Annotated in this window: 94 protein-coding genes and 3 tRNA genes (1 of these 97 only partly in view); 55 read left to right on the top strand and 42 right to left on the bottom strand. The window is 67.9% G+C overall.

The window, feature by feature from the left end:
• From ACYSM9_RS06795 to ACYSM9_RS06770, 6 genes are all read left to right on the top strand, one after another.
• Nucleotides 1–1,034 (top strand): phytase (locus tag ACYSM9_RS06795; protein WP_461856216.1); only part of this gene is annotated, 1,034 nt, incomplete at its 5' end.
• A gap of 153 nt (nt 1,035–1,187) precedes the next feature.
• Nucleotides 1,188–2,315, top strand: a complete 1,128-nt coding sequence (locus ACYSM9_RS06790) for an ABC transporter substrate-binding protein (protein ID WP_461856222.1) — start codon at nt 1,188–1,190, stop codon at nt 2,313–2,315.
• A 27-nt stretch (nt 2,316–2,342) separates the two neighbouring features.
• Nucleotides 2,343–3,068, top strand: a complete 726-nt coding sequence (locus ACYSM9_RS06785) for an ABC transporter ATP-binding protein (protein WP_461856215.1) — start codon at nt 2,343–2,345, stop codon at nt 3,066–3,068.
• Complete coding sequence (locus ACYSM9_RS06780) at nt 3,058–4,029, top strand: ABC transporter permease (protein WP_461856214.1); 972 nt, start codon at nt 3,058–3,060, stop codon at nt 4,027–4,029. Before ACYSM9_RS06785 ends, ACYSM9_RS06780 begins: the two co-directional genes overlap by 11 nt.
• Before the next feature lie 196 nt (nt 4,030–4,225).
• Nucleotides 4,226–5,488 carry a uroporphyrinogen-III C-methyltransferase gene (gene cobA / locus ACYSM9_RS06775; protein ID WP_461856213.1) on the top strand — a complete coding sequence of 421 codons (1,263 nt, stop codon included), beginning with the start codon at nt 4,226–4,228 and terminating at the stop codon, nt 5,486–5,488.
• An 87-nt stretch (nt 5,489–5,575) separates the two neighbouring features.
• On the top strand, nt 5,576–7,042 hold the full coding sequence (locus tag ACYSM9_RS06770) for an FAD-dependent oxidoreductase (protein ID WP_461856212.1): 1,467 nt from the start codon (nt 5,576–5,578) through the stop codon (nt 7,040–7,042).
• 70 nt (nt 7,043–7,112) lie between these two features.
• Here ACYSM9_RS06770 and ACYSM9_RS06765 read toward each other — a convergent pair whose 3' ends face one another.
• From ACYSM9_RS06765 to ACYSM9_RS06755, 3 genes are all read right to left on the bottom strand, one after another.
• Complete coding sequence (locus ACYSM9_RS06765; protein WP_461856211.1) at nt 7,113–7,553, bottom strand: SRPBCC family protein; 441 nt, start codon at nt 7,551–7,553, stop codon at nt 7,113–7,115.
• 94 nt (nt 7,554–7,647) lie between these two features.
• Nucleotides 7,648–8,475 carry a DUF1206 domain-containing protein gene (locus tag ACYSM9_RS06760; protein ID WP_461856210.1) on the bottom strand — a complete coding sequence of 276 codons (828 nt, stop codon included), beginning with the start codon at nt 8,473–8,475 and terminating at the stop codon, nt 7,648–7,650.
• Between the two features lie 3 nt (nt 8,476–8,478).
• Nucleotides 8,479–8,769 carry a hypothetical protein gene (locus ACYSM9_RS06755; RefSeq protein ID WP_461856209.1) on the bottom strand — a complete coding sequence of 97 codons (291 nt, stop codon included), beginning with the start codon at nt 8,767–8,769 and terminating at the stop codon, nt 8,479–8,481.
• A 156-nt stretch (nt 8,770–8,925) separates the two neighbouring features.
• Here ACYSM9_RS06755 and ACYSM9_RS06750 point away from each other — a divergent pair, with 156 nt between their 5' ends.
• Nucleotides 8,926–9,465 carry a hypothetical protein gene (locus ACYSM9_RS06750; protein ID WP_461856208.1) on the top strand — a complete coding sequence of 180 codons (540 nt, stop codon included), beginning with the start codon at nt 8,926–8,928 and terminating at the stop codon, nt 9,463–9,465.
• Nucleotides 9,466–9,562: 97 nt separating this feature from the next.
• On the opposite strand, the gene ACYSM9_RS06745 is transcribed toward ACYSM9_RS06750, so the two are convergent.
• The 3 genes from ACYSM9_RS06745 to ACYSM9_RS06735 form a co-directional block, all read right to left on the bottom strand.
• Nucleotides 9,563–10,810 carry an AI-2E family transporter gene (locus ACYSM9_RS06745; RefSeq protein ID WP_461856207.1) on the bottom strand — a complete coding sequence of 416 codons (1,248 nt, stop codon included), beginning with the start codon at nt 10,808–10,810 and terminating at the stop codon, nt 9,563–9,565.
• A 218-nt stretch (nt 10,811–11,028) separates the two neighbouring features.
• Nucleotides 11,029–11,709 carry a FadR/GntR family transcriptional regulator gene (locus ACYSM9_RS06740; protein ID WP_461856206.1) on the bottom strand — a complete coding sequence of 227 codons (681 nt, stop codon included), beginning with the start codon at nt 11,707–11,709 and terminating at the stop codon, nt 11,029–11,031.
• Nucleotides 11,710–12,984, bottom strand: a complete 1,275-nt coding sequence (locus ACYSM9_RS06735; RefSeq protein WP_461856205.1) for an MFS transporter — start codon at nt 12,982–12,984, stop codon at nt 11,710–11,712.
• A gap of 141 nt (nt 12,985–13,125) precedes the next feature.
• Between ACYSM9_RS06735 and ACYSM9_RS06730 the strand changes: the two genes are divergently transcribed.
• Nucleotides 13,126–14,715 (top strand): CYTH and CHAD domain-containing protein, encoded by a 1,590-nt coding sequence (locus tag ACYSM9_RS06730; RefSeq protein ID WP_461856204.1) that lies wholly within the window; start codon nt 13,126–13,128, stop codon nt 14,713–14,715.
• A 16-nt stretch (nt 14,716–14,731) separates the two neighbouring features.
• Here the strand turns inward: ACYSM9_RS06730 and ACYSM9_RS06725 are convergent, their stop codons facing one another.
• Nucleotides 14,732–16,168: a PucR family transcriptional regulator gene (locus ACYSM9_RS06725; protein WP_461856203.1), complete on the bottom strand. Its 1,437-nt coding sequence runs from the start codon at nt 16,166–16,168 to the stop codon at nt 14,732–14,734.
• A gap of 170 nt (nt 16,169–16,338) precedes the next feature.
• Here ACYSM9_RS06725 and ACYSM9_RS06720 point away from each other — a divergent pair, with 170 nt between their 5' ends.
• Together ACYSM9_RS06720 and gabT are read left to right on the top strand one after the other, a co-directional pair.
• On the top strand, nt 16,339–17,769 hold the full coding sequence (locus ACYSM9_RS06720) for an aminobutyraldehyde dehydrogenase (RefSeq protein WP_461856202.1): 1,431 nt from the start codon (nt 16,339–16,341) through the stop codon (nt 17,767–17,769).
• Nucleotides 17,770–17,802: 33 nt separating this feature from the next.
• The gene (gene gabT / locus ACYSM9_RS06715; RefSeq protein WP_461856201.1) at nt 17,803–19,173 is read left to right on the top strand and encodes a 4-aminobutyrate--2-oxoglutarate transaminase; all 1,371 of its coding nucleotides are present in this window, start codon (nt 17,803–17,805) and stop codon (nt 19,171–19,173) included.
• Nucleotides 19,174–19,255: 82 nt separating this feature from the next.
• Here the strand turns inward: gabT and rarD are convergent, their stop codons facing one another.
• Nucleotides 19,256–20,278, bottom strand: a complete 1,023-nt coding sequence (rarD, locus tag ACYSM9_RS06710) for an EamA family transporter RarD (protein WP_461856200.1) — start codon at nt 20,276–20,278, stop codon at nt 19,256–19,258.
• Between the two features lie 104 nt (nt 20,279–20,382).
• Between rarD and ACYSM9_RS06705 the strand changes: the two genes are divergently transcribed.
• The 10 genes from ACYSM9_RS06705 (at nt 20,383) to ACYSM9_RS06660 (ending at nt 31,805) form a co-directional block, all read left to right on the top strand.
• Nucleotides 20,383–21,378 carry a DNA topoisomerase IB gene (locus ACYSM9_RS06705; protein WP_461856199.1) on the top strand — a complete coding sequence of 332 codons (996 nt, stop codon included), beginning with the start codon at nt 20,383–20,385 and terminating at the stop codon, nt 21,376–21,378.
• Nucleotides 21,379–21,430: 52 nt separating this feature from the next.
• Nucleotides 21,431–22,900, top strand: coding sequence for an FAD-dependent oxidoreductase (locus tag ACYSM9_RS06700; protein WP_461856198.1), 1,470 nt, complete (start codon nt 21,431–21,433; stop codon nt 22,898–22,900).
• 60 nt (nt 22,901–22,960) lie between these two features.
• Nucleotides 22,961–23,572 (top strand): TetR/AcrR family transcriptional regulator, encoded by a 612-nt coding sequence (locus ACYSM9_RS06695; protein ID WP_461856197.1) that lies wholly within the window; start codon nt 22,961–22,963, stop codon nt 23,570–23,572.
• Entirely contained in the window at nt 23,572–24,837 is a 1,266-nt protein-coding gene (locus ACYSM9_RS06690) for a glycosyltransferase (protein ID WP_461856196.1), read from the top strand. Before ACYSM9_RS06695 ends, ACYSM9_RS06690 begins: the two co-directional genes overlap by 1 nt.
• A gap of 60 nt (nt 24,838–24,897) precedes the next feature.
• The gene (locus ACYSM9_RS06685; RefSeq protein ID WP_461856195.1) at nt 24,898–26,238 is read left to right on the top strand and encodes a GAF domain-containing protein; all 1,341 of its coding nucleotides are present in this window, start codon (nt 24,898–24,900) and stop codon (nt 26,236–26,238) included.
• An 84-nt stretch (nt 26,239–26,322) separates the two neighbouring features.
• Nucleotides 26,323–27,846: an acetaldehyde dehydrogenase ExaC gene (gene exaC, locus ACYSM9_RS06680; protein WP_461856194.1), complete on the top strand. Its 1,524-nt coding sequence runs from the start codon at nt 26,323–26,325 to the stop codon at nt 27,844–27,846.
• Between the two features lie 46 nt (nt 27,847–27,892).
• A complete protein-coding gene (gene adhP, locus ACYSM9_RS06675; protein WP_461856193.1) occupies nt 27,893–28,915 on the top strand; it encodes an alcohol dehydrogenase AdhP in 1,023 nt (340 codons plus the stop codon).
• The gene (locus ACYSM9_RS06670; RefSeq protein ID WP_461856192.1) at nt 28,915–29,322 is read left to right on the top strand and encodes a DUF779 domain-containing protein; all 408 of its coding nucleotides are present in this window, start codon (nt 28,915–28,917) and stop codon (nt 29,320–29,322) included. The genes adhP and ACYSM9_RS06670 overlap by 1 nt, the downstream gene beginning before the upstream one ends.
• A gap of 189 nt (nt 29,323–29,511) precedes the next feature.
• Nucleotides 29,512–31,074, top strand: coding sequence for an amino acid permease (locus ACYSM9_RS06665; protein ID WP_461856191.1), 1,563 nt, complete (start codon nt 29,512–29,514; stop codon nt 31,072–31,074).
• A 128-nt stretch (nt 31,075–31,202) separates the two neighbouring features.
• Nucleotides 31,203–31,805 (top strand): TetR/AcrR family transcriptional regulator, encoded by a 603-nt coding sequence (locus ACYSM9_RS06660; protein ID WP_461856190.1) that lies wholly within the window; start codon nt 31,203–31,205, stop codon nt 31,803–31,805.
• Between the two features lie 6 nt (nt 31,806–31,811).
• Here the strand turns inward: ACYSM9_RS06660 and ACYSM9_RS06655 are convergent, their stop codons facing one another.
• From ACYSM9_RS06655 to ACYSM9_RS06645, 3 genes are all read right to left on the bottom strand, one after another.
• Nucleotides 31,812–32,447 carry a DUF2461 domain-containing protein gene (locus ACYSM9_RS06655; RefSeq protein WP_461856189.1) on the bottom strand — a complete coding sequence of 212 codons (636 nt, stop codon included), beginning with the start codon at nt 32,445–32,447 and terminating at the stop codon, nt 31,812–31,814.
• A gap of 147 nt (nt 32,448–32,594) precedes the next feature.
• Nucleotides 32,595–34,076 (bottom strand): catalase, encoded by a 1,482-nt coding sequence (locus ACYSM9_RS06650; protein WP_461856188.1) that lies wholly within the window; start codon nt 34,074–34,076, stop codon nt 32,595–32,597.
• The gene (locus ACYSM9_RS06645) at nt 34,073–34,570 is read right to left on the bottom strand and encodes a Fur family transcriptional regulator (protein WP_461856187.1); all 498 of its coding nucleotides are present in this window, start codon (nt 34,568–34,570) and stop codon (nt 34,073–34,075) included. The genes ACYSM9_RS06650 and ACYSM9_RS06645 overlap by 4 nt, the downstream gene beginning before the upstream one ends.
• An 80-nt stretch (nt 34,571–34,650) precedes the next feature.
• On the opposite strand from ACYSM9_RS06645, the gene ACYSM9_RS06640 reads away from it, so the two are divergent.
• On the top strand, nt 34,651–35,922 hold the full coding sequence (locus tag ACYSM9_RS06640) for an MFS transporter (RefSeq protein ID WP_461856186.1): 1,272 nt from the start codon (nt 34,651–34,653) through the stop codon (nt 35,920–35,922).
• A 28-nt stretch (nt 35,923–35,950) separates the two neighbouring features.
• Complete coding sequence (htpX, locus tag ACYSM9_RS06635) at nt 35,951–36,817, top strand: zinc metalloprotease HtpX (RefSeq protein WP_461856185.1); 867 nt, start codon at nt 35,951–35,953, stop codon at nt 36,815–36,817.
• A 47-nt stretch (nt 36,818–36,864) separates the two neighbouring features.
• On the opposite strand, the gene efeB is transcribed toward htpX, so the two are convergent.
• From efeB to ACYSM9_RS06615, 4 genes are all read right to left on the bottom strand, one after another.
• A complete protein-coding gene (gene efeB, locus ACYSM9_RS06630; protein ID WP_461856221.1) occupies nt 36,865–38,124 on the bottom strand; it encodes an iron uptake transporter deferrochelatase/peroxidase subunit in 1,260 nt (419 codons plus the stop codon).
• A gap of 95 nt (nt 38,125–38,219) precedes the next feature.
• Entirely contained in the window at nt 38,220–39,428 is a 1,209-nt protein-coding gene (gene efeO / locus ACYSM9_RS06625) for an iron uptake system protein EfeO (protein ID WP_461856184.1), read from the bottom strand.
• 29 nt (nt 39,429–39,457) lie between these two features.
• The gene (gene efeU / locus ACYSM9_RS06620; RefSeq protein WP_461856183.1) at nt 39,458–40,318 is read right to left on the bottom strand and encodes an iron uptake transporter permease EfeU; all 861 of its coding nucleotides are present in this window, start codon (nt 40,316–40,318) and stop codon (nt 39,458–39,460) included.
• Nucleotides 40,319–40,555: 237 nt separating this feature from the next.
• Nucleotides 40,556–41,047 (bottom strand): YajQ family cyclic di-GMP-binding protein, encoded by a 492-nt coding sequence (locus ACYSM9_RS06615; RefSeq protein ID WP_141159686.1) that lies wholly within the window; start codon nt 41,045–41,047, stop codon nt 40,556–40,558.
• A 184-nt stretch (nt 41,048–41,231) separates the two neighbouring features.
• Here ACYSM9_RS06615 and ACYSM9_RS06610 point away from each other — a divergent pair, with 184 nt between their 5' ends.
• The 3 genes from ACYSM9_RS06610 (at nt 41,232) to ACYSM9_RS06600 (ending at nt 42,423) form a co-directional block, all read left to right on the top strand.
• Nucleotides 41,232–41,486, top strand: coding sequence for a hypothetical protein (locus ACYSM9_RS06610; protein WP_461856182.1), 255 nt, complete (start codon nt 41,232–41,234; stop codon nt 41,484–41,486).
• Nucleotides 41,487–41,650: 164 nt separating this feature from the next.
• Nucleotides 41,651–41,732: transfer RNA gene (locus ACYSM9_RS06605), tRNA-Tyr, on the top strand.
• A gap of 265 nt (nt 41,733–41,997) precedes the next feature.
• A complete protein-coding gene (locus ACYSM9_RS06600; RefSeq protein ID WP_461856181.1) occupies nt 41,998–42,423 on the top strand; it encodes a CBS domain-containing protein in 426 nt (141 codons plus the stop codon).
• 84 nt (nt 42,424–42,507) lie between these two features.
• Here ACYSM9_RS06600 and ACYSM9_RS06595 read toward each other — a convergent pair whose 3' ends face one another.
• Both ACYSM9_RS06595 and ACYSM9_RS06590 read right to left on the bottom strand, forming a co-directional pair.
• Nucleotides 42,508–43,476, bottom strand: a complete 969-nt coding sequence (locus tag ACYSM9_RS06595) for a LysM peptidoglycan-binding domain-containing protein (protein WP_461856180.1) — start codon at nt 43,474–43,476, stop codon at nt 42,508–42,510.
• A 378-nt stretch (nt 43,477–43,854) separates the two neighbouring features.
• Complete coding sequence (locus ACYSM9_RS06590; protein ID WP_461856179.1) at nt 43,855–44,076, bottom strand: hypothetical protein; 222 nt, start codon at nt 44,074–44,076, stop codon at nt 43,855–43,857.
• A gap of 24 nt (nt 44,077–44,100) precedes the next feature.
• Here ACYSM9_RS06590 and ACYSM9_RS06585 point away from each other — a divergent pair, with 24 nt between their 5' ends.
• Both ACYSM9_RS06585 and ACYSM9_RS06580 read left to right on the top strand, forming a co-directional pair.
• Nucleotides 44,101–44,655, top strand: a complete 555-nt coding sequence (locus tag ACYSM9_RS06585) for an acyl-CoA thioesterase (RefSeq protein WP_461856178.1) — start codon at nt 44,101–44,103, stop codon at nt 44,653–44,655.
• Between the two features lie 83 nt (nt 44,656–44,738).
• Complete coding sequence (locus tag ACYSM9_RS06580) at nt 44,739–45,176, top strand: thioredoxin family protein (protein WP_461856177.1); 438 nt, start codon at nt 44,739–44,741, stop codon at nt 45,174–45,176.
• A 64-nt stretch (nt 45,177–45,240) separates the two neighbouring features.
• Here the strand turns inward: ACYSM9_RS06580 and ACYSM9_RS06575 are convergent, their stop codons facing one another.
• The gene (locus ACYSM9_RS06575; protein WP_461856176.1) at nt 45,241–45,519 is read right to left on the bottom strand and encodes a putative quinol monooxygenase; all 279 of its coding nucleotides are present in this window, start codon (nt 45,517–45,519) and stop codon (nt 45,241–45,243) included.
• 92 nt (nt 45,520–45,611) lie between these two features.
• Here ACYSM9_RS06575 and ACYSM9_RS06570 point away from each other — a divergent pair, with 92 nt between their 5' ends.
• Nucleotides 45,612–47,288 (top strand): AMP-binding protein, encoded by a 1,677-nt coding sequence (locus ACYSM9_RS06570; RefSeq protein ID WP_461856175.1) that lies wholly within the window; start codon nt 45,612–45,614, stop codon nt 47,286–47,288.
• On the opposite strand, the gene ACYSM9_RS06565 is transcribed toward ACYSM9_RS06570, so the two are convergent.
• The 5 genes from ACYSM9_RS06565 to ACYSM9_RS06545 all read right to left on the bottom strand — a co-directional run bounded on the left by ACYSM9_RS06565 (nt 47,289) and on the right by ACYSM9_RS06545 (nt 51,885).
• Complete coding sequence (locus ACYSM9_RS06565; RefSeq protein WP_461856174.1) at nt 47,289–47,606, bottom strand: hypothetical protein; 318 nt, start codon at nt 47,604–47,606, stop codon at nt 47,289–47,291. It lies immediately after the preceding gene.
• A gap of 113 nt (nt 47,607–47,719) precedes the next feature.
• A complete protein-coding gene (locus ACYSM9_RS06560; protein WP_461856173.1) occupies nt 47,720–49,213 on the bottom strand; it encodes a hypothetical protein in 1,494 nt (497 codons plus the stop codon).
• A gap of 29 nt (nt 49,214–49,242) precedes the next feature.
• A complete protein-coding gene (locus ACYSM9_RS06555) occupies nt 49,243–49,803 on the bottom strand; it encodes a hypothetical protein (RefSeq protein ID WP_461856172.1) in 561 nt (186 codons plus the stop codon).
• A 128-nt stretch (nt 49,804–49,931) separates the two neighbouring features.
• Nucleotides 49,932–51,413, bottom strand: coding sequence for a multicopper oxidase family protein (locus ACYSM9_RS06550; protein ID WP_461856171.1), 1,482 nt, complete (start codon nt 51,411–51,413; stop codon nt 49,932–49,934).
• Nucleotides 51,397–51,885 carry a hypothetical protein gene (locus ACYSM9_RS06545; RefSeq protein WP_461856170.1) on the bottom strand — a complete coding sequence of 163 codons (489 nt, stop codon included), beginning with the start codon at nt 51,883–51,885 and terminating at the stop codon, nt 51,397–51,399. The genes ACYSM9_RS06550 and ACYSM9_RS06545 overlap by 17 nt, the downstream gene beginning before the upstream one ends.
• Before the next feature lie 191 nt (nt 51,886–52,076).
• Between ACYSM9_RS06545 and ACYSM9_RS06540 the strand changes: the two genes are divergently transcribed.
• Both ACYSM9_RS06540 and ACYSM9_RS06535 read left to right on the top strand, forming a co-directional pair.
• Nucleotides 52,077–54,107, top strand: coding sequence for a sensor histidine kinase (locus tag ACYSM9_RS06540; RefSeq protein WP_461856169.1), 2,031 nt, complete (start codon nt 52,077–52,079; stop codon nt 54,105–54,107).
• Nucleotides 54,100–54,810, top strand: coding sequence for a response regulator transcription factor (locus tag ACYSM9_RS06535; RefSeq protein ID WP_461856168.1), 711 nt, complete (start codon nt 54,100–54,102; stop codon nt 54,808–54,810). Before ACYSM9_RS06540 ends, ACYSM9_RS06535 begins: the two co-directional genes overlap by 8 nt.
• Before the next feature lie 8 nt (nt 54,811–54,818).
• Here the strand turns inward: ACYSM9_RS06535 and ACYSM9_RS06530 are convergent, their stop codons facing one another.
• Entirely contained in the window at nt 54,819–55,805 is a 987-nt protein-coding gene (locus tag ACYSM9_RS06530; RefSeq protein ID WP_461856167.1) for a DNA-3-methyladenine glycosylase family protein, read from the bottom strand.
• Between the two features lie 144 nt (nt 55,806–55,949).
• Between ACYSM9_RS06530 and ACYSM9_RS06525 the strand changes: the two genes are divergently transcribed.
• Together ACYSM9_RS06525 and ACYSM9_RS06520 are read left to right on the top strand one after the other, a co-directional pair.
• The gene (locus tag ACYSM9_RS06525; protein WP_461856166.1) at nt 55,950–56,345 is read left to right on the top strand and encodes a VOC family protein; all 396 of its coding nucleotides are present in this window, start codon (nt 55,950–55,952) and stop codon (nt 56,343–56,345) included.
• A gap of 35 nt (nt 56,346–56,380) precedes the next feature.
• Nucleotides 56,381–56,758 (top strand): DUF1304 family protein, encoded by a 378-nt coding sequence (locus ACYSM9_RS06520; RefSeq protein ID WP_461856165.1) that lies wholly within the window; start codon nt 56,381–56,383, stop codon nt 56,756–56,758.
• Nucleotides 56,759–56,771: 13 nt separating this feature from the next.
• Here ACYSM9_RS06520 and ACYSM9_RS06515 read toward each other — a convergent pair whose 3' ends face one another.
• On the bottom strand, nt 56,772–57,959 hold the full coding sequence (locus ACYSM9_RS06515) for an ArsB/NhaD family transporter (RefSeq protein WP_461856164.1): 1,188 nt from the start codon (nt 57,957–57,959) through the stop codon (nt 56,772–56,774).
• Between the two features lie 60 nt (nt 57,960–58,019).
• On the opposite strand from ACYSM9_RS06515, the gene ACYSM9_RS06510 reads away from it, so the two are divergent.
• The 5 genes from ACYSM9_RS06510 to ACYSM9_RS06490 all read left to right on the top strand — a co-directional run bounded on the left by ACYSM9_RS06510 (nt 58,020) and on the right by ACYSM9_RS06490 (nt 63,412).
• Nucleotides 58,020–59,405: a cystathionine beta-synthase gene (locus ACYSM9_RS06510; RefSeq protein ID WP_461856163.1), complete on the top strand. Its 1,386-nt coding sequence runs from the start codon at nt 58,020–58,022 to the stop codon at nt 59,403–59,405.
• 66 nt (nt 59,406–59,471) lie between these two features.
• Entirely contained in the window at nt 59,472–60,635 is a 1,164-nt protein-coding gene (locus tag ACYSM9_RS06505; protein WP_461856162.1) for a cystathionine gamma-synthase, read from the top strand.
• Between the two features lie 112 nt (nt 60,636–60,747).
• Nucleotides 60,748–61,254 carry a winged helix-turn-helix transcriptional regulator gene (locus ACYSM9_RS06500; RefSeq protein ID WP_461856161.1) on the top strand — a complete coding sequence of 169 codons (507 nt, stop codon included), beginning with the start codon at nt 60,748–60,750 and terminating at the stop codon, nt 61,252–61,254.
• Complete coding sequence (locus tag ACYSM9_RS06495) at nt 61,251–62,606, top strand: MFS transporter (RefSeq protein ID WP_461856160.1); 1,356 nt, start codon at nt 61,251–61,253, stop codon at nt 62,604–62,606. Before ACYSM9_RS06500 ends, ACYSM9_RS06495 begins: the two co-directional genes overlap by 4 nt.
• A 35-nt stretch (nt 62,607–62,641) precedes the next feature.
• On the top strand, nt 62,642–63,412 hold the full coding sequence (locus ACYSM9_RS06490; protein WP_461856159.1) for an SDR family oxidoreductase: 771 nt from the start codon (nt 62,642–62,644) through the stop codon (nt 63,410–63,412).
• A 102-nt stretch (nt 63,413–63,514) separates the two neighbouring features.
• Here the strand turns inward: ACYSM9_RS06490 and ACYSM9_RS06485 are convergent, their stop codons facing one another.
• From ACYSM9_RS06485 to ACYSM9_RS06470, 4 genes are read right to left on the bottom strand one after another with little or no spacing between them, the layout of a single operon-like run.
• A complete protein-coding gene (locus ACYSM9_RS06485) occupies nt 63,515–64,705 on the bottom strand; it encodes an acyl-CoA dehydrogenase family protein (protein WP_461856158.1) in 1,191 nt (396 codons plus the stop codon).
• Nucleotides 64,706–64,724: 19 nt separating this feature from the next.
• Nucleotides 64,725–66,227, bottom strand: a complete 1,503-nt coding sequence (locus ACYSM9_RS06480; RefSeq protein WP_461856157.1) for an APC family permease — start codon at nt 66,225–66,227, stop codon at nt 64,725–64,727.
• A complete protein-coding gene (locus ACYSM9_RS06475; protein WP_461856156.1) occupies nt 66,224–67,435 on the bottom strand; it encodes a glutathionylspermidine synthase family protein in 1,212 nt (403 codons plus the stop codon). Before ACYSM9_RS06475 ends, ACYSM9_RS06480 begins: the two co-directional genes overlap by 4 nt.
• Nucleotides 67,436–67,438: 3 nt before the next feature.
• A complete protein-coding gene (locus ACYSM9_RS06470; protein WP_461856155.1) occupies nt 67,439–68,044 on the bottom strand; it encodes a Tat pathway signal protein in 606 nt (201 codons plus the stop codon).
• A 192-nt stretch (nt 68,045–68,236) separates the two neighbouring features.
• Between ACYSM9_RS06470 and ACYSM9_RS06465 the strand changes: the two genes are divergently transcribed.
• The 7 genes from ACYSM9_RS06465 to ACYSM9_RS06435 all read left to right on the top strand — a co-directional run bounded on the left by ACYSM9_RS06465 (nt 68,237) and on the right by ACYSM9_RS06435 (nt 74,062).
• Nucleotides 68,237–68,893: an MOSC domain-containing protein gene (locus tag ACYSM9_RS06465; RefSeq protein ID WP_461856154.1), complete on the top strand. Its 657-nt coding sequence runs from the start codon at nt 68,237–68,239 to the stop codon at nt 68,891–68,893.
• 405 nt (nt 68,894–69,298) lie between these two features.
• On the top strand, nt 69,299–71,275 hold the full coding sequence (locus ACYSM9_RS06460; RefSeq protein ID WP_461856153.1) for a DEAD/DEAH box helicase: 1,977 nt from the start codon (nt 69,299–69,301) through the stop codon (nt 71,273–71,275).
• Nucleotides 71,276–71,585: 310 nt separating this feature from the next.
• Nucleotides 71,586–71,657: transfer RNA gene (locus ACYSM9_RS06455), tRNA-Thr, on the top strand.
• 60 nt (nt 71,658–71,717) lie between these two features.
• Nucleotides 71,718–71,791, top strand: a tRNA-Met gene (locus ACYSM9_RS06450).
• Between the two features lie 89 nt (nt 71,792–71,880).
• Nucleotides 71,881–72,678 carry a membrane protein insertase YidC gene (gene yidC / locus ACYSM9_RS06445; RefSeq protein WP_461856152.1) on the top strand — a complete coding sequence of 266 codons (798 nt, stop codon included), beginning with the start codon at nt 71,881–71,883 and terminating at the stop codon, nt 72,676–72,678.
• Nucleotides 72,679–72,701: 23 nt separating this feature from the next.
• A complete protein-coding gene (locus ACYSM9_RS06440) occupies nt 72,702–73,259 on the top strand; it encodes a dihydrofolate reductase family protein (protein ID WP_461856151.1) in 558 nt (185 codons plus the stop codon).
• A gap of 146 nt (nt 73,260–73,405) precedes the next feature.
• On the top strand, nt 73,406–74,062 hold the full coding sequence (locus ACYSM9_RS06435; RefSeq protein WP_461856150.1) for an NAD(P)H-binding protein: 657 nt from the start codon (nt 73,406–73,408) through the stop codon (nt 74,060–74,062).
• Here ACYSM9_RS06435 and ACYSM9_RS06430 read toward each other — a convergent pair.
• Nucleotides 74,059–75,294, bottom strand: a complete 1,236-nt coding sequence (locus ACYSM9_RS06430; protein WP_461856149.1) for an ROK family transcriptional regulator — start codon at nt 75,292–75,294, stop codon at nt 74,059–74,061. The two genes, ACYSM9_RS06435 and ACYSM9_RS06430, sit on opposite strands and share 4 nt — an antisense overlap.
• 96 nt (nt 75,295–75,390) lie before the next feature.
• On the opposite strand from ACYSM9_RS06430, the gene ACYSM9_RS06425 reads away from it, so the two are divergent.
• The 11 genes from ACYSM9_RS06425 to ACYSM9_RS06375 all read left to right on the top strand — a co-directional run bounded on the left by ACYSM9_RS06425 (nt 75,391) and on the right by ACYSM9_RS06375 (nt 85,967).
• Nucleotides 75,391–77,103 carry a glycoside hydrolase family 13 protein gene (locus ACYSM9_RS06425; RefSeq protein ID WP_461856148.1) on the top strand — a complete coding sequence of 571 codons (1,713 nt, stop codon included), beginning with the start codon at nt 75,391–75,393 and terminating at the stop codon, nt 77,101–77,103.
• A gap of 28 nt (nt 77,104–77,131) precedes the next feature.
• The gene (locus tag ACYSM9_RS06420; protein WP_461856147.1) at nt 77,132–78,073 is read left to right on the top strand and encodes an aldo/keto reductase; all 942 of its coding nucleotides are present in this window, start codon (nt 77,132–77,134) and stop codon (nt 78,071–78,073) included.
• Between the two features lie 189 nt (nt 78,074–78,262).
• Entirely contained in the window at nt 78,263–79,126 is an 864-nt protein-coding gene (locus ACYSM9_RS06415; protein ID WP_138133122.1) for an HpcH/HpaI aldolase/citrate lyase family protein, read from the top strand.
• 29 nt (nt 79,127–79,155) lie between these two features.
• Nucleotides 79,156–80,118 carry a DUF2797 domain-containing protein gene (locus ACYSM9_RS06410; protein WP_461856146.1) on the top strand — a complete coding sequence of 321 codons (963 nt, stop codon included), beginning with the start codon at nt 79,156–79,158 and terminating at the stop codon, nt 80,116–80,118.
• 20 nt (nt 80,119–80,138) lie between these two features.
• A complete protein-coding gene (locus ACYSM9_RS06405; RefSeq protein WP_221386423.1) occupies nt 80,139–80,363 on the top strand; it encodes a DUF3188 domain-containing protein in 225 nt (74 codons plus the stop codon).
• Between the two features lie 65 nt (nt 80,364–80,428).
• On the top strand, nt 80,429–80,890 hold the full coding sequence (locus tag ACYSM9_RS06400) for an FAS1-like dehydratase domain-containing protein (RefSeq protein WP_221386424.1): 462 nt from the start codon (nt 80,429–80,431) through the stop codon (nt 80,888–80,890).
• 2 nt (nt 80,891–80,892) lie between these two features.
• Nucleotides 80,893–81,330, top strand: coding sequence for a MaoC family dehydratase (locus tag ACYSM9_RS06395; protein ID WP_461856145.1), 438 nt, complete (start codon nt 80,893–80,895; stop codon nt 81,328–81,330).
• Nucleotides 81,331–81,340: 10 nt separating this feature from the next.
• Nucleotides 81,341–82,618, top strand: coding sequence for an MFS transporter (locus ACYSM9_RS06390; RefSeq protein ID WP_461856144.1), 1,278 nt, complete (start codon nt 81,341–81,343; stop codon nt 82,616–82,618).
• 22 nt (nt 82,619–82,640) lie between these two features.
• Nucleotides 82,641–83,708 (top strand): UDP-N-acetylmuramate dehydrogenase, encoded by a 1,068-nt coding sequence (locus ACYSM9_RS06385; RefSeq protein WP_461856143.1) that lies wholly within the window; start codon nt 82,641–82,643, stop codon nt 83,706–83,708.
• Nucleotides 83,709–83,745: 37 nt separating this feature from the next.
• Nucleotides 83,746–84,849: a winged helix DNA-binding domain-containing protein gene (locus ACYSM9_RS06380; RefSeq protein WP_461856142.1), complete on the top strand. Its 1,104-nt coding sequence runs from the start codon at nt 83,746–83,748 to the stop codon at nt 84,847–84,849.
• A 176-nt stretch (nt 84,850–85,025) separates the two neighbouring features.
• Complete coding sequence (locus ACYSM9_RS06375) at nt 85,026–85,967, top strand: hypothetical protein (protein WP_461856141.1); 942 nt, start codon at nt 85,026–85,028, stop codon at nt 85,965–85,967.
• A gap of 61 nt (nt 85,968–86,028) precedes the next feature.
• On the opposite strand, the gene asd is transcribed toward ACYSM9_RS06375, so the two are convergent.
• The 12 genes from asd to ACYSM9_RS06315 all read right to left on the bottom strand — a co-directional run.
• A complete protein-coding gene (asd, locus tag ACYSM9_RS06370) occupies nt 86,029–87,159 on the bottom strand; it encodes an aspartate-semialdehyde dehydrogenase (protein WP_461856140.1) in 1,131 nt (376 codons plus the stop codon).
• Nucleotides 87,160–87,221: 62 nt separating this feature from the next.
• Nucleotides 87,222–87,614 carry a hypothetical protein gene (locus ACYSM9_RS06365; protein WP_461856139.1) on the bottom strand — a complete coding sequence of 131 codons (393 nt, stop codon included), beginning with the start codon at nt 87,612–87,614 and terminating at the stop codon, nt 87,222–87,224.
• A 283-nt stretch (nt 87,615–87,897) separates the two neighbouring features.
• Entirely contained in the window at nt 87,898–88,380 is a 483-nt protein-coding gene (locus ACYSM9_RS06360) for a hypothetical protein (RefSeq protein WP_461856138.1), read from the bottom strand.
• Nucleotides 88,370–89,026, bottom strand: coding sequence for a hypothetical protein (locus ACYSM9_RS06355; protein WP_461856137.1), 657 nt, complete (start codon nt 89,024–89,026; stop codon nt 88,370–88,372). Before ACYSM9_RS06355 ends, ACYSM9_RS06360 begins: the two co-directional genes overlap by 11 nt.
• A 26-nt stretch (nt 89,027–89,052) precedes the next feature.
• Nucleotides 89,053–90,012, bottom strand: a complete 960-nt coding sequence (locus ACYSM9_RS06350) for a WXG100 family type VII secretion target (protein WP_461856136.1) — start codon at nt 90,010–90,012, stop codon at nt 89,053–89,055.
• Between the two features lie 109 nt (nt 90,013–90,121).
• Complete coding sequence (locus ACYSM9_RS06345) at nt 90,122–90,340, bottom strand: NF038396 family protein (protein ID WP_454482631.1); 219 nt, start codon at nt 90,338–90,340, stop codon at nt 90,122–90,124.
• A gap of 4 nt (nt 90,341–90,344) precedes the next feature.
• Entirely contained in the window at nt 90,345–90,929 is a 585-nt protein-coding gene (locus ACYSM9_RS06340; protein ID WP_461856135.1) for a dihydrofolate reductase, read from the bottom strand.
• A complete protein-coding gene (locus ACYSM9_RS06335) occupies nt 90,926–91,729 on the bottom strand; it encodes a thymidylate synthase (protein ID WP_461856134.1) in 804 nt (267 codons plus the stop codon). Before ACYSM9_RS06335 ends, ACYSM9_RS06340 begins: the two co-directional genes overlap by 4 nt.
• 43 nt (nt 91,730–91,772) lie before the next feature.
• Nucleotides 91,773–92,741 carry an NUDIX hydrolase gene (locus ACYSM9_RS06330; RefSeq protein ID WP_461856133.1) on the bottom strand — a complete coding sequence of 323 codons (969 nt, stop codon included), beginning with the start codon at nt 92,739–92,741 and terminating at the stop codon, nt 91,773–91,775.
• 11 nt (nt 92,742–92,752) lie between these two features.
• A complete protein-coding gene (locus tag ACYSM9_RS06325; RefSeq protein ID WP_461856132.1) occupies nt 92,753–95,002 on the bottom strand; it encodes an RNA degradosome polyphosphate kinase in 2,250 nt (749 codons plus the stop codon).
• A 128-nt stretch (nt 95,003–95,130) separates the two neighbouring features.
• Complete coding sequence (mshD, locus tag ACYSM9_RS06320) at nt 95,131–96,102, bottom strand: mycothiol synthase (protein ID WP_461856131.1); 972 nt, start codon at nt 96,100–96,102, stop codon at nt 95,131–95,133.
• A gap of 34 nt (nt 96,103–96,136) precedes the next feature.
• Nucleotides 96,137–96,209, bottom strand: the 3' end of a protein-coding gene (locus ACYSM9_RS06315; protein WP_018769102.1) for a winged helix-turn-helix transcriptional regulator. 626 nt of this gene lie beyond the right edge of the window; only the last 73 of its 699 coding nucleotides appear in the window; the start codon falls outside the window, past its right edge — the gene reads right to left on this strand; the stop codon is at nt 96,137–96,139.

Genomic DNA, 96,209 nt, shown 5'->3' with positions numbered 1-96,209 from the left:
CGCCGAGCCCGACGCCTACTGCCACGTCGACCACGACGGCTTCGCCGAGCCCGACCCCTACGTCGCCCGCGACTGTCCTGCCAACGGTCGAAACTGTAGGGTTCTCTGGCTCCGGGGATGTCTCAGATGATGCCGCCATCTGGGTTAACGCCCAGGATCCAAGCAACAGCGCCGTGATTGCCGACGACAAGGCCAGCAGCGGCGGCGGCATAGGGGTGTTCGGGATGGACGGACGCCTCATCCAGTTCCGTGCGGACGGGATGATCGGAAACGTTGACCTGCGGCCAGGGTTCCCGCTGGCCGGAAGATCGGTAGTCCTGGTGGGAGCCAACAACCGGACGAACAGTACGCTGGATCTCTACACTCTGGACACCAGCGCCAGAACCCTTTCGCCCGTTGCGGCACGCGCTATTGCCACCACCTCACCCAACTACGGGTTCTGCATGTACCGCAGCAACGTCAGCGGCAAGTTCTACGGGTTCGTCACACCCTATTCATCAGGATCAGCGCAGGAATTTGAGCTGAAGGACAATGGTGCAGGGCTAGTGGATGCAGTTCTTGTACGCACTATTTCGGTGGCCAGCACAACCGAAAGCTGTGTTGCCGACGACGAGCTGGGATACGTCTACTTCGGCGAGGAAGACGTTGCGATCTGGAAGTACGGGGCCGAGCCTGGTGCAGGGGAGTCCCGGGTGGCCGTCGACAAGGTAGGGGCAGGCCATCTGGTAGCAGACATTGAAGGCATGAGCATCGAGTACGGCTCAAACGGCGGCGGCCACCTCTTCGTGTCAAGCCAAGGGGACTCCACCATCTGTGCCTATGACAGGGCGGGCAGTAATACCTTCCTGAAGAAGTTCACCGTAGGAGCCAACGGCACGATCGATGCGGTCACAGCTACGGACGGTGTGGATGTCACCGCCAAGAACGTTGGTTCTCAATTCCCTTACGGTTTGTTGGTAGTGCATGACGACGTTAACACCGGCGGCACTACGTCCAACCTGAAGTACGTCCCGCTGGAACACGTCTTTCCATAGGAGCATCCGGACCACGCAGCCTGTAGCACCGCCCGCACGTGGACGAGGGCCGAATATGACGCCAGATGAACGTGCGTGACCCCCCGTTTCCGCTTCATTGAACGGGTTTGGGCCACTCCCTATGGTGAAACAATGACTAGTTCCAAGCCCGGGATGACCCGCATCGTGGCAGGCGAAAGCGCGGTTCCCAAGCGCAAGCGTGCCATCGAGGCCGCCCTGGCCATCGGGCTGGTCCTCTTGATCGCCGTCGGGGCCATTGTGGCCTCGAACGTCTCCCGCAACACCGAGGCCCAGGCGGCGGAGCCCAGCCCTGCGGCCGAGCTGAAGCTTGGCTACTTCGGCAACGTCACGCACGCCCCCGCCCTGGTGGGCATCACAAAAGGACTCCTGCAGCAGGCCCTCGGCAGCACAAAGCTGAGCACCGAAACGTTCAACGCCGGCCCGGCCGCCATCGAGGCGCTCAACGCCGGTGCCATCGACGCCGCCTACATCGGCCCCAACCCGGCCATCAACTCCTTCGCCAAGAGCCAGGGCCAGTCCGTCCGGGTCATCGCGGGGGCCGCTGCCGGCGGCGCCCAGCTGGTGGTCAGGCCCGGCATCACCTCCGCAGCGGACCTGAAGGGCAAGACCCTCGCATCCCCGCAGCTCGGCGGAACCCAGGACGTCGCGCTCCGCGCCTGGCTGTCCTCGCAGGGCTACCGGACGGACGTCAACGGCAGCGGCGACGTCGCCATCAACCCCACGGACAACGCCCAGACCCTGAAGCTGTTCCAGGACGGAAAGCTCGACGGCGCGTGGCTGCCTGAGCCGTGGGCGTCACGGCTGGTGCTCCAGGCCGGAGCCAAGGTCCTGGTGGACGAAAAGGACCTCTGGGACGGCACCGGAACCGGCAAGCCCGGCGAGTTCCCCACCACCATCCTGATCGTGAACCAGAAGTTCGCCGCCGACCACCCGGACACGGTGAAGGCACTGCTGAAAGGCAACGCGGCGTCCGTGGCGTGGCTCAACTCGGCGCCCGCCGACGAGAAGGCCGGCGTGATCAACTCCGCGCTGAAGGAAACCGCCGGCGCGGCCCTGCCCGCCGACGTCCTGGACCGGTCGCTGGCCAATATCACCTTCACCCTGGACCCCCTTGCGGGCAGCTACCCGAAGCTGCTGCAGGACGGCGTGGATGCCGGCACCACCAAAAAGGCCGACCTCAACGGACTCTTTGACCTCCGGGCACTCAACGACATCACGGGCACCAGCAAGATCCCGGCAGCCGGCCTCGGCCAGGACTGACCCCACCCTCTACCTAAGGACGGCACCATGCCAGTCGTACTGGAACACCTGGGCAAGCGCTTCGGCGACGGCGCCCCGGTACTGGACGACGTCAACGCCAACATCGAACGCGGCGAGTTCGTCGCCCTCCTCGGTGCCTCCGGCTGCGGCAAGTCCACCCTCCTGAACATCATCGCGGGGCTGGAAGCGCCGACGTCGGGCGCCCTGGAAGTGCCCAGCGACGGTGCCGCGTTCATGTTCCAGGACGCCGCCCTGTTCCCGTGGCTGACGGCCCGGGAGAACATCGAACTGGCCCTGAAGCTGCGCGGCGTGGGCAAGGCCGAACGCCGCGCCAAGGCCCAGGAACTGCTGGAACTGGTGCATCTGGGCGCGGCAGGGGACAAGCGCCCGCACGAGCTCTCCGGCGGCATGCGCCAGCGCGTGTCCCTGGCCCGTTCCCTCGCCCAGGACCGGCAGCTGCTGCTCATGGATGAGCCGTTTGCCGCACTCGATGCCATCACCCGCGACCTGCTGCACGACGAGCTTGAGCGCATCTGGAAGGAAACCGGACGCACCATCGTCTTCGTCACCCACAACGTCCGCGAAGCCGTCCGGCTGGGCCAGCGCGTGCTGCTGCTGTCCTCCCGTCCTGGCCGCGTGGTCCAGGAGTGGGCTGTCACCGAGGAACACCGAACCGACGCCGGGCTCGCCGGCCAGCTGACCGGGGTCATCACCGCCCGGCTGCGGGAGGAGATTCGCCGCCATGCCAAGTAACCCCACCCCCGTCGTCGAGGAGAAGCCGGTGGCCGAGCCTGTCGAAACCGGGCCCGCCGAAGCCCGCGAGCACGTCCACGCCGCCCTGACCCGGACGTCCACCGGCCACGAGGACCTGCGGGAACTCGAGTCCGGCCTGGACTCCCTGCAGTCGGACGCCGTCCGCAAGCACCGGATCGACTGGACCCGGATCCTGCTGCCGATCGCGGCCCTGGTGGTCCTGGTGCTGGTCTGGCAGTTCTACGTCTCGCTAGGGTTCAAGCGCCGCGACCAGGTTCCCGGGCCCCTTGATGTGGTCAACCAGCTGGCTGTCCTCTGGGGCGAAGACAAAGTCCAGGAGTCGGTGTGGACCTCGCTGCAGCGCGGCATCGTCGGCTTCGTCATCAGCGTTGCCATTGCCACCCCGGTGGGCCTGCTGCTGGCGCAGGTTGCCCCGCTGCGCCGCGCCTTCGGCCCGCTGATCTCCGGCCTTCAGGTGCTGCCGTCCGTGGCCTGGGTGCCGGCGGCCATCATCTGGTTCGGCCTGAGCGACGCGACCGTCTATTTCGTGGTGTTCATGGGCGCCATCCCGTCCATCATCAATGGCCTCATTTCCGGCGTGGACCAGATCCCGCCGCAGTACCGCCGGGTGGGAACTGTTCTTGGCGCCTCGCGGCTGCAGATGGCGCTGCAGGTCATCCTTCCGGCCGCGCTGCCCGGCTACCTCGGCGGCCTCAAGCAGGGCTGGGCCTTCTCCTGGCGGTCGCTCATGGCCGCGGAAATCATCGCCGTGGGCGGCACCATCGGCTTCGGCCTGGGCTCGCTGCTGGACCAGGGCCGGCAGCTGTCCGACATGGCGGTGGTCATGGCCGCGATCCTGCTGATCCTCGCGGTCGGCATCCTGATCGAGCTGCTGGTCTTCGGGCCCATCGAGAAGCGGCTTCTGCGCCGCCGCGGCCTGCTGGCCGGCAGCACGCGCTGACCCGGCCCCGCACTCAACCCCTGCACGAGCCCGACGGCGACCTCCCGCCGTCGGGCTCTGCCGTTCCCGCGCGCCTTCCGCGGCGGTCCCGGGGCCTCGCCGGCGCCAGCACCCCTTTGTGACGCAGCGTTACCTTACGTGAACTGGTGTTGCTCGGCCGTTGTTGACGATTGTGACGCGGCCCTACCGTTGATTCATGGCAATTCAGGATATTTACCCCACGGCGCTGCGGCTGCTCGGCCGCCCCGTGCTGGTGGTCGGCGGCGGCCCGGTCGCTGCCCGCCGTGCCAAGGGGCTGCTCGACGCCGGTGCCGTGGTCACCGTCGTGGCCCCGGTTGCCTCGTCCGCGCTCCAGGAGATGGCCGACGCCGGCCTGCTCACCTGGGCAGCCCGGGCCTATGACTCCAAGGATGTCGACGGCGTCTGGTTCGTCCAGACCGCCACCGGCGATCCCGGGGTGGACGCCCGGGTATCGGCCGACGCCGAGGCGCAGCGCGTCTGGTGCGTCAACGCCTCCGACCACGAAGCCTCCGCCGCCTGGACGCCCGCCGTCGCCGAGGTGGACGACGTCAAGATCGCCGTCAACGCCGGGGGAGACCCGCGCCGCGCCATGGCCGTGCGCGACGCCGTCGCCACCGCCCTCGAAACCGGCGACCTGCCCCTCCGCCGCCGCCGTGCCCACCGCGGATCCGTTGCCCTCGTCGGCGGCGGCCCCGGCGATACCGGGCTCATCACCGTCCGCGGCCGCCGGCTGCTGGGCCAGGCCGACGTCGTCGTCGCCGATCGGCTCGGCCCCCGCGAACTCCTGAACGAACTCGCCCCCGACGTCCGCGTCATCGAGGTCGGCAAGACCCCCGGACACCACCCCGTCCCGCAGGCGGAGATCAACCGCATCCTCGTCGAGGAAGCCCTCGAGGGGCACCGCGTGGTCCGGCTCAAGGGCGGCGATCCCTACGTCCTGGGCCGCGGCGGCGAGGAAGCCGAATACTGCCGCCAGCACGGAGTCGAGGTCGAGGTGGTCTCCGGTGTCACGTCCGCCATCTCCGTTCCCGCGGCCGCCGGAATCCCCGTCACGCACCGCGGCCTGGCCAAGGGCTTCAGCGTGGTCACCGGCCACGAGGAGCTCTCGGAGGTCCCGGCCCGCGCCGACCACACCATCGTCCTGCTCATGGGCGTCGGCCAGCTGCGCGAATCCGCGTCCGCGCTGGGCGAAGCCGGCCTGCCCGCCGGCACCCCTGTTGGTATCGTGGAAAACGGCTATTTGCCCAACCAGCGCGTCACCATCGGCACCCTCGGTTCCATCGCCGACCAGGCCGAGGCGGCCGGCGTCGCAAATCCTGCCGTGATTGTCATCGGTGATGTGGTGCGCGTGAGCCCGTTCGCGCCGCCGCACTTCAAGACCGCTGACTACAGCACCACCACCCCCAATAAGCCCCGCAAGACCGCCCTCACCACCTGAAACCCATCGATTGCTCCGTAACTGCCGTTATGAGCCTTCAAAACGGCAGTTACTCAGCAATCGATGCAGAAGCAAAGGAACACAGCCGTGTCATCAAGCACTACCGTAGGTTCTGCCGAACGCCCGCTGCGCGTCGCCGTCGTGGGCTCCGGCCCGGCCGGCGTCTACGCCGCGGACATCCTCACCAAGAGCGAGGCCGTCAAGAGCGGCGAGCTGACCGTGAGCATCGACCTCTTTGACCGCTACCCGGCACCCTACGGCCTGATCCGCTACGGCGTCGCCCCGGACCACCCCCGCATCAAGGGCATCGTCAACGCCCTGCACAAGGTCCTGGACCGCGGCGACATCCGCTTCTTCGGCAACGTGGACTACGGCACGGACCTCACCATCGAGGACCTGCGCCAGCACTACGACGCCGTCATCTTCGCCACCGGCGCCATCAAGGACGCGGACCTGAACATCCCCGGCATCGAGCTCGAGGGTTCCTTCGGCGGCGCCGACTTCGTCTCCTGGTACGACGGCCACCCGGACGTGCCGCGCGAGTGGCCGCTGGACGCCAAGGAAATCGCCGTCCTGGGTAACGGCAACGTGGCCCTGGACGTGGCCCGGGTCCTGTCCAAGCACGCCGACGACCTGCTCACCACCGAGATCCCGGAGAACGTCTACGCGGGCCTGAAGAACTCGCCCGTGACCGACGTGCACGTCTTCGGCCGCCGCGGCCCGGCCCAGGTCAAGTTCACCCCCCTGGAGCTGCGCGAGCTGTCCCACTCCAAGGACGTGGACATCATCCTGTACCCGGAGGACTTCGAGTTCGACGAGGAATCGGACCGCCAGATCCAGAGCAACAACCAGACCAAGACCATGGTCGGCACGCTCACCAACTGGATCGCCGAGCAGCCCGAGGACCTCTCCGAGCTCAAGGCCTCCCGCCGGCTGCACCTGCACTTCCTGCACAGCCCGGTGGAGATCTACGACGACGCCGAGACCCCCGGCAAGGTGGCCGGCATCAAGTTCGAGCGCACCGAGCTGGACGGCACCGGCAACGCCCGCGGCACCGGTGAGTTCGTGGACTACCCGGTCCAGGCCGTGTACCGCGCCATCGGCTACTTCGGCTCCGCCCTGCCGGACGTCGAGTTTGACCACAAGAAGGGCGTCGTGACGAACGACGGCGGCCGCGTCCTGGACGCCGACGGCCAGCACGTGCCGGGCCTCTACGCCACCGGCTGGATCAAGCGCGGACCCGTCGGCCTGATCGGCCACACCAAGGGCGACGCCCTGGAGACCGTGACCTACCTCCTCGAAGACCGCGAAAACCTCCCGGTTGCCGAGGCACCCGCCGAGGACGCCGTCGTCGAACTCCTCGACGCCCGCGGCGTGAAGTTCACCAGCTGGGAAGGCTGGCTGGCCCTGGACGCGCACGAGCTCGCCCTCGGCGCGGCCGCCACCGAGGCCGGCGGCTCGCACGGCGTCGAGGTCAAGCGTGAGCGCATCAAGGTGGTGCCGCGCGAGGACATGGTCGCCATCTCCCGCGACGGCGTGGCCGCGCAGGTCTAACGGCCCTCAAACAACAGGGAGCCGCGGAACCATTGGGGTTCCGCGGTTCCCTGCTTTTAACCCCGGCGCGCTATTTTCCTGCGCCGCCCGCCGCCATGAGCTCCAGCCGCCGCAGGGTCTCCCGGTTGCGTGCCGAAATCACGGGGTCGCGGAGGAACCTGGGAACCAGCTTGCCCGGCCCCTTGATGGCGTCCTCGGCGATGGTCACTTTGCAGCCATCTCCAAGTTGCTCAAGGGTGATGTCCACCTTGGCCTCGCCCATCGGCCAGCCCCGGGCGACGAGTTCCAGCGAGCGGCCGGGCTGGACGGCGGTCACTTTGGTGCTGTCGTCGATCACCAGCGGCCAGGCCCCCACGGAATGGTGCAGCCGGGCACCCACCTGCGGCCATTCGGCATCCACGTCCCGGATCCGCGACGCGCCCACCACCCACCCGGAATACAGCCAGCCGTCGGCAATGACGCGCCAGACGTCGGCCGCCGGTGAATTGAACTGCTGCGAAACGGTGGACATCGTGTTCCTTCCGGTTGCGGTAGTGCTTTCCTGGCCCGGGTGCGTTTGCTCACCCGGGCGGTGTACGACGGCGGGAGGTGCGGGCCGCTGGGGGCTACATGCGGCCGAACCGGGCACGGATCAGGGCGAAGATGCCGTAGGCGATGAAACCCGCGCCGATGGCCACCAGGACATAGGGGCCGAGCGGATGGTCCCGCAGGGCCTTGAGGCTGCCGTCCAGCCCCGTGGATTCGTCCGGCCGGTGCTTCGCGGCCGCGACCACGAACAGCAGCCCGGTGAGGTTCAATGCCACGCCCTTGGCCACGTGTCCCGTCACCCCGAGGCCGTCGATGAACCTGCCCCGCCGGGTGCCGTCGAAATGGTAGAGCTCCTCCTTGAAGCCGCGGCGGAACCCTTTGAGTACGAAGTAGATGCCAATGCCCAGGACGGTCAGGCCCAGCCCCACGAGCGCCCACACGCCAAAAGCGCTGTCCATCAGCCGCTCGCTGAAATCCCGGGTGCTGTCGCCGGAATCGCTGCGCATTCCCAGCGCGAAGTTGGCGAAGGTCAGCCCCACGCTGCCGTAGGCGATGGCCAGGAACCCGGACGAGACCAGCTTGGCGAGCCGCTCCTTGCGGGGCTTGCCCCGCATCCGAAGGGTGGCCTCGCTGGCCTGCCACAAAGCCAGCCCGAAGCAGGACACCACGCACGCCCACATCACCGCCGGCCCCCACGGGTTGTCCGCCAGCTGCGCGATGGCGCCGGTAGGCTCGGCCTCGCCGGGATGACCCAAAGCGATGGCGATTGCAATGGCGCCGACAATGATGTGCAGCAGCGCCATGACGGCGAATCCGGCCCGGGCCAGGACGTCCAGGATCTTGTGGTTGGACGCCTCCTCGACGGCGTCCGCCGCCTGGCTGAGCATGGATTCGCCTTCGGACACGGTTCAGCCGTTCATGGGCCCCTCGGCCCGCAGCTTCTCCGCGCCGGGCCCCTCCACATGCACGGTGCAACGGACCACGAGCCGGCCCGGGGCGTTGTCCAGCTCCACCAGGGAGTCGTCCCCGCTGAGGACCGTGAACACTTCGGAGCCCGCAACCACGCCCACACCCTTGGCCTTCGCTGTCTCGGAGGCGTTCCCGAACGCCTCGCGCTGCAGGCCTTCCACGTAGTTTCCGTCGTCTTCACGGGCCGGGTCCCCGAAGGCCCAGCCGAACAATGTCCCTGTCATTCCCATGGCGACGATATTACGCGGTCGGCCCCGTTCGAGACGGGCTTTCTTAACATTAGTAAGTGTGCTTACCATGGGCTGCACCATACCTTGATGGGACTCGGCAAGTGAAGCCCGCGCAGGCGGCAATCGGAAAAGTTCACAACGTTAGGAATGCACATCATGGCAGGAAATCTCATCGCCCGTTCGGTTCACGACCTGACGGCAGCGGCATGGTTCGGCGGATCCCTGATGGGCGCCATCGGCTTGAACGGGGCAGCGGCACAGGCCAAGGACCCCACTGAGCGCACCCGGCTTTCCAGCGCCGGCTGGATGAAGTGGGCGCCGTTCCAGACCGCGGCGTTCGCGTCCCACCTTGTGGCGGACCTCGCCATCGCCTGGGAAAACAAGGGCCGCATCGCCAAGCAGGAAGGCGTGGCACGCGACACCGTCATCAAGACGGCCGTAACGGTGGCGGGCGCCGCGGTGACCCTCTACTCCGGCATGCTGGGCAAGAAGGTGGAGAAGCTTGCCGGCGAAGGCGCGGAGGGGGCCACCGAGCCGCATGCCGCAGCCTCGGACGAGCTGAAGGCCGCGCAGCAGCAGCTCAAGATGCTGCAGTGGGTGATCCCGGGCTTCGCCGCGCTGGTGATCATCCTGGGCGCCAAGCACGGCGAGATGCAGCGGCCCAAGAACGTGTTCGCGGGCCTGCGCCGCGAGTAGGGCATGCAGTAGGAACAGGGCGTACGACGGCGGTTCGGCACCTTGGGTGCCGGACCGCCGTCGCGCTGTGTGGCCGCGGAAGACCCGGGTCCGGACCCTAGACAGGCTGGGTGTTGGCCGGCGGCAGGTCCGGGTTCATGTCCTTCAGGTTCGGGTCTTCTGCCGTCCAGACCTGGATGATGGCCCAGGCCACCGCGGCCAGCGGAACGGACAGCACGGCCCCCACGATCCCGGCCAGGATGGTGCCGGCGGTCAGCGCCATCAGGATCACCAGGGCGTGCAGCTGCAGGGACTTGCCCATGACGACCGGCTGCAGCAGGTCGCCCTCGAGCTGGTTGACCGCGACGACGACGGCCACCACGATCAGTGCCACCACCGGCCCGTTCGCCACAAGCGCCACGAGGGCGGCCAGGATGCCGGCGATGGTTGCGCCCACGAGCGGGATGAAGGCGGTGATGAAGACGATGATGGCGAGCGGGATGGCCAGCGGCACCTGCATGATCAGCAGGGCAGCGCCGATCGCCACCTTATCCACCAGGGCAACGATCGCCGTGCCGCGGACGTAGCCGCCCAGAACTTCAAGGGTGCGGCGTCCGGCGCGGCGGAGTTTGGCTTCGCGCTGCCCGGAGAAGGGGCGCAGGAGGAAGTTCCAGATCTTGGCGCCGTCCTTAAGGAAGAAGAACAGGATGACCACCATGAGGCTGGCCCCGGCAATGAACTCGGTGACCAGGGACAGTCCGGTGACGGCGCCGGAGCGGACCTGGCTGCTGGTGGCGAACTGCACCACGGCCCCGCGTGCCTGGTTGAGCTGCTCCTGCTCAATCGGCACCGGGCCCGTCAGGAGGAACCGCTCCAGCTCGTCGAGCCCGGACGAGGCCTGCGCGGCCAGTTCGCCCCACTGGTTGCGCACGGAGAAGTAGATCACGGTGGAGACGCCGGCCAGGATTACCAGCAACGCCACGAAGGCGAGGCCCGTGGCCAGTCCGCCCGGGATCCCGCGGCGCCGGAGCATGTTCACGAAGGGGCCGATGGCTGCGGCCAGGATCAGTGCGATCAGCGCGGGGATGACCAGCAGCTTGATCTGCATCAGGGCGAAAATGGACACCGCGACAACCAGTACCACCAGCAGGACCTGCGCCGCCCGGGTGCCTACACGGCCCAGCCCGTCGGACCAGAGTGCGGCCGGGGGCCTGGGGGCCGTTGCATGCGGTGCCGCGGTTTCGGACGCCGCAAGCCCCGCCGGCGGCCCCGCCGTGGATGTTGGCTGCGCCGTGGATGTTGGCTCCGCCGTGGGTTCGGGCCAGCCGGCCCGCTCTGGCCGGGAGGTGCGCGCTGGTCCCGACATGGGAACTCCTCAATCATCGGCGGCGGCTCCCCGGGAACGGACAGCACGAATACCTGTGTTAGATAGTAAGCCTACTGACTGGTTTCGCCGGATGTCACCGCCGCCAGCGAGGCGCATGTTCCGCCACGACGCGCATAACCATTCCCGCGGCGCATATTCCCCGGCGCACACCGAATATCGGGCGCGGCAGGGAATGTGCGCGTCGAATTTGGCGGGGCCTATTCGGCAAGCCACTCCGCGCACGAGTTCAGGTTCCGGTTCACGGTGGCGACCGCGGCCTCCTCATCCCGCCTCTGGATGGCTTCGAGCAACGCTTCATGCCCTTCGCGGGGCAGCCCGTTAAAGCCCGGGCGGGCATGCTGTGCCAGCAGGTCCTGGTGGAACACCGCGCCGAAGCTGGCGTAAAGCTCATGCAGCAGCGGGTTGGCCGACGCCTGGGCCACGCGGACATGGAAGCCCCAGTCGGCCCCCGCCCAGGCTTCGAAGTCCCCCATGTTCCAGGCCTGGTCCCTGACGGCGAGGAGCCCGCGCAGGGCCGCGACGTCGTCGTCCGTTGCGTGCCGGGCGGCCAGCCGGGCCGCCTGCGTGTCCAGCCCCAGCCGGACCTCAAGGATGTGCTGCTCGGTGTGGTCCTGGTACATCCGGCGGGCCGCGCCGGACATCTCGCTGGTGGCCCGCACATAGGTCCCGTCGCCGCGGCGGACCTCCAGCATCCCGCCGTGGGCGAGGGCCTTGACCGCCTCGCGGAGGGTGCCGCGGGACACGCCCAGCCGGGCCATCAACTCGGGCTCGGACGGGATCCGCTGGTTCAGCGGCCACTCGCCCGAATGGACCATTTCCCGCAGCTTGGCGGTGACTTCATCGGCCAGCGGAGGCCGGACGGACGGACTCAAGGTCATCTACTTCCCTCCCGTGAAAGCGCGGCCGGTGAGCAGGTGCGCCACCGCGATCTGGACCACGGCCAGCACCAGAAGCAGGGCCAGGGGCAGGGTCCAGCCCCCGGTGGCGCTGTGCATCAGGCCCATGCCGAACGGCCCCGCCGTGGCCAGCAGGTAGCCGGAGGACTGGGCCAGCGTGGACAGTGCGGTGGTTTCGGCGGTGCTCGTTCCGCTGCGGCTGATCATCACCATCACCAGCGGGAAGATGCCCAGCCCGAAACCCATCAGGACGGCCGGGACAACAGCCAGGACCGTGGGGAGAAGGAGCAGCGCCGCGATGCCCGCCACCATGGTGATGCTCACCAGGTAGAACGCCGGGCGCAGCATCCGGGGACGGGATCCGATCGCGATCAGCACCATGCCGGCCGGTACCGACACCAGCTGCATCACGCCGAACATCAGCCCGCTGTCCGAGGCGCTCATGCCCATGGTGGTGAGCATGTACGGGAACCAGCTCAGCAGGGCGTACGCGAGCAGGGCCTGCAGGGTGAAGATCGCGGTCAGCAGCAGGCCCTTGCGAGTGCGCAGCAGCGGCCAGGGGGACACATGTCCCGCCGCGGTCCGGACCGTGTTGCGGTGGGCATGCAGCGCCACGGGCAGGAAGCCCAGCAGCGCCGCGACGGCCGCGATGCCCACGGCGCCCACGGCGGCGGACGGCGAGCCCAGCGCGTGGGCCAGCGGCACGACGGCCACGGACGTCAGGGTGCCGCCGGTGGTCATGGTCAAGGTGTAGACGGCGGTCATGAGCGACGTGCGGGCGGCGAAGTATTCGCGGATGAAGGACGGCATGGCCACGTTGCAGACGGCCAGCCCGGACATGCCCACCACGCTGCCGGCAACCAGCATCCCGGTGGCGGGGATGCCCCGCAGCAGGAGTCCGCCTGCCAGCATGGCCAGTGCCAGGAGGATCGCCTTTTCGACGCCGAGCTTCCCGGTGAGCCACGACGTGGTGGCTCCGGCGACGGCGAAGCACAGGGTGGGGATGGAGGGGATAATCGCCGCCACCAGGGCGCCGTAGCCCAGCACCTCCTGCAGGTCGTGCAGCAGTGCCGAGGCGCCCGTGATCCCGGCGCGCAGGTTCAGCCCGATCAGCACCAGGGCGATGACGCCGAACACGACGGCGGAGCGCGGCCGGGCAGGTGCCGGTGCCGGTGCCGTTGCGGAAGCGGGGGCGGCGGCCGGCGCCGCTGCCGGGCCGGTGGCTGTGCGGCTGGGGGAGGGTGGGGTGGCGGGCATACCATCCAGCTTAAAGGTTAGACGTTTGATGTTTGCGCTTTTGTGGCCAACCTCTCCCGGCGTGCCCGGCCCGGGGAATAGACTGCCAACGGGCCGGCGGCAGGCGTGGTCCGGACACGGCGGACACGCGGAAGGATGGCTGTGGAGGCTTCCGAGGGACTCGAGATCGAGAAGAAGTACGACGTCGGCGCCGGCGCCACGGTGCCGGCGCTGGAGAACGCGCAGGGGGTGGCGCGGGTGGGCAAGCCCCATACCGATGTCCTGGAAGCGGTCTACTTCGATACCGACCGGCAGGTCCTGGCGGGCCGGCGCATCACGCTGCGGCGCCGGACCGGAGGCAAGGATGCCGGATGGCACCTGAAGCTGCCGCCCCACGCTGCCGTCCCCGGTGACGTGCCCCGGCGGAGGGAAATGCACGCACCCCTGGGCAGGCCCGACGTCGTGCCGGACAGCCTGCTCACCCACCTGCAGGCCTACCTGCGCGGCGCGGTCCCAGTTCCAGTGGTCCGGCTGCAGACCCGCCGCACCACGTATCCGCTCTACGCCGACGACGGCGTGCACCTCGCCGACCTCGCCGACGACCAGGTCACCGCCGAGCGGCTCGAAGGCGGCAAAGCGCAGCCGGCCGGGGAACGGCAGCAGTGGCGCGAATGGGAACTGGAACTGGTCCACGGGGAGCCCGGCCTCTTCACGCCGGTGGAGGAACTGCTGACCGCCGCCGGGGCGCGGCCCGCCGGCCACGCCTCCAAACTCGCCCGCGCCCTGGGCGCGGGCAAGCCGCCGAAGAAGCCTGCCGCCGAAGGCTTCCCGGCTGCCGGGGACGAAAGCAGCCGCCCCCTCCTTGCCGGAAAGCGTGCCCCGGCCGCCGCCGTCGTCACCGTGTACGTGGCCGGGCAACTGGAGGAGATCCTCGCCAGGGACGCCGCGGCCCGGCTGGAGGATGCCGACGCCGTCCACGACATGCGCTCCGCGGCCCGCCGCATCCGGTCCGTCCTGGCAGCGTACGCCAAGCTTTACCGTGCCTCCCCGGTGCGGCGGCTGCGCGACGAGCTGCAGTGGCTGGGCAGGGTGCTCGGCCAGCCCCGCGACGCCCACGTCCTGCGGGAGGACCTGCGCGGCCAGCTGGGTGAACTGCCGCCCGGGGATGGCGCAGCCGCCGCCACGGAACGGCTGCAGCGGCGCACCGGCGAGGATTTCGACGCCGCATACCGCCTCCTCCAGGACGCGCTCGCCTCCGAACGCTACTTCAGGCTCCTGGACAAACTGGAGGATTTCCGCGACAACCCGCCCGTGCGCGCCGAAGCCGTGGCACCGGGGCAGCGGGCGTCCGCGAAGGCCGTGGACAAGGCCGCCAAGCGGCTCCGGCGCTCGCAGAAGGCTGCCAGGGACGCCCGGCGCGGCACCGACCAGGACCGCGCCCTGCACCAGGTCCGCAAGGACGCCAAACGGCTGCGCCATGTGGCCGAATCCGCAGCCTTGGTCCGGGCCAAGCGCGCCGGCAAGGTGGCCAAGGCGGCACAGCGGCAGCAAAAGATCCTGGGCCGCTTCCAGGACGCCGTGGTGGCCCGCACCCTCCTGTCCGACATTGCCGCGGAGCACACCGAACCGGCCACCGCCGCCGTGTATGCCGGCCTGCTGGACCGGCAGGAGGAACGGATGCTCGAAGCCCGCGCCAAGTACCGGAAAGCCCGGAAGAAGTCGCGGGCACTGCTGCGCGGCGGGGTCCTCTGACTCCCGCTCCCGGCCCTTACTTGCCCTGCCGCGCCGACAGCCTGGCCACGGCCAGAGCCAGCCACAGCTGCACCCGGTCCGCGGTGACCGAGGGGTCGTACCCGGTCAGTTCGGTGATCTGCGCCAGCCGGTACCGCACGGTATTGCGGTGCAGCGTGAGCTCCTCCGCCACCGCCGCCACAGAGCCGTTGTTGTTCAGGTAGCTCTCCAGCGTGGTCATCAGCTCGGCCCCGTGCGCGGCGTCGAAGCTCCGCAGCGGGTTCAGCGACTCGTGGGCCATGTCCGCCAGCGGCACATCCTCGCTGGCGAGCAGCAGCGAGGTCAGGCTCAGCCGCTCCGGCTCGTTGACCGGCAGGCCGTGGCTGGCCGCGTCCCGCGCCTCGAAGTAGCTCCACCGCAGCCCGTTCGGCTTGGTGTAGGCGCCGCCGATGCCGATCGTCGCATGGATCCCCGCCTCCGCAAGGTGGTCGCTCAGCTTCCGTGCCAGCGCAGGCGCCGCCCCGCCGTCGTCATTGACCACCAGCACCAGGTCCTTGCCCACGACGGCGGCCACGGACTTCTCCAGTTCGTGCGGCACCGACGTGCTGCCCAAGGCCTTTCCGTGCGCCGCCGAAACCGCCAGCAGCACCACGTTCTTGCGGGTGCTGTTCACGCCCACGCCCGCCAGCCGGCGCTGCGCCTCGCTGGTCTCCAGCGCCCCGTGGATCACGTCCTCCAGCACCTGCCCGCACAGGGCGCGCTGGGCCTGGCGCTGCTTGACCATGTTGTTCAGCTCCACGCTGATCAGGTTCTGGGCGTAGCCGATGATGCCCGTGTCCTCGAACGGCTGCCGGACCCACAGGGTGCAGGCGTCACGCCGGCCGGTGGGCACCGGGTAGCTGGACCAGGTGTCCGCGGAGGGGTGGCTGGTGCTGCTGTTGTACAGCTGCGCCGTGAACTGGGTCAGCGCAACGTCGGTACGCAGCATCCCGCCCAGGTTCTTCAGCAGCTCGGCCAGGCCGCCGCCGGTCAGCAGGGCCCTTGCCAGCACCTGGTGCCCCGCGATCAGCCGCTCCAGTTTGGCGTAGTGGTCCGCCGACTGGGCGTCCGCCACCAGCTTGGTGATGGCGATGAACGGGGTTTCGTACGGCACCTCCACCACCGGCAGGCCCCAGCGGTTGGCCTCGGCCAGCAGGGCCGGCGGCACCGCCTCATGCGAAAGCCCGATGCCGAACCCGATGCCCACCGCGCCGGCCCGCTGTACCTGCCGGACAAAACGCCGCTGCTCAGGGGCGGACCGCAGCCGCAGGCCGGTGGTGAGGACCAGTTCCCCGCCGTTGAGGAACCGCTGCGGATCCTCCAACTCGGTCACCGCCACCCAGTTGATGTCCTGGTGCCAGGTGGTCTCCGCGATGCCCGCCTTTGACAGGTGGAGCGAGGTCACGCCCACCAGGGCGGCAAGGGAAATGGCCATAAGGCAAGGATAAACGTGAGCTGGGCAACCGCACTAAACCCTGTCCGCAAGGGTGTGCAGGTGGCTATTCACCATGGCCTGGTGCTGGCATAGGCTCAAGGCAGTTCCATCCACCCGCCCTGGTCCATTCGCTCTGGTGCCGATGGCTCCAATGAAAGAGGTTGCACACCGTGGTCCAAACCTTGCAGAACTTCATCAACGGGAAGTTCGTGACCCCCGCCGGCACCGTTCTGCTGGATGTGGTTAACCCCGCCACCGGCGACGTCGTGGCGCAGTCACCCGTGTCCGTGCAGGCCGACGTGGATGCCGCCATGGACGCAGCGAAGGACGCCTTCAAGACCTGGAAGCACACCACCCCGGGCCAGCGCCAGCTGATGCTGCTCAAGCTCGCCGACGCCATCGAGGCCAACAGCGACGAACTCGTCGAGGCCCAGCACCGCAACACCGGCCAGGTCCGCTCCCTCATCGCCTCCGAGGAAGTCGCCGCCGGCGCCGACCAGCTGCGCTTCTTCGCCGGTGCCGCCCGCATCCTGGAAGGCAAGTCAGCCGGTGAGTACTTCGAGGGCCACACCTCCTACGTCCGCCGTGAACCCATCGGTGTCGTGGCCCAGGTGGCCCCCTGGAACTACCCGTTCCTGATGGCCATCTGGAAGATCGGCCCCGCCCTGGCAGCCGGCAACACCGTGGTCCTCAAGCCCTCCGACACCACCCCCGAATCCACCCTGGTGCTGGCCCGGCTCGCCGGGGACATCTTCCCCGCCGGCGTCCTGAACGTGGTGCTGGGCACCGGCGAAACCGGGGCCATGATGGTGGAGCACAAGGTCCCGGGGCTGGTTTCCATCACCGGCTCCGTCCGCGCCGGCATCGCCGTCGCCTCCGGCGCCGCCAAGGGCCTCAAGCGCGCCCACCTGGAGCTCGGCGGCAAGGCTCCGGCCATCGTCTTCAAGGACGCCGACATCAAGAAGAGCGCCGCGGCCATCGCCGAATTCGCGTTCTTCAACGCCGGCCAGGACTGCACCGCCATCACCCGGGTGCTCGTGGAGGAGTCCGTGCACGACGACGTCGTGGCCGCCATGGTGGAGCACACCCGGACCCTGCACACCGGCTCGCAGAACGACGAGGACAACTACTTCGGCCCGCTGAACAACATCAACCACTTCAATGCCGTGACCTCGGTCGTGGAGAACCTGCCCGCGAACTGCCGGATCGAAACCGGCGGCCACCGGGCGGGGGAGAAGGGCTTCTTCTTCGAACCCACCATCGTCACCGGCGCCAAGCAGACCGACGACATCGTGCAGAAGGAGACCTTCGGCCCCGTCATCACGGTGCAGAAATTCAGCACCGAGGAAGAGGCCGTGGCCATGGCCAACGACGTCGACTACGCCCTGGCCTCAAGCGTCTGGACCACCAACCACGGCACCGCCATGCGCCTGAGCCGCGACTTGGACTTCGGCGCCGTGTGGATCAACACGCACATCCTCCTCACCGCCGAAATGCCCCACGGCGGCTTCAAGCAGTCCGGCTACGGCAAGGACCTCTCCATGTACGGCGTGGAGGACTACACGCGCATCAAGCACGTCATGTCCGCCCTCGACGCCTGAGTATTTCCCACCACCAGCACTGAAAGTAACCCCATGACCACCACCGCATCAGACCTCACCTTCCGCCTCGAGCAGAAGCGCCGTGTCCAGGCCGACTTCCCCGGCCCCAAGTCCGTGGCCCTGACCGAACGCCGCAAGTCGGTCGTCGCCGCCGGCGTCGCCTCCAGCGTCCCGGTCTACGTCGCCGACGCCGACGGCGGCATCATCCAGGACGTCGACGGCAACTCGTTCATCGACCTCGGCTCGGGCATCGCCGTGACCAGCGTGGGCGCCTCCGATCCCGCCGTCGTGGGTGCCGTGAAGGAAGCCGTGGAGCACTTCACCCACACCTGCTTCATGGTCACCCCGTACGAGGGCTACGTGGCCGTCGCCGAACAGCTGAACCGCCTCACCCCGGGCGACCACGAAAAGCGCACCGTCCTCTTCAACTCCGGCGCCGAGGCAGTGGAGAACGCCATCAAGGTTGCCCGCCTGGCCACCGGCCGGGACGCCGTCGTCGCCTTCGACCACGCCTACCACGGCCGCACCAACCTCACCATGGCGCTGACCGCGAAGGCCATGCCGTACAAGACCAACTTCGGCCCGTTCGCGCCCGAGGTCTACCGGATGCCGATGAGCTACCCGTACCGTGAAGAGAACCCGGAAATCACCGGTGCCGAGGCCGCCAAGCGCGCCATCACCATGATCGAGAAGCAGATCGGCGGAGACCAGGTCGCCGCGATCATCATCGAGCCCATCCAGGGTGAGGGCGGCTTCATCGTCCCGGCCGAGGGCTTCCTGCCCGCGCTGGCCGCCTGGGCCAAGGACAAGGGCATCGTCTTCATCGCCGATGAAGTGCAGTCCGGCTTCTGCCGCACCGGCGAATGGTTCGCCGTCAACCACGAGGGCATCGTCCCGGACATCATGACCATGGCCAAAGGCATCGCTGGCGGCATGCCGCTGTCCGCCATCACCGGCCGCGCCGACCTGCTCGACGCCGTCCACCCCGGCGGCCTGGGCGGCACCTACGGCGGCAACCCGGTGGCCTGCGCCGCCGCGCTGGCGTCCATCAACTCCATGCAGGAGTACGACCTCAACGGCCGCGCCCGCCACATCGAGTCCGTGGCCACCGCCCGCCTGCGCGAACTGCAGACCGAACTGGCCGCCGACGGTACCGGCGTTATCGGTGACGTCCGCGGCCGCGGCGCCATGCTCGCCGTCGAACTCGTCCAGGCCGGTTCCAAGGAACCGAACCCCGACCTGACCAAGGCTGTTGCCGCCGCCTGCCTGAAGGAGGGCGTCATCATCCTCACTTGCGGCACCTACGGCAACGTGATCCGCCTGCTGCCTCCGCTGGTCATCACCGACGAACTCCTGGCCGACGGCCTGGAGGTCCTCGCCGCCGCCATCAAGGCACACGCCTAAACCGGAACGACTCCCTCCGGCAACGCCATGAAGGTGGGCACCGCAGCTGCGGTGCCCACCTTCATGGGTTAAGCGGGGAGCCCTAAGCGGGCCGGCGCAGCGCCGCCTTGCGGGCCGCAGAATTCCTGCGCGCCGTCCCCAGCATGTCCAGGGTCAGCATCAGCAGGGCCAGCCACACCACCCCGAAACCGATCCAGCGCGCCACGGTCATGGTTTCGCCGAACACGAGCAGCGCCACCAGGAACTGCAGCACCGGCGCGAAGTACTGCAGCAGGCCGATCGTGGTCATCGGCAGCCGCCGGGCGGAGGCGCCGAAGAACACGAGCGGGACGGCGGTGATCACGCCCGAGGCCACCAGCAGCCAGAAATGCCCGGGGCCCTGGGACACCAGCGTGGACGTGCCGGAAGCGCCCAGCACCACCATCGCCACGGCCGCCAGCGGCGCGAGCACCATGGTCTCCACGCTGAGGCTGGTGACGGCGTCCACCTTCGGGCCCACCCGCTTCTTGACGAAGCCGTAGAGGCCGAAGCTAAAGGCCAGCGTCAGCGCGATCCACGGCAGCTGCCCGTAGGAATAAGTCAGGACACCCACCGCCACGAAACCGATGCCGACGGCGGCCCACTGCAGCGGGCGCAGCCGCTCCTTCAGCACGAACACCCCCAGCAGCACCGAGACGAGCGGGTTGATGAAGTAGCCCAGCGAGGTTTCCACGGCCTGACCGGTGGTGACGCCGTACGTGTAGGTCAGCCAGTTGACGGCGATGAGGAACGCCGCCAGGGCGAGCGGGCCAAAGACGCGGCGGTCCTTCAGCGCTGCCGCCAGGATTCGCCAGCTCTTGGTCACCGTGATCAGGAGGGCGCAGAACAGCAGCGACCACACCACGCGGTTGGCAACGATCTCGACGGCGCCCGCCGGCATCAGGATGAAGAAGTACAGCGGGAGCAGCCCCCACAGGACGTACGCGCCGATGCCGAACAGCATGCCCGCCGTCGTGTCCCCGCCCACCTGTTTGGGTCCGGGCTGTCCTGCCGGCGCGGCTTCTCGAGTGGATATGGCTGTTGGGCTGGCGGCTGGGATTCCTTCGGGCGTAGGCACGGAACCCATAACACCAGCCGGCGGGCAGGTATTCCGGTCGGGCACGCGGCAATCGGCAAATTAGTCAGTAGGCTTGCTTTCATGACACGTGCCCTCACCCCGGAATGCGCCCCATGAGGCTCCGGCGCAGCAACGCCTCCGGCCGGGGCTACCGCAGGATTGCCGCCGGCAAAGGCTTCAGTTACCGGGACCTGGACGGCTCCACCCTGCCCCCGGGGCCGGTCCGCGACCGCCTGGAAAGCATCGGCATTCCGCCGGCGTGGACCGACGTGTGGATTGCCCCGTTCGAGAACGGCCACATCCAGGCCACGGGCCTGGACGCCGTGGGCCGCCGCCAGTACATCTACCACCCGGAGTGGCGCGAACGTAAGGACAGGGTGAAGTTCGACCGGTCCCTGCAGCTCGCCGAATCGCTGCCTGCCGCGCGCCGCCTCGTCACCATGGACCTGCGCAGCGAAGGCTTCAGCCGCGAACGCGTCCTGGCCGGGGCCTTCCGGATGCTGGACAGCGGGTCCCTGCGGGTGGGATCGGAACGGTACACCAACGAGAACGGCAGCCGCGGCCTGGCCACCCTCCTGTGTGCCCACGTGACCGTGCGCAAGGACCGGATCATGCTGCGCTTCCCCGCCAAGAGCGGCAAGGACTGGGAATCGGAAATCCGCGACGCCGACCTCGCCGCGCTCCTGCGCCAGCTCAAGCGGCGCGGGCCCAACGCGCGGCTGCTGGCGTACAAGGACGGCCGCCACTGGCGCCCGGTCACCAGCGCCGACATCAACGCCTATGTCAAGGAACGGACCGGATCCGACTTCACGGCCAAGGACTTCCGCACCCTGCGCGGGACGGTGGCGGCCGCGGCCAGCCTGGCCCGGACCGGCGCGCAGCGGACGGCCGCCAAACGCAAGCGGGCCATCAGCCGCGCCATGTTCGAGGCCGCGGAAACGCTGGGCAACACGCCCTCCATCGCCCGCAAAAGCTACGTGGACCCGCGGGTGGTGGACCACTACCACGCCGGGGAAACCATCGACCCGAAACGCATCGACTCGGCCGAAGCCGAACTCCGCGCCCTCCTCTACCGGGAAGGCAAGGTGGTCTCCCTGGCCGCCAACTAGGATGGCCGCCAACTAGAATGGCACGGTGCGCGGCACCGTGCTGCGCACCCGCATGAAACCTCGTGCAGGACCAGTTCCAGAAGGGCTCCCGGTGTCCAACCACAGCGAAACCGCCGCCAACCGTCCCCTCCGCGTCGCCATCATCGGCGCCGGACCGGCAGGAGTCTATGCTGCGGACATCCTCACCAAGTCCAGTGGCGTGAAGGACGGCGATTTCCAGGTCAGCATCGACCTCTTCGAGGCATACCCGGCCCCCTATGGCCTGATCCGCTATGGCGTGGCCCCGGACCATCCCCGCATCAAGGGCATCGTCAACGCGCTGCACAAGGTCCTGGACCGCGGCGACATCCGCTTCCTGGGCAACGTGACCTACGGCCGGGACCTCACCCTGCACGACTTCCGGGCGTTCTACGACGCCGTCATCTTCTCCACCGGCGCGGTCAAGGACGCGGACCTGGCCATCCCCGGCATCGACCTGGAAGGCTCCTTCGGCGGCGCGGACTTCGTGTCCTGGTATGACGGCCACCCGGATGTTCCGCGCGAATGGCCCCTGGAGGCCCGGGAGATCGCGGTCATCGGCAACGGCAACGTGGCGCTGGACGTTGCCCGCATGCTGGTCAAGCACCCCGAAGAGCTCCTCAGCACCGAGATCCCGGACAACGTCTACCAGGGCCTGAAGTCCTCGCCCGTCACGGACGTCCACGTCTTCGGCCGCCGCGGCCCGGCCCAGGTCAAGTTCACCCCGCTGGAGCTGCGGGAGCTGAGCCACATGAACGACGTGGACATCGTGCTCTACCCGGAGGACTTCGAATTCGACGAAGCTTCCGATGAGGCCATCCGCACCAACAACCAAACCAAGACCATGGTGAACACCCTCACCAACTGGCTGGTGGAGGAACACGCCGAGTCCGAGAACCCTTCCTCGCGCAGGCTGCACCTGCACTTCCTGCACAGCCCCGTTGAAGTGCTCGACGGCGGCAAGGGCAAGGTGGCCGGCATCAAGTTCGAGCGCATGCAGCTTGACGGCACCGGCAACGCCAAGGGCACGGGGGAGTACGTGGAGTACCCTGTCCAGGCCGTCTACCGGGCCATCGGCTACCACGGCTCGCCGCTGGACGAGCTGGAGTATGACGCCAAGCGCGGCGTCATACCGAACGAAGGCGGCCGCGTCCTGGACGCGGCCGGCAATCCCGTCCCCGGTATCTACGCCACCGGCTGGATCAAACGCGGGCCGGTGGGGCTGATCGGGCACACGAAGGGCGACGCGCTGGAGACCATCGGATTCCTGCTGGAGGACCGGCTGCAGCTGCCGGCGGCGGAGAACCCGGACCCCCAGGCCATCATCGACCTGCTCGAGGAACGCGGCATCGAGTACACCACGTGGGAGGGCTGGAACAAGCTTGACGCCCACGAGGCCGGCCTCGGCCAGGCGTGGACCGGCCCCGAAGGCCTGGACCACGTGGTGCGCGAACGCATCAAGGTGGTCCCGCGCGAGGAAATGATCCGCATCTCCCGCGCCTGACCCCTGGAACCGCCGCCAAAAGCCTAGGCGCGGAAACACATTGGTATTAATCTAATTAACATGAATGCGGCTAAGGCCAAAACCAGGGCCTACAGTTCGCCCAAGCGCGCTTCTTCCGCCGCCGAGACGGGGCGCCGAATCCTGCAGGCAACGCTGGACCTGTTCATGGAGGGGCCGCTCGCCGACGTCACCCTGAATGCCGTCGCGGACCGCGCAGGGGTGACGGTCCAGACCGTCATCCGCCGCTTCGGCGACCGGATGGGCCTGATCCATTCCACCGCTGAGTTCGCGTCCACCCAGGTTGCCGCCCAGCGCGGCGCCGCTCCCGCCGGGGACGTTCCAGCCGCCGTCGACAATCTCGTTGCGCATTACGAATCCACCGGTGCCCTGGCGCTGAAGCTACTGGCCGAGGAGGAAACGTCTCCGGTCCTTGCAGAGATCACCGCAGGCGGCCGGCGCCTCCACCGGGAATGGTGTGAACGCGTCTTCGCGCCGTTCCTGGCGGAGGACTTCCTCGCGGGCAGGGTGGCGCGTGCACGCCGTCTTGCCCAGTTCGTCGCGATCTGCGACGTCTACACCTGGAAGCTGCTCCGCCTCGATGCGGGGCTGGGCAAGGACCAGGTGGCAGTCTCCCTGCTCGAAATGCTGGAGCCCTTCACCCGGAGGTCCTGATGTCCACCGTCCTCGCATACACCTCTCCCGCCATTGGCCATCTCTTTCCCATGGTTCCCGTTCTCCTGGAGCTGAAGGCCCGCGGCCACGACGTCCATGTGCGCGGTCTCCGGCAGCAGCTGCCGGTGCTGCGCGGGGCCGGGTTCCAGGCGGAGGCGATCGACGGCCGGCTGCCTGGCATTGAGCTGAATGATTACCGTGCCGGGAATGCGCGGGCAGCCCTGGCGTCAAACGTCCAAACCTTCACGGCCCGGGCCCGCTTCGACGCGCCGGACCTCCAGGCAGCCATCGACGCGGTGAAACCGGACCTGCTGGTAGTGGACATCAATTCGTGGGGTGCCCGGATCGCGGCGGAGGCATCGGGCCTTCCCTGGGCCACATTCAGCCCGTACACGCCGCCGCTGGCCTCCCGCGGCACACCGCCGTTCGGCCCCGGGCTGGATCCCATGCCCGGACCCCTCGGCCGGGCACGTGACGCGCTGGCGCGGCGGCTGGTGATCGGCGCCGTCGAGAAACTGATGCTGCCGCGCATCAACTCCCTCCGCGCCGACCTGTCCGGAGGCCGGCTTGGCCCGGTCAACGGTGCCGACGCGATGTTCCGGACCGCCCCGCTGCTGCTGGTCGCCACCTCCGAGCCCCTCGAGTACCCGCATCCAGACTGGGGGCCCGATGTCCGCATGATCGGGGCGCTCACCTGGGAACCGCCGTCGCCGCCGCCGGCCTGGCTGGAGGATACCTCGCGGCCCGTCGCCCTGGTCACCACCTCCTCCGAATACCAGGCTGACGAGGCCATTGTGCGGGCAGCCTTGGAAGGCCTTGCCGGGGAGCCTTTCACCGTCGTCGCAACGCTGCCCGCCGCAGCAAGCGGCTCCGCGCGGGCATCCGGCACCACCGGCCTCGGGAGCATTCCGGCCAACGCCCGGCTGGAGCACTTCGTCCCGCACGGGCCGGTGCTGGAGCGCGCCGCCGTTGCCATCACCCACGGCGGCATGGGGGCCACCCAAAAGGCACTGGCCAAGGGGGTGCCGGTGGTGGTGGTGCCCTTCGGCCGGGACCAGCACGAGGTGGCGGCGCGGGTGGTGGCGGCAGGCGCCGGGGTCAGGCTCCGCCGCAGGAACCTGACTCCCGGCAGGCTTCGCCAGGCCGTCCACGAGGCCCTTGGGAAGAAAGACGGCGCCCGCCGGGTGGCCGCAGGATTCAGGGCCGCCGGGGGAGCGGCTGCTGGGGCAGACGCGCTGGAAGGGCTGGTCCGGGTACACCCATGACACGGGGTTTTTGTCCCGCTATGCTTGCTGGGCACCCTGCCTGCACGTAACGGGAGTTCGATGACGAACCTGCTCCAGCCTGAACCGCTCCAGCGCGCCGCGCTGGCCGGGCATGAGCACCTGGACGCCGCGTCCGGCGGAACCCCGGAACTGCCCGGGCTGCGCAAGCTCATCAAGGAGTCGTGGCAGCGCTCGGCCAGCCTCCGTGCCAACCCGGACAACCCCGCCGCGCCGCTGGCCCTCGACTGGGACGAGCTGGAGGACTACCGCCGGCAGCATCCGCTGGCCGCAATCATGCCGGTGATCAACAAGCTCCTGGTCCAGCCCAGCCACGACAGTGGACTCCTGGTGGCCGTGGGGGACGAAGTGGGCCGCCTCCTCTGGGTGCACGGCGACCCCGCCCTCCAGAGACGGGCGGAGGGCATGATGTTCGTCCCCGGCGCCGACTGGTCCGAAGCCAGCGTCGGCACCAGCGCCCCGGGAACCGCCCTCGCCCTCGGCCGCGGCATCCAGATCGCCGGCGCCGAGCACTACCAGCGGACGGTCCACCCCTGGAGCTGCACCGCGGTGCCCTTCCATGACCCCGATTCCGGTGCGGTGCTCGGCGTCGTGGACATCACCGGCACGGCCACCGCCGTGGCGCCGCACACCCTTTCGCTGGTGGAGGCCACCGTCGCGGCCGCGCAGGCGCAGCTGCGCGTGGAGCGGCTCCAGCTCGCTGCGGAGCTCGCCAGGAAGCCGGTACGACGGCGGTCCCCGGCTGCCGCTGCCAGGCCGGGGCAGGGTGCCGCGGAGGGCAGCCTCTACCGCAACAGCCTGCAACTGCTGGGGCGCGACCAGGCGCTGCTCAGCCTCGCCGGGAAGACAGTTGCGCTCTCCGCCCGGCACAGCGAGATCATGGCCCTGCTCAGCACGCACAAGGACGGGCTCACCGCCGAGGAAATGAGCACACTGCTGTACCCCGGGGACGGATCCACCATCACGCTCCGGGCCGAGATGGTGCGGCTGAGGAAGGTGCTGCAGCAGCTCAGCCCGGACGCCGTTCCCGGTTCGCGCCCGTACCGGCTCCCCCTGGACGTGGTGCCGGACACCGGCCAGGTGCTGAGCTGCCTGCAGCGCGGGGCCCACCGGATCGCCCTGGAAATCTACCGCGGTGCGGTGCTTCCCCGCTCCGAGGCGCCGGGCATCATCGACCTGCGGGACAGGGTCTCCTCCCTGCTCCGCGAGGCAGTCCTCACGGACGGCAGCGCCGAGTCGCTGCTGAAATACGCCGGCCTCCCGGAGGCAAGGGACGACGTCGGCATCCGCCGTGCCGCGCTCCGCCTGCTGCCGCCGCGCTCACCCAAGCGTGCCGCCGTCGTCGCTGAACTGGAACGGCTGGAAGCCGAACTCCGCGCTTAACTCCTGGGTTGCAACCTTGCTGCAACCTGCCCGCTCCTACGCTGGCTCCAACGGCGAACGCCTGGATTAGCAAAGGAGCTAGCAATGACCGTTTACGCACAGCCCGGTACCGAAGGTTCCAAGGTCACGTTCAAGGACCGCTACGAGAACTGGATCGGCGGCGAATGGGTGGCCCCCGTGAAGGGACAGTACTTCGAAAACATCACCCCGGTCACCGGGAAGGCCTTCTGCGAGGTGGCGCGCGGCACCGCGGAGGACATCGAGCTGGCGCTGGACGCCGCACACAAGGCAGCTCCGTCCTGGGGCAAGACCTCCGTGGCCGAGCGTGCCGCCATCCTGAACAGGATCGCGGACCGCATCGACGAAAACCTCGAAATGCTCGCCGTGGCAGAAACCTGGGACAACGGCAAGCCCGTCCGCGAAACCCTCAACGCCGACCTCCCGCTCGCCGCCGACCACTTCCGCTACTTCGCCTCCGCGGTCCGGGCCCAGGAAGGCAGCCTCTCGCAGCTCGACGACGACACCACCGCCTACCACTTCCACGAGCCGCTCGGCGTCGTGGGCCAGATCATCCCCTGGAACTTCCCCATCCTGATGGCTGTGTGGAAGCTGGCCCCCGCGCTCGCCGCCGGCAACGCCGTGGTCCTCAAGCCCGCTGAGCAGACGCCGAGCTCCATCCTGGTGCTGATGGAACTCATCGGCGACCTGCTGCCCGCCGGCGTGGTGAACGTGGTCAACGGCTTCGGCGTGGAAGCCGGCAAGCCCCTGGCCTCAAGCCCCCGGATCCGCAAGATCGCCTTCACCGGTGAAACCACCACCGGCCGGCTCATCAGCCAGTACGCCAGCCAGAACATGATCCCCGTCACCCTGGAACTGGGCGGCAAGAGCCCCAACATCTTCTTCAACGATGTGGCCCAGGACAACGACGCGTTCTACGACAAAGCCCAGGAAGGCTTCGCGCTGTTCGCCTTCAACCAGGGCGAAGTCTGCACCTGCCCGTCCCGAGCCCTGGTTCAGGAGGACATCTACGACTCCTTCATGGCCGACGCCGTGGCCCGGGTGGAGAAGATGGTCCAGGGCAACCCGCTGGACACCGACACCCAGGTGGGTGCCCAGGCCTCCAACGACCAGCTGGAGAAGATCCTCTCCTACATCGACATCGGAAAGCAGGAAGGCGCCAAGGTGCTCACCGGCGGCGCCCGCGCCGAACTGCCCGGCGACCTGGCCGGCGGCTACTACGTCCAGCCCACCGTCTTCGAAGGCCATAACAGGATGCGGATCTTCCAGGAGGAGATCTTCGGACCCGTCGTGGCGGTGACGAAGTTCAGCGACTACAACGACGCCATGGGCATCGCCAACGACACCCTCTACGGCCTCGGCGCCGGCGTCTGGTCGCGCAACGGCAACGTGGCGTACCGCGCAGGCCGCGAGATCCAGGCCGGCCGCGTCTGGGTCAACAACTACCACGCCTACCCGGCAGGTGCCGCTTTCGGCGGCTACAAGTCCTCAGGCATCGGGCGCGAGAACCACGCCATGATGCTGGACCACTACCAGCAGACCAAGAACCTGCTGGTCAGCTACAACGAAAACAAGCTGGGCTTCTTCTAGGCCCGGCTGCCATACCTTCCGCTACAACGACGCAAGGATTTCGCCAATGACGACGACAATGCAAGCAGCAGTAGTAACCACGTTCGGCACCGACCTCTCCGTCCAGGACCTCCCGGTCCCCACGCCGGGGCCGGGGCAGGCACTGATCAAGGTGCTCACCACCGGCGTCTGCCACACGGACCTGCACGCCGCCGAAGGCGACTGGCCGGTCAAGCCGGTCCCGCCGTTTGTTCCCGGCCACGAAGGGGTGGGCGAAGTGGTGGCCCTGGGCGAAGGGGTCACCGACCTCGCCGTCGGGGACCTGGTAGGCAACGCCTGGCTGTGGTCGGCCTGTGGGGACTGCCAGTACTGCCGCACCGGCTGGGAGACCCTCTGTGAGGCCCAGAAGAACGGCGGCTACAGCGTGGACGGCTCCTTCGGGGAGTACATGCTCGTGGACTCGCGCTTCGCCGCGCGGATACCGGCGGGATCCGACCCCGTCGAGGTGGCGCCGGTGCTCTGTGCCGGCGTCACCGTTTACAAGGGATTGAAGATGACCGAGGCCCGGCCGGGCCAGTGGGTCACGATCTCCGGCATCGGCGGGCTGGGGCACATCGCTGTCCAGTACGCGGTGGCCATGGGGCTGCGGGTCGCTGCCGTGGACATCGCGGACGACAAGCTGGCGCTCGCCAGGGCCCATGGCGCGGAAGTGACGGTCAACGCCCTGCACGAAGACCCGGCCGAAGTGATCCAGCGTGAAACAGGGGGTTGCCATGGAGTGCTGGTCACCGCGGTGCACCCGTCGGCCTTCGGGCAGGCCATCGGGATGGCCCGCCGCGGCGGGACCATCGTGTTCAACGGACTGCCGCCGGGGGACTTCCCGGCGCCGATCTTCGAGATTGTGCTCAAGGGGCTGACGGTCCGCGGCTCAATCGTGGGCACCCGGCAGGACCTGGAGGAAGCCCTGGACTTCTACGCCCGCGGAAAGATCCATCCCACCGTCTCCGTCCGTGAACTGTCCGAGGTCAACGCGGTGTTCGACGAGATGAAGCACGCCAAGATCGACGGCCGCGTGGTGTTGAGGTTCTGATGCCGCACTATGGGATCGAGGCTGCCGCGACGCTGCCGGGGGAGGACTTCTCCCGGGTGGCCCTGACTCCGGACGCCGTGGCGCTGCTGCGGTTGCTGTGGGACCGGCACGGACCGCTGATGTTCCACCAGTCCGGCGGCTGCTGCGACGGCTCCGCGCCCATGTGCTATCCGGCCGGGGATTTCATCACCGGCAGTTCCGATGTCCTGCTCGGGCTGTTCGACCTCGCCGACGGCGTGGCGCCGCAGCCCTTGGAGTTCTGGATGTCGCGCGAGCAGTTCGAGTACTGGAGCCACACCCACCTGACGGTGGACGTGGTGCAGGGCCGGGGCAGCGGGTTTTCGGTGGAGGCGCCGGAAGGCCAGCGCTTCCTCATCCGCTCCACCCTGATGGACTGGCCGGCCTGATTAAATTCGAACTGAGGAATTCGGTCCAAACAGGTGCGGGGCTCTCCGTTGGGAGGGCCCCGCACCTGTTTCCTGAACAAAGTTCGGGAAACCAGCCATCTCACGATGTGGGACGATTGGGCCCGTCCACTGGATGGACACTATCGTTGATAGGTCTGTTTCCATCACAAACCAGGATTGTGATTCCCCATGAATCTCCTCCGGACCAAATCCATTGAGCAGTCAATAGCCGACGCCGATGAGCCCGGACGCAAGCTCAAGCGCTCCCTCAGTACCTGGGACCTCATGATTATGGGCGTCGCCGTGGCGGTGGGCGCCGGTATCTTCTCCGTTGGCGCCAAAGCAGCGGCCAACTTCGCGGGCCCCGCCGTGACGCTGTCCTTCGCCATCGCCGCCGTCACCTGCGCGCTGGCCATCATGTGCTACGCCGAATTCGCCACCGCCATCCCCGTGGCCGGCTCCGCGTACGTCTTCACCTACGCCACCATGGGCGAGATCCTCGCCTGGATCATCGGGTGGAACCTGATCCTCGAGCTGTTCACGGCGGCTGCCGTGATCGCCAAGTACTGGGGCATCTACCTCAGCAAGGTGTTCGCCCTGATGGGCGCCGATGTCCCGCCGGCCATCTCCCTGGGCGGCGTGGACCTGTACTGGGGCGCCTTCCTGATCGTTGCCATCTTCACCGTGCTGCTGGTGCTGGGCACCAAGCTTTCCGCCCGGGTGGGCAACATCTTCACCCTGATCAAGATCGGCGTGGTGCTGTTCGTGATCATCGTGGGCTTCACCTACGTCAAGTTCGAGAACTACACGCCCTTCGTGCCCGCGGCCGAGCCCACGGCCGGAACGGGTGCCGCCGATGTCCTGAAGCAGTCCTTCTTCGGCTTCCTCACCGGTGCCGCCCCCGCACAGTACGGCACGCTCGGTATCTTCGCCGGTGCCGCACTGGTGTTCTTCGCGTTCATCGGCTTCGACGTGGTGGCCACCTCCGCGGAGGAAGTGAAGAATCCGCAGAAGACCCTGCCGCGCGGCATCTTCGGCGGCCTGGCCCTGGTGACCCTGCTGTACATCCTCGTCTCCCTGGCCCTGACCGGCATGGTGTCCTACACGCAGCTGGCCGAGGCCAAGAGCCCCACCCTCACCACGGCGTTCGAAGCGGTGGGGGACACCTCGGCCGCCAAGGTGATCGCCTTCGGGTCCCTGGTGGGCCTGACCACCGTGATCATGGTGCTCCTCATGGGCCTGTCCCGTGTGGTCCTGGCCATGAGCCGCGACGGCCTGCTGCCGCGGTCGCTGTCCAAGACCAGTGACAAGCGTTCGACGCCGGTCCGCCTCCAGGTCATCTGCGGCGCCGCGGTCGCTCTCGTGGCAGGACTGACCAACGTGGACCTGCTCGAGGAAATGATCAACATCGGCACGCTGTCCGCGTTCGTAGTGGTCAGCCTCGGCATCCTGGTGCTGCGCAGGAAGCGCCCGGACCTGAAGCCGGCCTTCCGGGTCCCGTTCGGCAAGGTGCTGCCGATCGTCTCGGCCGTGCTGTGCCTGTACCTGATGACCAACCTCGCCGTGGAGACCTGGATCTTCTTTGCCGTCTGGCTGGTCATCGGCCTGGCGATCTACTTCCTGTACGGCCAGCGCCACTCCCGGCTCAACGAGCGCTTCGCCGAGGCCAGCGCCTCCGTCAACCGCGCACCGGAAGACGGCGCCGCAGCCGCCGCCGGGCGCGATGACGAGGACGAGCTCACCCGCGCCTGAGCTACCCCGCTGCTTGGGTTACCCGGCGCCCGGGTGACCCCGCCGCACCTGCTGTTCTGCCCGCCCGGGCTTCCCGGGCGGGCAGACGCGTTTCCAGCTCCCGGGTTTCCGGCTCCTAGGATGGAAGCATGGCACGCCCCTCCCGGTCCGAACGCAAGGCCGAACTGCTCACAGCCATCCTCGACTACCTGATGGACAAGACCCTCGCGGAGCTGACCTTCCGCAGCCTGGCCGAGGGGCTGGGGATGAGCGCCTACGTGCTCGTTTACCACTTCGGAAACCGGGACCAGCTCATCAACGACATCGTCGCCTCCATCGAGTCCCGGCTGGACTGGATGCGCAGCACCGACGTCCGCGACATTGACCGCGACGCGTGGCGGGCCTTCCTGCTGGACTCCTGGCAGTGGACCATGGCGCAGCGGAACCGCCACCTGACCCGGCTGGAGTTCGAGGCGACCGCGCAGGATATAGTGGCCGGCGAGCCGCGCGGAAGCTCACAGGAAAACTTCCGCCTGCTGCACCACAAGACCCGGGACTGGCTCATGGTGCAGGGGATCGCCGAAGAATACGCCGACACAGACGCCAGGCTCTTCACCTCCACCTTCTACGGCCTGCAGTTCGACTTCGTGGTGATGAACGAGCCGGAAGCCGCCACCAAGGCTTTCGAGCTGATGCTGACTGTGTTCTTCAACAACCTCGAAACCCGCCTGGCAGCCGCGCAGAACACCTGATCCTGCCTACGGCGCGGCGTAGCGCCCCACCCACTCCACGAGGGCCCGGAGCTGCCGCCACCTGGCCGCGACCTCATCCCGCACCGCCGGGGTGGAGACCCATTCCGGCTGGCCCACCTCGACTCCAGCCGACAAGGACTTGTGCTTGAGCAGTTCGGCGCGCGGGTGGTCCGCGGCGAAACCGCGGGGGACGGTTTTGAGCCTTTCGCCCTCGATGGTGAATCCTGCGCCCGCCACCGCATCGACGATCTCCTGCAGGGCGGCACCGCTGGCCGAGGCGTCGGCGGCAGCCCGGAACCTGGCCAGCTGGGCGGGCGTGTGGGAGTGGTAGCCGCCGCCGATCAGCAGGCCGTCGGCGTTGATCTGCAGGTAGAACCCGACGCCCTCCTGCCGCGCCGCGAACGCACCCTGCGCCGTCTTGTAGGGCGACTTGTCCGGCGAAAACCGGACGTCCCGGTAGGGCCGGAACAGCTTGGCCGGCCCGAACTCCGGTTCCAGCCCCTCAAGGAGTTCGGTGAGGGGTTGTTTCACGGCGGCGTCGTAGGTGTCCCTGTGCCCCAGCCACCAGTCACGGTTGTTGTTCTCTTCCAGCTCCGCGTAGAACCGGAACGCCTCGGGCGGAATGCCTGCGAATGTGTTCATGCATGGAGCCTAGGACCGGCTGCACCAACGGACCAGCCCCACCCCGCCGTATGTGCAAAACCGCAGCTTAAACGGCAGGACACCCCGTCCCGGAAGCCCGGGGACGGGGTGTCCTGACGACGTCCGGAAGCGCCGGACGGCGGAGTGCTAGCCGATCTTGTTGGCAGCCTCAGCGTCGGAAGCCGGCGCGGCACCGAGGTTGGCGCGCAGCTTGGCGCCCAGTTCGGCGTCGACGCTGGTCCAGTACTGGATGGCGCGTTCCTTGATGTCGGAGCGCTTGACGCCGCCGACCGCACCGGTGATGGTCTCCAGGAAGCGGCCCTTGGCAGCCTCGTCGTAGACCTCGCGGTACAGGGTGCCGGCCTGGACGAAGTCGCCGTCCTCGGCGTGCAGCGAGTGCGCGGCGAGGGTCAGTTCGCCGTCGTTCTCCCAGCCGCCGGCCGGGTTCTGCGGCTCAACCGCGGCCGGGCCACCGAAGGTGTTGGGGGCGTAGACCGGCACGGACGGGGCGTTGAACAGGAAGCGTCCCTGGCCGTCCTGGCTGTAGTTGTTGACCTGGTTCTTGGGCTGGTTCACCGGGATCTGGGCGTGGTTGGTGCCCACGCGGTAGCGGTGTGCGTCCGCGTAGGAGAAGATGCGGGCCTGCAGCATCTTGTCCGGGGAGGCGGCAATGCCGGGCACGAAGTTCGACGGCGCGAAGGTGGCCTGCTCGATCTGCGCGAAGTAGTTCTCCGGGTTCCGGTTCAGCTCCATGGTGCCGACCTTGATCAGCGGGTAGTCCGCGTGCGGCCAGACCTTGGTGAGGTCGAACGGGTTGAAGCGGTACGTCTTGGCGTCCTCGTACGGCATGACCTGGACGTGCAGGTCCCAGGACGGGAAGTTTCCGGCCTCGATGTTCTCGGACAGGTCGCGGATGTAGAAGTCCGCGTCGGAGCCGGCCAGTGCCTCGGCCTGGTCGCCGGTCATGTTCTTCACGCCCTGGTTGGAGTGGAAGTGGTACTTGACCCAGAACCGTTCGCCTTCGGCGTTGATCCACTGGTAGGTGTGCGAGCCGTAGCCCTGCATTTCGCGCCAGGAGGCGGGCAGGCCGCGGTCACCCATGAGCCAGGTGACCTGGTGGGCGGACTCGGGGGACAGGGTCCAGAAGTCCCACTGCATGTCGGCGTCGCGCAGGTGGGTGCCGGGCAGGCGCTTCTGGGAGTGGATGAAGTCCGGGAACTTGATGCCGTCGCGGATGAAGAACACCGGGGTGTTGTTGCCCACGAGGTCGTAGTTGCCTTCGCTGGTGTAGAACTTCACCGCGAAGCCGCGGGGGTCGCGCCAGGTGTCCGGGGAGCCGTTCTCGCCAGCAACGGAGGAGAAGCGGATCAGCATCTCGGTCTCGACGCCCGGCTGCAGGAACGCGGCCTTGGTGTACTTGGAGATGTCCTCGGTGGCCTTGAACGTACCGAAGGCACCGCCGCCCTTGGCGTGCACTACGCGCTCCGGCACCCGCTCACGGTTGAACTGGGCAAGCTTTTCCACCAGGTAGTGGTCGGTCAGGATGATGGCACCGTCGGCACCAACTGACTTTGAGTGGGCGTCGGACGTTACCGGCGCACCCGACTGGGTTGTGGAAACGGCAGTCATTGTTCTCCTATTTCTGTGTTTCTTGTAAAGGACGACTGGGGAGGAAGTTGTTGGGTCCGCTGGCAGTCCTGGCAGATGCCCTGGTACATGACGTCGGCGATCTGGATGGTCATCGGCTTGGCGTCCGGATTCCAGTGGGGGGTAAGGCAGGGGGCGTGTCCGACGGCGCAGTCCACGTCCTCCACCCGGCCGCAGCTGATGCAGATGGCGTGGTGGTGGTTGTCGCCCACGCGCGTTTCATACAGGGCGGGGGAGTGGGGCGGCTCGAACCGGCGCAGCATGTGCAGGTCCGTCAGGTCGCCGAGGACGACGTACACGGACTGGGCGGTCAGTTCCGGCAGCTCGGCGCGGGCTGCCGCCAGGATGCTTTCCGCCGGGGAGTGGGGGTGGCGTTCGACGGCGGCCAGCACGGCGAGCCGCTGCTTGGTCACCCTGCGGCCGTGGGCGCGCAGGGCTGCAGCCCATGCTTCCTGGCCGTCGAAGTGCTCCGTCATGGCTCCATTGAAGCACTTATTATTAGTAAGTCACAATAAGGCGTGGCTAACCTTTCCGTGTCGGCCGCTAGGGTTGCTGGGTGGGGAGAATTCTGGCCGACGTGCGGCCGCTGAAGGAAAGCCCGGAGTTCCGCCGGCTGTGGCTGGGATCCGCGGTGTCCGCCGTCGGCAGCCAGCTCACCCTGGTGGCCGTGAGCCTTGAGGTGTACCGGCTGACGCAGGACAGCTTCTACGTGGGGCTGCTGGGCGTCTTCGCCTTGGTGCCCCTGGTGGTGGGTGGCCTCATGGGCGGGTCCATCGCCGACGCGCACGACCGGCGGCGCATTGCCCTGCTCGCCTCCGCGGTGCTGTGGCTGACCACCGGCCTGATCGCGCTTCAGTCCTGGCTGCACCTGGGCAGCGTCTGGGTCCTCTACCTCCTCGTCGCCCTCCAAAGCGGGGCCCAGGCCATCAACCAGCCGGCCAGGAGTGCGATCCTTCCGGCGCTTATCCGGAAGGAGCTCCTGCCTGCCGCGAACGCGCTGAACATGCTGTCCCTGGGCCTTGCCATGACGGCCGGGCCGCTGCTGGCCGGTGTCCTGGTGGCACTGCTTGGCTTTGGCTGGACCTACACCATCGACTTCGCCAGCTTCGCCTTCGTCCTCTGGGCCGTGTACCGGCTGCCGCCCATGCCCCCGTCCGGGGCCCGCAGCAAGGCCGGGCTCCGCTCCGTCGTCGAGGGCTTCCGCTTCCTGGGCACCCGCACCAACCTCCGGATGACCTTCATCATCGACCTCATCGCCATGGTCCTGGCCCAGCCGCGCGCCCTGCTGCCGGCCGTTGCCGCCCTGGCTATCGGCGGCGGCGAGGCCACCGTGGGCATCCTGCTGGCGTGCACCGCCGTCGGGGCCTTCCTTGCCGGACTCTTCTCCGGCCCGCTGGGCATGGTGCGCCGCCAAGGGACCGCCGTCGTGGTCTCCGTCATGGGGTGGGGCGCCTCCATTGGTGCGTTCGGGCTGGTGGTGCTGCTGGCCGGACGGGCGCCGGACGGGGGCGTGACACCCTGGCTGGTTCCCGCTGCCGCCTGCTGCGCCCTGGCCGGCATCGCCGATTCGATCAGCAGCGTCTTCCGCAACACCATCCTGCAGGCCGCCGCGCCGGACCACCTGCGCGGCCGGCTGCAGGGCGTCTTCATCGTGGTGGTGGCCGGCGGTCCGCGGATCGGGGACCTGCTGGCCGGTGGCGGGACTAAGATTTTGAGCGAAGGCTGGGTCCTGCTGCTCGGCGGTGCGCTGTGCATCGCGGGCGCGTGGACGGCGGCGAAACTGCAGCCGGGCTTCGGCAGGTATGACGCCCGGAACCCGGTGCCGTAGTGGACCGTTCCTTGAACAAGGAGGAAACGTGCACAACCATCACAACGGGCTGAAGACCGCGGCCCTGTTCGGCGTCCTGTGGGCCGTGCTGCTCGGCCTGGGCGGACTGATCGGCGTCGGTACCCGCAGTTCGGCGCCCATCTGGATCATGGCGCTGATCGGCGTCGGCACCACGTTCTACGGCTACTGGAACAGCGACAAGATTGCCATCCGCTCCATGCAGGCGTTCCCGGTGACCGAGGCCCAGGCGCCGCAGCTCTACCAGATCGTCCGGGAGCTGTCCGCCCGCGCCAACCAGCCGATGCCGCGGATCTACGTCTCGCCCACGATGAACCCGAACGCCTTCGCCACCGGACGTAACCCGCAGAACGCGGCCGTCTGCTGCACCGAGGGCATCCTGAACCTCCTCGACGCCCGTGAACTCCGCGGGGTCCTGGGCCACGAACTCATGCACGTCTACAACCGCGACATCCTCACCTCATCGGTGGCGGCCGCCGTCGCCGGCGTGATCACCTCGGTGGGCCAGATGCTGCTGTTCTTCGGCGGCGGGGACCGGCGCAACGCCAACCCGCTGGCGATGATCGCCATGGCCCTGCTGGCGCCCTTCGCGGCATCGCTGATCCAGATGGCCATCTCCCGCACCAGGGAGTACGACGCCGATGAGGACGGCTCGCAGCTGACCGGCGATCCGCTGGCGCTCGCCTCAGCCCTGGCCAAGATTGAGCGCGGCGTCACCCTTGCGCCGCTGCCGCAGGACCAGCGGCTGGTCAACGCCTCGCACCTGATGATCGCCAACCCGTTCCGCGGCGGCGCCATCAACAAGCTCTTCGCCACCCACCCGCCGATGCGCGACCGGATCTCCCGGCTGGAACGGATGGCGGGCCGGCCGCTTTAGCCGGGATCCCGCCGTCGGACGGTGGGTGGCGACGCGGGACGGCCGCTTTAGGCGAAGAGGCCGTCGCCGACGAAACCGCCGGGCTGCACGCCGCCGGGGACCGCGAAGAGGCCCGAGCCGGTGTGCTTGAGGTACTCCACGGCCAGGGTGTCGCCCTTGGCCATGGCCAGCTGCATGGGGACATAGTGCGTCCGGGGATCGGTGACGAACGCGATGAAGAACAGGCCGGCGTCGAGGTGGCCCACGCCGTCGGAACCGTCGGTGTAGTTGTAGCCGCGGCGCAGCATCCGGACCCCGCTGTTCTGGCTGGGGTGCGCCATCCGCATGTGCGAATCGAGCGGAATCAGGGGTTTGCCGCCCTTGCCCTGCCGGGCGAAGTCCGGCTCGGTGAACTCCTCGCCGCCGGAGAGGGGCGCGCCGCTTCCCTTGGTCCTGCCGATCAAGCCTTCTTGTTCGCCCAGGGAGGTACGGTCCCAGATCTCGATATGCATCCTGATCCGGCGGGCCACCAGGTAGCTGCCGCCTGCCATCCAGGCATCCTGCGGCCGGGCGGCCGCCGCCCACACATGCTGGTCCAGCAGCTGCTGGTCCTCGACCTTGACGTTGTTGGTGCCGTCCTTGAAGCCGAACAGGTTCCGCGGGGTCTGCTGGGCCCGCGAGGTGGAGGACGTCCGGCCAAAGCCGAGCTGGGACCAGCGCACCCGCACTTTACCGAAGCCGATCCTGGCGAGGTTGCGGATGGCGTGGACCGCCACCTGGGGGTCGTCGGCGCATGCCTGCACCACCAGGTCGCCGCCGCTGCGGGCAGGGTCGAGGTCGTCGCCGGGGAAGTGCGGCAGGTCGATCAGGGCCTCGGGCCTGCGCCCCTCCAGGCCGAAGCGGGCCGCGCCGTCCTTTTCGAACAGGCTCGCGCCGAAACCGAAGGTCAGGGTCAGCTTTCCGGCGTTAAGGTCCAGGGCCTCCCCGGTGTCCTCGGGCGGGGCGCCGTAGGGGCCGTCCACGGCGCCCGTCGCACCGGCGGGCCTGCCCTGGGTCAGTGCCTCCGCGGCCCCGGTCCAGTCCTTGAGCAGCTGGATGAGCTCTTCCCGCTTGGTGGTGGTGACGTCGAACGCCGCCATGTGGAGGCGGTCCTGCGCGGCGGTGGTGATGCCGGCCTGGTGCTCGCCGTGGAAGGGGACCACCGGGCTGTCGGCGGCGGGCGCCGGGGCAGCACTTGCCGCGACGGCGTCGTGGCCCAGGAAGCCGGCCGCGAGGCCGGCGGCGGCACCGCCCAGCCCGGCGAGGCCCAGCAGGCCGCGCCTGCTCATGCGGGGTCCCGCCGTCGACTGTTCCTCCGGTGCCGTGGCGCCGGCGCTGCCTGTTCCCGGTGTTTCCGGCGGCTGGCCGCCGAACGGGCAGCCGGTCACAGGACCACCGCTGCGGTCAGCTTGGACAGCGGTTCCCCGAGGGCGTCCACCAGGGAGGCCAGCCGCTGGACCTGCTCGGGTGCCAGTTTGTCGTAGGAGGTGAAGCCGCCGCCCTGGGCGTGTGTGGTGAGTTCAGCCTGCAGGGCTGCGAACTTCTCATCCAGCGACGTGGCCAGGGCAGGGTCCTTCTGCTGAAGGGCCGGCTTGAGGTTTTCGAACGCGATGCGTGCGCCGTCGACGTTCGCCTGGAAGTCCCAGAGGTCGGTGTGCGACCAGATCTCCTCTTCGCCGGTGACCTTCCCGGTGGCCACCTCGTCCAGCAGTTCCTTGGCGCCGTTGCCCAGCATGTCCGCCGAAATCTCCAGTGTGCGGGTGCGCTCCACGAGCTCCTTGGTGTCGGCCACCAGCCGGTCGGCGATGGACGTACGCTCGGCTGCGGTCAGGGCGGTGTACCCGGCCGGCGGGAAGAGGTCCTTTTCCGCCCGGTGCCAGCCGGTCCACTCCTGGCCGGGCTCGAGGTCGGCTTCGCGGGCATCGAGCTGCGGGTCGAGGTCACCGAAGGACTCGGCCACCGGCTCGATCCGTTCCCAGTGCTGGCGTGTTGCCGCATACAGGGACCGGGCCTTTTCCGTGTCGCCGGCGGCATAGGCGGCGGCGAACTGCTCGGTGCCGGTGAGCAGCTGTTCGCTTTGGTCCTTGACGTAGGACGCGTACTGCGCGGTGGCGGTATCGAGCAGGTGCTGGAAGTCCGCGTCCGCGGAGGGCTGGTTGCCGGACTGGGTCACTTCCAGCGCACCCCGGATCCCGTCGCCCTCCATGCCCGGCTTGCAGGCGGTGGTGTAGGTGCCGGCGGGGGCGGTGACCACGAGGTTGCGGGTGAGGCCCGGGCCGATGTTCTCCACTTCGCCGAGGATGCGCAGTCCGTCCGCCGCCAGCAGGTAGAACTCGGTCACCTCCGGGCCTTCGTTCTTGACCGTGAAGGTGAGGTTGCCGCTGGGCACGCTGCCGGTGGACACCTTGCACTCGGTGGCGGAGCTGACCACCTGGATGGTGCCGGGGGAGGTGTCGGCGGCCTTGGTGTTGTCGGTGCAGCCGGTGGCGATCAGGGGCAGGGCCACGACGGCGGCGGCCAGGGACGCGATGTTGGTCCCGCGGGTGCGGGCGTTTTTGGGCAGGGCCTTGTTGGGCAGGGTGAAGCCAGGCATGGGGATTCCTTTGGTGCGGGTGGAGGGGGCTAGGCGGCCGCTACGGCCTTGACGGCGGCGTTGTTGGCGGCGGCGGCGGGGTTCGGGGGTGATGTTCGGTTGCTGCGCAGGTAGAGGAACAGCACCGGCAGCACGTACGCGAGCCAGGCGGCGGCCTCAAACCAGGTGGTGGCGGGCGAGAAGTTCAGGGTGCCTTTCAGCAGCGTCCCGTACCAGGACGACGGCGGGACCGCGCCGCTGACATCAAAGGCCAGGGTGTGCAGGCCGGGCAGGAAGCGGGCCTCCTGGAGGTCGTGGATGCCGTAGGACAGGACACCGCCGGCGATCACGATCAGGGCCGCGCCAGTCCAGGTGAAGAAGCGGGAGAGATTGACCTTGAGGACGCCGCGGTGCAGCAGGTAGCCGAATCCTGCCGCGGCCACGAGTCCCAGCAGGGCACCGAAGAGCGGTTGCGTGGATTCGCCTGTGGCCTTCGCCGCCGCCCACAGGAACAGGGCAGTTTCCAGGCCTTCGCGGCCCACCGCGATGGCAGCCACCACCGCCAGGCCCCAGCCCGCTCCGCCGGCGGATTTGTCGACACGCGACTTCAGGTCGCTGCCCAGGGTCCGGGCCGTGCGCGCCATCCAGAAGACCATCCAGGTCACCAGCCCGACGGCCACGATCGACAGGGTGCCGCCGATGGCCTCCTGCGCCTCGAAGGTCAGGCCCTGGGGACCGAAGGTCAGCAGGGCGCCGAACCCGGCGGAAACGGCCACGGCTGCAGCTACGCCGACCCACAGGCGGGGAATGAGGTGGCGGCGGCCGGTCTTGGCCAGGTAGGCCATCAGGAGGACTACCACCAGGGTGGCTTCGAGTCCTTCGCGCAGGCCGATCAGGAAGTTGGCTGTCATGGAAATTCTTTCGCTCAGGCGGCCCTACTTAGGCAGGCCTAAGGAAGAGGTTACCCGGCGCCGGCTATTACGCAAACTAAATGTGCGTTAATTCCCCGAGGTTACTTCTGCGGGGCGCGGGCGGGTTGGCGCCGGGGCCGCCGTCGAGCCACAAAAAAGGCCGGCGCGCCCCTGGGCGGGGCGCGCCAGCCTTTAGCTGCAGCGGCAAATCCTTGCGCCGAAAACGGCGGCAGCCTGCTAGCTGCGGAAGTTCACGAACTGCAGGTCGGCTTCCTCGAAGTCCTTCAGGAGGGCCATGGTGGCCTGCAGGTCATCACGGGACTTGGAAGAGACGCGGAGTTCGTCGCCCTGGATCTGGGACTTGACGGACTTGGGGCCCTCGTCGCGGATTAGTTTGTTGATTTTCTTGGCCAGGTCCTGGGCGATGCCCTCCTTGATGGAGGCCTCCAGGCGGTATTCCTTGCCGGAGGCGTACGGCTCGCCCTCGTCCAGGGACTTCAGGGAGATGCCGCGCTTGATCAGCTTGGACTGGAAGACGTCCAGGACGGCCTTGACGCGTTCTTCCGAGTTGGCCTTCATCAGGATCTTTTCGCCGCTGAAGTCGATCTCGGCGCCGACACCCTTGAAGTCATAGCGCTGCGCGATTTCCTTCTGGGACTGGTTGAGCGCGTTGGCCACTTCCTGCTTGTCCACTTTGCTAACGACGTCGAACGTTGACTCGCCTGCCATGACTCTCCTTCTGCGGGTGGGAGCCCTGTGCGGGGACAGGGCGCGGATCTCTGCGTTCCAGCCTAATACGGATGCCCGGTCCGGTGGGGTCCGGGATTCACAGTTCCCTCTCAGCGGACGTACCGAGGGAACGAAGGAGGCCCGGGAAAAGTTGGAGCAGTTGGACCAGCACGAAGGGAACACCATGCACCGCAAAGCCGCCCAGTACGTCACCCGGACCACCACGGCTGCAGCCGGGGCGGTGGCCACGGCAGCGACCTCGGTGGCGGCGGCCGCGATTGCGGCCTCCGTCATCTTCAGCCCGGTGGCGGACGCCTCGTCCCGGATGGAGGGGGTGCGGGCGGACCTGCAGCGGGCGGTGCAGTTGAACCAGATCACCGAAGAGCAGGCCCTCAGCTTCGAGGCGAAGCTGGCAGGCCGCATCCTGGGCGAGGCGTGAGGCAGTAATTTCCCGTCATTCCGCGGGTTTTTGGACCGCCCGGGGTCCGATTCGATTCTTCGGCGGAAGTTCTGTAAAGTTGTCTTGCCCGCGGTTACTGAAGCGGAACGGCCCGGAAACGGACGCTCCGAAGACTGCATCGGCGGGTACTTCTTTTGAAGTTCGGCAGATTACCCGAGCGGCCAAAGGGGGCTGACTGTAAATCAGCTGGCAACGCCTACGGGGGTTCGAATCCCTCATCTGCCACCCAACGAAAGCCTCCGGAACCACCAGGTTCCGGAGGCTTTTTCGTTGCCCCGGCACCGCCCTCGGGTTGCACCCCCATCCGGACGATGCACCCGCGGGTGCGGGGGTGAATCGTCAGGATGCCGGTGCATACCCGTCGGGCCCGGGAGGTGATGGGCGCTGTCATCCGCCGTCGACACCGAATGGGCGCGGGCGTAGTCTGGCAGCATCGGCGCAAGTGCCCCGATGCCCTGCGTCGATATGTCCATCGATGAAGGAGGATTCAATGAGTGCTGTACGCGAATTCATGACCACTGATGCGCGATGTATCAAGGAAACCGAGTCCCTCGTGGAAGCGGCCCGGATCATGCGGGACATGGACTGCGGCTCGCTGCCAATCTGCGGGGACGACGGCAAGCTCCAGGGCATGATCACCGACCGTGACATTGTGCTCAGGTGCGTTGCCGCCGGGCGCGACCCCGGCCAGATGATGGCCCGCGACCTCGCCACCGGCAAGCCGCACTGGATCGACGCCGACGCCAACGTGGATGCTGCCATCGACATGATGGAAAAGCACCAGGTCCGCCGGCTTCCCGTGATCGCCGACCACAAACTGGTGGGCATCATCAGCCAGGGCGACATCGCACGCAACTACTCCGAGCAGCGCGTGGGCGAACTGGTGGAACACATTTCAGAACGCCACGGGATGTAGCGCCCCAGCACAGCACCGCCTTGTCCGCGGATCCCGGCCGTGAAGGTTCGGACCCGCGGACAAGCTTAGGAGTTGGGGATTCTTTCAGTTCAGTGCGATCAGGAGCATCTGGCTGGTGCCGGGGATGCAGGTCTGCAGGATCGCCCGGGGGAACCCTCCGAAGACCGCGATGACGTCGTTCGTGGTTCCCGGGTTGGGCACCTGGCCGCGCCCCGTCACCGTAAACGTTCCGTAGCCGGGGATGCTCACGGTTTCGCCCACGCCGATGCCGGAGAAACGCGCCCAGCCGCCGCAGAAATCGTGCTCGGTGATGAACAGCGAGTAGCCGTCGTTCGGGGTGTAGTGGATGGGCCCGATGCAGGCATCCACCATGGACTGGCCGCCGGAGCCGGCGACGTAGATGGTGCGCACGGCGGGGGCGGCAACGGGCGCCGGAGCAGGCGCGGGAGCCGGGGCGGCGGCCGGAGCGGGTGCCGGGGCTGCCGCCTGGACGGCCGGCCCTGTCAACAGGAGCGTCTGGCCCGGGTAGATGGTGCTGTAGACCCCGAGGCCATTGGCGGCGAGCATGGCGTTCATGTCCACACCGTGGCTTGCGGCGATCGCCCCCACGGTGTCACCCGGCATCACGGTATAGAGGTTGGGGTCGACCGCCGGTGCTGGTTCAGGGGTCGGTGCAGGTGCGGGCTCCGGCGCGGCAGGGGCCGGCGCGGGGTCGGCAGCCGGCGCGGGAGCCGCCTCGGCCGGGACGGCCGCGGTTGCGGAACCGGCAGAACCGGCGGAATCGGCGGAATCAGCGGGGGCGGCTGCGGTGCTTGGCGCCGTGGGCAGCGCGGCCTCGGCAACCTGGACGGCCGTCGTCGCGCTTCCAGTGTGTGAAGCGGGCGGTGCTGCCAGGGCGCCCACGCCGACCGCCGCCACTACGGCGGCGGTGGCCATGCCCGCCCAAAGCTTGTTGCTGATGGCCGGGCGGCCGGTGTTGAGGTCCGTGCGGGGTTCGTCGGTGGCGAAGCTTCGGCTCGTGCCGTCGGGGGAGGTGGAGACTTTCAGGTTCATGGGTAGCCCATCCGGGGACGGTCCGGCCAGGCAGTGCGCAGGAGGGCACGCCAGGTCGCCGGACGGATCGAGATGTTATGGCGCCGCGGGCCCCGGCAGCTGCCGGTAGCCGCGGGCGGCGCTGGATGGAGGCATCCGCATACCCAGAAAATGCGGAGCTCCGTGTGAAGGCCGGACTCCCGGAAGCTACCCGGGGGACCTGCCAGTGCGTGATTGGTCCTAGGAATCCCGAGTCTAAAAAGCGGTGGCAGAGGCGGGCACCAGTAGGAATTACCCGAGTTTTGGCTCTCAGTACCCGGCGGCTCCAGCGCGGCTACTCAGGCCCGGCAGGGTCCACTACCTGCTCCGGAAGGCCGCTTCCGGCAACCGGGTGCAGCCTTAGCGGGTCCTGTCTGCCCGCAGCTCGGCGATCTCCCGTCGCAGGAGCGCGATCTCGGCCACCAGTTCGGCCACTTCCACCCGGACCGGCTCCTCCACGGCGTCCGCGACCGTTTCGGCGGTGTCCTCCACGCGCTGGACCAGCCACGGTGCGATGGATGCGGTCACAACACCGAGCAGCGAGATGCCGCGGCCCGCTTCCCGGCTGCCGGGCCATCCCAAGTTACCCGCGGGTAGCATTGGGTCATGCACCTGCTCCTGAGAACCCTGCTCCTGCTGTTCCGCGCCTCCCGCCGTCCACCGCTGACAGTATGGGAACGGTCTTCCCTGCCGCTGCGCGTCCTGCCCACGGACATCGATATCGCCATGCACGTCAACAACGGCATGTACCTGTCCCTGATGGACCTGGGCCGGTTCGACCTCATGGCGCGCAGCGGCGTGTGGAAGCGGATGCGCCGCCGCGGCTGGAGCCCGGTGGTGTCTGCGGAAACCATTGCGTTCCGCAAGTCGCTGCAGCTGTGGCAGGAATACAGCATCGAGTCGCGCATCATCGGGCTGGACACCAAGGCGATCTTCTTTGAGCAGCGCATGGTGTCCGACGGCGACATTTACGCGCGTGCGTACATCGCCACCCGGCTGGTCACCAAGGCTGGCCCGGTCAGCCAGGAGGAGATCCTGGCGGAGTTCGGTGCGCCCCCGGCCGATCTGGTGCTCCCGGAGTGGATCCACGAGTGGCGGGCGTCGAGCGCCCTGCCCGGCAGCCGCACCCCGGCCCCGCACGTGTGGGACGCCGGCGCCTGAGCCGGGTGCCGCCGTCGTTATTCCCAATGACGCGGGGAGCGAACAGCCGCGACAGGCTGCACCGGGACGCGTACCGTTGACACATGGCTACCCTTGACATCACAGGTGAAAAGTTCGCATCCACCATTGAAGGCAACGACATTGTCCTGGTTGATTTCTGGGCAGAATGGTGCGGCCCCTGCAAGCAGTTCGGCCCCACCTACTCCGCAGTCTCCGAGAAGCACCCTGACGTCCTCTTCACCAAAGTGGACACCGAAGCGGAGCAGCAGCTCGCGGCGGAGGCAGGCATCACCTCCATCCCCACGCTGATGGCCTTCCGCGAAAAGGTGCTGGTCTTCTCGCAGCCCGGCGCCCTGAATGCCCAGCAGCTTGAGCAGGTGGTGGACGCGGTGAAGGCACTGGACATGGAAGAGGTCCACGCCCATGTGGCCCGCCAGCGGGAGGAAGCGGCCGCCGCGGCCAGCAAGCCCGCCGGATCGCAGGGCGGCACCCAGGACGGCACGCAGATCCCCGACTTCTAAAACTTGAATTAAACAATTGCGGGACCTCCACTGTGGAGGTCCCGCAATTCGTTTAAGGGCCGGTTCAGACGCGCTCCACCTTGACCGGCTCCGCCAGCAGCGCACTGAGGGATTCATTGAGGTCCTGGACGGCGACGCCCTTGGAGTGCTTGTCGAGGTCTTCCTCGGACGCCCACTGTTCGGTCAGCACCAGCTTCTCCTCGGTGGCCTCGGTGAGCTCGTAACGGATGCAGCCGGGCTCCTTCACCACCTCATCGATGGCGATTTCCAGGGCCAGCTTCACGCGGTGAAACTCGCCCTCGTTGGGGATGAACGTTGCTATCAGGTCAATCGGTGCACTCATGGATTTCACAATACCGGGCACCCGCGGCATGGCCGGCAGTGTTGCGCCGCGGCATGCTTCTCCTCGATGCTTCCTGTTGGTAGCGTGCCAGCATGCGTGCTTACACAGCCGGGGACACTGACGTCCCGCTCCTGGAAGAGACCATTGGCGCGAACTTTGAGCGCGTTGCCACGCAGTTCCCCTTGCAGGACGCGCTGATCGAGTCCGCGCCCGTGCCGGGCGCCGACGCCCGCCGCTGGAGCTACACCAAGCTGAACGACGACGTCGACCGGCTCGCGCGTGCGCTGCTCGCCCTGGGCGTGGCCAAGGGGGAGCGGGTGGGCATCTGGAGCCCCAACTGTGCCGAATGGACGCTCCTGCAGTATGCCACCGCCAAGATCGGCGCGATCCTGGTCAACGTCAATCCGGCGTACCGCAGCCACGAACTTGAATTCGTGGTCAAGCAGAACGGGATGCGGACGCTGGTCACGGCGCCCTCGGACCGGACCAGCGACTACGTGGGCATGGCACGCCAGGCGCTTGCCGTGTGTCCGGAGCTGGGCGAAGTCGTGTTCCTGCCGGACCATGGCATGGACGGGCTGGAAGCCGGCAGCCCCCAGCGGGACGCGGAACTCTCGTATGCCGAGCTCCTCACCCGGGCGGACGGCGTCGCACATTCGCACCTGGTGGCGCGCATGGCGGGGCTAAGCCCAAATGACCCGATCAACCTGCAGTACACCTCCGGGACCACGGGTTTCCCGAAGGGTGCCACGCTGACGCACCGCAACATCCTGAACAACGGGTACGCCATTGGCGAGCTGCTGGGCTACACCGAGCACGACCGGGTGGTCATCCCGGTGCCGTTCTACCACTGCTTCGGGATGGTGATCGGCAACCTGAACGCGCTCAGCCACGGTGCCGCCACCATCATCCCCGGCCGCGGGTTCTCGCCTGCGGCGGCGCTGGAGGCGGTGCAGGACTTCGGCGGCACGTCCCTCTACGGCGTGCCCACCATGTTCATCGCGGAACTGGCCCTGCCCGACTTTTCCTCGTACGACCTGTCCACGCTGCGCACGGGGGTGATGGCCGGTTCGCTGTGCCCCGTCGAGGTGATGAACCGGGTGATCTCGGACATGCACATGGTGGACGTGGCCATCTGCTACGGCATGACGGAAACCTCGCCGGTGTCGACCATGACGCGCAAGGGGGACAACCTGCGGCACCGCACCGAGACCGTGGGCCGGACCATGCCGCAGCTGGAGAGCCGGATCGTGGATCCCGCCACGGGGGAGGAGCTGGAACGTGGGCAGATCGGCGAGCTCTGCACCCGCGGCTACGCTGTCATGGCCGGGTACTGGAACCAGCCGGACAAGACGGCCGAGGCGATCGATGCCGATGGCTGGATGCACACGGGCGACCTGGCGCGCATGGACGACGACGGGTATGTGGTGGTGGAGGGCCGGATCAAGGACATGGTGATCCGGGGCGGGGAGAACATCTACCCGCGCGAGATCGAGGAGTTCCTGTACACCCATCCCGCCATCCAGGATGTCCAAGTGATCGGCGTCCCTGACAGCAAGTACGGCGAGGAACTGATGGCCTGCATCATCCTCAAACCGGGAGCCGAGCCCCTCGACGCCGGGGCCCTCGCGGAGTTCTGCCGTGGAAAGCTGGCGCACTACAAGATTCCCCGCTACGTGGAGGTCCGGGAGAGCTTCCCCATGACGGTCTCCGGGAAGGTCAGGAAAGTCGAGATGCGCGAGCAGGCAGTGGCCCGGCTGCGGCTCTGACTACCCCGGCTGCTGCACCAGGTCGAAGAGGACTTCGCCATCGCAGATTGAGGTGATCCTGATGGTGTAGCCGTCAAAGGTGGCTTCCTGGCCGAGGGCGAGCCCGCGGAACTCCTGGGTGGCGGGACCGCCGCTGGCGAAGAGGGCAACCGAAAGGTCCGCCGTCACCGGGTCATGCTTCAGGTGCGTGCTGGACAACCGCACGAGCGGTGTGGAGTCCGCACCGCCGGGGGACACCGGAAGCAGTGGGAACGAGCCGTTGACGGAGGGGACGATCCGGTATGAACCGGAGTGGGTGCAGCTGGCGCTCAAGGTCATGTCCGGGTCCTTCGTGGGGTCGGGGGGATTGTTGGCCGGGGTGGAACAGGCAGCTGGGGCCAGGAGCGCTGGAATGAAGAGCCAGGTGGCGGCGCGCCGCAGCGACTGAGGCATCAATGGGTCACCGTCGCATCGCTGAAGAGGCGCCGGAAGTCCTCCTTGGAAACGGCCATGGAAGGTTCGTGTGCGCCCCAGGGGTTCTGCAGGATGATGTTTCCCTGTGCATCGGTTCCGGTAACAAAGTATGCGTGGTTGGCGTGGTAGCCGGCCGGAGCACCGTTCGGGGTCTCGCCCAGCGTCGTCACCAAGGATGGCTTGCCCCCGGAAACTGCACTCCACAGCACGTCCGCGTCTCGGGTCCGTTCGACGTCCGGCCCTGCAAGGTACTGGAACGCGTCCGGACCCCAGTTGCCTTCGATGGCGCGGTAGTTGCCCGGCGGGTACGCCTTGTCCGGGGGCGCCCCTTCCTTTGTCCCGTCGTTGCTGTCGTCCTCGGTGTATACCTGTGCCAGTGCCTTCTCGACATAGGCCGGCCAGTTGCCGCCGAAACCTGCCTTTGCACCCATCTGCTGGCCGTAGCTGTTCGCCGGCAGGTCTGAGGTTACCGTCACCCACTGCTCTTGCCCGTTCTTGTCAAACAGCAGGACCGAGACTGTGCCGTTGCCGTTGTCTGTCACGTGGTCACGCGCCCAGTTGGAATCGGCGTTGACCATGGCACCGGCAGCGGAGAGGACCACGCAGTCTCCGTATCCGCCCTGCCTGATGTCGTCAGTGCCCGGGTGCTGCCCGATCACGGGCCAGTCCGGCCTCATCCACCGGTTGGTGGTGCTGGGGTCTGGACCGCCGGGCCTGGCAGCATCTCCCATTGCTGTTCCGTCCGGCTGCGCCCACGGGATGAGGCCCTTCAGCCGGTCCACCTGCTCGGCCGAGGCCTTGGACAGGAGCTGGTCCAGCAGTTGCTGCCGTTCGAAAGGCGTGGTTCCTTCGCCGTTGAACAGGCCCTTGCCATCGGTTGCGGCGCCGCTGCCCAGGCTGCGGATCTCATCATCGGTCAACGACTCCAGCAACTGGTTCAGCTGGGCCGGTTTGAGCCCGGCCAGCGCATCACGGAGTTCGTTGACGTCCGTATCGTTGCCCATAAAGAAGTTGCTGCCCGACGCGGCGCCCCTGACCAGGCCCCGTAGCCTGTCCAATTCGGGCGCGGCCAGGTTCGCTTCGCCGCGGTCGGGGTGGCGCGCCACAGAATGCTCCCCGCCGGTCAGATACTCGGCCGTCGAATCCCCGCCGCCCTTGCCGGCGGGGCCTCCGGTGGCACTGGTCCGGCCTGCCGTGCCACCGGCGCCGCTCGCGCGTTCCTGCTCGTCCGCGTGCCGTGCGGCCGCTTTTCCGGCCTCCGCAAGTGCCTGAATGACTTTGCCCAGCATGGCACTGTGCGAGCCATTCCATTCGCTCCGGAACCTCTCGGCGTCGGCTCCTCTCCAGCGGCCAGCCTCACGCACGTCCCTGGACAGCGCGGTCCTGGTGGACGTCAGGCGCGCGGAGGAGGCGGCCAGCGCCTTCCCCAACTCGCGGAGTTGGGCGACGTCCGCCCCGTAGATCCCTGCCATGTGTCCCCCAAACCGGTCAGGGTTCCAGACTATGCGAAAGGAGCCCGACGGGGCATGGGGAGAACTGCCCGCTGGCTCCTCCTGCCTGCCCGCGCCCGCGGGCGGGCGGCCCGTGCCGCCACAACGGCCACGACGGCGGCCGCCACCAGCGCAGCCACGGCCAGGACCATGCCGGCCTCCCGCCGGGTCAGGGACAGCGTTCGGGTGCTGCCGCGGGCAGTGCCGCCCGGGATGTTCCACTCCGCCGGGGAGGGGAAGATCCCGGGCGGCAGCTTTTCCTGCTGGAGGCGCCGCCGGGAGGCGAGCCGCTCCCGGACCTCCCCATCCGGGGCAGGCGTGATCGCGTCAGCCGCCACCGCCGCGGAAAGGTCCACGATGTACGGTTCGCCATAGAACGCCGAGGAAGCCACCGATTCCACCCAGGTGCCCGGGGGTGGCTCCACGCCGTGCCGGGCGAAGGCGGCAAGCAGCATCTCCCGGATTTCGCCCAGGCCCCTGCCGCCGGCGTCCCGAGTGACCTCGAAGATGGCGAGCTGGAGCCGCACCTTTTCATCCATTACCTGGTCCGTGCTGCCTGAAGTGGAACCCATTGGAATCCTTCCGCCATGGTGCCGCCGTCCGCCTGGAGGCTTCATGTCTGGCCGTACCCATTGCCCTGCGGCTCAAGCGGTTTGGGCCGGGTGAAGATGGGGAAGGCCGTGGTGCGGCCGGGTTCCCACTACTCGGGACGGTTGCCCGCCGTCCCGTTGATGGTGAACGGCGTCGTGATCCCCTCATACATCACGTGCGCCACGAGCCCGTCCACCGCATGCTCGAGCGTATGGCAGTGGTCGGCCCAGATCCCGGGATTGTCGGCAACGAACGCCACCTCGTAGGTCTCGCCCGGGTGGATGTCGAGGGAATCAGCCCACCAGGGACTGCCGGTCGCCGGAACTCCAGCACGCGACAGCACCAGGACATGGTGGCCGTGGAGGTGCATCGGATGGACCTCGCCGGATTCATTGCGCAGGCGCATCAAGACCACATCGCCTTGGCGGACGTGGAACATTGGTATGTCCGGATACAACCGTCCGTTGATCGTCCAGAAGTTGCCGGGCCGGCCGTCGATGACGCCCATCCGGCGTCCTATCGTGTACTCGAAGGTGCGGTCCGGCGCCGCCGCATCGAAGCCGGCCGGGGCGGGACTGCCGTAGGACAGGAAGTCGAGCGTCCCTGAGGGTTGCCGTGCGGCGGGTTCGTCGCCGTCCGCAGAGCCGATGAGGAGGCTGCGGGCCCCGCCGACGTTGAGCCGGGCCGCCCCGTGCGCTGGCGCCTGCATCGTGATGTCCACCCGCCCGCCTGCAGGGACCAGCACCGTGCGGTCCTCAATGACCGCAGGAGCGTTGACGTCGCGTCCGTCAATGGCCGACACCCGGAAAGGAGCGGCGGACCAGACGGATGCCGTCCCCTGGTCTGTGTTGATGACGCGGACCCTCACCGTTGCTCCCGGTTCGGCCGGTACGCGTTCGTCCAGGACCCGTCCGTTCAGGGTGTGCTGGCCGCCGTAGACGTGCAGCACTGCCAGCACTTCCGGGCTGCTGCCGGGCAGCGCGGCGGGGTCGACCACCACGGCGCCGAAGAGTCCGCGTTCCACCTGCTCGTGGGAGACTTGGTGGGAGTGGTACCAGTAGGTGCCGGGCTCATCGGCAACGAACCGGTAGGTATGGTGTCCGCCCACGGGGACGGCGTCCTGGGTGACGCCGGCAACGCCGTCGGCAGCGTTTGGCACATCCATTCCATGCCAGTGGATGGTGGCGCCTGCGGCAACGGATTCATTGACGAACACGGCTTCCACGAGGTCGCCCTGGCGGGCGCGGATGGCCGGCCCCGGCGACGTTCCGTTGACCGTGTAGCCCTGGACCGGGCGCCCGCCGGGCACCTCGATGGTCTGCGACCGCGCAACCAGCTGGACCCGCACGTCGGGTGCACGGAGCGGGTCTGCCACCAGCGCCGTGACGCTGGTTGAGTCGCCGGCCCGCCCCGGTCCTGCCGCCGCATCGTGGCCGGCGTGCCCCTGGCCGGGGGCCGCGGGCGGCCCCATCGTCATGACGGAGTACTCACCCAGCAGAGTTGAGCTCCATGCCACCGCGACGAGGCCGGCCGCTGCCGCCAGCGCGCATGCGGCGGAGACCCGGCGCACCAGGTCAGGTCGCGACGGCATTGGAGGCAGCGGGTTCGGGCGCCGCGGCCCGGGCCGCTGCCTTGGTACGCAGTGCCGCGTAGATGGCGGTCACCAGTACGGCCAACGCGTTGGCACCGTGAAGCAGGCCCAGGTACGGCATGTCCGCGATCGAGTACCCGAGGGTGGCCTGCAGGGCAACGAGGGCAAAAACGACGGCGGCCCACAACCGTGCGCCGCGCAGGTGCCGTCCGCCGTACTTCACGAAGAATGAGAGGAGGAGGAGCAGGAGGGCGGCCAGGGGGATGACCATGCCGCCAACGATTCCATGGATGGGGAAGCCAAGTTCCCCCGTGAACACCGCCTGCCTGCTTTCCACGAGCGCCTTGTCGACCACCCCGCCCTCCTGGACGAAGTGGGCAATCCCGCCAAGCGCGAAGGCGATCGACGCGGCCTGCACCACCACGCCTGCGGCGACAATCCAGGCGAGAACTGCATAGATCATGCGCATCATGCACTCCAATCGGTCCGGCCGCGGGCTGTGCGGCGTCTTTCGACCCACCGTAGGCGCGCGTGACCGACGCTGGAACGCAGCAGGCCACGGGGTGCATGGGGGAAAGCCATGTGGGTGGACCGGGTATCTACCCCCTCCCCTGAACGGCGCGGAAGGCGGATCATGGGACTGTGCTCCGCAGATGGGGATCGTTGGCGTTGCTGGCTCCGCTGGGGGCGGCATCGCTCGCCTACGTCGTCATCGTGCGCGGATTCGAGGGTGCCCCTGCCTACCATGCCCTCGCCTGGCCGCTGCTCGGGGTGCTCCCCACCTTTGTCTTCGGCATCTGGCTGCTGACAGTGTCCCTGTCCCGCTCCGCTGTTTTCGTCGCCCTGGCAGCCACTTCAATGGCTGCCGGCTCCGCCTTCGAGACCCTGGTCCAACGCAGTCCCGGGCTGCTTCAGCAACCCGGGTTCCCCTTCATCAACGCCATCGGCCTTACCGCCGATGCGACCGCCGCAGCCAGTTTCCTCATCATGTTCGCTACCTATCCCACCGGCACGCCGGAGCGCCGCTGGCAGCGGACGGCCGTGCGGTTCCTGTGGGCGCCGGTGCTGGTGGGGCCCCTGACACTGCTGACCACACCCCATGTGGTGATGCAGGCCTACAGCGGCATCAGCGGCGAATCCATCCCGAATCCGTTCGCCGTGCCGTGGCTGGAGTGGGCAGCGCCCGGTGTGCACTACCTTCTGTACCAGCCGTGGCCAAGTGTGGTGCTGGGGCTGGCGGTCCTGTACTCGCGCGCACTTTTCGGGGACCCGGAAGTCCGCGCCCGCATGCGGCTGATGACCTGGGTTGTCACGGCATCCCTGGCTGCGTTCATCCTCTGGACCTTCGGCCGGAGCCCGTGGGACACCGCCGTGGCTATCGCCGTGTACGCCAGCCTCCTGGCCATCCCCCTCGCGGCCATCCATGGCATCTTCCGGTACGGGGCCTTCGACATCGCGGCCGCGGACCGCGGACGGCACGTGGCCCGCTCCTCCAACCTGTTGATCACGGTCCTGTACGGGATCGGCGCGGCGACTCCGGCGGTGCTGCTGGCCGACAGCCTTACCGTGCTGGGGGCGGTGCTGCTGACCGCGCTGCTGGCTCTTTGCCTGCTGCCGGTGCGCGGCTGGCTGCAGCGGTGGATCCACCGTGCCGTCTTCGGCGACCGGGACCGCCAGCTGGCGCTCCTTAGCGAACTCGGGTCGCGCCTGGAGCAGTCCGTTGAGCCCGCCGAGCTGCTCACCCGTCTTGCCGCTGCCGTGCGCGACGGCCTTGACGCGTCGTGGGTGCGGATCACGCTGGCGGGAACCGAGGGCAAGCTCGCGGAGGAGCCCTCGGGAGTGGCGGGCGACGTCAGAGGTGGGGCCCGGCTCCGATGCGACCTGGCACGAGCTGACGAGACCCTCGGACGCATTGAAGTGGGTCCGCGGCGTCGCAGTGACTACAGTGACGCCGAACGGGCCCTGCTTGGAACTGTTGCCGGACAGGCCGCGGCATCCGTCGCCAACGTCCGGCTCAGCGCCCAGCTCGCCGAGCAACTCAGCGATCTGACCGCGTCGCGCGTGCGGCTCGTCGCGGCCCAGGATGATGAGCGCAGGAGGCTCGAGCGGGACCTGCACGATGGCATCCAGCAAAACGTGGTGGCCCAGATCGCCGGGCTTCGCCTCGCCCGGAACCGGCTGGGCCGCGGTGAGCTCACCGCGGGTGACCTGGCACGGTTGCAGGACCAGGCCCGGGAGACCCTGACGGACCTGCGGGAACTCGCGCACGGCATCCATCCTTCGGTGCTGAGTGACAACGGCCTGGTGGCCGCCATCGAGTCGAGTGCGGCACGGTTCCCCATACCGCTCACTGTGGAGGCGGACGACAGGGTGCGCGCCGAGCGGTTTCCGGAGGCTGTGGAGACAACGGCCTACTACGTGGTGCGGGAAGCGTTGGCGAACACCGCCAAGCATTCGCACGCCACCGTCGCTACCGTTGGTCTGGACCGGAAGGACGGGCATCTGCACATTGCGGTCACCGACGACGGATGCGGCATGCACGCGCGGGTTCCGGCGGCCCGCGGTGGCCTGGCGAATATCCGGGACCGGGTGGCTGCCCTCCGCGGCAGCATGGACGTCCTGGCCCATGATCCGTCGGGCACGACGGTAGTGGTGGACCTTCCGGTCGGGCGCGCGGGGGAATCCGTTGGATGAGCCCAACGTCCTGCGTGTGGTGATCGCGGAGGACAACTACCTGGTGCGTGAAGGGCTTCGCCGCTTGCTGGAGGACTCCGGCGAAATCGACGTCGTCGCCTCCGTGGGGAATGCCGTGGAGCTCTCGGATGCCGTGCGCAGGTTCGCGCCCGATGCCGTGCTGACCGATATTCGGATGCCGCCGGGCCACCACATGGAAGGTATAGAGGCCGCGCGCAGCATCCGTGCCGCGCATCCTGGCACCGGGGTCGTGGTGCTGTCCCAGCACGCCGACCAGAGCTACGCGCTGGCGCTCTTCGCTGACGGGTCGGCCGGCCTGGGCTACCTGCTGAAAGACCGCATTGGCGACCTCGAGGACCTGGTGCATGCCCTTCGTGAGGTGCGGGCGGGCGGTTCGGTCATCGACCCCGAGATCGTGGATACACTGGTGCGCCGCCGCAGTGTGGGTGCACCGAGTGCGCTCTCCGAACTCTCGCCGCGGGAGCTGGACGTGTTGCGCGAGATGGCGCAGGGAAAGACCAACGCCGGCATCGAACAGTCGCTGTTCCTGTCCGCGTCCACCGTGGAAAAGCACGTGAATGCGATCTTCACCAAACTCCGGCTTCCCTCAACCGGAGTGCACCGCCGTGTCGCCGCAGTCCTGGCCTTCCTCCAGAGCGGCGGCAGCCGTGGAGGGAGCGGCACCGCGCCCACGGTGCATTAGCACCCTTATCAGTGCGCGCGGTGGTCCTGGATGGTCATCCGCGGCCCGAACGTGGGCTTCCGGAACCCGGTGCACTGGATCATCCGGACCACGCGCTGCCGGTGGCCCTTCCACGGCTCCAGCAGCCGGAGCATGCCGGCGTCGTCGGTCCTGCGGCCGGTGAGTGCTGCTCCCACGTAGGCGGCAAGGTGGTAGTCGCCTACGGAAATCGAGTCGGGGCAGCCGTGCGTCCGCTGCACCACCTCCGCGGCGGTCCAGATGCCGATGCCGGGGATGGTCTGCATCCTGGCGGCGGCTTCGGCGGCGGGCAGGGCCGCGAGACGTTCAAGGGCGACGGCGGAGCGCAGGGCGCGCATGACGGTCGCCGAGCGCTGGGGCCCCACGCCCGCTTTGTGCCACTCCCAGCTGGGGACCTGCAGCCACTGCGCGGCCGTAGGCGCCACGACCAGGCCCGCAGGTGTGGAGGTTCCAGCGGGCGGGGCCGGGGTTCCATAGCGGTGCACCAGGTACCGGTAGGCGCGCCTCGCCTCGATCACCGTCACCTTCTGCTCCAGGATGATCGGCACCAGCTGGTCAACCATGCGGCCGCTGGCGGGAAGGCGCAGCGCCAGGGCCCGGCGCCGGGCTTCCCGGACCATGCGGGGCAGCGTGGCGTGGAAGGACGGTTCGTCGAAACCCCGCCAGTCGTCGTCGGCCCCCAAAAGCCGCGGCACTGCCCTGATTGCGCCAGCGGCCCCGGGCCCCCACGCCTGGGCGTCTACCAGCGGCGGCCCGGCGTCGCCGCCACCCGCGGGAGTGAGGCGCAGCGTGGCGGGGCCGTCCGGCGTCGTGAACGCATTCCAGATGGCGTCCCCCTGGACGCTGAAGGAAGGATCACTGTAGCCGCGCAGGAGCGGGCCAAGGGTCCGGGAGAGGCTGTAGGGAGGGTCCGGATACCAGCGCAGTGAAGCGTCCGCAGCGGCGGCCAGCCGGGGAGGTGCCTCTGCGATGCTCATGCATCCAATCGTCCCACGGGCCGCCGACAACCGCAGGACCATCGGCCCTTATCCGCGGTGCAGGGTCCGGCTAGGATCGCCGCGTGCGGCTCCGCGCCGCAACCAACATAGCTGCGCCGCAACCCGACAAACAGGAGGGCCGCCATGGCCGGAGTAGTGCATTTCGAAATCCCCGCGGATGATCCACAGCGGGCCAAGGCGTTCTACGAGCAGGCCCTGGGCTGGCGGATAGAACCAGTCCCGGGCATGGACTACAACATGGTGATCACCGCGGGCATGGATGAGGCCGGCCAGTCGACCACGCCCGGTGCCATCAACGGCGGGATGATGGCCCGGGAAGGCCAGATCACCTCCCCGGTCATCACGATCGACGTTCCGGACATCGACGCCACGCTCAAGTCCGTGGCGGAGCTTGGCGGATCGGTCGTCATCCCCAAGAACGAGGTTCCCGGCATGGGCTACACGGCGTATTTCAAGGATTCCGAAGGCAACCTGATGGGCCTCTGGGAGAACCTTCCCGCCGGGGACGCCGGCGCGTAGCGGGCGCCCTTCCGCCGGAGAAGCAGGACACACGCATGAGCGCGTTAATCCAGGTGCTGGCCGTCATCACAGCGGCAACCCTCATCACCGTAGGCCTGCTTGAAGCCTTCCGCTACAAGGACCAGCGCCTCCACCCGATCTTCCTGATCAGGCCGGAAGACACCGCAGCGGTGCGGCTATGGGCGGTCAACGTGGGCTTCTACAACATCGTCTGGGGTTTGTTCGGGATCGCCGGGGTGGTCCTCGCCAACGCCGGCGCAGTCACGGTGGGCCGCACCATCGTGACAATGATGGCGGTCGCGCACGCCATCCTGGGCATGGTGCTGATCATCAGTGAACCCAGGCTTTGGATCAGCGGCATCGGGCAGGCTTTCCTCCCCGCCGTCATCCTCTGGCTGATGTTCACCGGGTGAGTGCAGTCCGTGCTCAGCGCATTCCGGTGACGACCCAAAGGGCCAGGACGGCCAGCGGCACCGTGAGCGCCACTGCCACCAGGCCGGCCACGGCAAACCCGCCCCACCTGACGGGGACGTTCAGCACGCGCAGCCGCTCGTGCCACAGCAGCGTGGCCAGCGACGCCCAGGGGCTCACCAGCGGTCCGAGGTTCACGCCGATCAGCAGGGCGGCGAGGCGGGCCGGCGATCCGGCCACCGGCTCAAGCGCCAGGTAGGCCGGGAGGTTGTTGGCGGCGTTGGCGGCGGCCGCCCCGATGCCGGCCAGCTGCAGCAGCGCGGCCAGGCCCTCGCCGGAGCCTGCCACCCTGGCCAGCAGGGCGGTGAGTCCGTGGGCATGCAGGGCCTCCAGGAGCATGAACAGCCCGACGGTCAGCATCAGCGGCCGCCACGGAACCATGGACCACCGCAGGGCCGAGCGGCGCCGGCGCAGGAAGACAGCCAGGAGGACGGCCGCGGCGGCCAAAGCAGGGTACTGGACGGGCACGCCGGACACCAGCGCGGGCAGCAGCACCGCCAGCGTTCCGGCCGCATACTTCAGCAGCACGGGGTCCCTGACGGGGTGCGCAGGCCTTGGTCCGTAGCGCCCCCGCAGGTCGCGCCAGAACGCCAGCCACAGCAGGACAAGGGGGACCAGCAGCCCCACCAGCGCCGGGGCCCAGACCAGCCCCGCGAACTGCACCGGGCTCAGGCCCAGTTTGTCCTGCGCCAGCAGGTTGGTCAGGTTGGACACCGGCAGCAGCAGCGACGCCGTGTTGGCCAGCCAAATGCTGGTCAGCGCGAACGGAAGCGGCGGGAGTCCGGCATGGACGGCCAGCAGGACCACCACCGGAGTCACCAGCACCGCCGTCGTGTCCAGGGACAGGAACACCGTGGCCACCGTGGCCACCGCCACCACCAGGAGCCACAACAGGAAAACGCGGTCGCGGCCCAGGGCGGCAAGCCGGTCCGTCAGCACCCGGAACAGGCCCGCCTCGTCCACCAGCTCGGTGACCAGCGACATTGCCAGCACGAAGGCGAGGATGGGGATGGTCCGGGAGGCCAGTTCCCCAAAGGCCGGAAGCGGCAGCGCCCCGGACGCCAGGGTGGCCGCTCCCGCCGCCAGCGCTGCGCCAGGCAACAGGTAGCTCCGGGCCGTCTGTGACCATGCGAACTGCTTCACCGGCCTATCCTCGCACCCCGGCCCGGGAAGCGCCTGCAAGGAAGCGGTAGCTTTGTACCTATGAAGTACGCCCAGTCCGTCCTGGACCTCATCGGCAATACCCCGCTCATCAAACTCAACCACGTGACCGAGGGCATCAAGGCCACCGTCCTGGTGAAACTGGAGTACCTGAACCCGGGCGGATCCATCAAGGACCGCATCGCCGCGCAGATGATCGAGGACGCCGAGCGAGACGGCAAACTCAAGCCCGGCGGCACCATCGTGGAGCCCACTTCGGGCAACACGGGGGTGGGCCTGGCCCTGGTGGCGCAGCAGAAGGGCTACAAGTGTGTCTTCGTGGTGCCGGACAAGGTGGGCGAGGACAAGCGCGCTGTCCTGCAGGCCTACGGCGCCGAAGTGGTGGTCACGCCCACCGCGGTCCCGCCGGACAGCCCGCAAAGCTACTACGGCGTCTCGGACCGGATCACGCGGGAGACACCTGGTGCCTACAAGCCGGACCAGTTCTCCAATCCTGCGGCCCCCGCCAGCCACTACAAGACCACCGGCCCGGAAATCTGGCGTGACACGGACGGCAAGGTTACCCACGTGGTCATCGGTGCCGGCACGGGCGGCACCATCACCGGCACGGGCCGGTACCTCAAGGAGGTTTCGGCCCACCGGCCGGAAGCCGACGGCGGCGTGGTCCGGATCATCGGCGCGGACCCGGAAGGCTCGGTCTACTCAGGTGGCACCGGACGGCCGTACTTCGTGGAGGGCGTTGGCGAGGACATGTGGCCGGCAAACTACGACAAGTCCATCCCGGACCAGGTGATCGCCGTCAGCGACGCCGACTCCTTCGCCATGACCCGGCGCCTGGCACGGGAAGAAGGCCTGCTGGTCGGCGGATCCTCCGGCATGGCCGTAGTAGCCGCGCTGCAGGCGGCCAGGGACCTGCCGGAAAGCGCCGTCGTCGTGGTCATCCTGCCCGACTCCGGCCGCGGCTACCTGGCCAAGATCTTCAACGACCAGTGGATGCGCTCCTACGGCTTCCTCTCCGGCGGCGAGGAAACCTCGGTGGGCGAGGTCATCAAGTCCAAGAACGGCGAACTGCCGGACCTGGTGCACATCCACCCCAACGAGTCCGTGCGCGACGTCATCAACATCATGAACGAGTTCGGTGTCAGCCACATCCCGGTGCTGTCGCAGGAGCCGCCCGTGGTGATGGGCGAGGTCCTCGGCGCCGTGGACGAGCGCACGTTGACCGCCAAGCTCTTCCGCGGCGAGGCGAAGCTCACGGACAAGATCTCCGAACACATGGGACCCAAGCTGCCCGTGATCGGGTCGCTGGAAACCATCTCCGCCGCCCGGGAACTGCTCTCGGAAACGGACACGGTGATGGTCACGTTCGTGGGCGCCCCCGTGGGCATCCTCACCCGGCACGACCTGCTGGCCTATCTCAGCAACTAATATCCGGTGGTTGAGCCTGTCGAAACCCGGTTTCGACAAGCTCAACCAGCGTTTGAAAGGAGCACCATGACTGCCTCTGCAAACCAAGGCTTCAACACCCGCGCCGTGCACGCCGGCCAGGCGTTCGAACCCCGCACCGGCGCCGTTGTCCCGCCGCTGCACTTCAGCTCCACCTACGCCCAGGACGGCATCGGCGGCCTGCGCAGCGGTTATGAGTACGGCCGCGGCGGCAACCCCACCCGGGACTCGCTGCAGGAACAGCTCGCCGCCCTGGAACTCGGCACGCACGCCTACAGCTTCAGCTCCGGGCTCGCGGCGGAGGACGCCCTGATCCGCGCCCTCACCCGCCCGGGCGACCACATCGTGCTCGGCAATGATGCCTACGGCGGCACCTACCGGCTGATCAGCCGCGTGCTGGGGGACTGGGGGATCGGCAACACCCCCGTGGACATGGCCAACCTGGACACGGTCCGCAGCGCCGTCGCCGCCCACAAGACCCGCTTCGTCTGGGTGGAGACGCCGTCCAACCCGCTGATGAAGATCACCGACATCGCGGCGCTCGCGGACATCGCGCACGACGCCGGCGCCCTGCTGGTGGTGGACAACACCTTCGCGTCCCCCTACCTGCAGAACCCGCTCGCCCTGGGCGCCGACGTCGTGGTCCACTCCACCACCAAGTACATCGGCGGCCACTCGGACGTGGTGGGCGGCGCCGTCGTGGTCAAGGACGCGGAACTGGCGGAAAAGATCGGCTTCGTGCAGTTCGCCGTCGGCGCCGTGTCCGGGCCCATGGACGCGTTCCTGACCACCCGCGGCCTGAAAACCCTGGGCGTGCGCATGGACCGGCACAGCGAGAACGGCCAGGCCGTGGCCGAATGGCTGCTGGAACGCCCGGAGGTGGAGGCCGTGCTCTACCCGGGCCTGCCAACCCACCCCGGCCACGAGCTCGCGCGGAAGCAGATGCGCAAGTTCGGCGGCATGGTTTCCGTGCAGTTCAAGGGCGGCGAAGCCGCGGCCCGGAAGGTGGCCGAGTCCACGTCCGTGTTCACGCTGGCCGAGTCGCTGGGCGGCATCGAATCGCTCATGAACTACCCCTCGGAAATGACGCACGCCTCCGTCAAGGGCACCGAGCTGGCCGTGCCGGTCAACCTGCTGCGCCTGTCCTGCGGCATCGAGGACGTGGAGGACCTGATCGCGGACCTGGACCAGGCCTTCTCCTCGATCCCATAACCCCTCCCCGCGAGATGGCACTTAACCGCAGTGTGCCCGCCCCGGACTGCGGTTAACTGCCACCTCGCGGAGGGGTTGGCTTTCTTGAAAGAAGTCAGCTAGGGTTGCCCCCATGCCCCTTCGATCCGACTGGTCCACCCACAACTGCAGCATCGCCCGCGGCGTGGATATCCTCGGCGACCCCTGGACCATCCTTGTGCTCCGCGAGTTGTTCTTCGGCAACGGCCGCTTCGACGCGATCAAGAACCGGCTCAAGGTGGCCGACTCGGTGCTCACCAAGCGGCTGGGGGCCCTGGTTGAGGCCGGGCTGCTGGAGAAACGGGCTTACGACGACGGCGGCCGCACCCGACAGGAGTACGTCCTCACTTCCATGGGCGAGGACGTGCTCCCGGTCCTGAATGCGGTGACCATCTGGTCGGAGAAACACCTGGCCGCGCCGTCGGACCAGGCGCACCTGTTCGTCATCCACACCGGCTGCGGCAAGAGCACCACCTCGGCGGATACCTGCACCGAATGCGGGGAGCGGCTGACCGCCGCCAACACCAGCTGGCACAGCCGCGCCCGGTCCGAACAACCCATCAGGCTGTCCACAGCCGCAGGCAAGGAGGCAGCCGCATGAGCACGCTCCCCGATGAAGCAGCCGTTCCCGCCGAACGGGTGGAAGCAGGCGGCCCCAGGGCAACGCGGCGCCTGCACCCCGCATGGATCGTCGCTGCCGTGGCGTTCCTCGCCCTCGTGGGCGCCGCCGGATTCCGGGCAGCCCCGGGTGTCCTCATGGTGCCGCTGCAGCAGGAATTCGGCTGGTCCACCACCGTCCTCTCTGCGGCCGTCAGCATCAATCTGGTCCTCTTCGGCCTCACGGCCCCGTTTGCTGCGGCCCTGATGGAACGCTTCGGCATCCGCGCGGTCACGGCCACGGCACTGGTGCTGATCGGCATGGGAAGCGCCTTGACGGTCCTGGTGAACCAGTCCTGGCAGATCCTGCTGACCTGGGGCCTGCTGATCGGACTGGGCACCGGGTCCATGGCCCTGGTCTTCGCCGCCACCATCGCCAACACCTGGTTCACCAAAAGCCGCGGGCTGGTCATCGGTATCCTCACGGCCGGCAGCGCGGCCGGCCAGCTGGTCTTCCTGCCCTTCATCGCCCTGCTTGCCCAGGACCCGGGCTGGCGGCAGGCGTCCCTGCTGATCGCCGCCGGCGCCCTCGCCGTGGTGCCGCTGGTGCTGAAGTTCCTCAAGAACTCACCGGCCGACGTCGGAGTGCTGCCCTACGGTGCCGAACCCGAAGCCCTCCCGGCAGGCGCAGCCGAAGCCGGTCCGCGCACCAACGCGGCCGTCCGGGCCCTCCAGGTCCTCCGCCGCGCCAGCAAAATCCGGACGTTCTGGGCACTGGCTGCCGGCTTCGCGATCTGCGGTGCCACCACCAACGGCCTGATCGGCACCCACTTCATCCCCTCCGCCCACGACCACGGCATGCCGGAAACCACCGCGGCCGGCCTGCTCGCCGTCGTCGGAATCTTCGACATCGTGGGCACCATCGCCTCCGGCTGGCTCACCGACCGGTTCAACCCCCGCTTCCTGCTGGCTGTCTACTACCAGTTCCGCGGCATCGGCCTGCTGGTGCTCCCGCTGCTGCTCAACGCCGAGGTCCAGCCCAGCATGATCGTCTTCGTGGTGATCTACGGGCTGGACTGGGTGGCTACGGTTCCGCCCACCGCAGCCATTTGCCGCGAAACGTTCGGCGCCGACGGCAGCGTGGTGTTCGGCTGGGTGTTCGCCGCGCACCAGCTGGGTGCCGCCGCGGCGGCCATTGCCGCCGGAGCGTTGCGGGACGCCACCGGCCACTACACCTACGCATGGTTCGGCGCCGCCGCCATGTGCACCATCGCCGCCGTCATCAGCGCCACCATCCGGCGGCACCGCGCACCGGAAAACACCAACGCCGGCGAGACTGAACCGGCGGCCGCCTGAACCGGTAGGTATCCGGCGACGTTAGGCTGGGTCCCATGGAACCCATGCCGCCGGCCCCTGTCCGCCCCGTTGCCCTGATCACCGGGGCAGGGCGGTTGGCCGGCATCGGGGCGGGCGTCGCGCGGCAACTGGCCGCCGACGGCTGGGACCTCGTGCTCTCCTATTGGGCCGGGTATGACGCCCGCATGCCGTGGGGGAGCGAGCCGGAGGACGTTGTCCGGCTCACCGCGGAGCTTGAGGCCATCGGTGCCAGGGTCCATGCCCTCCCGGCCGACCTGCAGGATCCCGGGGTACCGGACCGGCTGGTTACCGACGCCGTGCGGCTGGCCGGTCCCCTGCAGGGGCTGGTCCTCAGCCATGCCGAGTCCGTCGATTCGGGCGTGCTGGACACCACCATCGAATCCTTTGACCGGCACTTCGCGGTGAATACCCGCGCCAGCTGGCAGCTGATTGCCGCCTTCGCGCGGCAGGCAACGGACGACGGCGGCGCGATCGTTGCGCTGACCAGTGACCACACAGCGTTTAACCTTCCTTACGGCGCCTCGAAGGGTGCGCTGGACCGGATCGTGGTCGCGGCCGCACGCGAACTGGGCCAGCGGGGGATCTCGGCCAACGTCCTGAACCCCGGCCCGGTGGACACGGGCTGGATGGATGACGAGGTCCGCGGCGAGCTCGTGCAGCGCCAGCCCACCGGCCGCCTGGGCACCCCGGCGGACGTGGCCGGGACTGTTGCGTTCCTGCTCTCACCCGCCGGCCGCTGGGTCTCGGGCCAGCTGCTCAAGTCCGACGGCGGCTTCTCGGCGTAGGCGCCCGGGTTCCCCTTTTCCCTGCCCCACCCAACCAGGCCGCAGTTGTTGTCGTTTTGGGCCCCCAAAACGACAACAACTGCCAGTCAGTTGGGGGAGCGGTCAGTGGAAGGCGCCGATACCTGTGATGTGCCGGCCCAGGACCAGGGTGTGCACCTCGTCGGTGCCCTCATAGGTCCGGACGGACTCGAGGTTGGCGGCGTGCCGCAGGGGTGAATAGTCCGTGGTGATGCCGTTGCCGCCCAGGATGGTCCGGGCCTCCCGTGCCACGGCGAGAGCTTCCCGGACGTTGTTCAGCTTGGCCAGCGAGATCTGTTCCGGGTGGATCCTGCCGGCGTCCTTGAGCCGGCCCAGATGCAGGGCCAGCAGGGTGCCTTTCTGGATTTCCACCAGCATGTCCACCAGCTTCTGCTGGGTCAGCTGGTAGCCGGCCAGCGGCTTGCCGAACTGCAGCCGGTCCAGCGAGTACGCCAGCGCGGCCTCGTAGGAATCCCGGGCAGCGCCCATGGCACCCCACGCGATCCCGTACCGGGCTTCGTTCAGGCAGGTGAATGGGCCGCGCAGCCCCCGCGCCGCCGGGAGCAGGGCCTCCGGACCCAGCCGGACGTCGTCGAACACCACATCGCACTGGATGGAGGCCCGCATGGACAGCTTCTGCCGGATGGGGGTGGCGGTCACGCCTGGGGTACCGGCCGGCACCAGGAAGCCGTGCACGCCGTCGTCCGTCATCGCCCACACCACCATCACACCCGCCACGGAGGCCAGCCCGATCCAGCGCTTGGCGCCGTTGAGAACCCAGCCGGCGTCATCGCCGGAACCATCCCGGCGTGCCACCGTGGCCATGGAGGCAGGGTCCGAGCCTGCGGTCGGTTCGGTGAGCGCGAAGCAGCCGATGATTTCCCCGGCGGCCATCCGGGGCAGCCACTGCTCCTTCTGCTCTTCGGAACCCCAGGTGTGGATGGCGGTCATGGCCAGCGAACCCTGGACGGACACGAAGGTGCGGATCCCGGAGTCCCCGGCCTCCAGTTCCATCGCCGCAAGCCCGTATTCGACGGCGGACCGGCCCGGGCAGCCGTAGCCCTCCAGGTGCATGCCCAGCACGCCCAGCTCGCCCAGCTCCGGGGCAAGTTCCAGGGGGAAGACGGCGTCCTCGTACCACCGGGCAATGTCGGGTTTGATTCGTTGCTCGGTGAAGTCGCGGACCTTCTGGCGAAGCTCCAGTTCCTCCGCGGACAGCAGGGAGTCCAGATCCAGGACGTCCGACGCGTTGGCCGTAGTGGCTTCACTGGTCATTTCTTCCCCTGCCATTTCTTTACTGATCACTTCTCTTCACCAGGAAGTAGCCGCGGGTGGAGGGCAGGAACCGGCAGACGACGGCGAGCACCACGCCCAGCGCCAGCAGCAGCACGCCGCTGACGAAGGCCCCGCCGACGCCGAAGATCTGCGTGTCGCCGTACGCCGGGTCCCACATCTGCACCGCCGAGACGAAGAACGCGCCGGTCAGCAGCACCGCGCCCAGCAGGGGCAGGATGCCCCGGAACCACAGGTTGCGGGCGGATTCGCGCAGCGTGCCCCGGAAGTACCAGAAGCAGGCGAACCCGGTCAGGGCGTAGTAGAAGGCGATGAACAGGCTGATGGCGCTGATGGAGTCGGCCAGCAGGTTTTCGCTCAGGACGCTCATGGCCACGTAGTAGGCCGCGGCTGCGCCGCCCATCACCTGGGTGGAGAAGCCCGGGGTCTGGTTCTTCGGATGCACTTCACCGAACTTCGCCGGCAGTGCCCCGTGGACGCCCATGGACAGGGTTCCGCGGGCGGTAGGCAGGATGGTGGTCTGGGTGGAGGACAGGACGGAGGCCAAAACCGCGACGACGATCAGCCAGCCCCAGGGACCCAGCACCACGTCCTTCATGGCGAGGAAGACGTCGTCCTGGTTCGCCTCATTGCCCAGGCCGATGCCCTCCGAACCAACGGTGGCGTACATCATCACCAGCAGGGCGACGGAAACGTAGATCGCCACGAGCACGAACGCCGAGATGACGGCCCCGCGGCCGGGGGTGGTGGACGGGTTCTCGGTTTCCTCGTTCACCGCCAGGCAGGTGTCCCAGCCCCAGTAGATGAACAGGGCCAGCAGGGCACCGTGCACCACGGCGCCCGGGTCGGCGAATGCACCCACGGGGTTGAACCACTCAACGTCGAAGGCCTGGCCCTCCGGCGCCCCGCCCACGATCCGGACAATGATCGCCAGGGCGAAAATGCCCAGCGCTATGTACTGCACATAGGTGAGGACGCGCTGGACGTGCTCGCCCAGCCGGATGCCGCGGTAGTTCACCAGGGTCATCAGGACGATGAACAGCAGTCCCGTGCCGGTGACCAGCAGCGTATTCCCTGCCAGTGAGCCGTCGCCCACCAGGAGCCACAGGTATTGGCCGGCCACCTGCGCAAGATTGGCCAGGACCACGATCCCGGCGAGCGCCACGCCCCAGCCGCCCAGCCAGCCTGCCCAAGGGCCGAAGGCCTGGCGGGACCAGGTGAACGTGGTACCGCAGTCCGGGATGGCGCTGTTCAGCTCGCGGAAGGCGTAGGCGATGAAGAGCACCGGGATGAACCCGAGCAGGAGGATCAGGGGAGTGTAGTTGCCGTTCACGGCAACGATGAGTCCCAGGGTGGCGGCCAGCGAATACACGGGGGCGGTGGATGCCAGCCCCAGCATGACCGAGTCGCCAAGGTCCAGGATGCCGGCCCGCAATCCCTTCGCCGGGACTGCGGTGCCGGGCCCGCCCGCGGGGCCTCCCGCCGTCGTCATGTCTGTCCTCATAGGGCGATTCCTGCCTTGCTGGTGTTGGCCACGGCCGAAAGCGGCGCCGGCGCGTCAATGGTGTTGGGCACGAAGCGGCAGAAGTAATCCGTGACCGGCCCGTCCGATTCCCGGATGCCGCAGCCCACGGATTCACCGTCCACCACCCAGAGGCCCAGGACGGGGTGGTTGCCGTCGAAGTCCGGCAGCGGGTGGTACTGCTGGTAGCACCAGCCCTCCCGGCCGTAGCCGCCGGGCTGTTCCAGCCGGATGCCGTCGGCGTTAATGCGGATGTTGTCCCCTTCGCGGCCATGCAGGGGCTTGCCCACCCATCCCTTGAGCGGGCCGGGATCCGTGAGGTAGGCGGGCAGCAGGTTGGGGTGGTCCGGATAGAGGTGCCACAGTGCGGCAAGCAGGGCCTTGTTGGACAGCAGCATCTTCCACGCAGGTTCCACCCAGCGAGGGTTCTGCGCCCGCTCCAGGAGGCGGGGGCCGAACTCCTCCTTCATCATCAGCTCCCAGGGGTAGAGCTTGAAGATGGTGCTGATCAGAAAGTTGTCCAGGTCCACGAAGCGGTTCAGGTTGGGGTCCCACCCGATATCGGACATGTTGATGCCGATGGTGGTCCATCCCGCCTGGCCGGCTACGTCGCGCATGTAGGCGGCGGTCATCCAGTCCTCGCCGGACTCCTCCACCTCGGAGTGGGCCACGTGCAGGGTGCTCATGCCGGTGCGGTACTGGAACTTCTTCCACTGCCGGATCAGGGCTTCGTGGATGCCGTTCCACTGGTCCTTTTCCGGGAAGACGTCCTGCAGCCAGAACCATTGGGCGACCGCGGCCTCGATCAGCCCCGTAGGGGTGTCCGCGTTGTACTCCAGCATCTTGGCCGGGCCGCTCTGCCCGTCGTAGATGAAATCGAACCTGCCGTAGACGTCCACATCTCCGGCCTGCAGCGATTCCGCCGCGAGCTCCAGGGCCTGGGGTCCGATGCCGATGCTGCCCATGGCCCCGGTGGCGAGGAACTTCGCCGCCTCCACGCACATCCGGTGCATGTCCTCGGCCACCGCCTCCAGGGTCTCGACCTCGTCCATGGTGAATTCGTAGTAGGCGGATTCGTTCCAGTACTCGATGCGGCGCCCGTCATCCATGGTGGTGGTGGAGAAGACCAGGCCCTGCTCTTCGATCTTCTGCTTCCAGCCCGGACGAGGGTCAGACAACAACCGTTTCAACCGTCAGCCCCCTGAGACCTTGCTGCCGCCGCCGCTTGACCCGCTCTTGGCGCTGCTGCCGAAGCCGCCACGGCTGACGGTGCCGCCGCTGCTGCTGTACCCGGTGGACGCCTTGGCCCCGCTGGGAATGGTGCGGGTGTAGTTGGGCGCGGTGGACCTGTTCTGGCCGATGGACGGGACGCTGGCGCCGCGGGAGTAGAAGTACCAGGCGTAGAGGCCGCCGCTGCGGCCGGCGGAACTGTCGCAGTTGGTGTCCGCCACGCGCTCGCCGGTTTCGTCGTTGAAGCACACCTGCGCGTACTCGGGGTCGTCCTCGTTGCTGGCAACGACGGCGGTGATGGTTCCGGCCAGCAGCGCCGTGACGCCCAGCCCCACCACCACGGTGCGGCGCTGTGACCGCTTCTTCCGGGCCGCCGCCTCGTTGAGCTGCTTTTCCCGTTCACGCGCAAACGGGTCAACCGGGGCGACCGGCCCGTTCAGGAGTTCCGGGCGCAGTTCGGGTTTGGGGACCTGCCAGGGCGGGGGCTTTGGCGTGTTGTCCGCCCCGGATCCTTGGCCCGGCGGGCCGGACGGCGCAGCACCGCCCGGTTCTTCTTGGTGTGAATCCACGGTGTCCCCTCAATCGTTCAGTACATCGGGCACAGGTAAATCGGCACAGCGCTGCACCCCCACATGCAATCCTCGACTCAGCGTAGCCCCTGGCGGTGCCGCCTGCGAGCAGGACGACGCCCTGGCGGCAGGGGAGAACTGCCCATTGCCGGATCCCGCAGATCAGGCAGCGCCAAACAATAGACTGGGGCCATGGAAACAGCTTCAGTCCTCGCCGTCTGCCGCGTCCACCAGCTCCTGCCGGACGCTTCCACCGCGGGCGTCACCGCGATCGACAAACGCCCGACCGAGGGGCCGGTCAAGGTGCACAAGCTGGGACTGCAGGGCGACGTCCAGGCCGACCGGGCCAACCACGGCGGCCCGGACCAGGCCATCTACGCCTACTCACAGGCGGACGCCGACTATTGGGCCGGCCTGCTGCAGCGGGACGTCCCGCCGGGGGCCTTCGGCGAGAACCTCCGGGTGGCCGGCATCGAGCCCACCGACGCGGTGATCGGGGAGCGCTGGCGGATCGGGCTCGACGTGGAGCTTGAGGTCACCTCGCCACGGACCCCGTGCGCCACGTTCCAGCGGTGGCTGGGGGAGCCCCGGTGGGTTCGGCGCTTCACTGAGGAAGGCCGGGTGGGCGCCTATCTGCGCGTCATCAAAACCGGCAACATCCAGGCCGGCGACCACATCCACCGGACCTACGTCCCGGGGCACGGGATCACGGTCGGCCAATGGTTCAGCGCACCGGACGCCGAGTCCATGGAGGCGCTGAAGGATGCGGACGCCGAGGGCGGGATCCGGCTGCAGCAGCCGGAATTCAGCAGGAAATTCGAGGCCCTGCAGCGCCAGCTCGGCCTCTAGGACGGGAAGTACGACGGCGGAAGGCACCGGGTGTGCCCAAGCTCACCGCCCGCCGTCGGCCGCCCGATTAACGGTCACCGGGGCCCGTGCCCTACACTTGAAACATCCCCCACTCCGGAAATCCCTTTTTCCTGCCCAATTTTTGAGGCAGGACTGGCAAGTGTTGGGGCCCGCAACTGTGATGCGGGCATTTTCATAGGGAGAGCCGGCTAAAGAAAACGCTGTACAGACTGCTGGGATAGCAGCCAAGAGATGCAGCGCGAAGTCCTGCCACGGGATTGCGAAAGCGCCGGACTTCTGTGACCGGCCGGTCAATGTCAGCCCGGCACCCACGGCACATGTACTGCGGCTCCGCTCACCTCGGGTTGTGCCGCGTGGCCCCCTATGGATGAGGAATATCCCCCTATGCTGGAAAACCAGAACGACACCACTGCCGTCCTCGACGAAGCCCCCGCCGTCGCCGCTGAGGCACCTGCCCCTGCGCCGGAGGAGGAAGACAACGGCGTGAAGTTCGCCGACCTCGGCATCGACGGCCGCGTCCTGGCCGCCCTGCAGGACGTCGGCTACGAAAAGCCGTCCCCCATCCAGGCAGCCACCATCCCGCTGCTGCTCGAAGGCCGCGACGTCGTGGGCCTGGCACAGACCGGTACCGGCAAGACTGCAGCATTCGCAGTGCCGGCGCTGTCCCGCCTGGCCGAACTGCACGACCTGAACGGCCCCTCGCGCAAGACCCAGGCCCTGGTGCTGGCTCCCACCCGTGAACTCGCGCTGCAGGTGGCCGAGGCGTTCACTTCCTACGCCAAGCACATCGACGACTTCACCGTGCTGCCCGTCTACGGCGGTTCCGCGTACGGCCCGCAGCTCGCCGGCCTGCGCCGCGGCGCCCAGGTGGTTGTGGGTACCCCCGGCCGCGTGATCGACCACATCTCCAAGGGCTCCCTGGACCTGTCCGAACTGCAGTACCTGGTGCTGGACGAGGCTGACGAGATGCTGCGGATGGGCTTCGCCGAGGACGTGGAGCAGATCTTCCAGCAGACCCCCGAGGACCGCCAGGTGGCGCTGTTCTCGGCCACCATGCCCAGCCAGATCCGCCGGATGTCCAAGCAGTACCTGAACGATCCCGAAGAGGTGTCGGTCAAGACCAAGACCTCCACGGGCTCCAACATCCGCCAGCGCTACCTGCAGGTCATGGGCCCGCACAAGCTCGACGCCATGACCCGCATCCTCGAGGTGGAAGAGTTCGACGGCGTCATCGCCTTCGTGCGTACCAAGATGGCCACCGAGGACCTCGCGGACAAGCTGAAGTCCCGCGGCTTCCAGGCTGCCGCCATCAACGGCGACATCCCGCAGCAGCAGCGTGAACGCACCGTCGATGCCCTGAAGGAAGGCCGGATCGACATCCTGGTGGCCACCGACGTCGCGGCCCGCGGCCTGGACGTTGAGCGCATCAGCCACGTCATCAACTACGACATCCCGCACGACACCGAGTCCTACGTGCACCGCATCGGCCGCACCGGCCGCGCGGGCCGCAACGGTGACGCGATCCTGTTCATGACGCCCCGCGAGAAGTACCTGCTCCGCGCCATCGAAAAGGCGACCCGCCAGTCCGTGGAGCAGATGCACCTGCCCACGGCGGAGACCGTCAACTCGCTGCGCCTGGGCAAGTTCGCCGAGCGCATCACCGAGACCCTGGAGTCCGAGGATGTGGCCATGTTCCGCGACCTCATCGCCTCCTACGAGGAAGAGCACAAGGTGCCGGCAGCCGAAATCGCTGCGGCACTGGCTGTCATGGCCCAGGGCGGCCAGCCGTTGCTGGTCAAGGACCTGCCCGCGGCTCCCGAGTTCCAGAAGCGCGAGCGCTCCAAGGACGGCTTCGGCTCCCGTGGACCCAGCAGGCAGCTGACCGAGGGCAACGCCACCTACCGTATTGCGGTGGGGCGCCGCCAGCGCGTCATGCCCGGCTCGATCGTGGGCGCCATTGCCAACGAGGGCGGCATCTCCTCCTCGCAGATCGGCGGCATCGATATCCGTTCGGACCACTCCCTGGTGGAGCTGCCCGCGGACCTGAGCCCCGAGCAGCTGCGTGCCTTGTCCCGCACCCGGATCGGCGGCGAGCTGATCCACCTCGAACTGGACAACGGCCGCAAGCCCTCGGGCGACCGCGGCGCCTACCAGGGCAGCCGCGGCGGCAACTTCAAGGGCAACGGCGGGTTCAAGAAGGAATTCCGGAAGAACGACGGCGAACGGTCCTCCGCGGACCGCGGCGGTCGTTCGTACAGCGAGCGTTCCGAGCGCAGCTTCGGCCACGGCGACGGCTCCCGCAAACCCCGCAATGGCGCTGACGGCGGCCACCGCGACTACAACCGCAAGGGCAAGTGGTGACCCTTCCGCGGGTTTGAGTAATTGACGACGGCGATGGGCCGGCTTTCGAGCCGGCCCATCGGCGTTTTAACGGGTCGTCCCATCCAGCGGTGTGGGGCTGGACACATTCCAGTTGCGGAATAGAGGCGACCGGCCCTCGAAAGGTGCATTCCGTCGGCGTCCGCTCTGCCTTCCCGGGCCCCTGCAGCCGCGGAATTCCGCGGAAAACGGAGCTCCGGCACGGCCGAAATGCAACTGTTGCGCGGCCCCGGAGCCGCCGCGGGCCCCGATTTGTTGGTGCGTAAATCTTCCGGTAGAGTATTTACTCGTTGCCCCCCTAGCTCAGTGGTAGAGCGCGTTCTTGGTAAGAACGAGGTCACCGGATCGATTCCGGTGGGGGGCTCTGGATGAGGGCCTGTATCAGGGCGGTTTAGGCCGGCTGACGCAGGCTTTTCTCATCCATGGCGGTGTAGCTCAGTTGGTTAGAGCGCACGACTCATAATCGTGAGGTCGGGAGATCGAGCCTCCCCACCGCTACAGGCTAAGCCCCCGGATCCTGGATCCGGGGGCTTTCCTGTTTCTGCGTTCCGCAGTAGCTTGGCAGCAACTGGCGGACAGGGGATTCGGTGGATTTCTTCACAGCGGTGATGGAGCCGTTCCGGTGGCTGGTGTCGGTCATCATGGTGGCTTTCCACGACGGGCTGGCCGGAATTGGCATGCCGCCGGCCGACGGCTGGACCTGGACGCTGTCCATCATCGGGCTGGTGCTGGTGATCCGCGCCGCCCTGGTTCCCGTTTTCCTGGCGCAGGTGAAAGCCCAGCGGCGGATGCGGCTCCTGCAGCCCGACCTGATGGCGCTCCAGGAAAAATACCGCGGCAGGACCGACCCGCTGTCCCGGCAGGCCATGGCCCAGGAACAGATGGCCCTGTACCGGAAGCATGGAACCAACCCGTTCTCGGCCTGCCTGCCCCTGCTGATCCAGGCCCCGTTCTTCCTGGGCCTCTTCCAGGTGCTCTCCGGAATGTCGAATGCGGCGGGGCGCGGCGAGGGCATCGGAGCGATGGGGCACGGCCAGGTGGCGCAGTTCGATGCCGCGTCCATCGCCGGGGTGCCGCTCTCCGCGTCCCTGCTCCACGGCAGCGGCGACCTGACGGCCCTCGCCGTGCTCGCCGTCGCCTTGATCCTGGTGATGACCGCGTGCCAGTTCCTCACGCAAAAACTCGTCAGCGCGCGGACCTTGGACGGGCAGGACCCGGACAGCCCGCTGGTGCGCCAGCAGAAGATCCTCCTGTACGTGCTGCCGGTTGTCTTCGCCGCGGGCGGGGTCTTTTTCCCGGTCGGCGTGCTGGTTTACTGGACGGTCTCCAACCTCTGGACCCTGGGGCAACAGTTCCTGGTGTCCCGGCAGCCTATCCAGACGTAGCAGCCGGCGGCAGAATGGTCCCCATGGGCCAGCTGATCTACTCCGGACTCGCGTCCATCGACGGCTACACCGCCGACAAGGACGGCAACTTCGACTGGGCCGCCCCGGACGAGGAAGTCCATGCCTTCATCAATGACCTCGAACGCGGCGTGGGCACCGCCCTCTACGGCCGGCGCATGTACGAGGTCATGTCCGTCTGGGAGACCATGGACACCGCCGACGAGCCGCCTGTCATCCAGGATTACGCGGGGATCTGGCGCGCCGCGGACAAGGTGGTGTACTCCAACTCCCTTGGCAGCGTCGCCACGGACCGCACCCGCCTGGAGCGTCAGTTCCTCCCGGACGCGGTGCGGGAGCTGAAGGCAGCCACTGAGGGAAGCATCAGCATCGGCGGCCCCACCCTGGCCGCCCGCGCCCTCATGGCGGGACTGGTGGACGAATGCCGGATATTCGTGACGCCCGCGGTGGTGGGCGGCGGCCTGCGTTTGTTCCCCGACGGCTTCGACGCCCGGTTCGACCTTCTGGAGGAGCGCCGGTTCGCCGCCAGCGGCGTGGTGTACCTGCGCTATGGAGCCCGCTGAACCGCGGGCGCGCCGGACCGCGCCTGCACCGCGAAGAGGGTGAACAGCAGGGCCGCCAGGGCACCGAAGCCGAGCCAGGGCACAAAGTCCCTGTTCAGGGGCGGGTGGCCGCTTGGAAATATGCGCTGGGCAGGCAGAATGGGTGCATGACACGCATCGCCATCATCGGCGGCCACGGCAAAGTGGCCCTGCTCCTGTCCGCCATGCTTGCCGAGGAGGGGCACAGCGTCACCTCCTTCATCCGGAACCCCGGCCATGCCGCGGACGTCACGGCCACCGGCGCCACCCCGGCGGTCCTGGACGTGGAGAATTCGACGACGGCGGAGATCGCCCGGGCGCTGGAGGGCCAGGACGCCGTGGTCTGGTCTGCCGGTGCCGGCGGCGGCAACCCCGGCCGCACCTATGCGGTGGACCGGGACGCTGCCATCCGCTCCATGGACGCCGCAGCCCAGGCCGGCGTTGAGCGGTACGTCATGGTCTCCTACCTGGGGGCCGGCAAGGACCACGGGGTACCGGAGAACAACAGCTTCTACGCGTACGCCGAGGCAAAGGCGGCCGCGGACGAATACCTTCGCGGCAGCAAACTGGCGTGGACCATCCTGGGCCCCGGGGCGCTGACGGACAAACCCGGAACCGGGCTGATCGACGTCGACCCCGCACCTGGCGGGAGCCGGGAAACCTCCCGGGCCAATGCGGCGATCGTGGCGGCTGCGGTGCTGGACCTGCCCCAGACGGCGGGCCGGACCATCGAGTTCCGCGACGGGACGCTGCCGGTGGCCGCGGCGTTGGAGCCGGACTCCTAAAACGCCTGGCCCGCAAGGGACCGCTCCGGCTGCACGGCGGCGGCCAGTTCCAGGTCCAGGGAATTCCGTTCGACGTAATCCAGCGCTTTCCGGACTGCGCCCACCGTCACGATCGCGTCCCCCAGCGGGGAGACCGCCACCTGCGGCGGCGTGGCGGTAAAGTCCGCCAGGCGCTCGCTGATCGGAGTGAGCAGCACGTCCGCGGAGTTGGCCACGCCGCCGCCGATCACCACCAGTTCAGGATTGAGAAGGGTGGCCAGGGTCCCCACCACGCGGGCCATCCTGTCGGCCAGGCGCTCCATGATGGCCTGCGCCACGGCGTCACCGTTGGCCGCGGCAGCGAAAACCTGCTCCGCTTCAACCCGGCCCGGCCGAAAGGCACGCAGGGCGGTTGGTTCCGGCCCGGCCAGGGCATCGGCGGCCCACGACCTGGCGAGGTGGGCGATGCCGAAGGTGTCACCCACGCCCTCCACCAGGCCCAGATAGGCAAGCTCGCCGGCGCTTCCGCGGGTGCCATGCACCAACCGGCCGCCTTCGACGATGCCCGAGCCCAACCGTTCGCTGGCCAGGATCACCACGACGTCGTCGACGCCGCGCGCCGCCCCCTGCCAGCGTTCGCCCAGGGCTGCCAGGTTGGCGTCGTTTTCCATCAGCACTGTCCAGCCCCTTTTCTCCTTCAGGGCGCGGCGCAGTCCCAGGTTGAACAGGCCCCAGAACTCCTGCGTGGCCAGCACCTCCCCGTGCCGGTCCACCGGGGCGGCGACGCCGGCGCAGACGGCCAGCACCTGCTCCGGTGACGCGGCTGCGGCTTCGAGAGCCGCGGCGGCCACATCGTCGATCAGGGCGATGCGCTCCGCCGGGCTGGCTGTCCGGGCGCCGAACGGGCGGCTGGACCGGGCGATGGTTTTGCCCCGGAGGTCCGCGGCCACCACGGTCACCTTCCAGTAGCCGATATCCATTCCCAGGACCACGCCGGCGCGCTCGTTGAGGTCGAACCGGCGGGCCGGCCTGCCCTTCCGGTAGCCGCCGAATTCGCGCTGGTTTTCCAGTTCGCGGAGCCAGCCCTGCCGGACCAGGTCCTCGCACACGGCGATGGTGGTGGCCCGGGCCAGACCCGTGGCCGCCATGATGTCCGTGACCGTCACCGCGGCCGAGGCGCGCATGAATTCCAGGACGGCGCCGGCACTGACCCGGCGCAGCAGGCGCGGTGTCGCCGGAACCGGTTCGGGCATGGTGTTGACCTTCCTCTGGATGGCGCCAATAATGGTGATGGAAGTAAATTTAGATTCAAAATAAATATACGCTCTCTGAAGAAAAGGACCACCCCCTTGTCCACCACTGCCACCCTGGCAACCCTGTCCGACTCTGACCGTCTGGCTGACCCGAACTGGTGGCGCCAGGCGTCCGTCTACCAGATCTATCCGCGCAGCTTCGCCGATTCCAACGGCGACGGCATCGGCGACCTCAAGGGCATCACGGAAAAGGTTCCGTACCTGAAAAAGCTGGGGATCGACGCCGTCTGGCTGAGCCCCTTCTACCCCTCGGCCCTGGCTGACGGCGGCTACGATGTGGACGACTACCGCGACGTGGACCCCAAGCTGGGCACGCTGGAGGACTTCGACGCGATGGCCAAGGCCCTGCATGAGGCCGGCATCAAGCTGATTGCAGACATCGTCCCCAACCACTCCTCGAACCGGCACAAGTGGTTCCAGGAAGCCCTGGCGTCGCCGAAGGGTTCACCGGAGCGCGACCGCTACATCTTCCGCGACGGGCTGGGCGAAAACGGCGAGCTGCCGCCGTCGGACTGGGATTCCGTCTTCGGTGGTCCCGCATGGGAGCGCATCACCGAACCGGACGGCACCCCCGGCCAGTGGTACATGCACATCTTCGCCAAGGAACAGCCGGACCTGAACTGGTCCAACCGCGAAATCCGCGACGACTTCCTCAAAACCCTGCGCTTCTGGTCCGACCGCGGCGTGGACGGCTTCCGCGTGGACGTTGCCCACGCCCTGACCAAGGACCTCACCGAGCCCCTGCTGTCCAAGCTGGAACTGAGCGCGGCCAACACCGGCGTGGACGGATTCGACGACGGCACGCACCCGTTCTGGGACCGCGACGAGGTCCACGAGATCTATGCAGAATGGCGCGAGGTGTTCAACGAGTACAACCCGCCGCGCACCGCCGTCGCCGAAGCCTGGGTGCACGCCACCCGCCGCGCCCGCTACGCCAGCCCCCAGGGCCTGGGCCAGGCCTTCAACTTCGACCTGCTGCAGGCCGATTTCGACGCCGCCGAATACCGCGAAATCATCACCCGCAACCTCGCCGAGGCCGCCGCCACCGGCGCCTCCTCCACCTGGGTGTTCTCCAACCACGACGTCGTCCGCCACGCCACCCGCTACGGCCTGCCCCAGGTGGCCAAGGACAAGGCCGGCGCCAAGGGCCAGGACGGGAAAGCCTGGCTGCTGGCCGGCGGCCCGAAGGACCAGCTCGATGTTGAACTCGGCGAGCGCCGTGCCCGTGCCGCCACGCTGCTGATGCTGGCCGTTCCCGGGTCCGCCTACCTGTACCAGGGCGAAGAGCTGGGCCTGCAGGAAGTTGCGGAAATCCCGGAGGCGGAGCGGCAGGACCCGTCCTTCTTCCGCAACAGGGGCGTTGAGATCGGCCGTGACGGCTGCCGTGTGCCGCTGCCGTGGAAGGTGGAAGGGGCGTCGTTCGGATTTGGCGACGGCGGCGCGCACCTGCCGCAGCCGGACTGGTTCAGCAAGTACGCCGTGGAGGCCCAGGACGGGACGGAAGGCTCCACGCTGGAGCTGTACCGTGCAGCCCTGAAGCTGCGCCACGAGTTGCAGACGGACGAGGAACTTGACTGGGCCGGGAACGGCAACCCTGACGTGCTGCACTTCAAGCGCCCGAACGGCTGGCAGTCCGTGACCAACTTCGGGAACACCGCCGTCGAGCTTCCCGCCGGTGAGGTGCTGCTCAGCAGCGCCCCGCTCGAGGACGGCAAGCTGCCGGCCAACACCACGGCGTGGCTGCGCTGATGCCGGTTCCCGGACCCCGGAAGCCGGCATGCAGGAGCTGATTTACGGGTGCATGGGCCTGGGCGGCGGCTGGTCGGACGAGCCACACGGCAGCAGCCATGTGGACGAGGCCGCTGCTGCCGTCCAGGCCGCCCTGGACGCGGGTATCAGCTTCTTTGACCACGCGGACATCTACCGGAACGGCAAGTCGGAGGCGGTGTTCGGCGAGGTCCTCGCGGCCACGCCGGGGCTGCGGGACCGCATCAGGCTGCAGACCAAGTGCGGCATCAGGCTCAACGAACGCGGCCTGCAGACGCACTACGACCTCAGCCGCGAAGCGATCCTGGAACGGGTCAACGGCAGCCTGCAGCGGCTCCGGACCGACTATGTGGACGTCCTCCTGCTGCACCGCCCCGACCCCCTGTCGGACCCCGCCGAGGTGGCGGCCGCCGTCGGGCAGCTTATGGCCGAAGGGAAGGTCCGGCAGCTGGGCGTCTCCAACATGTCCGGGCCGCAGATCGAGGCGCTGCAGGACCGGCTGGACACACCGGTGGTGGCCAACCAGCTCGAAATGAGCCTCCTCAAACGCGCGTGGCTCGAAAGCCAGGTCCTGGTCAACCATCCCGGGCACCTGGACTACAGCTTTCCGCACGGCACGGTGGAGTTCTGCACGCGCAACAACATCACGCTGCAGGCCTACGGCTCCCTGGCCCGCGGCGCGTACACCGGCGTGGAACCGGAGAGCCCGGCCTCCCCGGAAGCCGCCACCACGGAACTCGTGGCCCGGCTGGCGGGGGAGTACGGCGCCACCGGCGAAGCTGTCCTGCTGGGCTGGCTGATGAAGCACCCGGCAGGGATCGCGCCCGTGATCGGGACGGCCAACCCGGACCGGATCCGCGCCTGCGGTGACGCCGGCCGGGTGGCCCGGGCCCTGACCCGCCCCGACTGGTACAACCTCTGGGTCACTGCGCGCGGCAGCAACATTCCCTGATTCCCCCAACTGGGTAGCAGCAGGTGTCGTTATGGAGCTTCATAACGACACCTGCTGCTACCTACTTTCCGTTGAAGAAGCGGCTTGACAGGGGCGCGGGCGCCAGTCACAACCGTTTAGTTCGTATTGAACCTCACAAGCTGGCCGTTTTCTTCGCCGCGCCGCTGCCGGGCCGGATACGGTAGATACATGACGTCTACCATCGCCACCGAGACCGTAAGGCCGGAACGCAATATCCCTGCAGAGATCGCCCGCTCCTGGCTCCTCGTGAACGCCATGAAGCCGGAACTGTTCGACCAGTCGGCCGTGTCCCGCGCCGACTCGATCATCCTGGATATTGAAGATGCCGTGGACCCTTCCCAGAAGGACCAGGCCCGGAACAACGTGATCGACTGGCTCACGGCCGGCGGCAAGGCCTGGGTCCGCATCAACGACGCCACCAGCCCGTTCTGGGCCGATGACCTTGCCGGCCTGCGGGGCACCCCCGGCCTGCTCGGCGTCATGCTCGCCAAGACCGAATCCGCGGACCAGGTCACCGAGAGCTTCCACCGCATGGACGGCAAGACCCCCGTCATTCCGTTGGTGGAATCCGCCGTCGGCATCGAGGAAGCGAACAACATCGCCAAGGCCCAGGGCGCCTTCCGCCTGGCCTTCGGCTCCGGCGACTTCCGCCGCGACACCGGCATGGCCGCCACCCCCGAGGCCATGGCCTACCCGCGCGCCAAGCTCGTCGTGGCCAGCCGCGTGGGCAACCTGCCGGGCCCCATCGACGGACCCACCGTGGGCACCAACCACCCCATCCTGCGCGAGCAGACCGGCATCACCGTGATGATGGGCATGACCGGCAAGCTGTGCCTGGCCATCGACCAGACCCCCGTCATCAACGAGGTCATCAGCCCCACGCCGTCCGACGTCGCCTGGGCCACCGACTTCATGGCGGACTTCGAAGCCAACGGCCGCGTCATCCGTGACGGCTCCGACCTGCCCCGCCTGGGCCGCGCCGAGAAGATCATGAAGCTCGCGGTCGCCTTCGGGGTGCAGCCCGCACTGTAGTGCCGCCCACATATCTTCAGGAGGCCCCGTTGACCGATACCCGCTATCTGGTCCACGGGGTCTTTTGGGATGGGCCGCCGGCTGTCCAGCCCACGGAAACCGATAAATCAGCTGACGACGGCGGCGCCCCGGTATTGCGCCTCCAGTCACCGGACGGGGAGTTCCGGCAGCTCGGCCTCCACGCCGGTGCGCGCCTGGGCTTTGAGGTGGTCCAGCCGGGCAGGTCCTGCCTGGGGCACGTGGTGGTTCATTCCCCATCGCGGCGGGAACACATCCTGTGTACGGCTGGTGCCGCGGCATCGAAGGGCAAGCAGTGCGGGCGCTGCTTCATGCTGGACGAATCCCGGCTGATGCACGACTTCCACCGCGGCGGCCGGGTCACTCCGGGGCTGCGGGACTACCTGATGCAGGAACACTGGCTCTATGTGGCCACGTTCGCCGGCGGTGCCACCAAGGTGGGGACGGCGTCCGGCCCACGGAAGTGGAACCGGCTCGCGGAGCAGGGCGCGGCTGCCGCGAGGTACGTGGCACGCGCGGAGGACGGCCGGGTGGTGCGTATCCTCGAGGACCTGGTGAGCTCGGAAGCCGGGTTGACGCAGCAGATCCGGTCCGCAGCCAAGGCGGACGCCCTGCTGCAGCCGCTCCCGCCCAGGCAGATGGACGCCATCAATACCCGCGCCGCCGCCCAGGTGCGGGCGCTGCTGGCGCACACCGCCGTCGACGGCTTCGAGGCGGTGGAGGAGCAATGGGTCCGGCCGGCCCGGGCCGACGCCCTCTACGGGAGTGACGCTTTCCGCCACGCCTACCCGCACCCGCTGGACACAGGCCGGCACGGCTTCGACATCGCCGCGCTGAGCGGGCCGAACGCACTGGCCCGGCTGGACGGCACCGGTCCCGAGTTCGTGGTCAACCTGTCCCAACTGGCCGCCCGGACCATCGTCCTGGGTGACTATGCCTCGGCGGTGCCGGCGGTCCAGGAGTCCCTGTTCTGACGGCCCGGTAAACTGGCTGGGTGCTGAACGAATTCTGGGCCACCGCGCCAACCCGCTACAAAGTCCTGGTCTTCAGCGCGATGGGACTGATCGCCGTCGGCATCATCCTCAACCTGGTGGGCAACACCAGTGGCAACCAGGGGCTGGCCATGGCCTCCCTGCCGCTGATCGGTCTGGGCCTCGTCCTGCATGTGGCCGGCATCGTGGTCCGTGGCCAGGCGATCCGCAAGAACCTGCGCCGCTAGCCGCCGCCGGAACGGTACCGGCGGGCTTTTCCGGCCGCCACTGACCGGGCGATAGGCTGGAGGCCATGACTATCAATCCGGACCTGCAGGGGCGAAGCTACCCTGCCGCAGAGGTGTACGACGTCGGACGCGAGAAGATCCGCGAGTTTGCCCGCGCCGTCAAAGCCACCCACCCTGCACATTTCGACCTCGACGCAGCCAAGGCCCTGGGCCACCGCGACCTCGTGGCCCCGCCCACGTTCGCCATCATCATCGCCCAGCGCGCCGACGCCCAGCTGATCGAGGATCCGGCAGCCGGCATCGATTTCTCCCGCGTGGTCCACGCCGACCAGCGCTTCACGCACCACCGGCCCATCGTCGCCGGGGACCGCCTCATCGCGGAACTGCACGTCGACGGCGTCCGGGCCATGGGCGGCGGCGCCATGATCACCACCCGCTCCGAGATCTTCGCCCTCGGTGACGGCGACGCCCGCGAACACGTCACCACCACCACGTCATCCATCCTGGTCCGCGGAGAGGGACAGTAACCATGAGCCCCACCTTCAACGAACTCAGCGCCGGCCAGGAGATCGGCAGCCGCACCATCGAGGTCACCCGCACCGACCTGGTCAAGTACGCCGGCGCGTCGGGCGACTTCAACCCCATCCACTGGAACGAGGCCTTCGCCACGAGCGTGGAACTGCCCGGCGTCATCGCCCACGGCATGTTCACCATGGGCTCCGCTGTCCAGCTGGTCAGTGACTGGGCGGGTGACCCGGGCGCCGTCGTCGATTTCCAGACCCGCTTCACCAAGCCCGTCCTGGTCACCGACACCACGGGCACGCAGGAGCCCGGCGCCACCATTGAGGTCAGCGGCACCATCGGCAAGCTCGACGCCGATGCCGGCACCGCGCGTGTGGACCTCACCGTCGTCTCGGCCGGGCAGAAGGTCCTGATGAAGGCCCAGGCGCTCGTCAAGCTGTCTTGAGCGCCCGCCCTTGAGCGCAGGCGCGGGAACCGCGGCCACCTCCCTTCAGGTGAGGCAGTGGCGCAACGCGGTGGTGGTGGCCTATGCAGCCAGCGGCCTCGCCTTCGCCTCCTGGGTTTCCCGGCTTCCGGCCATCCGGGACGCGCTGGACCTCACTCCCGGCAACATCGGGATCCTCCTGCTCTGCATGACGCTGGGATCCTTCGCCTCCGTCTCAGCATCAGGGCTGGTGGTGCTGCGGCTGGGATCCAAGCGGACCATCCGGACCGGAAGCATCATGGTGGGTGCCGGCCTGCTGGCTACCGGTTTTGGCACAACCGTGTTATCCAGCCCGGTGGCCACAGCCGTGGGGCTGGCAGTCATCGGACTGGGTACCGGCAGCTGGAACACGGCGTCCAACGTTGAAGGCGCCGCGGTGGAACGGGCCGTGGGCCGGCACATCATGCCGCGGCTGCACGGCGCGTTCAGCCTGGGGACCGTTGCGGGCGCCGGACTGGGCGCAGGTGCCGCGGCAGTGTCCCTGCCGGTGTTCTGGCACCTCGCTGCGGCAGGTGCGGTGGTCGCGGTGTCGGTGGCGACGGCGGCGGCCCGGTTCCGTGCCGACATCACCCCCGCGGCGGGGGAGCGGGCCTACGTCCCGGACAACTTCGAGGACCCGGTCACAGGTCCCATCCCCGTCATTGCCGCCGGAACCGCATCCGGTGGCGCACCGCTGGACAACAAACGCAAGATAGCGCAGGCGTGGCGGGACCGGCGGACCCTGCTGCTGGGCGTCCTGGTGCTGGGCCTCGCACTGGCCGAGGGCGCGGCGGGGGACTGGGTGGCCCTTGCCCTGGCGGACGGCCACGGCCAGACCGATGCTGCCGGCGCCGCCGGCTACGGACTGTTCGTGACATTCATGACCGTCGGACGCTTCGCCGGAACAGTCGTGCTGGACCGCTTTGGCCGCGTGCCGGTCATGCGATGGTGCGCCGCCCTGGCTGTCGTGGGCCTGGGCGTGTTCGTCTTCGCCACCGCGCCCTGGCTGGCCTACGTGGGACTTGCCGCCTGGGGGCTGGGCGCCTCCCTCGGCTTCCCGGTGGGCATGTCCGCCGCGGCCGATGACCCGGCCATGGCCGCCGCCCGGGTCTCGGTGGTGTCCACCATCGGCTACGCCGCGTTCCTCTGCGGACCACCGCTGCTGGGCCTGCTGGCCGAACACGTGGGCATCCTGCATTCGCTGCTGGCGGTCATGGTGATGCTTGCGGTGAGCTTCGTCCTGTCGCCGGTGGCCCGGAAGGCTGCCTAGGTTTCCCTAGTATTGTGGACGGGTGACTCCAACCCTGTTTTCCTCCCTGACCACGTCCGCCGTCGGTGGCCCCGCCGGCAAGTTCGTCGAGGCCCGGACCGAGGCTGAGATCATCGACGCCGTCAGGTCGGCGGATGCGGCGGGGGAGCAGGTCCTGATCATCAGCGGAGGCTCCAACCTCCTGGTGTCCGACGACGGGTTCCCCGGGACCGTCGTGAAGATCGCCTCCGAGGGGTTCACCGTCAACGCGGAGGACTCCTGCGGCGGAGTGGCCGTGGTGGTGCAGGCTGGCCACAACTGGGACAAACTGGTGGAGCACGCCGTCCGCCACGCCTGGTCCGGGATCGAGGCCCTGTCCGGCATCCCGGGCTCCACCGGGGCGACGCCGGTGCAGAACGTTGGTGCCTACGGCGCCGAGGTCTCCCAGACCATCGCAGCCGTCCGCACCTGGGACCGCGAACAGAACGCCGTGAAGACCTTCACCAACTCCGAGCTGAAGTTCGGCTACCGCGACTCCATCCTCAAACAGACCACGGTGAACGGCTCGCCGCGGTACATCGTGTTGACGGTGGAATTCCAGCTGCCGCTGGGCCGGATGAGCGCGCCCATCCGCTACGCCGAGCTCGCCCGGTCGCTTGGCGTGGAGCCGGGCAAGCGGGCATACTCCAACGACGTCCGCCGCGAGGTCCTCCGGCTCCGTGCTTCCAAGGGTATGGTGTGGGACGCTGCGGACCGGGACACGTACTCCACGGGTTCGTTCTTCACCAACCCCATCGTGCCCGCCGAGGTGGCGGACATGCTGCCGGAAACGGCACCCCGCTACCCGGCCGGAAGCGATGGCCTGGTGAAACTCTCCGCCGCCTGGCTGATTGACCAGGCAGGATTCGGCAAGGGCTTCGGCCTGGAGCCCGACGGCGTGTCGGGTGGCCGGGCCTCCTTGTCCACCAAGCACACGCTCGCCATCACCAACCGCGGCGCAGCCAGCGCCGCGGACATGCTGGCCGTCGCCCGGGAGGTGCGTGCCGGCGTCGAACGCTGCTTCGGCATTTCGCTGCACCCGGAGCCGCTCCTCATCGGCCTCGAACTCTAGCCGCCCCCCAAGGCCGCGCCCGGCCTAGGATGGGCGCATGGCTGAATCTGGTGCCCTGCGCGGGGGCAGGATGGTTGGCAGGCTCCGGCTGGCGTCCCAGCGGCTTGCCGGGATGCAGGCCACGTCTGTGCCGGAGCTGGTCCGGTGGATGACCGCCATGCAGGCGCAGGACCTGCCGGCAGCACTGTGGGCAATCGGGGCCCGGGTGCCCGGCGCGGGAATTTCCCAGGTGCGTGCCGCCATCGATTCCGGAGCTGTTGTCCGGTCCTGGCCCATGCGCGGGACGCTGCACCTTGTGGCTCCGGAAGATCTGCGCTGGATGCTGGACCTCACGGCCGAACGGCTCACCAGGAGCATCGCGGGCCGCCACCGGCAGCTGGAGATTACGTGGGCGGACGTGGAGAAGGCCCGCGACCTCGCGCTGGAGCACATCTCGGCTGAAGGTCCGGTCAGCCGCGCCGAACTGTTCCGGGTCTTCGACGCCGCCGGCCAGCCGACCCAAGGCCAAAGGGGGATCCATCTGCTCGGCTCGCTGTGCCGGCATGGTTGGCTGGTACTGGGTCCGCTGTCGGGAAACCAGCAGCTGATCGCCTCCTTCGAGCAATGGATTCCAGAGTCCCGCAGCCTCGGCCGCGAGGAGGGGATCGCGGAGTTTGCGCTCCGCTATTTCCGCAGCCACGGCCCGGCAACGCTCCGCGACTTCGCCTGGTGGACCCAGCTGCCGCTGACCGAGGTGCGGGCTGCTTTTGAAAGCGTACGGGACGAGCTGGTGGAACTGGAGTTCGAGGGTGCCGGCTACTGGCTCTCACCCGATGTGGCGGCACTCCTGGACTCCGGACTTCCCGGCGCCCGGTCAGTGCACCTGCTGCCCGGATTCGATGAGTTCGTCCTCGGCTACACGGACCGGTCCGCCGTCCTGGCGCCGGAGCACTCCGACCTGATCGTTCCCGGCGGAAACGGTGTGTTCAAGAAGACGGTGGTCGCGGCGGGGAAGGTGGTGGGCACCTGGGCGCTGCAGGGCTCGGGGCCGGGCGCCGCCGTCGTACCTGAACTCTTTGACGGGACCGTGACGCTGGGCCCCGCAGCGCAGGCAGCCCTCACCAAGGCCGCCCGGAACTACCTGGCGTTCCTGGCCGCATGACGCAGACTCCTGCCCGCTTAACCGGCCCTTAGCCGCATAACCGGCGAGGGGCAGCACCGCTCATGTGGGGCAGTGCCGTCCTGGGCCGGTCGCTGTCCACATACGGCAGTCCGCGGGTGCCCGGTCTCCTCCCACCAGGCCACCCTTAAACCATGGGTTCCGGAAAAGTGCGGGCATTGGTCGACGCGAAGTGGCCGGGTGCGCCCGTCGCATCGTTGCGGCAAATGGCGGCAGCGGGCTTCGATGGCCGGGCTCTGGCCGCCGCGGTCCGGAACGGTGTGCTGGTCCTCCCGCGCAGAGGGGCCTACGTGAGGCAGCAGGAGTGGCAAGCCGCCAAACCATGGGAGAGGGATCGACTGCTGACCACCGCACATTACGAATCCACGGGAGGCCTGTCCCGCTACAGCCACGTAAGCGCCGCCAGGCTGCATGGTTGCAGTGTCTGGAAGTCACCGCCACTGATCCACATCACCACTGGATACTCGAATTCGAGATCCAGTGCCGGGACGGATGTCCGCACGCACCTGCTACCCCTGGCCGATGAAGAGCGCATATCGCTGTGGACCTTGGACGGGCGCGAAATTCTCACCACCAGCCTCGAGCGGACGGTCCTGGATTGCGCCCGGATCCTGCCGCTGGACGAGGCTGCGGTGATCGGCGACCACGCACTGCGGAAGGGCGCAAGCCTCGAGTCCATGCAGCGGCTGCTCGATGGGAGCCCGACCAAGCGTGGCAGCCGAAGGGCGGCGGACCTGCTGGCCGTGCTGGATGGCCGGTCGGAATCGGCGGGGGAGACGCGGACGCGGCTGCTGCTGCATTCATTCGGCTTGCAGAATTTCACCCCGCAGGTAGAGATCTCCACGCGTGCAGGTCTTTTCAGGGCGGACTTCGCGGATCCGGAGGCCCGGGTCATCATCGAATTCGACGGCCGGGCGAAATACACCGATTACGCTCCCACCGAGGATGTTCTGCTTGCCGAGCGCGGCCGGGAGAACGCACTGCAGGAGCAGGGTTGGGCGGTTTTCCGGGTCAACTGGAAGCAGCTCGACCGGCCCGGGGAGCTGCGGCACAGGCTGTTCGCTTTTCTGGATATGCAAAAGCGGCCCCGGCCCGCATAACCGGTGCTGGGGGCAGCAACGGTTATGCGGGGCAGGGCCGCCCGTGAGGCAGCTGTAGGCGCTACAGGTTACCGGTGGCGATGTTGAGCATGCGGCGCAGCGGCTCGGCGGCACCCCAGAGGAGCTGGTCGCCCACGGTGAAGGCGCTGATGTACTCCGGGCCCATCTCCATCTTGCGGATGCGGCCCACGGGGATGTCCAGGGTGCCGGAGGCGGCCACCGGGGTCAGGTCCGCCATAGAGGCTTCCTTGGTGTTGGGAACCACCTTCGCCCACTGGTTGTCCTCATCCAGCAGCTTCTCGATTTCGGCGACAGACAGGTCCTCGCGGAGCTTGAGAGTGAGTGCCTGGGAGTGGGAGCGCATGGCGCCGATGCGGACGCAGAGGCCGTCCATGATCACCCGGTTGTCCTCGGAGGTGCCCAGGATCTTGTTGGTCTCCACCCCGGCCTTCCACTCTTCCTTGGACTGTCCGTTGCCCAGGTCAGCATCGATCCAGGGGATCAGGGAGCCGGCCAGCGGCACACCGAACTGGGTGGTGTCAATGTCGGTGCGCTGGTGGGCCAGGACCTTGCGGTCGATGTCCAGGATGGCCGACGCCGGGTCGTCCAGTTCCGTGCTGACCTCGGCGTTGAGCGTGCCGAACTGGCTGAGCAGCTCGCGCATGTGCCGGGCGCCGCCGCCGGAGGCTGCCTGGTAGGTCATGGAGGTGCCCCACTCCACCAGGCCGTTCTTGAACAGGCCGCCGAGGCCCATCAGCATGCAGGACACGGTGCAGTTGCCGCCGATGAAGTCCTTGGTGCCGTTGACCAGGCCCTTGTCGATGACGTCGCGGTTGATGGGGTCCAGCACGATGATGGAATCGTCGTTCATGCGCAGGGTGGAGGCGGCGTCGATCCAGAGTCCGTCCCAGCCGCGGCCGCGCAGGTCGCCATGGACCTGCTTGGTGTAGTCGCCGCCCTGGGCGGTGACGATAATGGGCAGCTTGGCCAGGGTGTCGAGGTCGAACGCGTCCTCGAGCTTGCCGGCGCCGTCAGCGAAGGACGGCGCGGCACCTCCCGCGTTGGAGGTGGAGAAGAACACCGGGTTGATGTTGGCGAAGTCGCCCTCGTCCTGCATGCGCTGCATCAGGACGGAGCCGACCATGCCGCGCCATCCGACCAGGCCGACGGAAGGGGTAGCTGCTGTAGTCATTGGATCAGTTTAGACTTCGCATCCGGAAGGACGCAGTCGGTTACGTCACGCCGTGCCGACGCCTACCGGTCGAACTGGCGCACTGTCGGTTCAGGGATACCGCGCTCCGCCCGCAGCCGTTTGGCCCTCGACGCCACCTTCGCCATCCGAACGGCGTAGAGGACGCCGGCCACGCCCATTACCGTCAGGAAAAGGGCGCTCCACATAGGGCTTTGTCCCCTGCTGGTGGGCGCGGCCAGCAGCAGGACAGAAAAGACTGACACGGCCGCGAAGAAGACAGCAAGCACCAGAAAGCCGACGGCGGACCGCACCTGCGCGTGCGAGCTCGCTGTGACTACGCCGAGTTCCTCCCGTGAGTAACTGTGCAGTTCACCCGTCACGGTGCGGTGGAGGATCCGCTCTTCGTTTTCTCCGGTGGGCACCCCATGCTTGCCGTGCGGTTCATTCGTTGACATGTCCTGCTCCTGGTTCCGGTGCGTGTCGTTCCTTACGCAGTTGCTTGGCCCGATATTCATCCCTCGCCGTACCGAAGGCGTACCAGGCTCCAAAGACGCTGAACGCGGTAAGGACCAGGGCGCCCCAGAACGGTCGACCGCCGTCCGGTAGCGGCCTCAGCTCATCGGCGTGATAGCCGTGCCGCTCCGCTTCCCGGTCAAAACCACCGGCTCCCCCTGCCAGGTAGGTCCAGGCACAAGAAGGATGGAGAAAACCGCGACGGCGGCGAATGAGGGCAGACACTCACCGAACCTCTTCCGGGAACGGGTACGTGCTTTCCGGGAAGTTCTCCCTGGAGACGGGAATGATGCCGGGGTGGCCAGTGAACCATTCACGGGCCTGGTCGTCTGTAACAACAACAGAAGGACGGGGCAGGCCCCGTTCCCGGCGAAGCCGCCGCGCCCGCAGTTCCCCCCGAAGGGACCTGGCGGTGAGGAGCCAACCGCCCGTGCACAGCACGCTCAGGATAAACGAGAACAGGATCGCGCCCAGGTGAAGGCTGATTACACCGAGGACAAGCAAGACCGGACCCACAACTGCTGGAACCGTCAAAAAGGCAACCAGCAATGACATGCTGGCGACGCTGCGCGCAGTGTAATTGCCGAAAGGCTGCGCGCCCCCAGCGCCCCACTCGGCTTCCGTGTAGGCGAAAATCTGCCGGCCATCGTCTTGGGCAAAGAAATACTTGCGATCGCTTCTTACTTTCGCAGAGGTCTTACTTTCCATCGTCGTCCCGTCCAGCTGAGGCGCGTACTTCCTGGAGGACGCTCAGCAAAGCCTTTTCATCCGCCGCTGATCTTTGATCGCCCACAACACCATCTTCAACGGTGGCGCACACCCAGTTTCCCTTATCACGTTTTACGACAAGTTCGACCTGTCCTGCGGCACCTTCGGTTCTGATACGTACGCCACCGCCCGGATTTTCCCGGAGATGCTCGCTTATCAGGTACGTTTCGGCCGCTTCTGCCGAGACAGTGGAATCCTGCGGCACCGCAAACCACGTCAACATCGTCCTTGGCTGAAAAAGCAGTCGTGTCTTGTCGGACTCCACATGCAGTACGGTGTCACCCAAATCGCTGGATTTGAAAAGGTCCAACTGGGTCCATCGCACCGCATGGCCAACCGTGTACGCGACAACGTCCACGCGGGGATCGAAGGTAACGACAGAATCCGGCGCCACTTTGGCGAGCCCGCGTGCTATCAGGGACGACAGCCCGGCCCGCACCAGTCCCGTATCCCGTGATTCAGCGAGTAGCCGGAGCCGTTCAGCGCTGGTCAGTGACGCTGGTGTGTCTTGGAGTTGAAGGACGTAAGCGAGGTCTGCGATCCCGAATCCCAACGAGTGGTCCTGCGTATCCTTAACTTCCGTCATTATCGTCTTCCTCTCATCGGGGCCATTCACCAGCCGAAGAAGTCTTTGACGCCATCGCTGACGCTCTTGCCAGCGTCCTCGAAGGCATTGCCGAGGCCATCAAAAGTGTCCTCTATCGCGTCCTTGGCACCTGGAATCAGCTCTACTGCCGCCCAAGCGCCACTGATCACCATGCAGGAGACCCCAATTGGTGGAGGTGCGAAGGACAACGCACCCAAAACTGCCTTCGTGCCGGACCGTAATGCATCGCCGGTCTCGCCTGCCCGGACGGCATTCACCGTGTCGAGACCATCGAGTTCTACGCCTACCGCACCCAGCGAATGGCCCAAGGAATTGAGTCCGAACTTGGTGTACTTTCCGATTTCGGCCCCGTCCAGGCCACGGGTCATTTGGGCAAAATCGCCGAATTTTGCGCTGAGAAGATCAGGGGTCCCTGAAAAGAGACCCCGCAGCGGGTCTTGCCGTTGCGCTGTCTCCCAAAGCGCCTTATTCCAGACCTTAAGAGGAGCGTCCACTACCTCGTCTCCGTAAACACTGGCGAACTGGCCGATATCACGGACACCAAGCGGGACTGTTTTCAAACCCAACACGCCGTTGTAGGCATCCCAACCGCTCCGGAACGGCGAGTTTCCATTTGACAGCCAGCTTGGAGCCAGGGGAACGAAGGGCGTGAGCGGGGCGCCCGCTGAGAGACCGGGCAGGCCGCCGGGCGCCGCACTGGCCTTCTCCTGCTCATCGGCGTTCTTCAGCAGCATCTTTGACTCCTGCTGCAGCCGCGAGACGGTCTGCTGGAGCAGCGCCCGGTGGCTGCCATTCCAGTCGGACCGGAAGCGGGAAGCGTCTGCGCCCTTCCACGCCGGATTGTTGTTGTTGATCTGGCCGCTCAGCTGGGTCGATTGCTGCTGCAGCAGGTCCGCCGTCTTGCTCAACTGCTGCGCGAGAGTCCGCAACTGCGCCACGTCGGCGCCCCACAAAGTTCCTGGCACCAGGAATTCCCCCCAATATCCATCCGGCACCCCCAGAGTGCGCTGCCCAGCCTAGGCCAGGATCATGCCGGCCGCGATGGGGCGGCCTCCCCATGCACTGCCGACAACGCTAACCCCGGTCGGACTGCTCCAGCACGGCGGCCTTCCGCGCGCGCAGCGCAAAGAACGCGCCAAACGCGAAGACCTGCGTCACCACCACCAGCACGATGGCGCCGGCGATCTTGTTGCCGCCCAGGATCATGGTAAGCCCCACGATCGCGGACAGCAGCGCCAGCAGGGGCAGCAGCATGTACCCCAGCACGAACAGGGTTTCCGGTTTCTTCAGCATGTTCCTAGCCCTCGGTCCGTGACCATTTGGTGAAGCGGTAGCGCGTGCCGTTGGCGGCGGTCAGCCAGCCGTCCGGCGGGACGGAGGCGGACGCCTCCCAACTGGTGCCAAGCTCGGGGGCGAACGTGTCGCCGTCGGCCTTGACGTCGATGGTGGTGACCACCGCGACGTTGGCGAGCTCGGTGGACTGGCGGAAGACGTCGCCGCCGCCCAGGATCCAGACGGTCTCGCCGCCGTCGACGAACTGCGACTCAAGGAGCGCGTCATCGAGGGAAGGAACCACGACGGCGCCTTCCGCCTCGGGCGTCTTCGCCCAGTCTTTCTGCCGGGTGATCACGATGTTCGTGCGGCCGGGCAGGGGACGGTACTTGTCGGGAAAGGACAGCCAGGTCTTGCGCCCCATGATCACCGGGTGGCCGGTGGTGAGCCGGGTGAAGTGCTTCAGGTCCTCCGGCAGGTGCCAGGGCATGTCCCCGTCCTTGCCGATCACGCCGTCGGCCGTCTGCGCCCACACCAGTCCCACGCCCGTGACCGAAGCTGCCAGCTCCTCGGTGAAGGACTGCGGATCCGTGTATTTTTCGGTGCTCATACCGCGATCGGCGCCTTGATCGTGGGGTGGTGCTTGTAGCCCACCACGTCGAAGTCCTCCAGCGTGTAGTCGAAAATCGATTCCGGCTTGCGGGTGATCTTCAGCTGCGGGTACTCGTACGGTTCGCGTTCGAGCTGCTTGAGGACCTGGTCCATGTGGTTTTCGTAGATGTGCACATCGCCGCCGGTCCAGACGAATTCCCCCGGCTGCAGTCCCACCTGCTGGGCGATCATGCAGGTGAGCAGTGCATAGGAGGCGATGTTGAACGGCACGCCCAGGAACATGTCCGCGGAGCGCTGGTAGAGCTGGCAGGAGAGCTTGCCGTCGGCCACATAGAACTGGAAGAACGCGTGGCAGGGCGGCAGCGCCATGTCGTCGAGCTCGGAGACGTTCCAGGCCGAGACGATGTGCCGGCGCGAGTCCGGGTTGGACTTCAGGTTCTTCACCAGTTCGGCGATCTGGTCGATGTGGCCGCCGTCGGGAGTGGGCCAGCTGCGCCACTGCACGCCGTACACCGGGCCCAGGTCGCCGTCCTCGTCCGCCCATTCATTCCAGATGGTCACGCCCTGGTCCGTCATCCACTGGATGTTGGTTTCGCCGCGCAGGAACCACAGGAGTTCCACCGCCACGGACTTGAAGTGGACCCGCTTGGTGGTGATCAGCGGGAAGCTTTCGGCCAGGTCAAACCGCATCTGGCGTCCGAAAACGCTGGTGGTTCCGGTGCCGGTGCGGTCCGATTTGTGCGTGCCGGTTGCCAGGACATCGCGCAGGAGGTCTTCATAGGGCGTTGGGATGCTCACGCCTCAAGTCTACTGGGCGCAGACCCTGGCCCGGGTGAAGCCGCTAGTCGTCGAACGGCTTGACCTGTTCCACGGCCACAATCCTGTGCTTGCCGTCGGTGGCCACGTGGCACACCAATGCTTCCCCCGGCGACAGGTAGGGCTCCTTCGCCGGCAGGAGGCTGGCAAGCCTCGCCGGCATGTGCCCGGCCACCTGGCGGAGCACCGTGGGAAGGGCCGGCCGGTGCGTGCAGACCACCACGGTCCGCTGCTTGTCGAACAGCGCCTCAACGACGCTGGCCGTCTTCCTGGGGCTGCGGTGGTGGCGGTGCTCGGTCAGTGCCTCCACCAGTTTCACCTTCGCCCCGGACGTCTTGGCGTAGGGCGCCACCGTCGCCACGCACCGCAGCCAGGGGCTGGTGACCACCCTGGACGGCTTCCACGCCTGCAGCAGCCGGCCCACCGCCTGCGCCTGCCGGGTCCCCGTGGCCGCGAGCGGTCGTTCCCCCTCGGCTTTCGACCAGGACGAGCGGGGCTTGGCTTTGGCGTGCCGGAGGACGATCAGCGGCCAGGTGTCCAGCTCGCGCCGGACGTGCGCTTCCCGGAGGTACTCAAGGGGTACGACGTCGGACGGGTTGGACAGCAGCGAAGCCGCCCTTTCGGGGCTGCACCACATGACGCTGTCCACCTCCTTGCCGTCCGGAACCAGCCGGGCACCGTTCACCTTGACCGCCCAGTAGTGCACCACTTTCAGGCCCGAGGCAACGTGGTAGTGGATCGGGGGCAGCGGAATCCCCAGCGCGGCGTCGAGGCCTATCTCTTCCCGGACCTCGCGGACGGCGCACTCAGGGATGGTCTCGCCGTCGTCGATCTTCCCTTTCGGCCAGGACCAGTCGTCGTACCGCGGCCGGTGGATCAGGAGGACTTCCAGCCTGTCCTTGACGACCCGCCACGGCAGGGCGCCGGCAGCGACAACCGCTATCGGTTCACCGGGATGGTCTGTCTGGTCAGCTACGAGTGCATCGCTCGACAATGCCGCGGTCCTTATCGCCGGCTCAGGCTGCGCTGGCGGGGCCGGGAAGCCAACAGCCAGGACTGGACGTCCTCCAGCGGCTTGCCGTCCTCGGACAGGTGGTGCCGGGTCCAGTCGCCCTCGTTGTCCAGGTGCCAGCTTGAGGTCTCCGGCGCCATGTACCGCTGCATGAGGTCAAGGACGTAGGCGATGTCGTCGGGGCTGGCCAGCTGCACCAGGGCTTCCACCCTGCGGTCCAGGTTGCGGTGCATCATGTCCGCGGAGCCGATGTACACCACCGGGTCGCCGCCGTTGGCGAAGGCGAACACGCGGGAGTGCTCCAGGAACCTGCCCAGGATGGAGCGCACGGTGATGTTGTCGCTCAGGCCCGGGACGCCGGGGCGCAGCGAGCAGATCCCGCGGACCACGACGTCGACTTTCACCCCCGCCTGGGAGGCACGGTACAGGGAGTCGATGATGGCTTCGTCCACCATGGAATTCACCTTGATCTGGACCCGCGCGGGCACGCCGGCGCGGGCATTGCGGATCTCCGTTTCGATCCGGTCAATCAGCCCGGACCGCACGGACCGCGGTGCCACCAGCAGCCGTTTGAACGTGGACTTGGGGGCGTAGCCGGACAGCTGGTTGAACAGCTTGGACAGGTCTTCGCCCACCTGGTCGTTGGCGGTCAGCAGGCCCAGGTCCTCGTAGTAGCGCGCGGTGCGCGGGTGGTAGTTGCCGGTGCCGATGTGGCAGTAGCGGCGCAGCCCGTCAACCTCCTGGCGCACCACCAGCGAGAGCTTGCAGTGGGTTTTCAGGCCCACGATGCCGTACACCACGTGCACGCCCGCCTGTTCCAGCTTCCGCGCCCAGGAAATGTTGGCCTGTTCGTCGAACCGGGCCTTGATCTCCACGAGGGCCAGCACCTGCTTGCCGGCCTCCGCGGCGTCGATCAGGGCGTCAACGATGGGGGAGTCGCCGGAGGTCCGGTACAGGGTCTGCTTGATGGCCTGCACCTTGGGGTCGGCAGCAGCCTGCTCCAGGAACGCCTGCACCGAGGTGGAGAACGAGTCGTACGGGTGGTGCAGCAGGATGTCCCGGCGGCGCATGGCGGCGAAGACGTTGGCTGCTTTGGAGGTTTCGGACTCATTCAGGTACCGCGAGGTGTGCGGCATGTGCTTGGGGTAGTGCAGGTCCGCGCGGTCGATCCCGGCAATGACGGACAGGCCGCGCAGGTCCAGGGGAGCGGGCACAGAGTACACCTCGGACTCCTCGACGCCCAGTTCCCGGATCAGCAGCGACCGGATGTTCGGGTTGATGTCCGTGGTGACCTCGAGCCTGACCGGCGGTCCGAAGCGGCGGCGGAGGAGTTCCTTTTCCAGGGCCTGGAGGAGGTTCTCGGCGTCGTCCTCTTCCACCTCGACATCCTCGTTGCGGGTGACGCGGAAGCTGTGGTGTTCCAGCACCTCCATGCCCGGGAACAGCTTGTCCAGGTGCACGGCAATGACGTCCTCAAGGGAGATGAACCGGGCCACCCGGCCAGGTACCGCACCGGCGCGCGGACCGTCGATGGAAATCAGGCGGGGCAGCTGGTCCGGGACCTTGACGCGGGCAAAGAGCTCCTTGTCGCTGACCGGGTTCCGGACCACCACGGCAAGGTTCAGGGACAATCCCGAAATATACGGGAAGGGGTGGGCCGGGTCGACCGCCAGTGGGGTCAGGATGGGGAAGACTTTCTCGGCAAACATCACGCTGAGCTGCTGCTGGGCGGCGTCGTCGAGCTCGTCCCACTGCATGAGGTGGATGTGCTCGTGGGCCAGGGCGGGCCGGATCTGGTCGGCATAGACCTGCGCGTGCCGCTCCTGGAGCCGGTGCGCAGCTTCGCTGATCCTTTCCAGCACCTCCACCGGGCTCAGGCCGGCGGGGGAGGGCACGGCCAGGCCCGTGGCGATGCGGCGCTTCAGGCCCGCAACCCGGACCATGAAGAACTCGTCCAGGTTGGAGGCGAAGATGGACAGGAAGTTCACCCGCTCCAGCAGGTGCAGGTTGGGGTCCTCGGCGAGTTCCAGCACCCGGGCGTTGAAGGCAAGCCAGCTCAGCTCGCGGTCCAGGAACCTGTCCGGGCGGATGTCGCCTTCGGGCTGCAGGTTCGGGGCGAACTCCGGGATGTCGATGCGGTCCTGGGTGGCCCGTGATGCCGGTACCTCGGAGGAACCGAAGCGGGCGCGCACCGGCACTGCGACATCCTGTGGCGTGGCTGTTCCGGACGGTTCCGGGTTCATGGCTTCTCCTTTACCTGCCGGTGTGCTGCCGGCGCATCCGCCCCGCACGGTTCGATTTCAACCTTACAAGCATTCACAGGCCCTCCGCCCCGCCTTTTTGCCGCGACGTGCGGCTTCAGCCCAGGCGGTCAGCCTGCCGCGACCGGCCCGTACATGACATCCATGTCCCAGCGGCTGAACCCCAGCCGCCGGTACAGCGAGACGGCGGCGGCGTTGTCGGCGTCGACGTACAGCATCACTGCCGACAGGCCCGAGTCCCTCAGGTGCTTGATGCCGGCGATCGTCATCGCCCTGCCCAGCCCCATGCCCTGCGCGTCCGGGGTTACGCCCACCACGTAGACCTCGCCGATCGCCGGGTGCGCGCCGTGGCGGGGGTGGACCTTGGTCCAGTGGTAGCCAAGCAGCCGGCCGTCCCTGTCTTCGGCCAGGAAGAAGCCTGCGGGGTCAAACCAGTCCTCCGCCATCCGCGCGTCAAGGTCCGCCCGGGTCAGGCTGCCCTGCTCCGGGTGGTGGGCGAAAGCGGCCCGGTTGGCTGCCAGCCAGGCCTCCTCGTCCCGGCCCGGCACGAAGGTGCGGATCGAGACCCCGTCCGGGAGGCCGGCGTCGGGCAGGTCCGTGTCCGCCGTCGTCATCCGCATCTTCCACAATTCGCGCACGGGCGCGTAGCCGTACCGGGCCGCGAGGTCGGCGGCGGCTTCGTGGTTGCCGTGGGACCAGGCCTTCAGCCCGTCAAAACCCCGTGCCTCCTTCAGTGCCCCGACCAGCCGGTCAGCCACGCCCTGGTTGCGGTAGGCGGGGTGGACGGCGATCTCCAGGATGCCGCCGCCGCCGGACTCTTCGACCACGACGGCGAACCCCGCCAGATCTTCGCCGGTGGCGGGATCCGAGTCCTCGTCCGGGGCGTACAGGGCCAGGGTCAGGAGCGTGTGTTCGGCAGAGTCGCCGGCGCGCATGGTCACCAGCGTCTGCTCCGAAATGGACGGGTTGCCGTCCGATTCCTCCGCCGCGGCGAGCAGGTCGCGGCAGTCTTTCAGGAGTTGCGGGTCAACCCCGCCCCGGACAACCTGGACGGGCCACTTTTGCGGGTGCGCTGCAGTCATGAGGCAAGGCTATACGTCGACGGCGGGTCCGGGCTCAGGCCTCGGTGAGCTCATCTTCCTGCTGCCGGACCAGGGTAAGGCGGTAGCCCACGTTCCTGACGGTGCTG

It is taken from the genome of Arthrobacter sp. C152 (genome assembly GCF_054890965.1).
The sequence above is the reverse complement of the archived record's forward strand: the minus strand, read 5'-3'. Positions and strand labels throughout refer to the sequence as shown.

Coding starts and splice junctions, on each gene's coding strand:
- ACYSM9_RS06740 (WP_461856206.1), bottom strand. CDS start 11,709: ATGACCTTGAGTCCGTCCGTCCGGCCTCCGCTGGCCGATGAAGTCACC.
- ACYSM9_RS06695 (WP_461856197.1), top strand. CDS start 22,961: ATGAATGCGGCTAAGGCCAAAACCAGGGCCTACAGTTCGCCCAAGCGC.
- ACYSM9_RS06765 (WP_461856211.1), bottom strand. CDS start 7,553: ATGTCCACCGTTTCGCAGCAGTTCAATTCACCGGCGGCCGACGTCTGG.
- adhP (WP_461856193.1), top strand. CDS start 27,893: ATGACGACGACAATGCAAGCAGCAGTAGTAACCACGTTCGGCACCGAC.
- efeB (WP_461856221.1), bottom strand. CDS start 38,124: ATGAGCAGGCGCGGCCTGCTGGGCCTCGCCGGGCTGGGCGGTGCCGCC.
- ACYSM9_RS06615 (WP_141159686.1), bottom strand. CDS start 41,047: ATGGCAGGCGAGTCAACGTTCGACGTCGTTAGCAAAGTGGACAAGCAG.
- ACYSM9_RS06345 (WP_454482631.1), bottom strand. CDS start 90,340: ATGCTGAAGAAACCGGAAACCCTGTTCGTGCTGGGGTACATGCTGCTG.
- rarD (WP_461856200.1), bottom strand. CDS start 20,278: ATGGGTTCCGTGCCTACGCCCGAAGGAATCCCAGCCGCCAGCCCAACA.
- ACYSM9_RS06745 (WP_461856207.1), bottom strand. CDS start 10,810: ATGTCGGGACCAGCGCGCACCTCCCGGCCAGAGCGGGCCGGCTGGCCC.
- efeO (WP_461856184.1), bottom strand. CDS start 39,428: ATGCCTGGCTTCACCCTGCCCAACAAGGCCCTGCCCAAAAACGCCCGC.
- gabT (WP_461856201.1), top strand. CDS start 17,803: ATGACCACCACCGCATCAGACCTCACCTTCCGCCTCGAGCAGAAGCGC.
- ACYSM9_RS06495 (WP_461856160.1), top strand. CDS start 61,251: ATGAGCACGCTCCCCGATGAAGCAGCCGTTCCCGCCGAACGGGTGGAA.
- ACYSM9_RS06400 (WP_221386424.1), top strand. CDS start 80,429: ATGACTATCAATCCGGACCTGCAGGGGCGAAGCTACCCTGCCGCAGAG.
- exaC (WP_461856194.1), top strand. CDS start 26,323: ATGACCGTTTACGCACAGCCCGGTACCGAAGGTTCCAAGGTCACGTTC.
- ACYSM9_RS06525 (WP_461856166.1), top strand. CDS start 55,950: ATGGCCGGAGTAGTGCATTTCGAAATCCCCGCGGATGATCCACAGCGG.
- ACYSM9_RS06430 (WP_461856149.1), bottom strand. CDS start 75,294: ATGCCCGAACCGGTTCCGGCGACACCGCGCCTGCTGCGCCGGGTCAGT.
- ACYSM9_RS06570 (WP_461856175.1), top strand. CDS start 45,612: ATGCGTGCTTACACAGCCGGGGACACTGACGTCCCGCTCCTGGAAGAG.
- ACYSM9_RS06420 (WP_461856147.1), top strand. CDS start 77,132: ATGCAGGAGCTGATTTACGGGTGCATGGGCCTGGGCGGCGGCTGGTCG.
- ACYSM9_RS06585 (WP_461856178.1), top strand. CDS start 44,101: ATGCACCTGCTCCTGAGAACCCTGCTCCTGCTGTTCCGCGCCTCCCGC.
- ACYSM9_RS06650 (WP_461856188.1), bottom strand. CDS start 34,076: ATGACTGCCGTTTCCACAACCCAGTCGGGTGCGCCGGTAACGTCCGAC.
- ACYSM9_RS06785 (WP_461856215.1), top strand. CDS start 2,343: ATGCCAGTCGTACTGGAACACCTGGGCAAGCGCTTCGGCGACGGCGCC.
- ACYSM9_RS06755 (WP_461856209.1), bottom strand. CDS start 8,769: ATGGGAATGACAGGGACATTGTTCGGCTGGGCCTTCGGGGACCCGGCC.
- ACYSM9_RS06660 (WP_461856190.1), top strand. CDS start 31,203: ATGGCACGCCCCTCCCGGTCCGAACGCAAGGCCGAACTGCTCACAGCC.
- ACYSM9_RS06545 (WP_461856170.1), bottom strand. CDS start 51,885: ATGATGCGCATGATCTATGCAGTTCTCGCCTGGATTGTCGCCGCAGGC.
- ACYSM9_RS06500 (WP_461856161.1), top strand. CDS start 60,748: ATGCCCCTTCGATCCGACTGGTCCACCCACAACTGCAGCATCGCCCGC.
- ACYSM9_RS06685 (WP_461856195.1), top strand. CDS start 24,898: ATGACGAACCTGCTCCAGCCTGAACCGCTCCAGCGCGCCGCGCTGGCC.
- ACYSM9_RS06355 (WP_461856137.1), bottom strand. CDS start 89,026: ATGACGGAAGTTAAGGATACGCAGGACCACTCGTTGGGATTCGGGATC.
- ACYSM9_RS06560 (WP_461856173.1), bottom strand. CDS start 49,213: ATGGCAGGGATCTACGGGGCGGACGTCGCCCAACTCCGCGAGTTGGGG.
- ACYSM9_RS06530 (WP_461856167.1), bottom strand. CDS start 55,805: ATGAGCATCGCAGAGGCACCTCCCCGGCTGGCCGCCGCTGCGGACGCT.
- ACYSM9_RS06580 (WP_461856177.1), top strand. CDS start 44,739: ATGGCTACCCTTGACATCACAGGTGAAAAGTTCGCATCCACCATTGAA.
- ACYSM9_RS06435 (WP_461856150.1), top strand. CDS start 73,406: ATGACACGCATCGCCATCATCGGCGGCCACGGCAAAGTGGCCCTGCTC.
- ACYSM9_RS06645 (WP_461856187.1), bottom strand. CDS start 34,570: ATGACGGAGCACTTCGACGGCCAGGAAGCATGGGCTGCAGCCCTGCGC.
- ACYSM9_RS06595 (WP_461856180.1), bottom strand. CDS start 43,476: ATGAACCTGAAAGTCTCCACCTCCCCCGACGGCACGAGCCGAAGCTTC.
- ACYSM9_RS06555 (WP_461856172.1), bottom strand. CDS start 49,803: ATGGGTTCCACTTCAGGCAGCACGGACCAGGTAATGGATGAAAAGGTG.
- ACYSM9_RS06725 (WP_461856203.1), bottom strand. CDS start 16,168: ATGGCCATTTCCCTTGCCGCCCTGGTGGGCGTGACCTCGCTCCACCTG.
- mshD (WP_461856131.1), bottom strand. CDS start 96,102: ATGACTGCAGCGCACCCGCAAAAGTGGCCCGTCCAGGTTGTCCGGGGC.
- ACYSM9_RS06790 (WP_461856222.1), top strand. CDS start 1,188: ATGACCCGCATCGTGGCAGGCGAAAGCGCGGTTCCCAAGCGCAAGCGT.
- cobA (WP_461856213.1), top strand. CDS start 4,226: ATGGCAATTCAGGATATTTACCCCACGGCGCTGCGGCTGCTCGGCCGC.
- ACYSM9_RS06665 (WP_461856191.1), top strand. CDS start 29,512: ATGAATCTCCTCCGGACCAAATCCATTGAGCAGTCAATAGCCGACGCC.
- ACYSM9_RS06415 (WP_138133122.1), top strand. CDS start 78,263: ATGACGTCTACCATCGCCACCGAGACCGTAAGGCCGGAACGCAATATC.
- ACYSM9_RS06460 (WP_461856153.1), top strand. CDS start 69,299: ATGCTGGAAAACCAGAACGACACCACTGCCGTCCTCGACGAAGCCCCC.
- ACYSM9_RS06520 (WP_461856165.1), top strand. CDS start 56,381: ATGAGCGCGTTAATCCAGGTGCTGGCCGTCATCACAGCGGCAACCCTC.
- ACYSM9_RS06690 (WP_461856196.1), top strand. CDS start 23,572: ATGTCCACCGTCCTCGCATACACCTCTCCCGCCATTGGCCATCTCTTT.
- ACYSM9_RS06610 (WP_461856182.1), top strand. CDS start 41,232: ATGCACCGCAAAGCCGCCCAGTACGTCACCCGGACCACCACGGCTGCA.
- ACYSM9_RS06550 (WP_461856171.1), bottom strand. CDS start 51,413: ATGCCGTCGCGACCTGACCTGGTGCGCCGGGTCTCCGCCGCATGCGCG.
- ACYSM9_RS06565 (WP_461856174.1), bottom strand. CDS start 47,606: ATGACCTTGAGCGCCAGCTGCACCCACTCCGGTTCATACCGGATCGTC.
- ACYSM9_RS06750 (WP_461856208.1), top strand. CDS start 8,926: ATGGCAGGAAATCTCATCGCCCGTTCGGTTCACGACCTGACGGCAGCG.
- ACYSM9_RS06440 (WP_461856151.1), top strand. CDS start 72,702: ATGGGCCAGCTGATCTACTCCGGACTCGCGTCCATCGACGGCTACACC.
- ACYSM9_RS06600 (WP_461856181.1), top strand. CDS start 41,998: ATGAGTGCTGTACGCGAATTCATGACCACTGATGCGCGATGTATCAAG.
- ACYSM9_RS06360 (WP_461856138.1), bottom strand. CDS start 88,380: ATGGAAAGTAAGACCTCTGCGAAAGTAAGAAGCGATCGCAAGTATTTC.
- ACYSM9_RS06780 (WP_461856214.1), top strand. CDS start 3,058: ATGCCAAGTAACCCCACCCCCGTCGTCGAGGAGAAGCCGGTGGCCGAG.
- ACYSM9_RS06505 (WP_461856162.1), top strand. CDS start 59,472: ATGACTGCCTCTGCAAACCAAGGCTTCAACACCCGCGCCGTGCACGCC.
- ACYSM9_RS06510 (WP_461856163.1), top strand. CDS start 58,020: ATGAAGTACGCCCAGTCCGTCCTGGACCTCATCGGCAATACCCCGCTC.
- ACYSM9_RS06480 (WP_461856157.1), bottom strand. CDS start 66,227: ATGAGGACAGACATGACGACGGCGGGAGGCCCCGCGGGCGGGCCCGGC.
- ACYSM9_RS06655 (WP_461856189.1), bottom strand. CDS start 32,447: ATGAACACATTCGCAGGCATTCCGCCCGAGGCGTTCCGGTTCTACGCG.
- ACYSM9_RS06485 (WP_461856158.1), bottom strand. CDS start 64,705: ATGACCAGTGAAGCCACTACGGCCAACGCGTCGGACGTCCTGGATCTG.
- ACYSM9_RS06735 (WP_461856205.1), bottom strand. CDS start 12,984: ATGCCCGCCACCCCACCCTCCCCCAGCCGCACAGCCACCGGCCCGGCA.
- ACYSM9_RS06670 (WP_461856192.1), top strand. CDS start 28,915: ATGCCGCACTATGGGATCGAGGCTGCCGCGACGCTGCCGGGGGAGGAC.
- ACYSM9_RS06465 (WP_461856154.1), top strand. CDS start 68,237: ATGGAAACAGCTTCAGTCCTCGCCGTCTGCCGCGTCCACCAGCTCCTG.
- asd (WP_461856140.1), bottom strand. CDS start 87,159: ATGACTACAGCAGCTACCCCTTCCGTCGGCCTGGTCGGATGGCGCGGC.
- ACYSM9_RS06340 (WP_461856135.1), bottom strand. CDS start 90,929: ATGAGCACCGAAAAATACACGGATCCGCAGTCCTTCACCGAGGAGCTG.
- ACYSM9_RS06365 (WP_461856139.1), bottom strand. CDS start 87,614: ATGTCAACGAATGAACCGCACGGCAAGCATGGGGTGCCCACCGGAGAA.
- ACYSM9_RS06490 (WP_461856159.1), top strand. CDS start 62,642: ATGGAACCCATGCCGCCGGCCCCTGTCCGCCCCGTTGCCCTGATCACC.
- ACYSM9_RS06380 (WP_461856142.1), top strand. CDS start 83,746: ATGGCTGAATCTGGTGCCCTGCGCGGGGGCAGGATGGTTGGCAGGCTC.
- efeU (WP_461856183.1), bottom strand. CDS start 40,318: ATGACAGCCAACTTCCTGATCGGCCTGCGCGAAGGACTCGAAGCCACC.
- ACYSM9_RS06325 (WP_461856132.1), bottom strand. CDS start 95,002: ATGAACCCGGAACCGTCCGGAACAGCCACGCCACAGGATGTCGCAGTG.
- ACYSM9_RS06705 (WP_461856199.1), top strand. CDS start 20,383: ATGAGGCTCCGGCGCAGCAACGCCTCCGGCCGGGGCTACCGCAGGATT.
- ACYSM9_RS06700 (WP_461856198.1), top strand. CDS start 21,431: ATGAAACCTCGTGCAGGACCAGTTCCAGAAGGGCTCCCGGTGTCCAAC.
- ACYSM9_RS06575 (WP_461856176.1), bottom strand. CDS start 45,519: ATGAGTGCACCGATTGACCTGATAGCAACGTTCATCCCCAACGAGGGC.
- ACYSM9_RS06395 (WP_461856145.1), top strand. CDS start 80,893: ATGAGCCCCACCTTCAACGAACTCAGCGCCGGCCAGGAGATCGGCAGC.